The organism is Reichenbachiella agarivorans (assembly GCF_025502585.1).
Lineage (GTDB): Bacteria > Bacteroidota > Bacteroidia > Cytophagales > Cyclobacteriaceae > Reichenbachiella > Reichenbachiella agarivorans.
On record NZ_CP106679.1, the window covers coordinates 761029 to 876371 of the forward strand.

Genomic DNA, 115343 nt, shown 5'->3' on the forward strand with positions numbered 1-115343 from the left:
ACAAAGACCATTCTGAAAATTTTAAAATAACCCTGATAGACACGGGACATGACACCAAAACAGCAGGTAGACTCAAGAGAATAGCACCATATATCAAAGAGGATCAATTCATGCTCACTTATGGAGATGGGGTCAGTGATATCAACATTCATGACTTGGTGCAATTTCACCAAAAGCATGATAAAATCGCAACCGTATCTACGATCCAGCCTGCAGGTAAATTCGGAGTGATCGAGATGGATGAAAACGGCGAAGTACATGGGTTCACAGAAAAACCTAATAGTGGTGGATCGTGGATCAATGGAGGGTTCTTTGTACTCAACAAAGAAGTATTCAAATACCTCGACGGTGACATGGACGACACCATGTGGGAAGAAGACCCCATGAAAAACTTGGTAAAAGACCAACAACTGGTTGCGTACAAACACCATGGCTTTTGGAAGTCCATGGATATTCTACGAGACAAGGTAGAGCTGGAGGCGATGTGGAAAAAAGAACCAAAATGGAAGTCATGGCAATAGAAGGACAATACAATTCTAGAATAGATAAAGTAGATCGTGCCAAACCAAAATTGTCCAACTCACGCTATGTTCATCTAAAATCTCTCAACCGTCTAATAAACCATGTCATTGACAAGTATATAAAGACTGGAACTAAAGTCGTATTAGCCGACTTTGGTTGTGGAGAACTCCCATACCACCATATACTCTCGCCCTATTGTCAAGAATACTTGGCCATTGACATCCCTGGCAACCCAAAAGCCAACAGAATAGTAGACCTTGATACCAACAAGTGCAACATTGACGAAGCTAGCTGCGATATCGTATGGTCCATACAGGTATTAGAACATGTCAGCGATTATAACAAATATCTGCTGGAGGCTCATCGCATGTTAAAAAACGAAGGACATATCATTGCCTCTACCCATGGTCAGTGGAAGTATCACCCTGACCCAATTGATTATTGGCGATGGACTTCTGCAGGTCTAAAAAAAACATTTGAAAACAACGGATTTGAAATCGTAGAATTCAAAGGCTCATTGAGCTTCTTGACCACTACCATTCATTTGTGGCAAGATGCTGTTTTATTATCCTTCCCTTTTGCCAAAGTATGGAAGACGCCATTTTGCATATTCGCACAAATGATCATGGTATGTACCGAACGTTTTTCTAAGTGGTCTAAAACATTAGACGCGCACAGAAATCTGGATTCTGACGTTTATTTTGTAATCGCTCGTAAAAAATGAAATTACTCAACACATTCAAAGGCAAAAAAATCTTCCTTACAGGACATACAGGTTTCAAAGGCAGTTGGATGCTCGTATTGCTCCACCACCTAGGCGCACAGGTAAAAGGCTATGCACTGGAGGCAGAGCAAACCAGCCTCTATCGTCAAATTGATGGCGATCTAATGTGTGATTCAGTAATCGCTGATTTGAGGGATGCTGATCGCTTAAATACCGAAATCAAACAATTCTCTCCAGATTTTGTGTTTCACTTTGCAGCTCAGCCTTTGGTGATTGATTCGTACAATGACCCCAAATATACTTTTGATGTCAATATCGGAGGAACTGTCAACGTGCTAGAAGCTTTCAGGAAACTTGACCATCCATGTAGCCTATTGGCCATCACCACAGACAAAGTCTACAAAAACAAGGAATCATCTATTCCCTATCAAGAAAGTGACGAGCTGGGAGGTCATGATCCCTATAGTGCCAGCAAAGCAGCCATGGAAATCGTGTTACAATCCTACATCAATAGCTTTGGTCTCAATGGTCAAAATCAGAAAACCTCTGTGATTGGCAGAGCTGGCAATGTGATTGGTGGGGGGGATTGGGCCACCAACCGAATTGTTCCAGACATAGCTAGGTCTCTGCTCAAAAACGAGACCTTGGTTCTCAGAAATCCTCATGCGATTCGACCATGGCAACATGTATTGGATGCATTGATGGGCTACTTATTAGCTATCGCTCAATCTCACATCAGCGAAAACTACATATACAATTTTGGCCCAGATACAGAGGAAAAAATCAATGTAGAAGACCTTACCAAAATAGCCATGAAAGTCACGGGAAGAGGAAATTATACCATTGATCAAAATCTAACAGCACTTAAAGAAACGGGGCAGCTATTGCTAGACAGCAACAGAGCCAAAAAAGAACTTGGCTGGCGACCCGTTTGGAACGGGCAAGAGGCCATCAGTCAAGCTATGAATTGGTATTTGCGTTATGAGGGTGGTGAAGAACCTCTCCATATTTGTCAAACCAATATCTCTAACTATTTGGAATCTGCAAAAAACCAATATGTCTAAAATAGCAATCATTGGCTCCTCTTCCTTTCTAGCCAAGTCTTTGGTCAAATGCCTTACAAATCGTGATCACAAGCTATATGGCCGTCAAGAAGCTTCGTGCTATAGTTTCCCTAGCATCAGTTTCTTATCTGGATTTGACATACAGCAGATTTTATCCAGTGAAGTCATCTATTATTGTGCGGGTCAAGGTATTCAACCCAAAAACTCAGACGACGTATCTCTGATCTATGAGCTCAATACTTTTGAACCCATTCGTTTGATCAACGCTCTCATTGGACTCGGTTATACAGGAAAAATAGTGACCTTTGGTTCCTATTTCGAGTTTGGCAATTCTCAGAATAATGTCCCCTTTGATGAAAACCTATTCATTAATAATACCAATCCAAAACCCAACAACTACTGTATCTCCAAATCTTTGTTGACCACCTTCGTTGACACGCAAATAGCAAACGGTCATCAACAACTACTTCATTTTGTACTACCCAACATCTACGGTGCAGGAGAAAACAAACACCGTTTGTTTCCCTACATAGTCGATTGTATAGCCCACCAACAGCACATGACATTCAGTGCTGGTACACAGACACGACAGTTTGTACATGTCGATGATGTAGCAGAGATCGTGACCGACAGGCAAATACAATCCCACTCAGGCATTTACCATCTTGGTGGGACGACCCAAACACTAAAGGAAGTAATTTCTGAAGCCATCCATGCATTGACACATGGGGCATTTGAGGATTTTGAATTCACAAACATGGAAAGAAGAGACACTAGCATGCAATACCTCGCTATGGATGACACCAAAGCCCGGACTGATCTGGGTTGGAATCCCAACCGAGAGATTAAAAATGAAATCTTGAAATACAAATGAAAATTCTGAAAGAATTGCCGGGTGGCATTTTACTGATAGAGTCGCCACGCTTTCAAGACGAAAGAGGTGGATTCATGAAGTTGTTTAACCATGACACTCCATTACACAAATACGCGATCGCACAGGTCAATTATGTTCAAAATCGCGAATCGGGAATACTAAGAGGACTCCATTTTCAAAAAGGAGGGTTTGCAGAATCCAAGTTCTTTAGAGTACTCACTGGTCAAATCAATTTGGTCTACTTGGACGTCAATCCTGAGAGTACAACTTATCAACTTTCTGGTTCATATATTCTAGATCAAGCACAGCTGGGATTATTAATACCTGAAGGGTTTGCTACTGGATATGAGGTACTGACTCCCCATACAGATGTCCTCTATTATTCCAACAAGGATTATCATCCAGAAGCAGAAGGTGGTGTCAACTGGCAGCACCCATTGGTTGTCAATCATTGGAAAACCAATATGCCCATCGTATCAGAAAAAGACAAAAACTGGCCCCTATGAATCGCATAATAGACATCCTCATTCCCACTTACAACCGATGTGAGTTTTTGGCTAAAAACATCCAATTACTTGTCCAACAGATATCAGAAGCCAACCTACAAGACCAAGTAGCCATCTGTGTTTCTGACAATTGCTCTAGTGACCATACACAAGCGACAGTCCAAGAACTCATCCAAGCAAATCCCACGATCAGTATCTACTACCATAGACAAAATACCAACATAGGTTTAGAACCCAATGTAGTAGACCTAATGGGACGGGCAGTGAGTCCATACGTGATGTGGATTGGTGATGATGATTACATAGCTGATGGCTATTTGGCCTACTGTGTAGCACAGATTCAAGAACAAAACATAGGATGCATTATTCCAGGCTTAAAAAATTTGAATGCAGATGGCACAGTGGTCGATGCTAGAAATGAATCCTTTGCATCCAAGACATATGAGCCAGGCTATGAGACAATGTGGGCCATTTCTCATTTGGCTCACCAAATGTCTGGAATACTCTTGACTAGAGATAGTCTTTTAGAAAGCTACCTAGACAAACCAGCCTATCGCAATCCATATTTGTTCATATTTTGGACAGCTGACTGCTTGTTTCGTTTGGGCGGTATTTACGCTCCCATATACAAAACGGGCATTACTACTTTCAATGCGAAAGATTGGGGATACAACCAAGTGGGACTTTTGGATGAGGTTTTCAAATCATACTACTATTTCGAAAGCAAAGTGAGTCCCATACAACTCAGAGAGCTCCTCCTTCGCTTTTCAAAAATGCACTCGTATCGTTATAACATCAGAAAGTACGAACCTTTGAAATTGCTAAAGAAGTATAAAATCCTATGCTCCACCCTCCCAATACAGTTGCGGGGGTTTAATTATCATTTAGCCTTGCATTTAATCAAAGACTATGCTAAGAGTTGGCTATAACTGCTACCAATAACATGTGCAAAATAGTTTCAGAACGTCTCCATTCAGCTCCTGTGGAGTGTAAACTCAGGCTATTAATACACATCAATTACACAAAACATACTTGAAAATTTTCATTTCTCCTCATCCTTTCTTAGTTTAGAAATAGCAGACCATTGAGACTAACCCCCTATTAAAACCAACTATACGATGAAATGCCAACCCCAACCCACCCCTCTGACAGACTGCTCGTCTGTACAGTCAAATATCAAAAATACAGTATGCCATCTCTCCCTTAGAAAAGGGATAAATGCGACCCCAATATTATTCATTACTGGCTAGCAATCACGCTACACCCTAGGCAAATAGCAAAACACTGTAGAGAAACAACACAACACCCGCTAGAAATGGCTCGTCACCGTTGATGAATGATTTTTTGGAGGGGAAATATGATTTTCTCGTGGTACTGAGTCATTTCCTTAGGGTGCTAAGCCATATGATAGAGGGTGCGAATGATTCCTTTATGGTGACGAACCATTTCTTCATGGTACTGAGCCATTTTATCACCGTCCTCTGTCATTTCCCCACAGTACTCAATAGTCCTATCATGGGATATGCTTAATTAATTATCAAATATATTTTTTCACCTAAAACAATCTAACATGAACAATCAAACAATTGATGCGCAACTGCTACAAGCAGAAGTAGCCATTCACAACGCTACTACCAACGATGCTGTCAAAAGTGCAATGGCGCTATACGGCTATGACACTACGAAAGTAGCGGAGAATCAAGCTTTGCTTGATCAAGGAAAAACACTCCACACCAAGCAAAAGAAAGAGTATGGTGAACAGTATTCGGCCACCGATGCACTTTCCAAATCAATGAAAACAGCAGACAAATGGTACATAAAGCATGTCAAAATTGCGAGGATAGCACTCAAAAACGAGCGTGGGATCTGGCAATCACTCCAAATCAATGGAAGACGCAAAAAAAGTCAGTCAGGCTGGGTCAGTCAAGCCACGGTATTTTACCTGAATGCGTTGAGCAACCCTGATGTCCTCACGGCTATGAACCAATTCGGGGTGAGCCAAGAGGTACTAGCGAGCACACAATTACTGGTGCAAGATGTCGCCAACAAGCTGTCTATTCAACTCAAAGAAACGGGAGAAGCCCAAGACGCCACCATCAAAAGGGATGAAGCACTAGACCTACTGATGGATTGGATGAGTGATTTCAAAGCCATTGCCCGCATTGCTCTTGAGGATGATGCACAATTGCTGGAGATGCTCGGTATCGTTAAAGCAGCAGCCTAATCAACAAGCCCTGACAGGTTTCAAAAACCTGTCAGGGCTTTTTTGGTCACATGAAAGAGTTGAGATCTGCATCAATTGTGCTTAATAGGATGAAGGGGCGTAGCCCTGATATCTTCGTAGTATTTGTGCGATAATGAGTCTTGAGGGACGTTAGTCCTGACATCTTAGATGGAAAAGGCTAATGGGGCACACACCGTGCCGAGGCAGACATTTTTTTAGATGTCAGGGCTAGCGCCCCTTTTGTGTAGCAGACTCTTTTTATCTACGAAGATGCCAGAGCTACGCTCCTTTTCTTGTACTATCCCCCAGCTTCTCATTATCTTGCCACCTGATGAATCTCATAGACAAAAACATACTACTGATCTCCCCCGAACCTTGGGATCATATCTTTGTTTCCAAGCATCACTATGCACGGCACTTGGCGGAGCGGGGCAACCGAGTAGTGTTTGCCAACCCACCTCAAGACAAATGGAGTGTCCACTCTACGGGCATTGACAACTTGAAAGTGCTGAATTACCCCAAATTTCTCAAAGGGTTAAGGAAACTGCCTTCTTTTGTCTCACGAAGACTGATCAAACACAAACTTCAACAAATAGAAAAGCACTGTGGGCTCACGTTTGACATCATCTGGTCCTTTGACAATTCGGTATTCTTCGACTTTACCCTGCTAGACACCTACAACATCTCGCACATCGTCGATTTGAATCAGGATTTTGAAACCAAAAAAGCTGCTCAAACAGCCGATATTTGCTTTTATACCACCCAACATATCGGAGACCGTCTTTTGCATTTCAACACCAACGCCCATTTCATCAATCATGGCTATAATGCCAAACCCTCATCCAATCCTAAAATCCTACCAGGTGAACACTCCACCAAAGTGCTCTATGCAGGGAATCTCAATATGCCGTATTTGGATTGGCAACATATGCAAGATGCTATTCTCAAAAACCCAGAAGCAGACTTCATCTTTTTGGGGCCACTAGACAAAGAACAAATTAATCAGAACCCAACATGGCAATCCTTGACGGAGTTATTCCATCACGATAGAGTCTTTTTTTTGGGAAAAGTCCTGGCAGACGAACTTCCCTCATACTATGCTGCAGCAGACATCTTGACCATCTGCTACCAAGACAAACACCACGAAGATCAAGCCAACCCTCACAAAATGATGGAGTACCTAGGTACAGGCAAAATGATCGCCGCAACCTACACAGGGACTTTTGCCCAATACAAGTCTCCAATCATTGCCATGTGTACACAAAATGCGAGCTTTGCCGAGCAAATCCGCAAATGCATCACCCATATCAAGGAATGGAACGATCAGTCATGGCAACAAAAACGCAAAGCCATCGCCCAAGACAACAGCTACAATCGGCAAATCGAGCGCATAGAAAACAAAATTAGCAACCATGCCTGAACTCGTGTCCATCATCATGCCTGTCTACAATGCGGAGAAGTATGTCGCAGAAGCCATCGAGTCAGTATTGGCACAAAGTCATACGAACTGGGAACTGCTCGTGATCAATGACGGCAGTACAGATCGCTCTGCCGAGATAATCCAACGCTACGACGACCCCCGCATACACTTTGTAACACAAGCAAACCAAGGTGTCAGTGCCGCTCGCAACGTAGGTCTAAAACTGATGACGGGAGATTACTTTTGTTTTTTGGATGGAGATGATAGAATGACGACTGAGGGATTATCTAGCCGCTTAGCCGTTTTCGAAGGTGAGCCTGCGTTGAGTTTCGTTGATGGTGCTGTGACTTACTTCGATCAGTATGGCATCATCAAAAACAAAGGATATGTTCCTACATTTCATGGATTGGTCTTTGATAGATTGTTGAGACTCGACAATTCTTGTTTCTTTGGCAATACATGGATGATAAAAAGAACCGAACTTGTATATCAATTCGACACTGACATGACTCATTCGGAAGATTTGTGGTTTTATATCCAACTAGCCAAAGGCAAATCTTATCACTGTACAAATCAAGTCATACTTGAATACAGACAATCCAATACATCCGCGATGAAAAATCTCCAAGGACTAGAAAAGGGCTATCGAGATGTAATCAAGAAAACAAGGATGATGAATTTGGCAAGTGGGTCACAGATTTTCTATCTACGATCAAGAATTTGTAGAATCATGTTCCTTTCCTACCTTTTTGATGGCAAAAAACTGGCATCAGCACTAGTATGTCCGTTTAGAATATTTACAGCATGAAACAACCTATCCCTATATTGGTATTCATCTACAACAGCTACAGGGACCCCTTGTTTCAAAACCTGCTATTGCGCTACATCAAAACCTTGAGCGAAAACGGCTGTTACAGGTTTGACCTAATCACTTTCGAACAGCCCGAATATGCACTGACTGCCGAAGAAACACAACAAGAAAAGAAAGAACTAGAGGATTACAACATCTACTGGCACCCTAGGAAATTCCACACGGGACGATTTCTACTGATCAAAAAGGCCATTGACGTGATTACTACTTTCTTTCTTGTGTTCAGTATAAAGTTAAAATACAAGACTCAATACATTTTTGCATTTGCCAATGTGGCAGCAGCCATTTCAGTAATATTCACTCGTTTGCTCAATCTCAAACTGGTGATCTATAGTTATGAACCTCATAGTGATTTCATGGTCGAACTCGGACTATGGCAAAAGAGTAGTTGGAACTATCTAATCCTCAATAGTTTAGAAAAAATGGCTGCTCGACATGCCAGCGACATCATGACAGGCACTATTCACATGGTCGAAAAATTGAAAGCTGAAGGGATAAAAGCCAAAGTATATCGCGCTCCCACCGCTGTAGATTCTGGGACTTTTTATTTCAAGCCCGAAGCAAGGTACGAATTGAGAAAATCCCTAGACGTACATGACAAGACTGTATATATATACCCAGGCAAACTAGGCGGCCTCTATTATGAAAGGGAAATCATCAACCTATTCGCAGCACTCTATGCTCATGACGACCATGCCTTCTTTTTGATAGCGACAAACTACGATCATGACAAGATTGTCACATGGATGAAAGAAGAAAACATTCCTCAAAGTGCTTATCATTTGAGACCGTTTATTCCGTCCAGCCAAATGCCCGACTATCTCAGCGCAGCTGATATGGGCATAGTGGCAATCCCACCTACTCCCTCCCAAAAATTTAGGTCTCCCACAAAAGTCGCCGAATACTTGCTTTGCGGGTTGCCATACATTGTTTGCAAGGGTATCTCAGAAGACGATACAATAGCAAAAGAACACAAAGTTGGTATAGTTTTAAATCAATATTCTAAAAACAATGCGGTATCTGACATGACAAGAATATCTGCATTGTTACTGGTAGATAAATCCGTGATGCAACAAAGGTGTATCAACATTGGGTTGACATATAGATCGTATCAAAATATTATCAATGTACTTTATAATATCTTTGTATGATAAAGTACATAACCTACATGAAAGCAACCTTCTATAGTTAGAGATATATTGAGCTTGCCTAAAGAATCGTAAATCAAACAAATTCTAAAATTGAATAGAATCGCTAAGAGAATCAAACTTGAGATAAAACTCTTACTTCTCAATATTATCAAACACTTCAAGTCTTTTCCTCGTGAAAACTCTATCCTTATTTTCAGTGATCCAAGAGGAGGAAGTACATGGTTAGCAGAACTCCTCAATCATATCCCCAATTCTATTATCTATTGGGAACCACTAGCTCCGAATCACAACAAATACATTCGTAAAATAAACTTTGGATGGAGACAACACATTCCTGAAAATGCAAATTGGCAAAAGGCAAACAATGCATTTGATAAAATATTACAACTAAACCCTCTCAATGAGTGGACTACCAAGAGATTCAACGTCTCCAACTACGTAGATTGTAAAATACCTATCATTAAATTTTGTAGAGGAAACCATTTGATACATTGGTTGTGCAACCAATATCAGTTCAAGTACAAACCGATTGTGTTATTGAGGCATCCTTTTGCAGTAGTAGCTTCTCAACTAAAACAAGGGGGATGGGATTATACATTTGATGGCTTCACCATACCAAATATGTCTCACAACGATACTTATCTCAAAAACAAAGAGTTTTTAGAATCCTTACAATCAAAAGAAGAGAGCCTAGTCGCAATTTGGTGCATTACCAATAGAGAATTACAACTACCCAATAGCAAATGGATCCTCTGCTTTTATGAAGATCTACTATTGAATACCAGCGAAGCAATCGAAGATATTTTAAAAGAATGGAAAATAGAAATGCCAAAAAACCTATACGGCAATCTACATAAAGCGAGTTTTACGACTGTAGACCTGGCAGAAGACAGTTCTCAGAAACAATTAGCAAAGTGGCACCATTATTTTAATGATGAAATGCAGTTGAAATTACAACGCGTTTTAAACCACTTTGAGATCAATATTTACTCTAAAGATTCGTTGTATCCCATTAACAGATACAAGAATGTATAAGTTATTCGCAATTTTTTCTATAATTATTTTAGGGTTGTGTAGCACTAATAGTTACTCACAGTGTCCGATTGCCGATTTCTCCGTTTCATCAAACATTTGTAAAGAAGAATCCTTTACTCCTACAAACAATTCCATAAATTCAAATAGTTCATATTGGACATTATGTGAAGATCAACTATCAGCATCCCTTTTAACTCCAGAAGAAGTTTATATCTCATCTAATTTAGCTTTTGTTTATGACTTTGACTTTGTTGACCATAACCGTATTTTGGCAATTAGAAACAACGGGGTTCCTTATGTCTTGACACTAGACGATAATTTAGCAACCCTCGAGAACATCACCATACTAGCAGATGGAGAAAGTTTCAGCAATCTTCCTAGAGATGTTGAGACCATTTGGATGGGTACCGACCTTATTGCTCTATTCACAAACTCCTCGGGCTCAACAAACATTACTAGAGCTATTTGGTCCAATGGAGACCTGACTCAAGAACCTGCCTATGATTTAATAACTGGTATGACGACAATTTCACAAACCAATGGACTCGATATCATTCAAGAGGGAAACAACTATTACGCATTGGTGGGGAAAAATTCGTCCAACCTATTATCTATACTCAACTTTGGGAATGATATGACCAGCGTACCTTCTGTGAGTAGTTTCAATATTTCAGGAATCTCCAATATAAATGGAATAAGCCTTCAAAAAGAATGCAATACTTGGGTAGGTCTTGTCACTTCAAGAAGTAGTAATAAGTTAGTCAAACTTACATGGAATAGTGGACTTGCCAACACCCCCACTGTACAAGAGATAACTGTATCAAGTATTGATTGGAGTGCCCCAACGAAAGTAAAGCTAGTTGTTGATCAAGGATATTATTATGCCTTTGTTCAGCTTGACAACAGTGACATTTTCCGTTTTGACTTTGGTTACTCCATGACAGCCTCACCTACCATCTCACAGTTGACAGGACTCTCTTCAGGAGGGTATGGAATTGATATAACTCAAAATTCTAATAAGCAATGGAGATTATTTAGCATCGACTATTCTAGCGATGAAGGCCTATATGCTGTAGGCTTTGAAAGCACTTGTGATCGCAACCTACTGACATCTATTGAAGACAGTCCTACTTTTTCGCTTGAGACATCTGGCATCTATGAACTTAAACTAGTTTCGTTTGATGAAAATGGAAATTTCAATACTTCCAGTGATTTCATTACGGTATCGAATGATACCGCCCCTACCATCTCTTTCTCCTCATCAGACAATGAATGTATAGGGCAATCCAATACATTCGCTCCAATAGATGCAGGTGGACTCTCATATGAATGGAGTTTTGACGGTGGGAATACTGTGGGTAGTACTGACTCTAATCCTACACATACTTTTTCGCAAGTAGGGGACAGTATCGTCACACTCACCGTTACCGATGGCACTTGCTCCAATTTTGTGCAAGACACCATCAGCATCTACCCTGTCCCTCCTACGCCAAGTTTTACCCCGAGCGCTGCACCCTACTGTACCAATGCAGAAATCATATACACCAACAGCTCAGACGAGACCGGCTATGAAGGAGCCACGCTGAGCTATCTCTGGGACTATGGAGATGGCAACAGCGAGACACAAAAGGATGGCAGCAATGTGTATGTTGCCGATGGTGACTACACCATCGAGCTCACCATGTCCATCCCTGGCTGTTCCACTTCGCATACTGATGATATACAGATCATAGCAGGCCCTGCAGCTGATTTTGTGATGGACAAGGATTGCTTTGGAGAGACGACGGAGTTCACCAATGTAACCATTGGGACTAACCTCATCAATCCTGCCTGGGATTTCGGAGATGGATTGGGTTCGGCTACAGTCCTCAACCCTAGCTATACTTATGGCTCGACAGGGGAATTTGATGTGACACTAGCCATGGAAAACAGCGATGGTTGTCACAGCGAGATCACTCGTACCATCCGAATCAATGGCACTCCAGAAGTCGCCTTTGTCAATACGCCTGGTTGTCAAGGGCAAGAGGTACAATTCACAGACGAATCCACACCTGGCGATGTACTCAACAACCTACAAAGCTGGGTATGGGACTTTGATGGATTGGGAGATTCTGGAGCGCAAAATCCAAGTTTTGCCTTTGACGAAATGCGCACCTACCAAGTCTCTCTGACCGTCACCAACACGGGCAATTGCAGTAACACAGCCACACAGGCAGTCATCATACGTCCCACACCCCTCGCGGACTTCAACATCGACCTAGGCTGTATCTCCACCGCTACCGAGTTTGTAGACATGAGCCAGAGCCAAGATGACAACCAAATATCCTCATGGTATTGGGTAATCAATGGTCAAGAGTACTTTACACAGGATGTCTCCAAAACCTTCTCTACCGCAGGCACTTACCAGGCAACGCTCTCCGTGACTCCAACCAATCTCTGCGTAGCGGTGGTAGAAAAAGAATTTACGGTTTTCAACAAACCAATCGCGGCATTTAGTGAGGTCAACAATTGTGACAATGAAACAACCATCTTTACAGACCAAACCCTATCAGAAGGTCCTGCCATCGTATCCAGAGTGTGGGACTTTGATGGCAAAGGAAGTTCAAATGGTACACAGACCGCATTTGACTTTGGTACAGCAGACGACTATGATGTAAGCCTCCGAGTCACGGACGAATTGGGATGTATCAGTACTACCAGCCAGACGGTCACCATTCATTCGTCACCCACTGCAGCCTTTGAGGTTTCCAATGAATTTGGAGGAGCTCCCTTGACAGTAGATTACATCAACAATTCTAACAACGGACTGACCTATCTTTGGGATTTTGGAATTGCTAATCACACGAGCCAAGAGGAAAACCCCTCCTACACATACACCGAAATCGGTGACTATGTCACTCAACTCATTGCCTACAATGAGTTTTGCAGTGACTCTGCCTACATCGACATTTTGGTCGCTGACCCTTTGTTGGACTTGCAATTGACCAAAATAGAAACCAAAGCAACAGGCAACACGGTTCAAATATGGCTCACAGCCTACAATGGCAGCACCTTCAATCTGGATGGCTTTGATATCCAGATTGATTTTGAAAGTCAAAATTCTATCTTTGAATCCTACGATGAGCTCTTGCCAAGAGACCGCACAGTGACTTTCCCTTTGAGTTTTCACCTCCCTGCTGAAGACAACAATGTGGACTACCTCTGTGTTACCCTGCGAGACAGAGAACCCTCGCTGACCGATTTGGATTTGCTCAACAACAAGGGCTGTGTCAACTTTGAACAGGATCTCGTCATCCAAAAACCCTACCCCAACCCTGTACCAGCAGGTAACGACCTGCTGTACATCCAAGCCATATTGCCAAGCAAATCACCAGTCCAGCTCTATATGATCAGTGCCACTGGCAGTATTTTGTACTCGGAGACCTACACTGAGATCAGCAGTGGGCTCAATACATTTGTGATCGATACACATGATACCAAGGGAGGCATGTATTTCGTCAAAATAGTCTATGGAGGTAAAGAAAAAACCCAAAAGGTGATTAAGTTGTAGATCGTTGACTAGTTAGCTGGTTGGCTGGTTTTCTGGTTAGCTGGTAAACCGATTCTTGATAAGTCGCTCTGAGTACCTCTTAGGGTCAATATGCAGCCTCGACCATAAAAAATTTTCTACTGATAAATCAAACTATCAGAAGAATCTCGTATATTATATTCCGTTCATTACATTTGCATAAAATAATATTCCGACAACCCGACTAAACTTACCCATAGACTGAACAACACCATGAAAGGAAATCTCAAAATTGACAAAATCGACAAAAAAATTCTTGCCATCCTCCAATCCAACGGAAAAATCACCAACGCCAAGCTCTCTGAGGAGATAGGTCTCTCACCAGCTCCCACACTCGAACGAGTCAAAAAACTAGAGCAATCAGGTGTGATCAAAAGCTACCATGCAGAACTCAACTCCGAGATGCTAGGTTTAGGAGTCAATACATTCGTACAGGTCACACTCAAGGGACACAACAAACAAAACATTGATTCTTTCCTTTCCAAAATCAATGAAATAGAAGAGGTGGTAGAATGTCACCACATCACAGGATCGGGAGATTTCATCCTCAAAGTCATGGCACAAGACATCGCATCTTATCAATTGCTGATGCTCGAAAAAGTCTCTGACATAGATACCGTAGATAGCTTGCAGTCTATGGTAATTTTGTCTACTTTCAAGAACAGCAAACAAATTCCATTACCACAGTCTATATAAACGCAATGCCACAGGATTTAATACTTGATGCCGCTCAGATCGACCAACGCATCATCAGGATAGCCTATCAGATTTATGAAAATCACATGGACGAAAAGCACCTGATATTGGCAGGTGTCTCTGACAATGGCCATGAGTTTGCCAAACTACTGGAGCAGCAGCTCAAAAGCATCTCTGACCTAGCACTGACAGTAGGCAAAGTGGACATCAACAAAGACGCGCCTTTTTCGGCTGAAATCGCCTTGGATTTGGATGACAAGGAGTTGGTGAAAAAATCCGTCATATTGATAGATGATGTTCTCAATTCTGGCAAGACTGCTGCATTTGCGCTCAAAGCCTTGCTCAAAGTCAATGTCAAAACCATTGATGTAGCAGTGATGGTCAACAGGAGCCACAAGGCGTTTCCCATCTATCCAAAATACTCAGGCTACGAACTAGCCACCACGATCAACGAGCACGTCACCGTACAGTTCAAAGGAAAAGATAAAGGAGTATATCTATCCTGAAAAGAGTTAAGAAACAAGACCCAAGAATCAAGACTTTTATGCAAGTCTTGATTCTTGGGTCTAGAAATTTAATGTCTAAAATCTAACCATCCAACCTACTCCACATTTTCAGGGTATAGCACTACTTTGATATAAGCATCCGTATTCAGGTATTTTTTAGCAGCTCCCTGTATATCCTTAGCTTCTAGTGCTTCAATGCGCCGATCCAATTCAGCGATTTTAGACAATTCAAATCCGCTCTTTACATAGGTTTTGATCGCGCCCAACCAAAAACCATTTTCTTTCCAATTGAGTTCCATCTCTCTGCGCTGAGTCTCCTTCACCTTGTTTAAATCCACCTGACTCACACCATTGATTTTGATATCTTCAATCAAATCAATGGTTGCTCCTACCAAGTCTTCCACATTTTCAGGCGCACAAGGAAACTGAACCTGCATGCTGTAATGCTCATATGGTGATTTTTGTCCTTGTCCACTTGCCCCTACACCATAGACTCCACCTTTTTCCTCTCGCAAGATTTCTATCAAGCGAATGTCCATGACCTCAGACAGTGTCTTGACATAGTAACTATCCGCTCGCTTGTATTTCTTCTCGGTATTGAAAGCCATCACTACCGAACTCTGTGGTTCGGTACCTTTGTAAATCTTCTCATCGACCATACCAGACGGTGGTCTCAAACCTCTGTCCTTCCAAGTTTGTGCATCTTTTACAGGCATACCTCCTCCCAAATACTGCTCAATCATTGGGATCAAAGTCTCCTCATCATAGTTGCCCACAAACAGATAAGTATAGTGGCTTGGGCTATCAAATTGTGATTTAAAAAAGTTGATGGCATCATTGAGCTTCACTTTTTCTAGATCTTCTACCGTAGGAATCCCTCCACCTCGCAGGTCGTTTTGACTCATGATCCGTGCCAACTGATCTTGAAAATAATAGCTCGGATTAGAAAGTACATTAGACAAAATCGCTTTGTTTCTTTGAATCAAAGATTGAAAAGCCTCTTCGTCTGTTCTCACACTGGTGAAATAAAGATGAATCAACTGAAACATGGTTTCGATATCCTTGGGAGAGGTGTTGCCATTGAATCCTGATTCCAAATCACTGATATAAGGTGAAATACCTACGGATTTGCCTGCGAGCGCCTTCTCTAGTTGGGTATAGCTATAATCTCCTATCCCGCTCAACGATACGATGTTGGACGCAAAACTTGCCGACCAAAAATCCTTGTCCTCAGCTAGCGAGGTTCCTCCCTTGCGGTATGCCGAAAACATAATTTCATCGTTTTTGAATGCCGTAGGTTTCAAATAGACTTTGGCACCATTGGACAACTCCAATACTTTGACTTCTACCTCCTGGATTTCTGATCGCTTCATTACTGAGCCACCCTCTGGCAATTCCTTGAGCAGATTTGTATCTATCATTTCTTCTGCCAGTGGCTCCAGCTGTCTCTGTTCCACCTCTGCGACCCAACTTAATATTTCTTCTGTGGTGGGCAATACCAACCCTTCTTGCTGTGGAGCAGTCATATAGATGACACGATTTTCTTTCTTGATCCACTGCGCAATGATCGCATTGACCTCATCGAGTGTGATTCCGTCAATGTTGTCCTTCAGAAAATTGTACTCGTATGCAATCCCTGGAACTGGCTCTTCTTCAAGAAAATGTCGAATCAATTCATCTGCAATGCCTCCTGACTTGGATTTGTCTCGTTCCTTGTAGGCACTTTCATACGACTCCAACATGTTCAACTTGACAGTCTGCAACTCAGACTCGTTGAACCCATGTAGCTCGACTCTACGGATCTCTTCGAGCAGCGTCATCACACCTGTCATGATGTCGTCTGGTTTAGGTACCGCAAATCCAGAAAATGCAGTCGTCTTTCGAGATACTGGCGACCCAATGTAAGTAGTCGCATACAGATACGGAGGATTGGCAACCTGCAGCAGATCATTCAACCTTTGATTGATCATTTCCAAAAACAAACTTTGCACATGGCTCTGCCTAAACTGCTTCTCGGTTTTGAACTCTGTCGCCTCATTTTTATACATGATATTGAAGAGTATATTGGTCGCCTCTGGGTCTGAGGTCACCGCCACCAGTGGCTCTTCATTGGTTGGAACATCAAATTCTTCCCTCACTCTTTCTTTTGTAGGATTCCGAAAAGCAGAAAAATGAGCCTTGATCCTTTCCTCCATTTTGTCCACATCTATGTCACCCACTGCGACCACCGCCATCAGATCGGGTCTGTACCAGTCATCATAAAATCTCTTGATAGCTGCCCGATCAAAAGATTCCAAAGTCTCCTTTTTCCCGATTGGGAGCCGCTCGGCGTATTTAGACCCTTTGAATATCACCGGAAGGTATTCCTCCAGCATACGAGCATTGGCTCCTTGGCCCAACCTCCATTCTTCAATTACAACCCCTCTTTCCTTGTCAAGTTCAGCCTGATCAAAACTCAAGTTGCCTGCCCAATCTTCCAATATCGTCAAGCCCTTTTCCAAAATTTGTTCGTCATCCGATGGGATGGGGAGGATATAGACCGTCTCATCAAACGAGGTGTAAGCATTGAGGTGCGCACCAAACTTGACCCCCACAGACTGGAGATAACTCACCAGCTCATTCTTATCAAAATGCTTTGAGCCATTGAACGCCATGTGCTCAGTAAAATGCGCCAGTCCCAACTGATCCTGATCTTCCAAAATTGAACCTGCATTGACGACCAATCGCAACTCCACACGATCTGCTGGGAGTGCATTTTGTTTGATAAAATAGGTCAGCCCATTGTCCAACTGCCCCGTCCTGACAGTAGAATCAAACGGAATTAATTTGTCCTGCTCTACCTGTGCCCAAGAAAAGCTTGTGAAAACTACTGTAAATATCAGGATCAAAACCCCTTGATAAAAAGCGGACTTATTCATGTTTTGTATGCTAAAAATTTGATTACTTTTTTATCACTACGCCTCTAGGACATAGTATCTCTACTATTCTTTACTCCTTTATTCTGATGTAAAAAGTGGCATAAGACCTACTCACTTTCACTTCTGTACAAATACCATTTCGATACGTATAGACATTTAATCCATCCTCGGATTCCATTTCATATGTATGATTACCCACATCTTCTATTTCGAGATTCGTTGCAAAAACTTGTGAAAACACATATTTCTTACCTATCGGCTCGTTGAAATAAATCTCTGGAATAGAGTACCTAATGGCATCAGAATCAAACTCGATGATATCACTGTCTGTTTCGATTCTATAATATCCATCCCTTTTCTGAACATCGGATTGATTTTGTGTAGCTCCATTGAGTGTACTGAGCGCATTGCCAGATTGTAGTACCCCTCCTACATAAGTTTCCGTCAGGTTGTAATCAACCGTCAACTTGACTACCACTCTAAAATGAGTCACACTTTTGATTTTGTAATCCACCTGATTTCCCGAAACCTTTTTTTCGGCCGTCATAGAGCCAATTACACTTCCTCCCTTCACTATGTCATAGTTGATCACCTGACTGTACAAATCAGCAGACCACAGCAGACTTAGAAAAACAAGAAAAACTTTGACGATGGTAGGGATAGAATTCAAATAGCTTACAATTTGAGATCAAGCAGGAATTTACCTGCTTTTCGACCTTGAAGATAAAGCAATTTTGGAGAGATTAAAACTCTGAACACAAGAGATTAATTCTAAATCACCCTGTCCGAATATAACGAAACCCATCCAGCCTCTATCCATCCTACCGAACCCACTAGTCGCAATGTAAGCTTCCCCAAAAACAGGACAGTTTAAAAATGAATAGATTTAAACTGTAGAAATGAAGAAGAGTACATTTAGTCCCCAGCAAATCGTTAAGATTCTCAAGGAATTTGAACAAGGTAAATCGGCACAAGAGGTATGCCGCCATCATGGTATAAGCCAAGGCACGCTATATAATTGGCGCAAGAAGTATGGCGGCATGGAAGCCTCAGACCTGAAGCGTTTGAAGGCTCTGGAGGAGGAGAATGCCAAACTAAAGCGTATGTATGCTGAGCTGGCATTGGATCACCAGATGGCCAAAGAGATCATAGAAAAAAAGCTCTAAAGCCCTGTGATAAGCGTAGGATTAGTAAAGAGCTGCCTAAATACGGTATCAACAGGGCGTGCCGTGTAATGGATGTGTCTAGGTCGGTGATGTATTATAAACCCCAAAAGGATGACACCCCGATTGAAGTGGCTTTGAATGATAAGGCTGCACAATTTCCCAGAGAAGGTTTTTGGAAGGCTTATGGCCGCCTTAGACTAGAGGGCAAGCATTGGAATCATAAAAGGGTATATAGGGTTTACAAAGCTCTGGGGCTATCCTTAAGGGTCAAGAAGAAGAAACGTCTCCCCGCTAGGTCCAAGCAGCATCTTGAGGCTCCGAATCACCTTAATCATACATGGTCAATAGACTTTATGCAGGATAGATTGGTAAATGGTCGAAAAATCAGAAGTTTCAACGTAATGGATGATGCAAACAGAGAGGCATTGCATATAGAAGTAGATTTTTCACTAAAAAGCAGTCGAGTGATCTGGGTACTGAACCACCTGATCAATAGGAGAGGAAAACCAAAGCGCATCAGGATGGATAATGGGCCAGAATTCATAGCCTTAATGACCCAAACATGGAGTTATGCGCAAGAAATTGAGTTTTGTTACATCCAACCAGGCAAGCCCACGCAGAATGCTTACATCGAAAGGTTCAATGGCTCTCTGCGCCGGGGCGTGTTTGATGCGTTTGTATTTGAGCACATCGACCAGGCCAGAGAAGAAGTAGATAAGTGGATGGAAGATTACAATAACCATCGCCCGCATGATAGCCTTGGTAGGATTACTCCAAAAATGTTCGGAGAAAACCTTCAGAGAGTCCAAGAGGGTACCCTCTTGGACTCTCTGAAGGTTGAAGTATTAGACAATAATTATAAATTACAGCTGTCCTAAAAATGGGAAGCTTACAGCAACAGTCAGGCAACTCCCCAAATTCCATTAAGATTGAAAATCTTGAATCTTGAATCTTGAATCTTGAATCTTGAATCTTGAATCTTGAATCTTGAATCTTGAATCTAACTATTCTTTTCAAGCGATGATTTTCTACCCACACTCAAATAACTCTATCTTTGCGCCATGGATAAGAATGTTGGCATCAGAGACCTAAGAAAAACCCCACAGGAAGATATCGGACTTTTTCTTCAAGAGATCGGCGAAAAATCGTTCAGAGCCAAACAGATCAAAGAATGGATATGGAAAAAATCTGCCAAATCCATAGATGAGATGACCAACATCTCTCTAAAAACCCGTGACAAACTCAAAGAGAACTTTGTCATCAATCCAGTCAAAGTCGACAAAGAACAAAAAAGTAGTGATGGCACTGTCAAGTCCGCCATGAAACTATACGATGACCATGTCGTAGAAAGTGTGCTCATCCCTGCCGATAGTCGTATGACTGCATGTGTATCCTCTCAGGTCGGTTGCTCTCTGAGTTGCAAATTTTGTGCGACGGGCTACATGGACAGAGCGAGAAATTTGGATGCCTCTGAAATCTACGATCAAGTCGTAGCTGTCAACAACCAGGCCTTGGAGAATTTCAACCTACCACTCTCCAATATTGTCTATATGGGCATGGGTGAACCTCTGCTCAACTATGCCAATGTACTAGAATCTATCAAACATATCACCTCGCCAGAAGGCCTCAATATGAGTCCAAAACGCATCACTGTATCTACCGCAGGGATTGCCAAAATGATCAAAAAACTGGCTGATGATCAAGTGAAATTCAACTTGGCTCTGTCTCTACATGCTGCCAATGACGTGAAACGAAACAAGATCATGCCGATCAACGAGACCAACACGCTAGAAGCACTTCGGGAGGCTCTGACCTATTTCTACCAAAAAACAGGCAACAAAATCACCTTTGAGTACATCATTTTTTACGACTTCAATGATTCGCTGCAAGATGCTCAAGAGCTCTATGAGTTTTGGAAAAGAGTTCCTTCTCGGATCAACATCATCGAATACAATCCCATCGCAGAGGCCAACTATAAAAATGCCGATGAAAACACCCTGGACAAATTCATCGCCTACCTAGAAAACAAAGGAGTCAACGTACATGTCAGACGCAGCAGAGGCAAAGACATCGACGCAGCCTGTGGACAACTCGCCAACAAGAGTTGATGAGAAATTACAAATCTGAAGCTTTAAAACATTCTGCTTTCATATTTTTCACTCATTAACTCGTCAACTCCAGATCGAGCAGTGATATTTTATCTTTTAGTGCTTGGTGTTTTTCTGGCGTTATGCGACCAGATAGGCTACAGATTTCTGTAAAATCTTGCCCCTTGATTTCCACCCCAAATTCAGTCAAGATACGCATCACCTCCTGCGTTTTTTCATAAGGATACACCAGACTGAAATCAGTCTTGATTTCGATGGTGAGGATTTCAGCTTTGGATAGGGCATCCTCTGCAGCAGTTTTGTATGCATGCACCAATCCGCTCACACCCAATTTGGTTCCCCCAAAGTATCGCACCACTACGACCAGTGTATTGACCAAATCATAAGAGCGAATCTGTCCCAATATCGGATCACCTGCCGAATGATTGGGTTCTCCGTCATCATTGGCACGGATCAGTTGCTGGTTGCCAGCATTGATAATATGGGCAAAACAGTGATGTCGCGCATCATAATACTGCTTTTTGAGAATCTCTACTTTTTCTTTGACCTCCTCGATCCTCTCTACGTGATAGGCAAAAGCCAAAAATTTACTCCCCTTTTCTTTGTAGAATCCTTCGGTTTCTCCCCGTATGACGCGATACGTTTCTGCCATCAATCTATTTTATTCAACCGCTCTTTGGCTTCTTTGGTCACCAAATCACTCTCGTCCAAGTCAATTGCTTGTTGATAGTACTCGATGGCCTGTTTGATCTCACCTTTCCGCTCCGTCACTCGACCCAAGCCCAAATACGCTAAACTCCTATAATATTCTCCACGTGTCGGGTCCTGATCTCCAGTGGCCAGCGCTTTCGTATAATAGTATGCAGCTTTGGTGTCCGATTTTAACACATGCTCTTGATATGACCCCATGTACACCTCCCCACAGGTTCGATAATATGGTTTCTCGTAGGACAAAAATGCTTCGATCATCGGAAGTGCCGTCTTGTATTCGCCTCTCATGACCAAACTCTCCACATGCTTGGTTTTAAAATAGCTGTTGCGGGGATATTCCTTGCTGATTTTTTGGATGTAATATTCAGCCTTTTTATAATCCGTTTCATATCTGAGGTAGATATAGGCTGTGTAGAGGTGTGCTTCTGCCTTTACAATTTTGCTTTGATTCACAGCACTGTCCAGTTGCTGCAGGCCCAATTTTTTATTTCCAGATTTAAAAAACCAAAGCAAGGGAGAATAAGCTGGATGTCTTTCTGGGTATTTCTCTCGAAAATAATTGTAAAGTCCTGCCAAAAAATAAAACTCTGGACTTTCGTCGGTTTTTTCCATCGTCTCAGTAATGAAATCATAAGTCTTCTTGGCCTCAGTCACAGCTTTTACATAGCTCCCCTCCCTTGCGTAGTATTCTGCCAGTAGTCCATGTGCCGACATTTCAAAAAACAACCCTTCCAGGTTGTCTGGATCTTCCTTTCTAATCTTTACGGCCAGTTCAATTACCTTCTCCAGTTCGCGCTGATGGGCAGGAAAACTAGGACTGGTTGTACGAATAGGCTGATCTTGCCATGCTATGTTCATGGCACGCATCATATGGATGACAGGGTGATTGGGTAGTTTCAACGCCATCTTGTCAATCGCCATGTTTGCCGAGTCTGGGTACTCATTGTACACATAGTAGGCCACCTTTTCGATGGCAGCAAGTGTCTTTGGACTGTCAAAGACTGGCAACTTTTGTGCGGTGGCATGATGACTCCACGCCACACAAGCTGTGCAAAAAATAAGAAGGTTTGTTTTCAAGTATTCTTTATTTAAACTTCGGGACACATTCACAAATCACGTACCAGCCTATATCTTTGGTTAACTTTCCAACACAAGGAAAATTGCCGAAGCACTATTTCAAATTTATGATTTTTAGCGAAGAAAGATATTTTCAAGCCAATGAAATACAAAACTATAATTCTTTCGTCTGGCAGTCCAATGACACTGATGCCAGCATAAAAATCCCCTTTGCCATCATGGGACAAGAAGCCATATCAATACCCAAAGCACCCTATGGCGGTTTTGTGATGCAGCATTTACCTAATCAAACTGACACCAAAAGTTTTTTATCCTCTCTGTCTCAATACCTGACTGAAAAAAATGTAGTGAGCCTCCAAATCAAGCAAAACCCTGATTTCTTTCACACACCCAGTCAAAACAAACTAATCAACAGTCTATTCACCCAAGGGTTCAGAAAGAACACAGAAATCAACCACCACATTGACCTGTCCAACATCCAGGAAGAAGATATTCACCCCATGCAAAGACGCAGGATCAAAAAATGTCAGAATGCAGGGTTTACATACCAAAAAGAATCCCATACTGCATCTGCCGAGATCTACGACTTTTTGAGCCAATGCAGATTACAGCAAGGATTGAGCGTCAATGTTTCCAAGAGCCATTTCGTTCGACTCCTGAGTCAGCTCGCTGATGTGTACAATATGTACACAGTCAGAGATTCCACACATCGGCTACTGGCTTGCACTGTCACCATAACCGTGACACCAGAGGTTACATACAACTACCTACCCGCCTTTGACCGATATTTTGCTACCTACAGTCCCTTAGCCTTCCTGACTGATCTACTCATTCGAGATCTTAAAAAAGCTAATGCTCGTTTTTTTGACTTAGGGATCTCATCCATTGATGGGACTCCACAGGACTCCTTGATCCAATTCAAAGAAAGAATGGGTGGAATCCGCAGTGAACGAGACACTTACATAATACATGTATAAACCTGCTTTTAAGCATGTAGATCAATTCGCCATGGTCTTGTGACTTTTTTTCTCTATTTTGCAGGGCTAACAACCATTAGTCTGTGAATTTGAAAAAGATAGCTTCCATATTCTGCCTGATACTTGTCACTGGATTGGCACATGCCGATCCTACCACTGACAAAGGTGAAAAGACCAAATCGGAGAAAGAAAAGTACAATTCCAATCCAGAAAAATCTCATGATGAGGCAACCCTAAAAGCCAACAATTCAGCAGCACAAAAGGAAGCTTCTCCTCAATCTGAGACTAAAGCCTCTACCAACGACCCAGATTCGAGCTATTATTCAGTCAACAAGTTCAATTACTTACTTTATTTCGTCTACAAGATGAAATACCTCAATGACGAAGATCCAGAGTTAAAATTGGGCATGGCGCCTTGATTATCTTTTTCTCTGCTTTTTACCCTTTTTGCTAAACGTAGATGGCCCCCCTTCGAAGGTGATGAAGAAGGATAGGGAATGAATGGTGAGATTCCGCAATGGCGCACTATAACTATTCTCTTGATCATCAAGTACATTGAGCAGTCCATAAGAATACCTCAACTCAGGAGAAAACTTAAAAAGTGGTTGATACAAATCCATCCCCACCCCAATGTCGAGAGACAAATTGAAGCCCTTGGTAAGCAATTTTTCACTCTTATTTTCCTTGTCCTGAGAGCTAACCGCTTTGAATGCGGGGTTCAGTCCAGCTAAAAAATACATTCTGCGATTCATTCGTCTGATGGATTTATACTTGAGTAGCAGAGGCAATTCCACATACGTCGGATCTTGTAGATCTTCTTTGATTTCTCCGTTAGAATACCTGTAATTGAGCTGTAGCTGATTGAAGCTAAAGGTAGGACTCAACCGAACATCTAGCAGGTCATTGATATGGTAATCAACTATAAACCCTACCTTGAAACCTATGTTGTTTGGCGGCACCACTGAGTGCAGAGTATCATAGTTGGGCGTCACAAAATCATCATCATATTCCAAACGATAGTGTGCCGTATGCATACCAATCATGAATCCATAATGAAGTCTTTGTTCATCAAAATGAGGCAAATTAAGCGTGCCATCGACTTGTGCGTGACCTTCATGGTACCCCATGAGTAGCAGCAACAAGATTGCCAATGTTACTTTACTGCAGTATATATAGAGCTGATGCCGAATGTAAGTGGTATGCATTTAGTTTCTTTAAAGCCCAATTTATCAAGTATTGCCAAGAAATCATCTCCAAACGGAAATTCTTGAACAGACTCAGGTAGGTAAGTGTAGGCAGAACTATCCTTGGAGACCATTTTCCCAATCAAGGGCAAAATAGCATTCGAGTAAAAACTATACAACTGCTTCATCGGGAAAGCCGTAGGGTTGGAAAACTCCAATATGACCACTTTGCCTCCATCTTTGAGCACTCGTCTCATGTCTTCAAGTCCCTTTTCAAGATTCTGAAAGTTCCTCACTCCAAAGGCAACGACTACCGCATCAAATTTATTGTCATCAAAAAGCAACTGCTCTGAATCACCCATTGTCATTTCTATCTTATGGTCGTATCCGAGACGTTTCATCTTGGCACGTCCCATTTCGAGCATTCCTTCGGAGATGTCGACCCCTATTACCTTATCAGGATTGAGTTTAAGAGACTCAATCGCCAAGTCTCCAGTGCCAGTGGCTACATCCAGTATCAGTTTGGGTTTATCTGCCTTCAGCAGGCTGATTGCCTTTTTTCTCCAAAGAATATCGATTCCCATGCTCAGAAAATGATTCAAGAAATCATAGCGCTTGCTTATGCTATTGAACATTTCTGCCACTTGCTCCTTTTTACTCCCCTCTTTGTCTTTGTAAGGTAATACTGTCAACTTCGTATGTGTTTTATGGACTGCAATATTAAGCAGTTAGCCATTTAATACTTCTGAAAAAAAAGGAAATATACTGACATTCCCCACGAGCTGTAGTCATTTGTCCTATGAAGACCCTAATTTTGTATTATGAAAATCAAATCAGCAGAGTTTGTCATCAGTAATACTGACCACACCAAATGCCCCGTCACTACCCAACCTGAGTATGCCTTCATCGGCAGGTCCAATGTGGGCAAATCATCACTGATCAATATGCTCACTGACAAGACCAAACTGGCTAAAACCTCTGGAAAACCCGGAAAAACCCAACTCATCAACCATTTTCATATCAACGAAGAATGGTATTTGGTGGATTTGCCAGGCTATGGCTGGGCACAGGTCAGCAAAACGCTCAAAGAAAGCTGGCAACAAATGATCCGACAATACCTGTTGAGAAGAGAAAATCTAATGAATATTTTCGTCCTAATCGATTCAAGAATCCCTCCCCAAAAAATCGATTTAGAATTCATCCAATGGGTGGGAGAAAATGGGTTACCAGTATCGATTATTTTTACGAAAGCTGACAAAACAGGCAATAGAAAAATTTTGTCCAACATCGCAACTTTCAAAAACACACTAAGTCAGACTTGGGAACAATTGCCTCCTTCCTTTGTATCGTCTTCAGCTCAAAAAATCGGTCAACAAGAGATATTGGACTACATCGATCAAATCAACCGTTCAATAGTTTAGGTCATCGATATTTTATTTTTACCCAAATTTCAGCATCATCCGTTTTGGATTTCCTGCAACTTCGTGGTAGAACCTAAAACATTATATTAGTTTTGTCGCCCATAAACGATTAGCACATGGATTTTAAAGAGATAGCAACAGTATCAGGCAAAGGGGGATTATTCACCGTAGTTGCACCTACACGTGGGGGTGTGATTTTGGAGACAATGGATGACCAAAAGAAAAAATTGGTTGTCAACATGAATTCTAAAGTATCGATCCTCGGAGAAATATCTATCTATACGACTGATGCAGAAGGTTCTTGCCCGCTGGATGTAGTGATGAGAAAAATCCACGCCGAGTTCGATGGGGATACAGGCTTGACCAGCAGCTCAGACACTGAGGAACTCAAATCATTCCTCAAGCATGTATTGCCAGAGTACGACGAAGAGAGAGTGTATGTCTCAGATATAAAAAAATTGGTGACTTGGTATAACCTGTTGAGTGCTACGCACCCACAAGTGTTCGAAGAAAGCACCGAAGAAAAAGAAGCTGAATCCAAAGATTAATTGGAAAATCAGGTTCAGAAATGTGTCCCTCTCCTGCTGGCTCATTTTCAACTCCCCGAAAATGAACTCGTCCTGCGAGAACACACATCAGAGGAACTAGAACAAAAGCTGTCTAAAATTATAGAATATCTGCTCAATCACGACCTTGATCGACTGATGAGCACCTGCTACAAAATTGATTTGAGTGAGCAGATATTCAAAGAAATCATCACTACGGCAGCTCCCGAGGAGATTAACCTTTCACTAGCCAGAGAAATCATCAAACGCGAATCTCAAAAGGTAATCACACGAGAGAAATACCGCGATCTGCTATAAAAAACTCTGAGCCTTTTGCACCATCGTAGGTGATCCTATGAAAAGTTGAGTCCGTTGGTGCAATTCAAGAGGATCTATCTCCATGATGCGTCTCTCTCCATCTGTAGCCATACCGCCAGATTGCTCAGCGATGAAAGCCAATGCATTGCACTCGTACACCAACCTCAACTTGCCATTCAATGCCTGATCTGTCCTAGGATAAATGTATATACCTCCCTTGAACATATTGCGATGAAAATCCGACACCAACGAACCTATGTACCTAGCAGAATACCTTTGTTCTTTGCAATACTCTATGTACTTTCTCACTCCTGGTTCAAAACTGTAATATGAACCTTCATTGATTGAATAAATGTTTCCATCCTGAGGAGATTTGATATCACTATGAGACAACACAAACTCACCCAATGATGGCTCATGTGTAAATCCATTGACTCCATGACCAGTCGTATAAACCAGCATCGTGGACGAACCATATAGAATATAACCAGCTGCCACTTGCTGATCTCCCTTTTGCAAGACATCTTCTTTGGTGACATGCGTACCCACAGGCGAGATTCTCCTGTATATCGAAAATATCGTGCCGATAGATACATTCACATCAATATTGGACGATCCGTCCAACGGATCCATCGCGACTACATAATTGCTATCGACATTGATTTCTACGATTTCATCATCTTCTTCTGAGACAATCGCACAGACCTCTCCTCCATTCTTCAAAGCACGGATAAAGCGCACATTGGCAATTACATCCAGTTTCTGTTGGGCTTCTCCTTGAATATTGGTTGTACCATAGGCACCTGCGATATCTAGTAGACCTGATTTGCTGATTTCTAGGTTGATTATTTTGCCTGCAAGCGCAATGTCACGCAACAATTGACTCAGCTCACCTGTAGCAAATGGAAACTCTGATTGTTTGTTTTTAATAAATCTATCTAGTGTCGTACCTATTGTAGACCCTATTGCAGTATTATCATTCATAAATTATTGATTTGGGTGGGGCAAAGATATGGTTTTCAGTTTTTTAATTTCCTGGTACACTACTATATCTTATTTCGAAATTAAATTCAATTTCTTTCTATTTTCCAACTAGGATTCTAGCTTTGCACACACTTTCGTTGCAAAAATTTGGCAATTGCCTAAAATTCCAATCGAAAGTACCCGTGATCCTGGGTTAGGGTTTAATATTTAAAATAGACATGAAAGTTTTCAAATTTGGAGGTGCATCTGTCAAAGATGCTGACTCAGTAAAAAATGTGGCTGAAGTTATCAAAATGTTCAGCAATGACGAACTAGTGGTGGTAGTCTCTGCCATGGGCAAGACAACCAATCATCTGGAGGAATTGGTACAATTGTACTATGATAGGCAAAACTGGAAAGACAAGCTCAACTGGATCAAAAACTTCCATATTGATATATCAAAGAATCTTTTCAACAAAGATCATGACATATTCGAGCGGATCGAATCGATTTTTGAAGGCATCGAAGAATACCTAGAAAACGCTAAGAGCAAAAATTATGCTGAGGTCTATAGCGAAATGGTGAGCCAAGGAGAGCTACTTTCTACCCGTATTGTGAGAAGCTACATCAACGAGCACGTCAAAAAAGCTGTTTGGTTAGATGCTAGAAAATACATCAAAACCGACTTCAATTACACAGATGCGCGAGTGGATTGGGAGATCACCAAAAGAAACATAGGTAGTAAGATTCCTGCTTTTGCCAAAGACAGCATCGTAGTATCTCAAGGTTTCATAGGGTCTAATGGAGAAGGAAAAACCACTACATTGGGACGTGAAGGCTCGGATTTCAGTGCCGCAATTTTTGCTACTGGTTTGCAAGCTGAGTCTGTGACTGTCTGGAAAGACGTCCCTGGCGTGATGACAGCAGACCCGCGCAAGATGCCAGAAGCTACCGTCATCCCAGAGTTGAAGTACACAGATGCCGCAGAGATGACTTACTATGGTGCATCTATCATTCACCCAAGAACGATCAAGCCACTGGCGCAGAACAAGATCAAGTTGTATGTAAGACCATTCACTGCTCCAGAAAATATCGGCACTGTGATAGGCAAAGGCAATGCTGAGAAGCATCCTGCCTCTTTCATCTTGAAGACCAAACAGGTATTCATCGACTTCAAAGTCACGGATTTTACCTTCATTGATGAAAAAAAATTGAGTATCATCTTCAATGCACTAGATCAACTCAATATCAAGATCAACTTGATGCAAAACTCTGCTGTTAGTTTTTCTATCTGCATCGACAAGAAGTTTGACAAAGTAGAGAACTTGGTTGAAATCTTAAAAAATGACTTTGAAATCGAACTGAGAGACAACCTAGAGTTGTTGACCATCATAGGATACGATGATGCTGCGATGAAAACATTGTACCACAGAGATGAGATCATTTTGGAACAAAAAACCAAAAAAGTCTACCACATGCTCTATGTCCCTGAGAAAATACACAAAGAACTCAGTGCACAAAAGGCTAAATAAATTCCTTAGATAAAAAATTCTTAAAAAGGGCTTAGAGATCGTTGATTGCTAAGCCCTTTTTTGATTCCCCCAAACTCACCTCAATTGAACATCAACCTGCGTTCGATTCTTAATGAGGGCTCATGCTCCACCATAGGGCAAAGATAAAAAGTGTGGAAAACCCTTCAAGACTTACCAATCAATTTTCCCTTTGGATATGGTTGATCAACTGATCAACGGACCTAGATATCATCTCAAAAACATGAATAAAACCATCATAGCCTCCATAGTATGGGTCTGGCACATCCATGTCACCATCTGCCAATGGATCGAACTCACGGAGCAAATACAGGTTACTCACTTCTCCACCTGACAAGGCACGCATATCTTCATAATTCTGTTGATCCATTGCCAAAACATAATCGAAACGCTCAAAGTCCTCTCTTTCAAACTTCCGTGCCTTGTGTATCATCATGATACCATTCTCTTGAGCTACTTTGATCGAACGATGATCTGGGTCTTTGCCTATGTGGTAGGCAGCAGTACCTGCAGAATCTGCCATCAATTGATAATTTTTAGCCTTTTCATTGAATATAGCCTCCCCCAATGGTGACCTACAGATGTTGCCCAAACAGACAAATAAAACTTTCTTCATGACTTTAATAATTTTTCACACCACTAATTGAGGATACCTCTACTATTTAAAATTCGATTCCATAAGAGATTAGGTCATTAATCTATATTTTCGCAACATTCATCGAATTGAAGTAACTAAGGAGTAAGAATCATATAATTTTACTCCGAAGAAATAAAACAAAACCAATGTCTAGGAAAGCTAAATCTGAACTATCGTTCATCATTAAAATATCCGTCCTGTTCATTATCCTCTTTGCCAGCAAACTTAACAAATCCGAAGAGGCTTTGGCCGTAGAAAAAAACCTCCATAGCTCAAAAGATTCCGTTTATGTGGTAAATTCTGCCATGCTAAAACAGCCTTGATTTCATTTTTGAGCCCCTTTTCGTAATTTTCAAAACTTTTTCAAAAAAAACACTCTTCTTGGGGTTACTATCTACTGCCTATCTGTATATAACAGTACATAACACAAATTTTATTCATACACCTGTTTAACATTTTTATCAAAAATGAAAAAGCCCTGAGTCACTTCTGGGCTTTTTCATTTTATAAAAAACATGCTTTGGAGAAAAACTCTTCCCCTCTTCTCATTCTAAATCGACTATAAAAAAAGCGTCCCAAAATTTGAGACGCTTCTAATCATTTCAACAAAATACTTTCTTATCTGAGGGTAAAACCGATACCTGCAGTCAAAGTATTGTATTCTTGGAATGTGTAATCTGCATGGATAGTAATCACAGCCAACTGCAATCTCAAACCCGCAGTACCTCTCCATCCACTACTCAAATATGTTTCATCCACAGGGTCTGTCAATATCACTGGTAATGGTGAGTTTTCATCGCTGATATCGTAGGTTCCCAAAATCTTCAAATTAGTAGAAGTATTGTTGTACCCAAAACCTCCATATATAGTCAAGACAGACAACTTTTTAGAGACCAACAACTGATAAGTCCATGAGTTAATCGCAAATTCTCCTCTTTGATTTTCACCTTCCATCACATCTCCATTAGTGTCTAATCCAGAAGAAGTATTGATTCTGTTGTAGCCTACCAAAACAGCCATATCAATCGGGATATGTTTGATCGCTGGTATCCATTGTTTGAAATCATGCATCAAACCTAGACCAAACAAACTCACTTTGGACTCATTGCCATAATCATCCTCACCCTTGATCGTAGGCATCCATCTCACTTTCAGATCAGTGTTTTTGATCAATCCAATCCCCAACTGTACCATAGGCATTGGTACATATCCAGCATATTTTTTATCCAATCCACTGGCTTGTAGACCTTCAGGAGTGGTAAACGTGGAAGTAACCGTAGTACCTGTCTCTGAATGTGTGTACTCGGCAGTCACTTCTGTCGTCGTTTCATCTCCAAAGAGCGTAGATGTTTTTGGTTTACTTGGATCCACTAGCTCTACATTATCATAATCATCCTCATTGATATTAAAAAACAAATCGCTACTTGGTGCTTTGGCTACATTGAGTGTGACAGTAAGGTCAAACCCCAGCGGCTTGTGCGCTTTGGCAGTATTGTACCAGCCATTGGCGGCTCCATAGCCCAAGCCTGTGAACATAGGATTGAGATAATCTCCCATAAAAACACTGGCATCTTCAGACCCTGCCTTTAAAAACTCTGTCATATCAGCCAAGTCCTGAGCCTGAGTAACCGAGGTTCCTAAGATCAAAGCTATCAATACCCCTCCGACTTTATTTGTAAATTTCAATTTCATATTTTCCGTATTTGATTTTGCGCATTAAAAATAGGTGGATTTAGATTAATTACATAAAAAATGATTTTTTACTCGATGGAGAGGTTGATTTTTTAGATCAATAAAATATCTATGCTCTCATCAATAAAATTTATTTCTATTCACCACATATCCCTTGACCTAAGTTTAAATTTGCCCTCGATAAATTAATTCTTTAAAACGAAAATACAATTATGTCATTAGTAGGAAAAAAAGCACCCATTTTTAACGCGCCAGCAGTAATCAACGGGGAAGAAATAGTAGAATCATTTTCTCTAGATCAATACATCGGTAAAAAAGAGGTTATCTTCTTCTTTTATCCAAAAGACTTCACTTTCGTATGCCCAACAGAAATCTTGGCTTTCCAAGAGAAATTGGCTGAATTCGAGAAAAGAGGGGTAGCCATTGTAGGAGCTTCGACAGATACTGAAGAGTCTCACTTGGCTTGGTTGTCTACTCCAAAAAACAAAGGAGGAATCGAAGGCGTGACTTACCCTATCGTAGCTGACACTAGCAAAACTATTGCAAGCAACTTTGGCGTATTGGCAGGTGATTGGGATTACAACGAGGATGGAAATCTTTCATTCAACGGACTTCCGATCGCTTACAGAGGTACTTTCTTGATTGACAAGACGGGTACGGTAAGACAAGAAACGATCAATGATTTGCCACTAGGTAGAAACATCGACGAAATGATCAGATTGGTAGATGCGCTTCAATACGTGGAAAAGCACGGTGAAGTATGTCCAGCTAACTGGGAAGAAGGCAAAGAAGCAATGAAAGCAACCAAAGCTGGAGTAGCTGAGTATTTGTCTAACAACTAAGAACAGTTATAATCCATAACATTACAGACCGTCTCAATACTAATTGGGACGGTTTCTCTATTTTTGGCGGGTGCAAGGAATAGTAACTAAATCAATGGGGCTTTGGTATCAGGTGGAAACAGCAGATGGCCAAATGCATAATTGCCGCCTAAAGGGCAAATTCAAGCTGGAAAACAAGAAAATATCCAATCCAGTCGCTGTAGGTGACAAGGTCAGATTGATCTCGGATCAAGGTGACTCCAGTGCCATGATCATCGCAGAAATCCTGCCACGGGAGAACTACATCATCCGAGTATCTCCCAAAAAGAAAGGTCATAGCCACATCATCGCATCCAATCTCGATCAAGCGATCATCGTCGCGACTGTCGGTACACCTCGCACTTCCTTGGGTTTCATAGACAGGTTTCTAGTTACAGCAGAGGCTTTTAGAATTCCTGCGACCATATTGATGAATAAAATTGATCTTTTGAGTCCCGAAGAATTGGATGGGCTGAAAGAAAAAATGGTGGAGTACGAATCTCTCGGCTATCAGGTACTCTATATATCAGCATTAAAACCTGAAGACATAGAAAGTCTAAAATCTCAATTGGCGAACAAAACCTCGCTATTCACGGGACACTCGGGAGTAGGGAAATCAACGATCGTCAACGAACTGGCGCCAGAAGCTCAGCAAAAAACCTCTGAAATTTCGGACTTTGCGCAGAAAGGTGTACATACCACTACCTTCGCAGAGATGTTCAAACTCGGCACGGACACCTACATCATTGATACGCCAGGCATCAAAGAATTGGGATTGGCAGAAATCGAGAAAGATGAGCTGAGTCACTATTTCCCAGAACTACGGAATCTGATGGGGAAATGCAAATTCAGTAATTGCACGCATACCCACGAACCTGGTTGCGCCATAGAGACTGCCTATCAAGATGGCAGCATTTCACCCACTCGATACGATAGTTATTTGAGTATGCTAGCTGGAGATGATAACAGGAGATGATAGCATTGAGTAATGGGCATTGAGATTTAGTACAAAGATTCAAGGTCAAAATCTTTGTACTAAATACTTTGTTCCTATCTATACTTTATCAAATGCACCAACCTCCTTATATACTTTAGGTTGATTCCGAAATTCAAAATACCGAACAAGCGATATACAACACCCTTCTGCTCCAATCCTTTGAGCATTGAAATCAATAGGCCGACTTCAAGTTTACGACCCATCAAAAAAGCATGGCGCAGTTCGTACTTGAGCCGATTGGCTAGTGCATTGTTTTCTCCCTCTAACCTGTTCAGCTTCATTATTTTTTCACAAATCAAAACTGTTGAGTAGAGCTTTCGATCTCCTTTGGAGTACAGATTGGAAGAGTGAGAAGTTTCTAAAAGCCTAATTTTGGTCAGTGTTTCATTTTGATAGGCATACTGCCAGTTCCTAGATGACCTGATCCAAAAGTCAAAATCCTCATACGCCAGAGACTCATCATAACCTCCCAACTCATCCAAAACAGCCTTGCGCATCATCATGGTAGGTGGCGGGATGAAATAGGTGTCAATCAATTTTTCATAGACATCTCCCTGATAGGCGACATATTTCCCATCCTTGAAATGGGACTTCAAAAAACTCCCTTTGTCATCTATGTACTCCGCATCCGAGTAGATGACACCTACTCTATCATCTTGACTTTCGAAGAATGCAACTTGTTTGGAGATTCTATCCACGAGCATCACATCGTCACATGCCAAATCAATGACATACTTACCTGTTGCGTTTTTCAATCCTTGATTAAAAGCCGTTGTATTTCCGAGATTGTGAGGCAGATCCATGAAAGGAATCTCAGGATGACTCTTCAAGAATTCTTGAATCACAGTTTTACTCCCATCCGTGCTGCCATCATCCACGACGATGATTTGCAGTGCGTCATAATCTTGCTCCAACGCAGATTGTAGAGATTCTCTGACATAGCTAGCTTGATTGTAGCAGAGACATATGACCGACACCAATGGAGTTTGCATCTGCCAAAAGTAAACATTGATCTGCATGCAATCCTCTCTCAGCGTTGCATTTAAGTATCACATTTATTCACCTAAACTTTTTTTGCTTTGTAGTTTTATCTACTTTCGTGACCCAAATGAAATCATCGAAAGACATATCTATGCGAAATACCCTCATTCTGATCTTCGGAATGCTGGTAGGGATAGCCGTAATTGGTCAGCCCATTGCTAAGAATTATATCGATGCTGCGGTCTGTTGCAAAATCAAACAAGATGACAAGGCCGATGACACGGATTCAACCGAAAACCCTGAGGTGATTTCTAGCCTAGAAGCAGTAGCACCTGCGACACAGTTTCAGGTGGTCACCATGGACTACCAAACCCTCGATGCACAGATTACTTTCGAAGGTTTGAATCGGGCATTCAGCTACGAATTTGTAGAGGAGCTTTCTCAGAAGTTGCTCAAGGTGCTTTTCAACTACATCATAGCGCCCAACGCACCCTGATTCCGCGTACACGCATGTTTTTCGTCTTTTCTCACAGACGACACACTCATCAAGATCTTATCAAACAATAATATAATTACTAACATCATATACAATGAAAAATAAAGGAGGAGTAGTATTACTCACAGTAGTGGTCTCTTTGCTTTGCATTTATTACTTGTCGTTCACATTCGTGGCGCAGAGAGTAAACGAAGAAGCTACAGCAGCAGCCACTGTTGACAACACGACAGATTACGCTAAAAAGCAACAATACCTAGATTCTATCTGGAAAGAACCAGTGTACAATCTATTCGGGATAGAATTTACCTACCAAGACATCAAGGAAACTGAGTTGAACTTAGGACTTGACTTGAGAGGTGGTATGCACGTGACATTGGAAGTTTCTCCAGAAGAAATCGTCAAAGGTGTCAGTGGCAACAGCAAAGACCCAGACTTTCTGAAAGCTTTGGCAGCTGCCAAAGAAAAAATCAAAGGGACACAACTCAACTATGTAGCTGAGTTTTATGCCTCATTCAAAGAGTTGGCTCCAGACAAATCATTGGCTGCCGTATTCGCTACTGCTGCCAACAGAGGTAGAATTAGCTTGAGCACGCCAGATGAAGAAGTATTGGCATTGATCAATGAGGAAGTAGATGGAGCGATCGAAAGATCATTCAACATCCTCAGAACTAGAATTGACAGATTCGGAACTTCACAGCCAAACATCCAGAGACTACAAGGAACTGGCAGAATCCAAATAGAACTACCTGGCGTAGACAATCCTACAAGAGTAAGAAAACTCTTGCAAGGTGTAGCAAAACTCGAATTCTGGGAAGTACATGAAATCAACGAGATTTTCCCTACGCTCCAAGCGATGAACGATGTAGCTGTGAAAGATCAGCAGGCAGAGTTGTCTGAATTGGTACAAGCAGGTGATACTACAACTGTAGTGGAAACTAAGACTGAAAACATCGACGATTTGCTAGGAGACAACAGCCCTGCAGATTCTACCGCAGGAGATGATTTAGTAGCTCAACTAGAAAATGACAGTACCGCATTGGACTCAGCTGCATTGGCTTCTCAGGTTTCTCCATTGTTTAGCTTGCTACAGGCGCAGTATGGATTGATCTACAACCTCAAGGATACAGCCAAGATCAACAGAGTATTGCAAAACGAAGATGTAAAAAGAAGTATTCCATCTACAATCAAATTCTTGTGGGCTGTGAAACCAGTAAAATCACAAGATGTATTGAACCAAGATGAATTTATCGAACTCTATGCGATCAAAACTAGCCGAGGGGGCAAAGCGCCATTGACTGGAGAGGTGATCATCGATGCACGTCAGGAATTGGATCAGAGATCAGCACCATCTATCGGCATGAACATGAACGCTACAGGTGCAAAGGCATGGAAGAAATTGACAGCAGACAACATCAACAGAAGAGTTGCCATCGTGTTGGATGGATATGTGTACTCTGCACCAAACGTACAAGGAGAAATCCCTAACGGCAGCTCACAAATCACGGGTAACTTTACCCTAGAAGAAGCCAAGGATTTGGCCAACATCTTAAAAGCTGGTAGCCTTCCCGCTCCTACTACAATTGTAGAAGACGTAGTGATCGGACCTACCTTGGGTAAAGTAGCACAGCAGCAAGGAATCATCTCTATAGTAGCTGGCTTGGGGATAGTGATCTTATTTATGATTGCTTATTATGCCAAAGGTGGAATGGTAGCGAACATTGCTTTGTTCTTCAACGTCTTTTTCATTCTGGGAATCTTAGCACAATTGAGTGCTGCCTTGACGCTACCAGGTATTGCAGGTATCGTATTGACCATCGGTATGTCTATTGATGCAAACGTCTTGATCTTCGAAAGAATCAAAGAAGAATTGAGAAATGGCGCAGGAGTAAAACAAGCCATCTCTTCAGGTTATAGTAAAGCCTATTCGTCTATCGTAGATGCCAACGTGACTACTTTATTGGTAGGTTTCATCCTTTACTTCCTAGGACAAGGGCCAGTGAAAGGCTTTGCGATCACTTTGATTGTAGGGATTATCTGTTCATTCTTCTCAGCGGTATTCATCACAAGAGTCATCACTGAGTGGATGAGCAAAAAAGGAGACAAGAGTAAGATTTCGTTCTCTACACCTTTCTCTAAAAACTTCTTGACCAACATCAATTTTGATTTCATATCCAAAAGAAAAATGGCCTACATTTTCTCTGCGACTTTCATCACTATTGGTATGATTGCTTTGATTGGCAAGGGCTTAACTTATGGTGTTGACTTCACTGGTGGTAGATCTTATGTAGTGACATTCCAAAATCCGATTGTTCCATCAGCATTGAAAACTTCATTGTCAGGATCATTGGATAACCAAGGCGTGGAAGTAAAAACATTCGGTGCAGACAATATTCTGAAAGTAACGACCAGTTACTTGATCGAAGATGAGTCTGACGAAGCGGATGTAAAAGTGAAAGAAACAGTGGTCGCAGGTATTGCTGACTTTACCAAATTGACTTATATAGAAGACGATACCAAAGCAGACGCGGGCAACTTCACAATAGCTAGTTCGTCCAAAGTAGGTGCTACGATAGCAGATGACATCAAAAATGCCTCTTTTGAATCTGTCGTATTTGCTTTGATCGTAATCTTCTTGTACATCTTGGTGAGATTTAGAAAATGGCAATTTGGATTGGGAGCCATCATCGCACTCTTCCATGATACATTGTTTGTACTGTCAGCTTTCGCCATTGCTAATTTATTAGGTTTCTCATTCGAAGTAGATCAGGTATTCATCGCTGCGATGTTGACCATCATTGGTTACTCTATCAACGATACTGTGGTAGTATTTGACCGTGTCAGAGAGACCTTGTCTGCGAAACAAAGCACTGATATGAAGTCTGTCTTCAACGAGGCACTCAACAGCACAGTGAGCCGTACGACGATCACTTCATTGACGACTTTGATCGTGGTAATAGTCTTGTTCCTATTTGGCGGAGCGGTATTGCAAGGCTTCTCATTTGCCTTGATCGTAGGTATCTTGATCGGTACATACTCTTCTATTTTCATTGCAACCCCCGTTGTGATTGATTTTAACAAAGAGAAGAAATAAATTGAGTTAAATAATATTCAAAAAGCCCAGACAGTCATAGTCTGGGCTTTTTGTTTTCCCATAAAACATGTTTTAGACCTGCGTTCGATTTTTAACACCCATCTTCAAGAGCCTTTTTGAAGGGTTTTCTACACATTTTATCAAAGGTGATTTTAATTTGGCCCTATTGCGGGTATGCTTTGATATTGAATTTTAAATCTTGAACTTTGAATCCACCTGCAATATACAGGTCTAAAAACCTCAATTCTTCAACCATGAAAGTCACCGTAATCGGTACTGGCAAAGTAGCTTCCAATTTGATTCATATCCTATCGGATAAAAATCTACTCCATACCGTATATGGTAGATCCCAAGAGAAGATCGATTCAGCTATTGGTCTGAAAACAAACATTCAATCTTCCCACTCTTTAGATTTCAGAAACAATCCCTCAAGCGTTTTCCTCATAGCTGTAAGTGACCGAGCCATCAAAGAAGTCGCCTCTGGACTCCTATTACCTCCCAATGCAATCGTCGCACATACATCAGGCACATGTACACGAGAAGATTTGTTAGACCCAGAAAATACAGGGGTATTCTACCCCTTGCAGAGTTTTACTACCTCTCTCCCCATAGATTTCAGCTCTATACCTATTTTGATCGAGGGGTCGAATGAATGGACTGAAAAAAACTTAATTGACCTGGCTACACATCTGAGTACAAGCGTACAAGTCACCACAGCCATCGATCGACAACAACTACATATCGCAGCAGTCTTTGCCAGCAATTTTACCAACCGCATGCTGCACGCTGCAGAGCAGGTGCTCAACCAAGCATCTCTTGACATCAGCCTCTTGAGACCTCTCGTAGAATTATCCATCTCCAATGTGTTCACGACTGGTTCACAACAGAGTCTCACCGGTCCAGCCCAAAGACAAGATCATGCGACCATCCAAAATCATCTAGAAAAGCTAGACGCTACCCCCGAATTAAGAACACTTTATGAAACCCTAACTAACTATATTCAAGCGTCATACATCAAAAAAACAGCTACTCTTAAAAGGTAACCCCTGTATAATCACGCATTTTTTTCTCCCAATTAGGTAATTTTCCTAAACCCTTAAAAATAATCCTCAAATAAAACTGCCAAAAAAAGCATCCAACCTACTGTTTTTCAAAAACTAAGTAGTCATACTCAAAGCTGCTAACCAAAACGCTTAATTGTATGATTACGAATTTCCTGTATTTTATTAATGCTACACATGTAGCAACTTTGGAGAACCAATTAATTATAATACATAAGTTCACTCTTTTAAAAACCAAACGCTATGAAAGGATATTTCATAAGACCATCAAGAATCACCCCTTCGGTGTACTTCAACCCAAAAAATCAACTGTTGGATGTACGCGGAAAATCAAGCCCAGAAAACGCATTGGCATTCTACAACGTGCTCTTGCAGAACATTGACAGCTACGTACAGTTAGATGTAGCAAAATTGACCGTGAACATGGCATTCGAGTATTTCAACACCAGCTCTAGCAAATGCTTGTTCATGATCTTGAAGAAATTAGAGAGCGTAGAGCAATTAGGCAAAAAAGTTGTCGTTAATTGGTACTACGAGTGCGATGACGAAGACATGAAGGAAGCTGGCGAGGACTTTAGCTCATTCTTTGAATATGAGTTCAACTTCAAAGAAGTGCCCGTAATCAACACCTTGGGTGGAATCGTAGACAAAGAAGAAAAAGCAGCCTAACAGCAGAACATTTAAATAGAAAAATTATGAAACCTAAATTCAGAACAGCATTAAGAACAGTGGTTCAAGTATTTATCGGTACGATCGTGACTTACGGATTTGTATTCGTTTGCGCTATCCTTAGCGTATTGGTTTAACCCTAAAAAGAGGGTTCTTCAGAAGTAGTAGGGGACTAAGTGTAGAAAGAAAAATACTTCTGAGTTACATGGCAAGCTATGAGAAAAAGTAAAACCGTGTAAAGGGACTCAATGTATTTAATTAAGGTGGTAGAAGGCTCTGATCAATATCAGAGCCTTTTTTCATGTATCAAATCAGTGCTATATTTTTTTGAAAAGATGTCTCAAAGGAAATATTGGTATCTGTACCTATCACTCCATCCAAATCATGGATTTTCCCATAGAGAATATCTCTCAAATGTCCATTGTCTCTTGCCATCACTTTGACCAACAGCGCATACTTTCCTGAGATGTTCGTACACTCTATGATCTCGGGTATCTTCTCTAGTTCCCTTACGATCTTGGGGATAAACTTGGCGTTGGCCACATCTATGCGTGTAATTGCCTCGGTCGTATAGCCCAATGCTTTGGCGTTGAGACGAAAGGTTGCATTTTCTAATATCCCCATCTGTCTGAGCTTGTTGACTCGCTGATGCACCATCGTATTAGAAATCCCCAATTCTTTGGCAACTGTCGAGAACGGAACTCTTGCGTTTTCACTTAACCTCCTCAAAATTGCCTTGTCCATGCTGTTAATTTGACTTGACTCCATTCCTATTCCATTTCAATTTTTACATTTTGACCAAATAATCCTATTCTAAACAACATTTTGACCAAATATATTCAATACTCAAATCATATATTCCTAATACATTAATATTTATGTCATTTTGATTGAAATTAGCAATACAAATGGATTACAAAAATATCATAGCAAAGTGTTGGTCAGACTATGTCTCGAAGACTCCCTCAGCTGAGGCCATACATCAACTGTTGGCAGAGAGAGGCGAGAGCATAGTCAATGACCACATTGCATTTAGAACTTTCAACCATCCCAAAACGGGAATTGAAGTTCTTGCCAAACCATTTTTGGAGGCAGGCTATGAGGAAAGTGGCGAATACCATTTTGAAGTAAAAAAATTGAAAGCCAAGCATTATCAACATCCAGATGATCATGCACCTAAGATTTTTATCAGTGAGTTGTTATTAGAGAGTTTTTCGGTTGAACTCAATCAGACTGTCGAGCAAATAGTCGCACCTATTGTCACAGGAAGTCTGATTGAGTTCCCGTCAATCCCTTGGACAGACAAATCGCATGAAACCTACAAGAAACTACTGGCAGAATCAGAATATGCTGCATGGACATATGTCTTTGGATTCTGTGCCAACCATTTCACCATCAATGTCAATGAGCTGAAGACCATCGCCAGTCTGGAGGACATGAATGAGTTGTTGAAATCTGCTGGTTTTGAACTCAACACCTCAGGTGGAGAAATCAAAGGTAGTCCTAGCGAATTGTTAGAGCAGTCTAGCACCTTGGCAGACAAACAAGTCATCACATTTGCAGAAGGTGATTTCAAAATTCCATCCTGCTACTATGAGTTTGCCAAACGGTATGCAGATGTTGACGGCAATCTTTTCCAAGGTTTCATTGCCAAATCTGCCGATAAAATATTCGAAAGTACGAATACAAGATAATCGCCCAGACTCTGACTAAACAACTTTTCAGACCCAAAAATGAGAGATGGCTCAGGCCAGTTTAGATATGTTAAGGGCACGCCAAGCCAGTCAATGTTGACTGGCTTGTGCATTTTATCTTGGATTTGATTTATGATTCAATCCTCTATCCTTAAAAAGTAAGTAAATCATATCTCTCATTTGTCTATTCATATATCTTTGCGGCTATGGCAAAGAACGAAGATCCAAACGAGCTTAAAAAGATCGTATCTCACGCAAAAGAGTACGGTTATGTTTTTCCCTCGAGTGAAATATATGATGGGCTAAGTGCCACCTACGACTATGGTCAGTATGGTGCAGAATTGAAACAAAACATTCGTCAGTACTGGTGGAAAGCCATGGTACAGATGAACGAAAACATTGTCGGTATTGACGCCTCGATCTTTATGCACCCCACGACTTGGAAGGCTTCTGGTCACGTGGACGCATTCAACGATCCGATGATCGACAACAAGGATTCCAAAAAACGCTACCGTGCAGATGTATTGATCGAAGAGCATGTCGCTAAGATTGATGCCAAAATCAACAAAGAAATAGAAAAAGCTGCTGGCAAATTTGGTGACTCTTTTGACGAAGCACAATTCAGAGCTACGAATCCAAGGGTGCTACAGAATCAGGAAAAAATAGACGCCATCAATGCTCGATTCAAAGAAGACATCGAGAAAGAAAATTTTGAAGATCTCAAACTCCTCATCGAAGAATTGGAAATTTCTGATCCAGTAAGCGGATCAAAAAATTGGACTGAAGTCCGTCAGTTCAACCTCATGTTCTCCACAGAACTCGGTTCATTGGCAGATGGCGCGAGTAAAATTTACTTGAGACCAGAGACCGCCCAAGGTATATTCGTCAACTACCTCAACGTGCAAAAAACGGGCAGAATGAAACTGCCATTCGGTATTGCACAAACTGGAAAGGCATTCAGAAACGAGATCATCGCTCGACAATTCATCTTCCGAATGAGAGAATTTGAGCAGATGGAGATGCAATTTTTCATCAAGCCAGGTACCGAACTAGAATGGTACGAAATCTGGAAAAACAAAAGAATGAACTGGCACAAATCACTGGGCTTGGGAGAGGAAAACTATAGATTCCATGACCACTTGAACCTTGCGCACTATGCCAATGCTGCCTGTGACATTGAGTTCAACTTCCCGATGGGATTCAAAGAGCTAGAAGGAATTCACTCCAGAACTGACTTTGACCTCAAAGCACATGAAGAGTACAGTGGCAAAAAACTACAGTACTTTGACAATGAAATGGAGCAATCATATGTCCCCTATGTCGTAGAGACTTCCGTCGGACTAGACCGACTCTTCTTGGCAATTTTGGCGACTGCCTACACCGAAGAGACTTTGGAAGACGGTAGTGAAAGGACAGTTCTCAAGCTTCCAGTACAATTAGCACCAGTCAAAGCAGCAGTGTTGCCATTGATCAACAAAGACGGCTTGCCAGAAAAAGCAAGAGAAATCATGGATGACCTCAAGTTCTCTGTCAATGTGCAGTACGACGGCAAAGACGCCATCGGCCGCAGATACAGACGACAGGATGCGATCGGTACGCCGTTTTGTATCACCGTAGATCACCAGACACTAGAAGATGGCACGGTGACCATCCGTGAGCGAGACAGCATGGAGCAGAGACGTGTAGCTGCATCTGAGGTGTCGTCCATCATCGAAAAAGCCGTAGACTTGAAACCATTGTTGAAACAACTCTAAGATCAGACTCACAAAATTCAAAGCCTGTTTTTTCTCGAAGAAACAGGCTTTTTTATTCCCCCCGTTATTTCAATCGAATCTACTATATTTAGAAAATGATTCTTCTCCAACTAGCCCACGAAACCTCGACTGCCATAGACGCCTTTCGGATGTTTATGATCACCATTGCATTCCTGATTGCCCTCGTACTGACTGGAAAAATCAATTTGGGCATTCGCATCCCAGGCGTATCAGTCCCCATGCGTCGAGACCGAAAAATCATCTTGAAAGAAAAATTCCCTTTCTACGCCAAGCTGTCGGACGAAAACAAAAGACGCTTCGAGCGCAAAGTTGATCACTTCATCTACAGCAAAGATTTCATCCCTCGCCAGATCGAAAAAGTAACTGAGGAAATGAAAGTCCTCATCGCCGCCTGTGCTGTACAATTGACCATGGGATTTCCCAATGTAGCACTATCCTACTTCAAACGTATATTGATTTACCCAGATGACTACTACTCCACGATCAGTAAAAAATACCACCGAGGAGAGGTCAACCCAAGAGCCAAAGCCATCGTGCTGTCATGGAGGCACTTTGTGGAAGGATATGTACACAACACCGACGGGCGAAATCTCGGTCTCCATGAGATGGCACATGCGCTCAGGATAGAAAACCGAATCAGCAACAACGAATATGACTTCCTAGACAAAGACATCCAAAACAAATGGGAACAATTGGCAGATGAAGAAATCGGGCGCATTCGCTCAGGAAACAGCCGTATGTTTCGCGACTATGCTGGCACCAACCGTGAAGAATTCTTTGCGGTAGCAGTAGAGAACTTTTTCGAGTGTCCCCAGACTTTTAAAAATCAGATGCCTGAGTTGTATCATAACTTAGCTTTACTTTTGAGGCAAGACCCTTTGAGCCCATGATGAAGAAAAAGCCACACCCCGCAGGAGAGAGAAAAAAAGAAATGGTCACCATGAAGGATCTGATGGAGGCCATGCTCAAATCCTACAACATCGATAGGAAATTTGACCAAGCCACACTCATCACTAAGTGGAACAAAATCATGGGTACAGCCATCGCCAACCGCACCACCAACCTAGAAATCCGCAACGATGTACTCATCGTCACGCTGTCCTCTGCCCCCCTCAAACACGAGCTCAATAACTCCAAGCAAAAAGTGATGGATCTCGTCAACAAAGAGTTTGGCAAACACATCGTCAAGCAGATATTGTTTGTGTAGAGACTCCACCAGCATACATGCTCCAATGAACCCACTCGGGCGCATCTGTGATGCGTTCGCAATTAATGGGCATTTCAAATGCCCACATAGCTAAAGGTTTCAATCGCAATACAATTACGATCAAGCAGCAAAGAATCCTCAACAAGCCGCTCCGAGGCATCAGTACAGCCTGTCCGATGCTTCGAGAGCCTCACATGACAAGGAATCTTTCCTACCAGAGATAATAAACAAAGAGGCAGCTTGGAATCCAAGCTGCCTCTTTGTTTATTATCTGTACTGGCTAAATCAAGCCATCGTATGATAGACGTTTTGTACGTCATCATCATCTTCTATTTTTTCTAACAGCTTGTTGACGTCTTCTTGTTGCTCCTCAGTCAATTCCTTGGTGACCTGTGGAATCCGCTCAAAACCTGAAGACAATATCTCCATGTTGTTTTCTTCGAAGTACTTCTGCAAAGCGCCATAGTCAGAGAACCCTCCATAGACCATCATGCCATCCTCGTCCTCAAAGACCTCTTCGGCTCCATAATCAATCAACTCCAGTTCTAACTCTTCCGCATCCAAACCATCCTTTTTCAATCGGAAGTTGCAAGTATGATCAAACATAAACTCTACAGAACCCTGAGTACCCAAGCTGCCATTGCACTTGGTAAAATAGCTTCTGATGTTGGCCACTGTCCTATTGTTGTTGTCGGTAGCGGTCTCTACTAGGATGGCGATCCCGTGAGGCCCGTACCCTTCGAACAAAGTTTCCTTGAAATCCCCCTGAGACTTGTCAGTGGCACGCTTGATGGCACGTTCGACATTCTCCTTGGGCATGTTGGCTGCCTTGGCATTTTGCATGACAGCACGCAATCTTGAATTTGTATTAGGATCTGATCCTCCGTCCTTCACCGCGATGACGATATCCTTGCCAATGCGCGTAAAGGTTCTGGCCATCTGACCCCAACGTTTTAGTTTTCTAGCTTTTCTAAATTCAAATGCTCTTCCCATTATTATTCATTTTATTAGACTTACAAATATATAATAAGGCTATATTTCTGTTCTTATGAAAAACCTGATTACAGCTATAATTTTCTCAACCTTTGGTCTGGCATGCACACCAAAGTCTACCCACACCAATCATCTGTGCGAATCGATCCACTCAGAGTATGTTTTTTGGGGACGGTTTCAACAGGCCATTGAAGATTCGGACGAAAAATTCCTCTTATCACATCTACAACCTATTGTCGTATGTGATATATGTGAGGGTGTAGAATCAGACAGTCCAAACATCACAGCGACAGATATGATCAAACACCATCTCCGTATCCTCAAAGCACCACAAGAAGCCGACTACCAAATAACAATAGAAAAAAATGGTGAAAGCTCCATCTACCATATCAACTATAGCATCAAATGTCGCAATTGCCCTGAGGGCACTTATAACCTGATCTACAATTTGGAAGAAAGCAAAGGAGATTTTCGACTGACAGACATTTTTTCTGTCCCCTAGTCAGCTATATCTGGATTGACGTACTTGTTTTTAGAGGCCAGCAACATTTTGGAGAAAACAGGAATGCTAGCGTGCTCAAAATAATCATCAAAAAGTTGATCCAAGTATGCCTTGGAAAAAATATCAGTCTCTAAAAACTCCTCACTAATCGAAGGGATTCTCTGACGAATTTGATCATCACTGATCGTCATCATCGTCCTAAATATCCTGAAAAACTTCATCTCATTGTAATCAATCTTAGCGTCAGCATTGAGCGTATCCATTGCGACCTGTACCAATGTCAACTCTTGCTCTTGACTCAATGTGGCATTTTTCAAGACTTTGAAATAATCTTTGAGAAAGCCCATTCCCATTTGATTGATCACTTCGATCAAAAACTCCAACTCTTCATCCACATTGATGTTGCCAAAAAGCTCACTTTCCGAAGCAATCTTACGAATCAACGCAACCTCATTTTCATCGATATGACCATCACAGGTCATGAATGAAAAAGCGGTTTTGAAAGCAATGGATGGAAAATTATAAATTTTGCTCTGGCTGTCTCTCATGGCTTGGTTGTTGACCCAGTCGATGACGCCTTGTATATTGTCTTCTATGCGTGATTTGATTTGCGCATCCAGCGCGAGTTCGTTAGCGCTACGTAGTATTTCTAGTGCATTTTCGCCTGTGAAACCACTGTTGTTTTGTGTCGCCTTGAAATAATCTATGCCACACTGTAGGACTTCCGTCGCGAGATTGTTGGCCAAAACTCTGAATTCTGGCTCAGTCTCACCAAAAGTCGTTTTCAGCGCTTCGTACTTTGGCTTGGAACGAAACATCAACTCCATACCTGTCTCATAGGCAGCCAAAGAGTTTTCCTTCCGCTTTTTCTTCGCCTTTGCTATCTCTTCAATCAGTTCTTTGATATACTTCTGAGTCATGTCTGTTTTCAATTCAATTTCCAACCACAAATTAATAAAAATCAAATATAGAATGGACGAATGGGACTTTTATGTGCGTGAACAGAAATTGACTGCTGAATCGCATAATTCTAGCGAAAATATTTTTCTATGGTTTGGTACCTATGATTGAATATGTCGAGTAGTTGTCTCTTGACAAACAGTGCATGAAGCAAATGCCCCAAAATGCCAAAGGGCATTTTGTAGGATACCCTATCTGTCATCCACACTTTCCCTTGGTTCAGTTCAAAAATATGCTCATGATGCCACATCGAGTATGGACCAAATCGCTGTTCATCGACAAAAAAATGATTCTTCTCCACATGCGTGATTTCGGTGACCCACGATGACTTTATACCTAATAGTACAGCTACTCTATAGGTGATAATTTGTCCCACACGCATCGAGTCCACGAGGTCTGAAGTGATCTCAAAACCCATGTACGCAGGAGTAATTTTCGTCAAGTTTTTGGGAGTAGAAAAGAAAGCCCACGCCTCCTCCAGCGTGGTGTTGATTTTTTGGTGAACTGTCAACGTATAGATTCCAGAATGACTTTTGATTTTTATCATAGATTTTGATTAACAAAATGTTCAACTACGAAGAATAGTTTTGATTTTCAACACCATTGCCATGATGTTCGTTTTTAGATGGTTGTACGTATTGTTTAATCACAAGAACATAAAAATTAAACAAAATTTATACATTTTTTCGCTACAGTCTTCTATGACCAAGGCTGCAATTTTCACTAACTTTCGGACGAGAATCAATTGATACCACATGACGAGAGAAGAAGCCATCGCTGCAGTCAAGAATCATTCAAGCAACAAAGTCAAATTTGCCATCATAGACATAGACGGGATTCTCCGTGGAAAATACATCCATAAAGATAAGTTTATGGATCAAATCAATGGAGATTTTGGGTTCTGTGATGTAGTGTATGGCTGGGACAGTAGCGATGCACTGTATCATCAATCTGGGATTACAGGCTGGGACACAGGCTTTCCAGATGGAAAAGCTAAAATAGATTTGGACACCTTTCGCCAAGTACCATGGGACGAAGATGTCCCCTTTTTTTTGGCTGATTATGCTGCTGGCTCTCCCTCTAAACCTGTCTGCCCTCGCAGTTTGCTCAAGCAAATCATCGCCAAAGCTGAGAGCAAAGGCCTGTTTGCACAATTCGCAATAGAATACGAATGGTTCAATTTTCAATCCAACAGTGCCGAAAAAGAAATTACACCCAAGCCTATCTCAGAGGGGATGTTCGGTTATTCACTGACGCGCTTGGCGCATGCCACGCACTACGTCAACGACATCTTCGACCTCTGTGGATCATTTGATGTCCAAATCGAGGGGATGCACACCGAGACAGGACCTGGAGTACTAGAGACAGCCATCCAAAAAGACACCATTCTTCGCGCAGCAGACAAAGGTGCGCTGTTCAAAATGGCGGTCAAGGAAATCGCTAATCAATACGATATTATCCCAAGTTTCATGGCCAAATGGAACGAAAAATTACCAGGATGCTCTGGACATTTGCATCAGTCAATTTTGGATCAGAATGGAAACAACCTATTTTTTGATCCAAAAGATGAGCAACACATGAGTCCGATGATGAAAAGCTATCTGGCAGGGCAACTGCATTGCTTACCCTATCTGATGCCTTTCTTCGCTCCCACCGTCAACAGCTACAAACGACTTGTGGAAGGAGCTTGGGCACCGACTACTGTGACTTGGGGCTTAGACAACAGGACTGTGGCGCTTCGCGTACTCAACGACACTGCCTCCAGCACCAGAATCGAGCATCGTGTGGCAGGTGCTGATGTGAATCCTTACCTCTGTATGGCAGCAGGCTTGGCGTCTGGACTCTATGGGATAGAAAACAACCTGAAACTAGAAACTCCAGCCATCTCAGGCAACGCCTACGCCAACAAGAGAGTCAAAAGACTCCCTAGCAATCTCAACGAGGCTACTCAGGCAATGAAAAAATCCAAATTGGCCAAAGACCTACTTGGCGAAGAGTTCATTCAGCATTTTGCCATGACGCGCGAGCATGAATGGAACGAATACCTCAAAACTGTCTCCGATTGGGAGCTAAAAAGATACTTTGAAATCATCTAATGACAAGAACACTTAATTTTAACGAAATCGTCCTTGAAGCCTGGAGCCACTACGACGATTCTAGGAAAGTAGTCTCTATCAACGACATCAGTGCACGTGTATCGACAAATCACGTGTTCAAACTCAAACTAGAGACAGGGACGGTTGTCATCGGCAAACTGTCCTACTTTGGCACCTATGCTAATTTTATGGAAGACCACGCCTTGATCAATTCCTTGGCTATCAACCTATCTGATCCCTATGACCAGTTTATTTCGAGATCACTGACCAAAGGGAGTGAACTATTTACCTACCGATACAAAGACAGCGTACTAGATGCATGGGTGGTATTCTACAACCCAATCAAAATCAAGAAAAGGCTTCCTAAGATTTTGGATCAAAGTCAGATCAAAAATCTTGGCAGAGAAGTAGCCAAATTTCACAAAGCGTGTTTTCAAATCAAAAACATCCTCCCACCTTGGTCCAAGACCCTCAAGATGGACTTGGATCACCTGCTCCGCATCACAGAAACCGAAGACGGGCAGTATGAGCACCGTGGCAACATCGACACCATCAAACATCAAATAGATATCTTCAACAAAAACATGGATATATTGGAGACCGATCACTGGCCTTCGATCCCAGTTTTTGTCGACTGGAATATTGGCAATTTTTCTTTGGACAAAGACAACAGGTTCTATTCTAGATGGGACTATGATTGGTTTAGGATGAGTTCTAGGATCATGGATTTTTATTTCTTCAGCAGAGTGTGTTCTACGATTGGAGACAGAGAAGAATTCAGCTACTTGATCGATCCTGTCAACGAAGATCGATTCATTCTATTTCTTAAAGAATACCACAAAATCTATCCTCTGACTCGCAATGAAGTTTTGTTCATCAAAGAAGCCTATCGCTTCTTTATCTTGAACTATGTGATCAAAGATGGCCGCTATTTCTTTCATGAAATCTATGCGACCAAACTCCAAAGAGAGGCCTATGAAATCTACCTGCCTCAAATCGATCAATTCGATGGTGACAAATTATTACGTGCATTAGATCTTTAAAATATGGAAATTCAGGAATTTAAAAATGTAGTGAAGAATTATGACGTGGTGTTCTTTGATGCCTACGGCGTGTTAAAAAATTCCAGTGGGATGATCCCACATATTGAGAAGACTTTTGAATACCTGATCAATAACAATATCGAGTTTTACATCTTGACCAATGACGCATCCAGAGGGCCAAAATCCCTTGCCAAAAGCTATATCGATGCAGGGCTCACGATGATCAATGAGGACAAGATCATCTCGTCAGGCATGCTCGCTCGTGAATACCTCAAAACCAAAGTCGCTGATGGAAAAGTCGCCTACCTCGGCACCAAACAATCCGCACATTATCTGGAAGAAACAGGGCTCAAAGCACTATCCATAGCAGACCTAGACCTCAACAACATAGCAGATGTCAATGCGCTGGTATTCCTAGATGACGAAGGTTTTGACTGGCATACTGATTTAAATAAACTGGTCAATTTGCTCCGTCTCAGAAACATCCCTGTCATAGTTGCCAATACGGATAGGTCTTATCCTATATCCGACAGAATGGTGGCCATAGCAGTAGGAAGCATCGCTGATATGATCGAAAAAATCACCGGTAGAAAATTTATCAAATTTGGCAAGCCCGATTCGAGTATGTTCATCTTTGCCTACCAACATACGATCAAAGCGCAAGAGGTTGGCAAAGAAAAAATACTGATGGTGGGCGACACCTTGATCACCGATATTATAGGTGGCAACAAGTTTGGAATTGATACAGCACTCGTGCTCACAGGCAACACCCTGCCAGAACACTACATGGATCGAATCAAAGCCTTGGGAATCATACCAGATCATGTATGTCACTCTGCTGTGGTTTATTAAACTGCAAAATATTACTATCCTAGCAAGCACATATACGCCATCTAGATCAACCATCACAAAGGCCTAAATCACCTTAAGTGATTAATAATGAAAACTTTGTAAAAAATAAAGATCACGTCAATGTGTTTGCTATGGTATCTCTTTCCAAAAAACTTTTCTTACAAAGTTTTTATCCTATATTTAGGAATCAAATGCATAACCTCTGTTTATCCCCGTAGCAGATTAGAGAATTGTTATGTGTAGAATGAGTGCTATTTTAGAAACTTACGAATCTTTCCTTTCTATTTCAATGCAGATTGGGTTGAAGACATACTCCATTGGCAGAGTAGTGTTGCAAGAACCCGTCCTAGAAATACCTGAGCGACAGGCTGTCACAGAGTATGCCATGAGTATAGAAAATACTTATGATTGGCTATTCACACTGTTGGCTCTTTTCACCTGCATAGGTGCCTATTTGATCTTCAAGTTTTTCGCAAGGAGGATAAAAATACAACGCAGTGTACTACAACGAAAAGTAGAAATGCGCACCTCAGAAATTTCAAAACAAAAAGAAGAATTACAAAAACAATCCGAAGAGTTAAAAAATGCCTATGAGGAGATTCAAATGAAGAACATGGCTATCGAAGAAGCCTTCGAACATTTGAGTAACTCCTATGCCAAACTATCAGACCTGAACAGGGAAAAGGATGGAATGATGAGCATTGTAGCGCATGACCTACGGACGCCACTCAACAACATCGAAGGATTGATACATTTGCTCACCCTAGATGGCAATCTCAATGATGACCAAAAAGAATACATCACGACGATCAGAGCTGTGGTCAAACGTGGCAATGAGATGATCCGTGATTTGCTCGATATCAATCAGGCTAAAAAAGTAAAACCAGAATTGAAAATCACAGAATTTTCTATTGATCAATTCATCAAAAGCTGGAAAATCAATTTTGACAAGCCACTAAGCAACAAAGAACAGAAACTCCATATATCTGGCAACTATGAATCCATCTTAGTGAAAACGGATATGGGTATTTTATCCCGAATCATGGACAACTTGATGTCCAACGCGATGAAGTTTTCAGAAAAAGGCAAGAATATTTACCTAGACATCAACCCCATCAACGACAATCTCCAAATCATCCTCAGGGACGAGGGACCTGGAATTAGTGAGGCAGACCAACTCAAGATGTTTAAACCATTTGTAAGACTCAGTGCCAGACCTACTGATGGCGAACATTCCAATGGGCTGGGCTTATCCATCATCAAAAGTCTAAGCCAACAACTAGGAGGAAATGTAGAAGTTCAAAGTACCTTGGGAGAAGGTACTGCCTTTCAAATCTTGATTCCTGTATTGATCAATACCCCTGCAGAAAAAGTCTTAGACTAAGATCTAATTAATTGGTGTGAGACTCGTTGTTGAGCAGATACATGGCGATCGCAAAAGTATCTTTGGTCTGCAATATGCTTTGCTTTTCGATAGGATTGACCAAAGGCGTCCTAGCTATGCCTCGTTGCTTTAGTAGGTATTGATCACAGGCCACTATGGTCTTAATTATCGGGTTTTGCTGATCGCTATGATAGGCGTGAAGAAAAGCCTTTCTATACTGCCCATACTGATACCAATTGGCAGAGAGCAGGTTGATAGACTGAAAATACCTCGTCAATGCCTTGCGATCCCCTTTGATCCTGATCAAATCTTTGCGATCAAGGTCTGCCAAACTTGCCTTCGCATAGAGTGCCCACATTTTCAAAATGGATTGTTGGGCGGAAAGCTGACAACTGTAAAATAGGTCTGAACGAAATCTTGTAGAGACCATCGTAACCCTACCAGATGTGAGCGTACTCATCAGTGAGATAAAATCTGACAAATAGGCTCGGTCTAGGAAAAAGTTCCTTGCACTCTTCCCCATCACAGTGATCAGGTGTGTCATAATCATGCATTTATAGTCATTCAAACTTAGCAATTAGGAGTAGCAAAGGCATTTGTACTCCTTTGCTACTCTACATACTATGGATTTAATCCAAGTCAAAACGGTCAAGGTTCATCACCTTGTCCCATGCTGCTACAAAATCCGCCACGAACTGTGCCTTAGAATCCTCGTAGCTGTACACTTCGGCAAGTGCACGCAGTTCGGAATTTGATCCAAAGATCAAATCAACTCGTGTACCTGTCCACTTGACTGCTCCAGTTCTTCGATCTCTGCCTTCAAACAAATCCTGCTTGTCGGATGTCGACTTCCATGTAGTACCCAAATCCAGCAAATTGACGAAGAAGTCATTGCTCAGCACTTCCGGTTGCTTGGTAAAGACTCCATGCGCGGAGCGATCAAAGTTGGCATTCAAGACCCGCATTCCTCCTACCAATACTGTCATCTCAGGTGCTGTGAGTGTCAAGAGCTGAGCTTTGTCAACTAGCAACTCTTCAGAAGATACTGCATACCCAGACTGGTAATAGTTGCGGAATCCATCTCCACGTGGCTCCAAGGGACCAAAGGCATCTACATCGGTTTGCTCAAGTAAGGCATCGGCGCGTCCAGGAGTGAAGGGTACCGTCACTTCATGTCCTCCATTTTTGGCAGCTAGCTCTATGGCAGCACAACCTCCCAATACAATCAAGTCGGCAATGGATACCTTTTTGCTAGATTGTGCATTGTTGAAATCCCTTTGGATCGACTCAAGGGTTTGTAATACCTTGGCCAATTGCGCTGGATTGTTTACTTCCCAATCCTTTTGAGGTGCCAAACGAACTCTTGCGCCATTGGCACCTCCTCGCTTGTCTGACCCTCTAAATGTAGAGGCCGAAGCCCAAGCGGTAGAAACCAACTGCGAAACAGATAGCCCAGATGCTAAAATTTTGCTCTTTAGTGAGGAGATATCAGCCGCATCAATCAATGGGTGTGTAACTGCTGGAATCGGATCTTGCCATATCAATTCTTCCGTAGGCACCTCTGGCCCCAAATAGCGAACAATAGGTCCCATGTCACGGTGCGTCAATTTGTACCACGCACGCGAAAAAGCATCTGCAAACTCATCAGGGTTTTCGAAGAAATGTCTTGACACTTTTTCATAAGCAGGATCAACACGCAGTGCGAGGTCTGTAGTCAGCATGAACGGAGCATGTTTTTTGGCTGGATCATGTGCATCTGGCACCAAACCAGCACCTGCACCATCTTTTGGTCTCCACTGGTGCGCTCCCGCGGGACTCTTCGTCAACTCCCACTCGTACCCAAACAAGTTCTCAAAGAAATTGTTACTCCATTGGGTAGGAGTTGTAGTCCATGCACCTTCTAGCCCACTCGTAATCGTGCTACCAGCATTGCCTGTACCAAAGCTGTTTTTCCAACCGAGACCTTGCTCCTCTATTGTTGCTCCTGCTGGCTCAGCTGCTATGTACTTGCCAGGATCAGCCGCTCCATGGGTCTTACCAAAGGTATGACCACCTGCGATGAGGGCTACAGTTTCGTAATCATTCATGGCCATGCGGCCAAATGTCTCTCTGATATCTCGTGCGGCAGCCAACGGGTCGGGATTTCCATTAGGCCCTTCTGGATTCACATAGATCAATCCCATCTGTACGGCAGCAAGCGGGTTTTCTAAGTCACGATCCCCTGTGTACCTTTTGTCTCCCAACCACTCGGATTCTGCACCCCAGTACACGTCTTCCTCAGGTTCCCAGACATCTTCACGTCCTCCTCCGAAACCGAAAGTTTTCAATCCCATCGATTCCAAGGCACAATTGCCAGTGAGAATCATCAAATCAGCCCAAGAGAGTTTCTTGCCATATTTTTGTTTGATAGGCCAGAGCAAGAGGCGTGCTTTGTCGAGATTGGCATTGTCGGGCCAACTGTTGAGTGGTGCAAAACGCTGCGACCCAGAGCCAGCACCTCCACGACCATCAGCGATCCGATAGGTTCCTGCGCTATGCCAGGCCATCCGAATAAACAGCGGCCCATAATGACCATAATCTGCTGGCCACCATTCCTGAGAATCAGTCATCAAATCAAATATATCCTGCTTCACCGCTTTGAGGTCTAGAGATTTGAACTCCTTGGCGTAATCAAATTTCTCATCCATGGGATTGGACAAAGTAGAATTTTGACGGAGGATATTTAGTTTCAGCATGTTGGGCCACCATTCGCGGTTGCTGGTGCCACCACCTGCTGCACGATCATGTGCTCCATGCATGAATGGACATTTGGCACTGCTGTCATTGGTATCTAATGATTTTTGAGAATTACTGGATTTTTCCATTTGGATAGATTTAATGTGTTCGAGAATAATTTTGACAGAATACTTCTTTTATCTTCATCCCAATCCATTGATTTAATTGAAATCCGATGTACTGTTAATTTACAGAAATATTACTGGTTTTAAAAAGCTTATACCTTCAAGTCGAGACAAGTACAGAATAAAATTATTCGCCACATCAGCCAATATTTTACATGGTTCATACATGCTGGCGAGTAGACGACAGTAACATTATTCCCCTTTGCTAAGACTCGAACGATAGGGTAATATTAAGCATCTCTTTTTCTGACTCAGAGCAATTTTCATCAATAAACTTGATGTCAAGATAAACGATAAAAATAGAAGGCTTGATTGGATACTTTATTTGTTCCCACACACAAAAGGTCATCCCATATTCTCCCCAAATGCCATTTGATTGACCAAACTAGCCCAAAAACGACAAAAGCCTGCTAATGCAGGCCTTTGTCGTTTTTGGTATTATGATATTGTCAGCTTTCTATTGCTCAATAGTCGCTGCAATCAACGTAAAAGAAGTAGTAGAAATACTGGCATTTCCAGAATCATCGGTCACTTCAACATCAATCTGATATACGCCCAAGTCAGTCGTCTCACTAATCTCAGCTGCGATCAGCACCACTTGCGTAGCAGTTTCATATTGGTCTATGGTGAAAGTCTCATTGTATTCTAGTGACGTGGTATTCAAACCTTCCCCTGTGGATTCTGTTTGTCGTACCGTGACGTGCATACTCTCTATGAATCCTCCATCTGTTGCAATGATTGTGATTTGTAATTTTTCTCCTTGAAAGGTTTCAAAAGCATCTCCTTTTACATTGATACCATCGTGTAGTATATCCGAAATGTAAGGTGCTTGGTCATCATTCACTTCATTATCATCCTTGTCGCAGGCAGTCAAAAGGAAAATAGTCATCAATAGGATTAGGTTCAATTTCATAACTGTGTGTTTATGGTTAGTATTTAATTTTTGGCTAATGTAGAGCTATCTGCCCTGAGCCAACATTCTATTCGACCAATCGATATGTTTTGAAGTCAGAGACCTCAAAAGCGTCGACAGTGGCTCTGGCAGCATCTATCATTTGTGATACATGGCTGGGTTGTACCTGTGCTGTTTCGAGTAACCCTTCGCAAGATTTGAAACTCCCAAATGAAAAGCAGAACCTCTGACCCATACAGCATAGAAAAAAAGCAACCTAGTCCCCCTGAGGCACTCGAAGGGTGGACAAGTAGCTCCGAAGCATCCGTACTGCTTGTCTGTGGTTCGAGTGCCTCACCATGACAAGGAGAGAGCATCACCATGACAAGGCTAGGGATTCACCACTGACCTAACTGGTTCGGTTAGTATTTTCTTGAAAGCACAAAGAAATCCATCCCAAAATCAAAACGCATAGCTCACCTTGAGTCCACCGAAATAGTTGATTGGTAGTCCGGGGTAATAATAGCGTCCTGAGCTGGCATTGATCTGGAGCATACTGGCATATTTGGTATCGGTCAGATTGTTGACGCCCGCGTAGAGATTCAAGGTCAAAGCGCCTAGCGTGTGCTGGTATCCGACCTTGGCGTTGAGCAAAGAATAGGCATCTGTGTAGATGCTGCTGTCATCCAAGATCGACATAGACCCTACACGCTGGTAGTTGACATTGCCATAAAGCCCGAGTGCCCAATTAAAGTCCAAGGCATAGTCCAGCGTATAGCTCGGCACGCCTGTCATGCGGTTGCCAGAGTAGTCATTGCTACCTTCTACAAACTCATCAAAATGATAATTCATGACTGTATAGGATACCCGTTGACCCAATTGAAAATTGGTGCTTTGGATGGTCTTGTGGTTCAGCAGCAGCTCCAGTCCTTGATGATTGGCACTGCCTGCATTGATTCCCACCTGCACCTCATTGATCGTCTGATTCACAATCAAGTCTTTGGTTCGCATCCAGTAGCCCACCACTTCGAAATACAAACTGCGATCCCATGCATCACCTTTCAATCCCAACTCATAGTTCCAGCCAGACTCAGGTGTCAGGTCTCGGTTGATTTGACCGCCAGGATACAAAGTCTGCTCGAATGAAGGCAGTGAAAAACCATGAGAGACCAAAGCATAAGCAGATACCGACTCAGTGATTTTCCTGAGGATACTCAGCTTGGGAGAAAACATCGGATCAAAGCCATAGTCGGCACTTTGATTGGCAGCTCCTGACTGCAGATGATCATCAAGGTTGTATCTCGATGCATTGAAGTTCAATCCTGCAGAGATAATCCATCGATCCGACGGATAGTACTCGGTAGCCACGAAAGCATTCCCATATTTCCTGACTTGGTCAAAATCTCTCGTTTGGTCACCGTTTTGTCCTCCATCATTGACGAACTCTTGGTACCTGTATTGCTCCCAAAATCCCTCAACACCCAATACGACCTGCAATTGATTTTGAGGCAAGAAGCTGCGCTTTAGCTTGGCGCGGAGGCCTGTGTTGAACTGATCCGTCGCTAGATTGCCCAAGAAAGTCGGTCGGGTCTCCGCGGCATTGCTGCCATTCATAAATACAGTGAGATCACTTTGCATCCGAGGATCGTAGCGTGTATGGAGAGACAGTCCCAGACGAAAGCGCTCGCTGGTTTCTTTGCCGTTGACACCTCCCCAGACGGCGGCCGCAGACTCGGGATTGTTTTCATAGTCCTCCAGACTCAGTGAACTAGGGATCTGTGATTCCAAATCTGTGTAATTGAAGTACAGCGTCACATCTGAATGCTCCCTAACCGCTACAGACCCCAATGCAGTGATCGACTGACGGTCATAGCGGTTGTTGTCACGGTAGCCATCGCTATGCACATCTTGGTAGAGTAGGTTGAGGCTTTTGCGTGTGTCCGCCACTTCTGCGCTGAGATTGTACCTCTGCAAACCAAAAGACCCAAACATGGCGTCTGCTGTGGCACTAGAGTGATCCTGAGGTTTCTTGGTTTGGAAATGAATGGCACCACCGAGTCCTGCACCATAGACGGTAGAGGTCGGCCCACGGTAAACCTCCACACCTTGTAAGGTCGCAAAATCAATGTCTTCCACAGTGGTTTCGCCTTCCCCTGTCGAGAGCGGAATTTCATTGAGATAGGCCTTGACTTTGTCCGTCCCAAAAGGCGAACGAGCACCTATGCCTCTGATGGTGATTCGGTTGGTGCTGAGTGTCCCTGACTGCATATAGACGCCAGGTACGGCGTTCAACACGGGTTGTAGGTACAGCTGATCTGCGCGGTTGATTTGCTTAGGCGTCACACCAGTGACCGACCCTCCAAAATCGATGGTCTCATGCTCAAACAAATCTGACGATATGGTGATTTCTTCCAAAACCACATCCGTAGAATCAGCGGATTGACAGAGAGCCTGACCAGCCCATAGGAGTGCAATTAGACTAAAAATGATTCTCATCATGGGGATTTTATTTCAATAAAAAATGATGTTATGGTTCTCAAGTAGGGCCAGAAATTCCTCCCCCTTGCCCCCTCCAAAGGGGGAAATGCTGGACTGGCGAGATTAAATGACTCTTTCAATTTGTTTCTAGCTCGGTGAAATTAATACCATGGTTTTCCAGCTCTGCCAGCACAGGTTCGTAGACAGATCGCTCCGTCGGTATCTGCACGCCAGACACGACCAACTTACCCTGTAGGATCAGCTTTGCGGTGACTGCCAGCGGCAAACCGACCGTTTTGGCCATCGCAGTATGGATGGCATCTTCTCCCTCTACAGCCATGTAGGACTGTAGTTTTTTGAGCTTTCCATCTTCTACATATTCGAACTTGTGCCACATCACGATCATGTCTTTGTCGTCTGGCTGAATCGTCCATTTTTTCTTGAGGATGTGCTCCAGTACTTGCGCCGGGCTTCCTTTGTCCAGTCCCACGAGTTCTTCCTCAAACATCCCTAGCCACTTCAGCTTGTACATCTCCTCCGACTCCATGTCGAGGTTCATGTAGTGGGCGAGCTTTAGCTCTACCGAATCGTTGGGGTTGTAGGACAGAAAAGAATTGATGAATTGACGGTGGGTCATCTCGCTCACATTCTGCATCTGAAAAGTATCGTCCGTTGCTCCCAGTTGCACAAAAATATCCCACGCCCGACAAAAGCCCGTACGGCGCAAAGTCCCTCTGTACAAGGTCTGAATGCCTCGCAATTTGTAAGCGTCCAAGTATTTGAGCGAATCTCGGTTGGCGTATCCCTCGAAATAGCCATGCTCAGGAATATGTATTACCTCCGTTCTTTTAAAAAGCTTTTGATACGGAATGTATTTGTATTTTCCTTCTTGCAAAAACTTCACATAGCCCTGCCCCGCCAAGACCACATTGCGGGGATTCCAGGTGAACTTGTACTTCCATGGATTGTCATCGTTGCTAGGCGCTAAGAGTCCGCCTGTGAAAGTCTCAAAGGTTCTCAACTCTGCGCCAGCCCCTTTGATTCGGTCCAGCACCTTCATGGCTGACATGTGGTCGATCCCTGGGTCTAGTCCCATCTCCATGATCAAGCCCGCACCGTTTTTCTCAAAGGTCTCGGACAGGGCTTTGATTTCATCACTCACATAAGAGGCAGTCAGCATATTGATACCAGCTGCAGCGCACAGTTCTGCTACGATGAGATGAAAGGAGGCGGGCAGCATCGAGATGACCAAATCAAAGTGGGCAACCTCACGCTTTTGCTCAGGATGGGTAATGTCAAAGGCCAGTGCCACACCATGCGGATGGCCATTCACTCGGTCACGGGCAAGAGACAGATCCATGTCTCCCACAGTGACGAGCCATTGGTTGTCGCTGGCATGGTCTAGGAGGAAATCTATCAGCACCGAAGACGATCTGCCTGCGCCTAATACAAGAATTTTTTGGGGGTTCATACGTGGATCATGTTCATATCGGACAGGCAATTTATACAAACCCATATTCAATGTCATTTAGTTGACCCCATATTGGCGGATAGTTTTCTGCAAATGACGCGTATGGCCATTCTGGACTACCACAAGTTCTTGTTACCTGTATTCGATTAATAACTGGGTAATAAAATGGATAAATCCATTTCCCACATAGCTGATTCTCATAGCCCACGGTTTAAACCGTGGGCTATGAGAATCAGCTAGCCACAGGTTAATCTAACTCAGGTTTCTCAGGAGACCCTATACGATTGGACTACTCTGGATTTCTATTTTTTATCCCCTCATGACGAAACCCTTACAAAAGAAAAACGGTCTCACTACAGCGAGACCGTTTTACGGTGTGATACTAAACATGGCTTTTGATTTAAGTGAAACTTAAGCAGCTGGCGTTGTATTACTGGCCAAGCTTACCTTTTCGTACTCCAACTTTTTGATCAATTTCTGAAGCCGTGGACCGGGTCTGAACCTGATTCTGGCACCATTGATATTGCCTGAGCGAAACTCCTCCTGCGTATCTGTACCCTGACTACTCAAAGTCAAAAATAGGGTACCCAGATTGCTCAATCTCACCTTTCTACCGTGGATGAGTTGCATCTCTATGACCTCTATCAGCGTCCCGATGGCACCTACGACCGTGCCGTAGTTGAGATTGGATACTTTGCTGATGAGATCAACCAATTCGTCAAAACTGACATCATCGCCATTGTTGATTCTGGCATAAAACTTTTTTGGGAGCGTAAGATCCGTCGGATTGATGCGCTCAGTTACTTTATATTGTACTGACATGACTATAAAATTTAAAGGGTTAAAAAAATATTTGAGATGAATCCTGACTGAGCGCTCGGTGTAGGATTTGTCTGATTCAAGACAAGTTTGATGCCAAAAAGAGTCCTGAAAACGTCAAAATATGTTAAAAAAACGAGAGGGTTTTCACACTCTATCTCCTTATAAACGAGGATTTTAAGGTAGTTTGGGAGGCAGACTCTCAAGTAAACTTACTACAGCCTTCATGATAGCTTATATGACCCTCCAAGATAGCTTACTTGAGCCTCCATGTAAGCTATCTTGGGACCTGATGTAAGCTTGCATGGGAGTCGAAGTAACGGATAATCAGGAAAACTGCTCCTTTACCCCCAAAATCACCTACCAAGATTTGGGTATATTGCTATGAACAGTGCAACAAAGCATCCAACTTTTGGTGAAATATGAGGGTGAGATGTTAGATTTGGCAGGAGGCATGAGTGACGAAAGCTACCTTATTCTACAAATTAAAAAACTTAGATTTACTCATGCCATAAGGCAAGTATGCGGAACTTTTGTCCGCATACTCAATTGTTATCGACAAATCCACTGAGAATTGAAGACATCTAATTCAGAACCTAACAAAGAACCATTTAGCTGGAACTCCTTTATTATTGTACTCCTGTGTTTTGGCTGTCTATTCTTTGTAACTTTTAGCACAGAAGGAGCCAACAACGCATTTCTATTTACATCTATCATTTTTGCATTTCCAATATCCTTAGGCCTTCCATATATTCTTGAGTCTCGAATTGTTAATCCCACAAAATTCAGCCTTTTAATAGGCCTCTATTTAATTTCAATTATAACAGTTGGAATTACTGCAAACCACTGGATGACTTTTATTATGTTCCCAGCTATGTCCATTTTAGCATGGGTTGTCGATTGGGTTTATAAAAGAATAAAACAACGTCTTTCAAGATAAGCTTAACCCTAAGAGTGAAAAAAAGTCGATAACAAGGTGTAGACACGAATGCCCATGCGAGCTTTCCGAATCAATGCCAGAATCAGCACCACCGCTCCTCGCGGAATCTCCAGAATACCGATAACGCATTCGTGGTTTCATTAGCAGTCCAAATCTAGACTAATGGCTAAACATGCTTTTGTGGTTGTGCGCGGATCGGCTATCTTTCTGCCTTAATCAAACTGTGAGGGCACGTCGTCCTACACAGGCGTTGTGCTTCATGCTAGTAACCGCCTATGAAATCAATTAAAGACTTAATATACTTCGATACAGATAAGGCCAAGTCATTAATAAGCCAATTGAACGATGGACTTATAAGTGAAATCTCAAGAGCAATCGAAGATGAAACTGAAGAGTCGGCAGGTCTTGGTTTTGATGTTAAGATAGTAAAAGGAAGCCTAGGTGATAAAACAAAGGAACGTTCCTTAAGAACTGAAAAAATAGAGCTTTATCACGAAATGCTTAATACAATTGAGCATGATTTGTTGGAGAAAAACTTACTAACTCCGATAAATGAAACCTTTGATAATTGGAAGGGCTCATTCAATGATTTCATGGATGAGATTCCTAACTTCAACTATATCAAAGCAACAGGGTGGGCAAGTTTTGAGGATTTTGAGAGATTCAAAAGAATACTTTCTAATTTCAACGAAATCCAAAGATTAATATTTACATCACAACTACTAGAAACCCCTGAGTATCGTTCACTTCAAGATCAAATTGAACAGGCTAAAAAAACAGCTAATCAGAACTCAGACAGAAATCTAAAAGCAAAGGACCTTAACAAAATAAAAGCCCTTGAAAAGAAAATAGATGATATTCTAAAAGAACAAAGTAGCATTCATCTGTTTGATGAAGATTGGGTTGAAAGAGTTAGGACATTCTTAGACACATTTTCTCCTGAAAGATTAAACTTTAGACTACTTCCATTAGATCATTTTGGAGACTTTCAGATTTTATCTAACCTCAAGGCTAAATTTATGCTTGACGGCAACTTTGAAAACACCATTTTCACTTATGGATCAAGGCCGAATATCAAATTAAGCGTAATAGGAATTATTACATCATGCCCAAGAAAAGATGACCCAAGGGTTCACCCAAGTGATGAATATCTAGCCTATTCAGATGATGAACTCTCTGATGAAGGCCAGTTTGACAAGGCATTTAGAAGAGTGTTTGATTCCTTTGAGGCATTTGAGAAATTCTTCTTTGTTCCAAGCTTTCCGAAAATAGCAATTAGCCCAATAGCTATCTACAGGGAAGTGAAGTTCGAAAAGTAATAACCACGAAAGCACAACATATGCTATGAATGAATGGGGTTTCATCGGTCAGGATACTTTTGTGGGGATTGGAAAGTCCGCCACAAGTTTTAAATTTAAATCAAGGCGTGGCTATGTGCGAGACGAGAGGTTAGGCGATATCCCTCATTAGGATTTTTCGGCAACCATTATTTTATTTGCACGTACATACCAACACATAAACGCACGTGCAATGAACACTAAATTGACTCTAACTCTTGAAAAAGAGATTATCGAAGAAGCTAAAAAATATGCTTCAAAGAGAGGAAGAAGCTTATCTGAAATGGTAGAGAACTATTTCAAATACATAACCGAATCGAAAACTCAATCAGCAGCTACAGAAGAACTATCTCCAAGAGTACAGAAATTAAGAGGTGTTCTAAAAGTAGATTCTTCATTTAACTACAAAAACAACCTTAACGAAGCTAAAGACGAAAAACATGGCATCTAAAATCTTCGTTGACACTGATGTCATAATTGATCTGCTTATAGACAGACAACCACATGCAGATGCAGCCTCTTTAATTTTTGATTTAGCGGAGAAAAAGAAATTACAAATACATACCTCTTCTCTTTGCCTTAACAACGTTCACTACATTGTTCGTAAAGAACTTGGAGACAAACGAACCCGAGCGATTATTGGTGAATTACTTGAAATTATCGAAGTACTGAGCGTATCAGGAACCAACATCGAAAATGCTGTAAATAGTGAATTCAAAGATTTTGAAGATGCTATCCAACATTCCGTAGCGATCGAAAACAAAAACATTTCTGCAATCGTAACTAGAAACACCAAAGACTACAAGAAGTCTCAAATACCGGTATTCAACACCGAAATGTATGTTAAAATGGTATTTAAAGAGGGATAACAAACTGTATAAATCATGCTGCGGCAGCAGCAGTTTGAATCGTGCTGCTTACCCCTGCCCCGCCATATCTCTGCCTTGATCTATCCCAGTAGAAAACATATAGACCAAATCAGAGATTTGGCTATATTGTGGACGAAACTTAATCATTGTCTCTCAGCACGATTCATACAGAGATGTTATGAGCCATTTAGAACCTACTGCACAAAAGTCCAAACACCCATCAGTATAAAGATGATACCTGGCACTCTATAGAGGAGAAAGGTGTTGTTTTGAATGGCGGTGAAGCGTGAGCCCAAATAAATCACAGAAACCAACAACAAAAAAGTGCCCGTAGAAACACCTGCAACATAGATGAGAAAATTGCTGTCTGTCAAGGTCACCCAGCCCATGGATTGCAAATATGCCGTCACCGCCAACCAATAAGGGATCGCCAGCGGATTGGCCAATGCCACCAACACACCGCGCAAGAATCCTGAGCGTTTTTCACCCGTTGCTTGATTTGGCTCGGTTTTATCCTTGCGCTTGGGACGCTTTATTAGATTGTAAATACCTAAAATGATCAAAACAGATCCAGAAATCCAAGTAAACCAATTGGCAATCTCCAGGTTCTCCGTCAAAAATATCTGAAATCGAACTGCCAAACCTGCATAAACAAACTCTACCACAGAAGCGGCCAGGGCAAATGACAATGCACCTGACTTTTTGCCAAGCATTGCCAACTGCATCACAGATAAGTTGATTGTCCCAGGTGGGATCGAACCTACAAAACTAAATACCAACGCCACCAAAAACATCCCTATCAATACCATGTTACTTTACTTTTTCTCGGTTGTACTTGCGTATTTTTCTTACTTCTCGCAGTCCTTCAAAGAAGCCCATATAGGGAATACCTCTTTTGCGGTTCAAGATCGAAATGTCAGTCAACACCTGCAAGTGATGGATGATATCTTTGTAGGCTTGGATCAACGAAAACCCTGGGTGATAAATATGAGCTGGCTCAGCACCTGCCCCATTCAGTTCCAATACCTTGAAATACTCCCCTCTATACAGGTCGTCCAGCGATCGACATCTCAGATCATACCTACCGAAATAAAAGCCCTCGATCTGCTGACTCACCCGATCAAACACCGCTATCAATTTGTCATTGATCAAATGATTGCCATTGAGAAATGTCGTACCCAAGCAATGATTGCCAATTGACACCAACTCGACTATCTCTCCACGAGAGGGGATATGGCGGAGTTTTATAGGTTCTTTGAGCCACAACCTTTGGAGGTGCATTTTGGCGCGAGCGTCTTGCTGCATGAGCTGCTCCACAGTCTGCACACCATCACCCACGACCTTGAGCATGTCCTTCATCACGATAGAGCTGACTGTACCTCTCGGCTGATCAGGATAGTGATAGTAAAACACCCCCAGCTCAACCTCGTAGGGCACAAACTCCTGAACAAGAAAATCAACTTGTATATCCTCAAGATAGCGATTCAGTTGCTCCTCACTCTTGATCAACTCCACCATCCAACCTCGCTCTCCTATGTCTGGCTTTAGAATGAAAGGGAAATCCATTCCACGGTCTTTGACATGCATGAGTAGTTCTGTACTGCTCACATCAGGTGTCAATCGAAAAGTCTTCGGGATGTATTGAGCGGGAATCAAGTCGAATATCTTCATTTTGGACTCTCCCAGCATCCCTCCAAACTCAATCCCAGGATTGGATGCAGTGAAAAAGAATATCGAGCGAGCACGGATCGTTGACCACAGCCAATAAAACAGTACGGGGAAGTAAAAGACTGAGAAAGGCCAAAATTCCCATCTAAAAATCTTAGCCCATACCACACTAGAATTCAGTTTGGCGTATAGGGACTTTTTGCTCGGAGATGAATTGTACAATTGATCTGGCTCTGGTAAAGTTACTTCCATGGGGGTTAAGCCTTTTGCAACAGAGACGCTCGGTACCTCATGGTAGAACTGGCTATTCCAAAGCTTTCATCTAGCATCAGATTGGGTTTGACCTCCCTCAGCCCGATTCTAATCAAAGCCATGTGATGTACGGCATGTTCTATGTTATAGATCAGTTCTCGCTCCAGGTTACTCTGCACAATGCAAGAAGTCTCATCTGCATCGAAAGATTGCTCCAGAGTGATTGACACATTGTCTGATACCTGATTGAGTTGATTTCGCAATTGGTTGAGCTGATCGAGCGCCACCACTGTATCACTCTCCAATGCCAGGTCTCTGCATCTCAAGTCGTAATTGACCATGCCTGTATGGTAGTCTTGAAGCAGGCACTTGAAGAATTCCAAGGTATGTCTGACATGCTGCCCTATGGTAGAGCCATTGAGTGTGATGGACAATTGACTGTATTCTTCGTTGGTCAATTCTTGGATCAAACCAGTGAGTTGGTTAAAAATGTTGTTTATAGCAAGTTTTATAATCATTGTTTATGTTTTGGTCAGTCGGTCATTTTTGTGAGTTGTCCATGAATGAAGCCGATAAATTTAATTATTCTTATTCAAACAACATCATTTTGATTGTGGTTCACTTCACGCAATCTAGAGTTTCAATGAACCAAATCCTTGACCATATCCCAAACCAACTCCGCTTCATATCCTTTGTAGATCAAATAACGGGATATCTTTTCTCGCTTTTTGAAAATATTTGTTTCTGTTTCGGTGTCTGCCTTTTTTGTCGTGAGCTCTTCTAATGTTGCCAAATAGTCTTCTTGACTGATTTCTAGCATTGCTTTTTTTACACAGTAAGCAGATACATCATGCTGCTGCAATCCGATTTTAATTTTGTTTCTTCCCCATTTCTTGATGCGAAATTTGCCGCCAGCATAGATTTTGGCAAAACGCTCTTCATTGACGAAGCCCTCCATGATCAGATCTGTTAGGACATCTTCCACTTCACTTCGGTACAGTCCGTATTCATACAGTTTTTGGCGAACTTCTTTTTGCGAGCGCTCCTGATAGGCACAGAAGTTAGCCGCTTTGAGTTTTGCTTCCTTCTTGGATAGATGTAATTTTTTCTTTTCGAGCAATTGCAGAATATTTTACAAGCAAATATCTCCATTTATAGGATAGTAGCGTCTCTTCTCACTGAAATCTTGAAAACACTATTTGGATACCATGATATCCTCCAAACTCTTCACAATATGAGATTTCAATCCAAAGTATTCGAGCATTACTCGGGCAGCTCCTCGGATCAGAAAGCTATCCGCTATGACAGTGACTTCTGTAATTCTCCTTTTGTATAGTTTGAGACTTTGGTACCATTGTTTGCGAGCTGAGGGATCAAACCCATTCATGTCCGTACAATCCCAAACGAAGGTATAGCTGTTGTTGGAGCTTTCCATTTCTTCACTCCAAGCCCTGGCTCCCTCGATGCTGGCTGCTCTAGAAAATCTTCCTTTGAATTTAAAGTACAGTACATGCATGCCATATTGAGGAGCACTGCTGATATCAAGATTGGTTGATTTGAAATCCATAAGTGTATTGTTTACAATGAAAAAAAGCACCAATGTAGTACTTTCAATTTAATAAACAATTCACAAAGGACCTCATTAAAACACTGTAAACTAGCAGATTAACTCACAGCATCTTGAAACTTTGTCAATTGAATCTGAAAATCAGCTCTGAGGTTTTCAGATTCAATCCCTTGCTCTATACTAAAGTTCTCTTCGAAAGAGGGCAAAGAAAAAGAAGCAACCACTTGTCCTCCTCGATGAGGAAATCCCTTCACAGCAATATCCAAAACAGATTGCCCTCCGCGTTGTCCCGGAGAAGTAGCCATCAAAAACATGGGTTTGTTCAACCACATTTTTTCCTTGATCCTGGATGACCAATCAAAAATATTTTTAAAAGCGGTGCTGAAATTACCATTGTGCTCAGCAAATGAGATGAGGATACCATCTGCTGACCGCAACTCCTCTTTGAACTGCACAGCCTGAGCTGGAATCCCCAGTTGCTTTTCCTTGTCGACACTGAATAGCGGCATTTCATAGTCATTGAGATCCAACAGCCGAATCTCCATGCCGTCCAATTGCGTTGTAGCCCACTTCGCCAATTTTTGATTGATAGATGTACTACTGGTACTAGCTCCAAAAGCAACAATTTTCTTCATGAAGGTCAATTTAGTGATTGCACAATAACTTCTTTACGGAGAACCGAGCTTTATTGATATGATCGTCTTTCAAATTAGTTTAGAAACAACATACCAAAGCACTCTCTTTTTGAGTTGAATTATTCAAACAAGCAACAGTATAAATCTCAGAAGTATCAATGGACAATACACAGATCTTGTTTGTTTTCTTGTAGAATGAAACGTACTTCATTAAATTATAAGGCTCAGGTCATAGATAACCTGTCATGGAATACAGCGAAAGAGTCAAAATCATCGAACACAGAGGTAAAGAGATTTTCTACTTTGACTTCACCTTCCTCAGGGCTGAGGAGCACCCATGGGTCATGGATGTTGCACTTCAGCGTGCTCTTCAATCTAAGCAAAAAGAAATATTGTACATCTCCAACGTGAGCAATACTCACCTCAACACAGAGAGTCGAAAAAAAGCAAAAAGCATCTTCACTACCTTGCACAACCAAGGATTCAAAGTCAAAGGTTCGACCATGGGTATCACAGGCTTGCAAAAGTTAATCGTATCAGCCATCGACAGAGACATGTATTTTACCAATGACATAGAAAAGGCCAAGGATTGGCTGGTAGGAGACGATAAGCTGTGACAACCCAGTGTTATTCTAAATTGACACACATAAAACCTAGTCGAAAATACTCATTTTGCTATCTTTAGCTGTTAATAGCAATAAACACAACCTATGAAAAAGTTAGTACTCTTATTCATTGTAATATCTAGTCAATTGTATGCGCAAGAAAAAAGACTTGCTTTGGTCATTGGCAATGCCGCATACGAACATAGTGGAGTATTGAAAAACCCAGTGAATGATGCAAACTTGATGGCAAGCTCACTGCAACAATTGGGTTTTGAAGTGATTCTACATACTGATGCCAACAAAACCAAAATGGAGAGAGCTGTTTATGAGTTTAGTAAAGAATTAAATAATTACAACATTGCACTTTTCTATTATGCGGGTCACGGTGTACAAGTCGATGGAGCCAACTACCTTATTCCTGTGGATGCCAAAATTGAAGACAAAATCGGTGCGCAATTTGAAGCCATCGATTTAAACAAGATCGTAGGTCAGTTCGAGGCTCATCAAAACAATACCAACATTGTAATCTTGGACGCCTGTAGGAATGACCCTTTCAAAACCTGGTCACGAGGAGGTGACAGAGGATTCAAGGCTGTTTCTGCTCCTAGCGGGACTATTATTGCCTATGCTACAAGTGAAGGATCTACTGCGGCAGATGGAGATGGGGCAAATGGTCTCTATACTAAGGTCCTCGTCCAGGAGATGTTTCAAGATCAGCGAATAGAAGATGTGTTCATTCAGACCAGAAACAAGGTCAGAAAAGAAAGCGAAAACAAGCAAAGCCCACAAGAATGGTCTCAATTGACTGGTAAATTCTATTTTAACAAACCTTCGACTCAAAACAGTACCAATACACTAGTAGCGTCCAATGACCGAGCCATCAACACAGGTCAACCTAAGGCCATCAATATGAACCTGAGTCTACAAGAATTAATTGCCAACGGCACTAGTCCAGTGGCACTCATAGACAATGGGTTTGCTGTGACACAATTACTCAAAGAAGGTATGACCAAATCAGATTTGATTGGGATAACATGTGGTGGAGGTGTTCTTTTTGATGTAGATCCTGATGATGGAAGGGCATGGATTGCAGCAGAAGAAGATCAAAATAGAGGCATGCTGGCTAACTGGGAGGATGCAAAAAACATTGCTCAAAGGCCATACAACGGACACAACGACTGGAAGCTACCAAACAGGACTCAACTCAAAGCGATGTATGACAACTTAAAAACCAATGGTTTAGGGAATTTTGAAGAAACGAGCTACTGGAGTTCATCAGAAAGTAGCTACAGCAATGCTTGGGGTATCAGTTTCGAAAGCGGAAGCAAGTATGAATTTAATAAAACAGGAAAAAAGAAAATTCGTGCAATTCGAAAACTCTAGAAATCTTATTCTTCTAGTTCTAGTGGTACACCATTAATCATCTTTAAATTGAATACATATTTATCATTCAATGTACCTTCAGGATCTGAAATGACTACTATTTGAAGAGCTCCAAACGCCACGTTATTTCTACCAAACAAGAAGATATCATCATCAGCAATATTAGTTATTTTGGTGGTTTTTACACCGCCACCGTAGGCTTCATTGATTTTCACAGAAGTGGCCTGAGCATAATTAAAGCCATTGAATTTCACGAAACTGATTCCTGATCTACTGCCCCAATCGTAAGATAAATCATCTGTCTTACTCAGACTATCCGTAAGTTCTACAAAGTCAAGTTGAAAATCCACACTATCCTCAAGATAAACTGGTGTCATGTTGTACAGATTAAAACAACTTTGCTTTTCTGATAAACCAGAATAGATGACATGTCCAGATGTGGCTTCTACAAAACTTGCACTTTTATTTACAGAAATAGTCTTGGCAATCTGTGCCTCGTCACCATTCTCGTTGACAACACTGAAAGTCAGCAATGTCACTGTAGAATCAGGATATTCAGGCACCACATAATCCAATATATATTTAAAATTATTGGTCTGTAAGCCAGAGTCTACCAAATTAACAAAACCGAAATAGTCATCGGATTGATCGATGACCATTTCGGTAAGTTTTGCATCTTCAGAATAGGCTTCAAATGTAATTAATATATGCTCTTTCGAGTTTGCTTCTACGTTGATATCAGAAGGTTTAAGAAAAACCAAAATCGGTGAATCTTCGCCTTGCTCAGTACACGCAAACAACAAAATCAGACTACCTATAACTAATAGAAACCAATTCTTCATAATACTATCTGTTACTTTTTGAACTTATAAGCATGGACATCCATGTATCTCCAAGTTCTTTTTCCTCCAAACAACCTACGTACTTTTTTATAGTCACTTCCCACTACAAAATAGTCAGCGTCAGGATACTCATCTACGACCTTGTATGCCGCCTTTTTCATTTCAGACTTCAATTTGATATTGGCAAAGCCAGTCAAATCCACAACTTTTACATCTCTGAAGTTGTAAAGTTCATTGTTGACAGAATCAATTCGGTAAATACCAAAATAAGAACTACCAATAACTGACAACTCCGTTTTACCTAAATATTCAAAATCATCCATATCTAGATTGAGTCTGACAATATTAGGAGCAAAATTTGTAGTTTGACGCTCTGTAACAATTCTATACTGACTAAAACAAGATGTCATCATCACAGCTAGAACGATTATGACAGGATATAAAATTCTTTTCATAATTATTCTATTTATTTTCTAAAGTAATATGTCAGAACAGCTCTTACGTTGGAACCTAATTCAAACTTTTTGTATTCAAGTGATTTGTACTTTAACGCACTGTCAACTTCTTTGGTATAGTAGGTTTGTTTAGTTTTTACACCTCCTACTGATGCTTCTGAGACAGTCTCATACTGCAAATTAGAATGATTGACACCTGTCAAACCATATTCAATACCAATTGCCACGGGTAAATCCGCCACAAAAGTTCTCACACCAATGTTGAGATTAAAACCTGACACAAACGAACTCTTTGTATAGTGGTCACTTGCATAATCACCTGTCAAGTTGGTTCTTTGGCTGGTCACAACCTCGTCCTTCTCTGTACCCAAGATAACACCCAACCCTACATACGTATCTAAAAAGTTGCTCTGTGCAAAGTGATAATTAACACCAGGGATAAATCTCATTCTGCTTTCCTTGTTGATATCAGCTTCTTCTCCAATATCATCTAGTAAAGATCCACTGAATTTTTCGCTTAATTTATACATCTGAGCACCAAGTACTAACTCTAGATTATCTGAAAAGTAATAGTTGAAATTCAACACTGGAAATCCCCTGAAAGACACGTCTTCATCAATCATTTCTTTGATCTCAGCATAACCTGCAGCGATTGTCAATCCAAAGTTACCTTCTTCTGGTCTAGAACCATTGTAAACGGTTTTAGTTACATTTTCTCTTTCAAGAAGCTGTCCTACTGCCATTTGATTTGCAGCGAAAACAACAAGAGCTATTATTAATATTCTTAATTTCATAATTTTTCGTTTTTCGGTTGATCAAAGTGATTAAGGTGCTGGAACAGTGATAGTGAAAGAAACTTCTTTACCTACCTGGCTAGACTCATCATCGTAAGCCTCAGCATAGATTGTATGCTTGCCTGCTGCGAGACCAGCAGTGCTGTAATCCTCCAATGTGAAGGAAGACGCGTCATCACCAGTGCCAACTTGACCACCGTCTACATAATAGTATACAGTGGTTATATCACCTTCTTTGTCAGTAATACTGACCTTGAGATCAATCACTGTACCTTGCTCAATAGTTGCGTTCGCACTAGGAGAAGTAATAGCTGCATAAGGTGTGTAATTCTCAGGCGCAATTAATGTCACATTAATGATATCACTTCTACTTTGACCTGCTTCATCTGTGGCAATTACTTCGATGGTGACTGCCCCTACATTGTTGTCATAAGTATTCCATTCATAATAACTGTAGTCATCTTCATCAGTATAAGATGCCACAGTAGTACCATTGATCTTATACTCAACGGTTGCTATATCCGATGTTCCCGAACTTATGCTAGCCTCAATCTCATAAGTCAAACCATGAGTCAATTCATCACGATTATCTGGTTCAGTGATTTCTACACTTGGTCCTTCCTCATCTTCTCCTACGATGATGATATCTTCTTCATCTACATCCGTTTGTCCTAGTGAGTTGGTTGCTACCACTTTGACTGTGTAAACACCAACTGCCAAGTCTACTGTGTTATACTTCAATAGATACGGAGCTTTGGTGTATGACTTGATCTCTGAATCGTTGATATAATACGTCACACTAGAGATAGTTACTCCTACTGCACCATTATTATCTACTGTTGCATCAATCTCAACAATGTCTCCTGCTTCAAATTCTAGTTTTTCACCTGACGCTGCTGCAGCTAAGGATCTCGCTCCTAGGAGAACTATTCCACTTGGGTCTTCTATTTCTAAGGTCACATCGATCGCTAGCAATGCTCCATCTCCTGAAACATCATCTAATGATTCCTCATTTTCCCAAGAATCAATCACAACATTTGTGCTTCTCAATGTTAACCCAGCAATTTTGCTATAGTAGCCTTCTGAATCAGAGAGATCATCACTTAATTTCCAGTCTTTTGATGTTGGAATAAAGGCAACTAAGTCATAGGCCTTATTTCCGTCTGGAGGCAATACTAAAATAGTGGTGTCCTCTACAGCAACAGTTTCACCTGTAGAGTAAATCTCACCTTCAATAATGGTAAATACAAACAATCGCTCATCTTGAGCATCGTCTGGCACGTTTTTGATTGTCAGTGACAGCGTTTTTGATTCTTCATCAACTTTGGCTCCACTAAAATCAATGGTTTCCTTACATCCAAATACGAATTGGGTAAGAATGATTAGAGTTAGAATTCTTTTCATACTATATTTAATTTGGTTAGTGAAAAAATAGTTCGCAATGTTAAATAAATTAACACTTAGATAGTAACAGGAGAAATGACATTTTATTTTGTTCAGCATCCACCTACAGACCTACAAAATCTATAGTTTAAAACTAAACGATTGACTGTAAGTACTTTAAATATACAGTTTTCTTATCCCTCATATAAAATAAAGTCCCCCGTCTGTCATGACAAACATATTGATAGAAAATCATTTATGCCCCAGGCACAACCTCTGTGTACAAAAAAGGCATCTGGCTAAAGGATTATGTCAGGATTTTGAAGTATTGAACTAATCAAGTAAGCACTTGATTTTAGAAGGTACATTGCCTGTCTCTCCTATCCTCATGATTTTGAAAATAAAGCTCGGCAAAAATCCAGGGTTGGTAATGAGTTTAGACTTTTGTGCTACTTTCTGATCTCTCAACTGAATGAGTGCCTCTCTTCGCTCTTCTGGGGTTTTGGCCAATTCTACGGCGAAAGCCCAAGCACCATCTCTTGCATGCTGCATGCTAAAATCAATGAGAAAGTTGTCTGCCCTGCCTGCAAATTTTAGAATAAATCTTAACGTCGGCCAAATTTCTGCATAGTCGTTTTCCACCTTGTGGACCATACTGGCTAAGATTTCGTTGATCTTAAAAAAATCTGCTTTTAAATCCTCTATCTCGTCCCCGCCAACCTGTGCTGCTGCAATACCCAAATCCAAATTGATGTGTGCATTCATTCCTGTCATGAGGTGTTGAAATACGTTGAGCCAGTAATCATCCACCACATCAAAAGCAGCAGACCAAGATTTGCTCGGTGTCTGCTTGCTGAGATAACTCGACATGGCATCAAAATACCTCTTGGCAAAGATGGCTCCTAATAGCTCCATCCTGTCAGGATTCTCAAACCGCCGCAGACGAATATCGTCTCTGACTTTGACCGTTACTTGATAGTAGAGAGCTGCGAAATAACCGAGGGGGTCATAATCCGCAATGGTATCTTGTGTGAACTTGTATAATTTTTCAACTACATCGTCAATGGTTTGCATCTATTCTTAATCCATTTGTTTTGGAAATATTGAAACTCGACAATGCTGCCCCTAATGATAGGCAATAACCACAAAGCACACAAAGAGTTAGAGAGAATTATTTGAAATGTGGACTGATGAGCGGAATGATTCCGTCTCTTAAAATCACAAAGGGCAACTTGTCTGCCTCACTGTTATAAGCGCCTCCTGTAAAAACAACAACTGCCTGCAACTCTGGTAGCACCATGATGTATTGGCCACCATTACCCGTGGCACTAAGGGTCTGATACACTAGCTCATCACGCTGTATTGGGAGAATCCACCATAGATAGCCATATGCTATATCAGTCAATCTCGTTTGCTCCGATGTGGCTCGCATGATCCATTCCTCTGGTATTATCTGCTGATCATGCCATCGACCATTGTTCAAAATCAACTCTCCAATTTTGGCCATATCCCTTGGTGTCATATACAGCCTTTTGGCAGAGTTGGGTACGTCTGATTTGCCGTTGGTATGATCCCAGCTCGCATTTTTGATCCCCAGTGGCTCAAAAAGATATTTGGAAGCAAACTCTTGGATTGACAACCCCGAAGATTGACTGATCACCTCGGCCAAGAGTACAGTCCCCATCGAACAATACATCGCGGTATCTCCTGGATTGTATCTCTGTGGAAGATCCAATGTATATTGAATCCAATTTTTCTGTCTATAAACCCTATCTTCTTGTCCCTTCGAACTCTTGTCCCAATCATTGCAATCCAAACCACTACTCATCATCAATAAGTCCCGAATAGTAATTTGTTCCTTTCGTGCATCATCATTCTTTTTCACCTGCCAACCTGATAAATGCTTGAGAACAGGTTCATCTTCATTTTGGATAAATCCTTGGTCTATCGCTATACCTGTGAGTAGAGCTAGGACACTCTTGGTCACAGACCTGAGATCATGCTGCATATCGATTTGGTAGTTTTGATAGTAATCTTCCAGAATAAGCTCCCCGTCTTGCACAATTATTATGGAATGAATCTCATGTTCATTGCGATACAACTGATTCATGAATTGATAAAGGTGAGTTGTATCTTGATTCACCAATCTTAAATCCCCCACTTGCCAGCCATCACTCAATAAGATGGGTTGTTGGTAAGCATATTGGGCATAAACTGACCATTCAGACCAGATCAACAAAAAAAAGAGCAAGTAGGTTTTCATGCCTTATCAATGCAAAAGATGATAAAAAGTTGTCTAGTCCATTTACTTACTAGATTGTTGGACTTCTTTTTCCAAGTGATCCAAATAGAGAATCCCATTGAGGTGATCTATTTCATGTTGAAAAATTACTGCGGTAAACCCTTCTATTCTTTCTTCATAATGTTGATGATCCAATTTATCATAGGCAATTTGAATCTCATAGGATCGAGTTCTGGTGGTATCCACTCTATTAGGGATGGACAAACAGCCTTCTCTACAATCCTGTTTTCTTTCAGAATAGAAGGTAATGACAGGGTTGAGATAAACCTCAAAGGGCAAGTTTTCCTGATCCAATCGTTGAACCCAAATGATGCGTTTCAATATCCCAACCTGTGGCGCAGCTATCCCCACGCCCATTGAAATACTGTCTCGCACGGTAGCGTACATCCTGTCAATCAATCGAGCCAAAACCTGATCCGTAGAATCCACGATTACATCGTGGCTGCTCGTCCTGAGCAAAATTGAATCTTGAATAGAGGTAATCTTAAACACCCTCATCGGAACATCTCCTTGATCTGAGAGAATCATGACCCTTTGTTGATCAGAAAATTGATCTGAAGTAGGTGAAACAGTCGACATTCTTGATGTCGCGCATCCCACTAAAAACAATATAGAGAAGATGGACAGGTGTTTTGATAAAGAAAGCATGCTAGCACAGTTAGTTGTAGCAACATTAACAAAAAAGCATGGCAATACTAAGACTGAACTGTCTCCCAATCTGTTTTTTTCATGGGAATGGAAAAATCCTTATAGGTGAGCGCTCTCCATAGCCATTCCATTGGGCCATATTTATAGGTTTTTAACCACCGAGCACTGATCACTACCTGTATCACAAACAGGCCCAAACCAAAAATCAAGCTCACTGTTGCTCCTACGTACTCCCACAGTCCTAACCCAAAATCATAGAATATCAACACACCAATCAGTGCTTGAGAAACATAGTTGGTCAGACTCAACCTGCCATAACTACTCAAATAATCAAAGATTTTTACTCGTTTGGAAAAATAAAAGTAAACCAGTATAAATCCACAACAAATCGCTGTGGTATAAAATGCGTTGAGGTAGGATTGAACCACTACCATGACCAACTGTTTTTGTGAATCTGTCCAATCGAAACTCTCTACTCCTGTCAAGTACAGGTTCAACAGCAACATGAAAATCAATGAGAAATAACCAATCAAAGTAGCCTTGTACCTGTATGCTTTTAGGTTCTCGAAATACCGCTGTCTAGCTATGACCAAACCCAGGATAAACAATGCCATCAGTTGAAAAAATCGGCCTGTATGATAGGTCCAAGTCCACACCACCACTCTAGCCTTGTATAGATTGAAAACCACCACATCCCACAGCGAACCAGAAGAATAAATTTGCTCCCCCTCCTCATAATACCCATCTCCATAATAGGGAGTATAAATATATGATGGATCAACAAACGACTCCACAATCATCCCCAGTGTAGGGATCTGCAAAATCAATAGTGATGTCACAACAAGTAATGTACGTGAGCCCACTTTGTATAGAGAAACAAGAGGCATCCCCATCAAGGCATAAATGTGAAGAATGTCTCCTCTATAAATCATCGAATGAACCAGGCCAATGGCCAACAAGACTAGCAATCTCCACAAAAAGACGTTTCGAAAATCCACTCCTTGCAACTCCTTCGTTTTCATCTGAATGAAGAAGCTGTACCCAAACAAGAATGCAAATATGGAGTAAGCTTTGCCGCTGACTAAAAACAGCACCGACTCAAATACCTGTTGGTCAATCTCCAACACCAAAGGGCTCTCCGCATTGACAGGCATAAATAGCTCAAAATGCTCAATGCTGTGAATCATAATGATCCCCAACAATGCAAATCCTCTGAGAGCATCTATAACCTGAATGCGCGGAGTTGTCGGCATAATTTATTTGTCATCGGTCTACTACATTAAAATTATGCTTTCGAGACTTTTCTTAAAAGAGCTGAACGAATTTGGGGACATATCCCTAGCCATGTTGGTACATCTCTCCGTCCATCTCATACTTACAGTCAGGTTTACTTGACATTTGTTTCTCTTGCCAGACGAATTACTCCTGTATGCTTCAAAAAAAAGAGCTGTTTTGACCATGACCAAAACAGCTCTTTCATCTCCAGTCTTTTCAGAATCAAGCCTTGACCAATGCCTTTCTCTTCAAGATGGTTTCAACAAACTTGATCTCGTTTTGAGAGTTGAATATTTTGTAGGGGAGATGAATCATTTGTGCTTTACTCATCACAAGTAGAAAATGATCTTTGGTCACCACAGCTCTCTTGATGCTCTCCCACTTGAGCGGCATCCCTTGTTTGCTGTTGAGTTTGATCAAAATCTGCTGACTGGTGATTTCATAGCTCAACTTTTGGAACATGAATTTGCCTTGCTCAATCTGCGAAATCCCTGCAAACTGTATCAACCAAAACAAGCCATACAGTACCAAAGCGATCGATGCGCCGATGATCCACCATAGGTTTGGAATCCAAAGATATCCACCACAGATCGCCAAATAAATCAAAAATACCCACCACTGGTCTTTGAGCAAATTACCAAATGCCAACTTGATAAAAGTTCCGTTTGCTAACTGGTATTTTTTCGTCTTTACTATCATTATTTTTATTTTACTGCCTTCAAACTTATATCTAAACTGGTGTAGGAATGGGTCAATGCACCCACTGATATGAAATCAACTCCTGTTTCAGCTATTTCTTTAATATTCAACTCGGTCACTCCCCCTGATGCTTCGGTTTGGCATTTGCCTTTGATCATCTGCACCGCCTGCTGCATCATAGAGGGCAACATATTGTCAAGCATGATCACATCTACACCACCTACTGCCAGTGCTTCTGCTACTTCTTCAAGATTTCTGGTCTCCACTTCTATCCTCAAATCCTTGCCCTGCTCCTTGAGATACGCTTGGGTTGCTTTGACTGCTTGTGTGATCCCTCCAGCATAATCGTTGTGGTTGTCCTTGAGCATCACCATGTCATAGAGTCCAAATCTATGGTTGACACCTCCTCCGATTTTGACCGCCCATTTTTCGCAGATGCGAAAGTTAGGTGAAGTCTTTCGAGTATCTAGCAACTTGGTCTCGGTATGTTGGATCATATCACTCAATCTGCGGGTATAAGTAGCTATGCCACTCATTCGTTGCATACAATTGAGCACCAATCTCTCTGTGGACAAGATCGATCTTGCACTGCCTTTTACTGTCAGTCCAACCTCGCCTTCGACTACTTGATCTCCATCAGCCTTGTGAAATGTCACAACGAGATTTTCATCATAGCGATGAAAAATCCACTGTGCCAATTCCAATCCAGCAATCACACCATCACCTTTGATGATGAGTTTGGCCTCCTGAATCAAGTCAGATGGAATAGCCGCTAGTGTGCTATGATCTCCTTCCCCTATGTCTTCTTGAAGTGCCGCATCAATGAATTGATTGATGGCAGATTTTGTCAGATAATCGATTTTCACGGCGCAAAAATATACAAGCCATTTATTTTATGCACCAGCGGTATGAATATTTTGCCAGTCTTAGTACTTTGCTGCTCTGACATAACCCCAAATTATGACCACCATTACAGGACAATACATCGACCTTTTCCTCCAAACCACCTATCCTGCGCAGATTGAAATCAAAAATGGCAGGATTTATCGTGTGTCAAAAATAACACAAGCACCTGACCAATACATCCTACCGGGTTTTGTAGATGCCCACGTGCATGTAGAGAGTTCTATGCTCGTGCCCTCTGAGTTTGCACGTATGGCGGTGGTACATGGCACGGTAGGCACCATCTCTGACCCTCATGAGATAGGCAATGTGCTAGGTGTGAAAGGAGTAGAATACATGATCGCCAATGGCAAGGAGGTCAATTTCAAATTCTATTTTGGGGCTCCCTCCTGTGTGCCTGCCACGACGTTTGAGACCGCAGGTGCGGAAATCTCTGTTGCGGACATAGAATACCTACTCAGCAAAGATGAGGTCGTGTACCTCGCAGAGATGATGAACTGGCCCGGAGTTTTGTTCAATGACAAAACTGTCTTTGACAAACTGGCAATTGCCAAACGACTAGGCAAACCCGTGGATGGTCATGCTCCAGGACTGAAAGGCGAGCAAGCACAACAATATGCTGCTGCAGGCATCTCCACAGATCACGAGTGTTTCACAATAGAAGAAGCTCAAGACAAACTCAGCTGTGGCATGAAAATTTTGATCCGAGAAGGAAGTGCGGCCAAAAATTTTGAAGCATTGATTCCTCTTCTCGATGGGCATTATCAGTCTATCATGTTTTGCTCTGATGATAAACATCCCGACAACCTCGAAGAAGGTCACATCAACCAACTCGTCAAACGATCTCTGGCCAAAGGCCACAACCTCTACAAAGTATTGCAAGCTGCCTGTGTCAACCCAGTTCAACACTACGGCATGGATATCGGACTGCTACGTCAGGGAGATCCTGCTGATTTCATCCTCATCGACAACCCTACTGATTTCAACATCCTTCAAACATGGATCAATGGAGAACTGGTTGCCAAAAATGGTCAAACCAAAATTCCTTCAGTCCCTGTTTCTGTGATCAATAATTTCCATTGTCAACTCAAGAAACCAGAAGACTTCAATCTCGAAATCACAGGGTCAAAAGTTAAGGTAATGGAAGCACTCGATGGTCAACTTATCACCAACCTGCTGACATATGACAGTGCCCTGATCGACAACCCCAATCAAACCAATACCGAGGAAGACATCCTGAAAGTAGTCGTGATCAACCGCTATCAAAATACCGCTCCCTCTATCGGATATATCAAAAATATGGGTCTAAAATCTGGCGCCATTGCCTCCTCCGTGGGGCATGACTCTCACAACATCATTGCCGTGGGAGTAGATGACAAGTCTATTTGCCGAGCGGTCAACAAAATCATTGCCTCTCAAGGTGGTGTCTCAGCAGTCAGTCCAGACATGGAGATGTTGCTGGAGCTGCCAGTCGCAGGCATCATGTCTGACCAAGACGGCTATCAAGTAGCCAAATCTTACTCAGCTATTGATCGCTTCGCCAAAGGACTAGGTTCTTCTCTGAATTCCCCATTCATGACACTGTCCTTTATGGCACTGCTTGTGATACCCAAAGCCAAAATGAGTGACTTAGGTTTTTTTGACGGAGAGCAATTCGAGTTTTTACAGGTTTTCACCGATTGATAAAAAAGTACATTACTTACATTCGCAGCATGCTAGAACTGATCTATATATTGAACCTCGTCGGCACGGTGGTTTTTGCCATCTCTGGTGCCCTGACTGCCTCTGATCACAAGATGGATGCCTTTGGTGCGGTGGTTATTGCCTTCATCACTGCGCTAGGTGGGGGTACGGTCAGAGATTTGTTGCTAGACAGTCATCCCATCGGGTGGATGGGAGACCCCAACTATCTCTATGCTGTGCTTTTTGCAGTACTTCTCAGTTACCTGTTCAAAAGATGGATCGCTAGTCTGCGCCGTACCATGTTTTTGTTTGACACCATAGGGATAGGTCTTTTTGCTGCTTTGGGTACTCAAAAGGCCCTCGGTTTCGACATGCATTTTACGATTGCCATCATGATGGGTGTCGTCTCATCGGTATTTGGTGGTGTGTTGAGAGATATTTTGACCAACAGAGTACCGCTGATTTTCAGAAAGGAGATATATGCCACCGCCTGTCTTGCTGGAGCCAGTCTCTATGTGATCCTGATTCAATTTCCCATTCCAGATTACTTGACCTTGATCATCCCTATTGTTCTCACGATGATCATCCGTCTCTTGGCAGTCAAATTCGAGTGGTCATTGCCAGGGATTAAATGAACGGACGCATCTGCATAGATTTTATTTCTCCATCGATACTTTAAATGCACTCAGTCCAGTTGGATTAGTTGATATAATTAGATTTTCTGCCAACTCAAATAAGTGAGATTGCGACTCATAGAAGTGCATCATATAACCTGCTGTATTAGGAAAACAGACTAAGTCACCAATTTGAGGAAGAGAAGGAAAAGCAATTTTTCGTTTGAGCAACACATCTGTTTCCAAACAATAGGCACCTACCAAATATGCATTCTCCACCGAATCGGTCTCGACTGACTCCTTCCGATTGATTGGGATCAAAATAGGATCCAAAAGAAAGTCCGCACTAGAACTACAGAGTTGGGTTTTGTTCATTTCCAACCCTACTAGTAGGTCACCATTAGAATCCCTTTTTCTAAAAACCACCTTTGCAAGTGTAATACCAGTCTGATCTACCAATGACCTACCAGGCTCTAAACGCAGCTCGATATTGCGGTCAACTAGACCCTGTGCCACGGTTCCATGAGCGGTAGGGCTTTCTAGAATCTGACGCAGCATGTGTTCTTTAGGTGTTGGGTTATAGTAAGGATAGGTTAGTAGTTGGCCTTCAATTGTTCCATTACTCCATGAATACCCCAAACCATTGTTCTGAAATGTGATAGGAGACCTCTCTCCGGCCAACGCCAGTTTTAGCTCTGCTTGAAAGTGGTTCCACTCTTCTTCTCTTTCTAAATAATTAGTCAAAAAACCACCGCCCATGTCTATGAATTTGGTTGACAATCCCATCGCTGAGATACTATCTACCACGTCAAACAACTGATCAAAAGCTGCCACTCTTTCCTCTATCTCATATCCATTGAGATGAAAATGCATGCCTTGATAAGACAAGTGCTGCGTTGTGCAAACATACTCTGTCACCACAGTCTCAATTTGGTTAATGTCAAACCCAAATCGACTATACATTTTTTCTCCATTGATCAAAAACCCACTCACTCTCAGCGCCACACGAGCCACTATATTCATACTAGCCGCCAAGTTTTTGATCGCATCTATTTCATCTTGATTATCTACCACAATCAACACTTGATTTTTGATAGCCAATACCAGTACGTCATTGGTTTTGATCGCGGCTGTCAGGACCAACTTGGCTGGATCGACCCCCATAGAAAGACACTGATTAAGTTCTTCGAAACTGGCTGTATCCACACCAAAACCATGATTTTTGGCTGTATTCACAAAAACTTTACACTTATTGGCCTTTCGCGCAAAAAACACTAAATGTGACAGCCCAAAAGATTCGATAACCTTTGCATATGCTTGATAGTTTTCTATGAAAGGATCTACATGATGCAGATTGAGTGGAGAACCATAGTCGGTCACCAACTGCTGATGAAGATTGGTCTCTCCCAAAAATGATTGAATCCAAGAATGAAGTGTTGGTGTGAGTTTGGGTAGTGGATCAACAATAGTTTGGCACATGACATTCGGTGTTTTTGATTTCATTTAGTACAAAGTCAGACCAATGACTGACGAAGTTGTTTCGTGATGGAGTAAGTGCGTCATTGTTGTAGGTCACACCTTCTGTAGGAGTACCCATGACTGCTATCGACATATTGACCTTGCCATTGGCATCTATGACGAAACCCTTTTTATCTAGCGCCAAACACCCTGGCATATGGCTGTCCTCGGAATCAACATCACTATTTCGATAAATGCAGATTTCCCCCTTTGATAAGAGCTGATGATACACACCCTCCTCTACATTACTCATATGAGTTTTCGGAATCCGCGCATTCACCATAGTATCCAAGTCATAAGCAGTTTCATCTATTTTAGAAACCAGTCTGGTACCTATATGATCTGTTTGATGTATCTGTGAAACTGCAGAAAAATGAATCAATCCCTGTTGAGCTAATGTAAGTATTTTTTCCATCGTGGTGTGTGGAGGTCCATAGGATACGCGGTGCAATCGCGGCGCATAGAAATTTTCAAACTTTTTTTGTGACTGGGGTGTCAACCCACCATGTGCATAAATATCCCCAAAAAGGCCAGCCGCAGCATTCCATACATCAGTCAACTCACTCAAAAAATGATGCCTAGACTTTTGTTTAGTTACATCCAGTCCCTCTTCTAAATACCCCACTATGAATCTATGGTATTCGATATCCGATTGGAACTCGACATCAGACAGTGGGTCAAAGAACTGATTGAGATCGAAACGCACAATATGTGGATATAGCATGTGAAACCATTCTATATCTTGTTGGATAGTGGCATAGGAATACGGTTGGTCAGTTTCCATAATTGAAGGATAGTTATACAACTCGAAAAGTTTCATATAATGAACGCGAACGTATTCTTGCCTGACCAAAGGCCATATCTCACTTTCAAAATCCAACTTTCCATTTTGAGATCCAAGTTCTGCCATACTGCTTGGCGTAAAAAATCGCAGCTGAAGTTTATTATTATCACCTGTACGCGGAATCATCGGCAGTCCATTTCTGCAAAATGGTAAAATCAGCCGCGGTTCCAACCCTGACTTTTCGTAGATCAGTTTGCCATCTATTGCAGTACTGAAGCGTCCTCCTCTACCCTCTGTCAGCGCCAATACACAATCCACAAAGGTGAGGCCCATACCTTTAATGCCAACTACTGATCCAGGAGCAACCCGATCCATCTTTTGCTCAACAGGATAAATAAACGAAATATAATTTGGCTTGGGAGCGTTGCTGACCAAGTGTCTTGAAGTAGTTGGGGCTGGTGTAGGATGTCCTGTAGTCAACAGTATGTATTGAAAAGTAGGATGTAGCGTTCTTACTCTTCCTGATTCATCTCTGATCACGAGCTGGTAGCCATTTGCATGACGATTCATATCTACCACTTCTCCCACTACTTCGCGCAGTGTGAGATTCGCAGGCATCTCCATTTTGATCCGTTCATAGCCATTGATCAAGTATCTGCCCACTAGGGAGCGTGATGGAAACGTATCACTCTTGATTGGCTCTGAAATATCACTGTTCAACTCTGACCACTGCTCAAAACTCAATGGCTGACACACTGCCGAAGGCTCTGCATCAGGTAACCACATATTAATTTGAGAGCTGGGAATGTTCATTTTGAGAAAATCAGGTTGAGAGGGATTGTAAACCTCTCCTGCTGCAAAATGGCGCGTACGATTAAAAATATGAACCACTATCTGACTTGTAGGCTGCACCTTCTTGCACTGTGCCACCAATCTTTCAAAACCATAGATACCTTTGGGTCCACCTCCAATAATAGCGATATAAACAGGAGACTCTGCAAGAGCATGTTCTGACCCCCATGTTGTATCATCTGTTGAATCAAATTTCATTTTCATGTGTGTCATACCATTCTGATAGTTTCGTCATTTCCGTTTCCACCCGACCAAAATTATGCTCCACCCACTCTGGGGAATAAATAGTGTCTAAGTATCTCTCCCCACTGTCACAAAGGATCATAGCACAGCGACTACCATCAGGTATCTGAGGGAGCATATGACCCACCGCATGTACAACTGCTCCAGAAGATCCCCCTGCCAAGATCGCTTCTTTGTGCAAGAGATGATGGCACCCTGAGATACATTGCTTATCACTCACATGAATCACTTTGCTGACTTGAGACCTATCCAAAAGCTGAGAAGCTCTACCTGCTCCGTGTCCAGGGATCAAGCGACTGCCAGACTTCTGATGAAAAATAATACTACCCAAGGCATCCACAGCTACTACTTTGGTATGCATCTCATGTTGCCGAATATACTCCGCACAACCCATGATGGTACCACATGTACTCGTGGCGGCAAACAAAAAATCCACATCATGATGCAACACTTCCGCGATTTCTCTCATGGTATGGTAATGTGCCTGTGGGTTGGCAAGGTTCGCATATTGGTTCGGCCAAAAACTATTCGGGATTTTTTTGAGCAAGGCCTGTACTTTAGCCAATCGGACGTTGAGATAACTACTATCATCTATGCAATCAATCATTTCAATCTTGGCACTATACGTTTTCAAAATTTTTAGTGTCTGTGGATTCACATTGGGATCTACTACAACTATCAGCTTCAGCCCATGTTTTAAACAAAGCTGTGCCAAACCTATCGCCATGTTGCCAGAGCTAGATTCTATGATGGTCGTATCGCGTTGTACCTGACCTGTCTTCATGGCATCTACCAGTAGACTTTCGGCTGTACGGTCCTTGATGCTACCGCCGGGGTTGAAACTTTCGATCTTTGCAAAAATTGACACATTGTATGCTGGATACAGGTATTGTAATTGCACCAAAGGAGTATTACCTATAGTTGCGAGTATGCCTTGCTTGAGTTTAGGCTGACTCAGAGTTTGAGAAAATCTGATCATATCATTGCGTTTTTTTTAAATATCCAAGTTTTGGTCACTGGTGATGTATTTGAGATTTGAGCTCGGAGTTCTTCTGTGGATTGATACGAGGTTTGATTGAGTTGAAAAAGCTCCGCCGTAACACTAAAATGCTCTTCTTGAAAGCACCAAGGGGCAACAGTCATGGAGCCATCATCAGTTCTGACTATTTTTACAGTGCTTTGACTAGTGATGTCACCGATGATGAGCGATCTTTTCTCACCATCTTCTAGCTCTCCTTTGCATAGGATAAGAGAGCACTCATCACACCAGCGCAAAAAACGGTAATAGCCCACTACCTCATTTTCTCTCAGCGAGTGGAGTTTTCTTAGTTTTTTCTGAATGGCACGTTGTTCTTTGATGAACTGGCGCATGTTGTCAGTCTGATACTCGCTACTCTCACAGAGTGATGTCGTGTGCATAGAGACCAAAAGCTGTATCCAAGTAGATTTATAAGCAGACTCTTGAGTGATTTTCCTTGCTTGCGTCAAGTCAAAGCCTCGCTCGGAATAATCTTTGGGATGTCCATCAGTAGTAATCCATTCAGCCTCAGACCAGTCTGTCTGTCCATCATCGTGCTCCAAAATGGCAGATAAGGTTTCTATCCATCTCGGTGGACGAAATGCTTCCTTGAGATGCCTAGCCAGCTCTCCTGCAAGCAGGGCATGGTTGCGCTGAAATATAATTTCGTATCCCTGATTTAAATTCCTGACTATCACATGCTCTGAATTATCGGTGAAAAAGAATGCCTGCTCAAAAACCAGTTGTACATGTGTACTATGATTTCAACTGATTAATAAACAAAGCATCTGCCAAGCAGCAGCTAAGAGCAAAAATGCAATCTGAGGTTCCCTAAGGGCACATAGGGATTGATCAAAGGATTTATTGACTGGGGAAATATGTGCAACCAAGTACCCAAAACTGTAGATACACCTACCCACCTCTGAGTCCATTTTCTACGTTCAGCCATCCTTATCTACCATTAAAGTCTCACACTCAAAAATCCTTCTCTAAGATAATCTTGCCCCGCTGGTTGTAGCAGATCCATGTAGACCTTAGACACTAGATTTAGACAAGGTCTTTTGGGTTCTAAACCTCGGTTTGTGGCGCACAAAGCAAATGCTGTAATCATATCAGCAATGATAGAAAGGGGTGAAGCTTACAGGAGTCCTACCTTTCCCCTACCCAATGCGGATAAATTTTGTGAGGGCGGGTTAACGTGTTTAATTCCTCAATGTGCTGTGGAGATAATGACCATCCAGCCGAATCCAAATTATCTATCAATTGTCTCTCATTTCTTGCACCTATCACTACACTAGAGACTGTTTCATTTTGCAACAGCCAGTTGATGGCGACTTGTGGAATGCTTTTATCCATTTCTGTGGCAATACGCTCTAGTAAATCAACTACATCGTATACTAGCTCATCATTGACAGGTGGGGAACCAATAGCACCTCCTGATTTTATTCTTCCTTCACCCATAGGCTGATTTCGCTTGATTTTTCCAGTTAACCTTCCCCAGCCTAAAGGACTCCATACCATCAGTCCCAACTCCTGATCTTTGATCAGCGGCATCAATTCTTGTTCATAATCCCTGCCAATCACTGAGTAATAACCTTGGTAGACGATGTACTTCTCTAGATTCAATTTTTCTGAAACTGATAGCGATTTCATAAGCTGCCATGCTGCAAAATTAGAACAGCCAATGTAGCGTACCTTGCCACTACCCACCATGCCATCCAATGTGCGCAAAGTCTCCTCCATGGGTGTATGCGCATCAAACCCATGCATGATATACAAATCAATATAATCGGTTTGCAAACGCCTTAAACTGTCGTCTAAAGCATTCATTAGGTGAAAGCGTGAGGCTCCCTTATCATTTGGCCCTGCGCCCATCTGAAATGTGGCCTTGGTTGAAACAATGCTGTTTTGTCTTTTGCCTGATAGCGCTGCACCGAGAATGGATTCGGAATCTCCCTGAGAGTACACATTTGCCGTGTCAAAGAAATTTACACCTCGCTCCAAGCAAATGTCTATGAGCCTAGTGGCCTCTTTCACATCTGTTTTGCCCCATCTACCAAAAAACTCGTTGGTACCAGCGAATGTCCCTGTTCCGTAACTTAGTACAGGCACTTTTAATCCTGACTTTCCTAAATTTCTGTATTCCATCATTTTTACTGCGTTTCTTTTCAGCAAAATTCAGCCATGAAATACTCAATTCACAGGAGGATTGTCACAGATACGCTGTGCGGTTTGTCACACTAAGCAGGGATGAGGCGGCTAAGTGTTTCTCGGGAAACACCTAAGTAGGAAGCAATCATTGTTTTCGGGATGCGCTGGATCAAGGCAGGGTATTGCTCTAGCAAATGATGATAGCGGTCGCTTGCATTGCTACTGATAAAACACATAATTCTTTTTTGTAATGCGATGTATCCAGCGGTTGTTTTCTTCCGAAAGAAGTATTCCATTTTCTGCAAGTCGCGGCACATTTTCTCTTTGTTCTCCAGGGTTAAGGAAAAAACGATTGCATCTTCTAGGCAATCTACAGACAGGCTTGCTTTGGTGCCATAATGAAACGCTTCTGGGTCGGTTATCCACCAATTTTCCATGGCAAAGTGAATGATATGCTCTTTACCTTCGGGACTTATCCGAGCAGCCTTCATCAATCCTTTTGCAACAAAATAGTCGTACTGCACATAATCGCCCTGCTGGATGATGAGGTGATGTTTTTTAAATGCTTTTTGCTCGAAGTGAGATAATACCCATTCAAACTCTTCGTCCGTGAGAGAAACAATCTCTTCTATCTGTTGTCTAAGCTTTATTTTCATTTAAACCAGGGATGAATTTTTGAGTCGCAGATTATACTCGGCAAGCAGCTACCCCATTCTGTGATACCCACTTGTTTTTACCAAATCTAGAGGATTAATTATTCTTTTGAAATGCCTATTGGACACATGACTTTGTGGTTCGCGAGTAAATGTGCTCGGTGCTTGATCCTGTCTGACAACATACAAAGGGTATAGTTGCAAACTATGTCTAGTTGGGTGGCTGTCAGCCTTTGCACCCTCAACTCGTCATCATCTATGACGAGTTGAGGGTGCATGGCTTCAAATTTTCAACTTGAATACGGGAGTTTTATTTCAGACCAGTTTTATTACTTCTGCGCTCCAATAGGATTGTGTCACGCCAAATTCCGTTCATTTTTCCGATTTTTTCACGATAACCAACTTCTCTAAACCCAAGTTTTTTATGAATTATGACACTTCCTTTATTTTCTGGAAAAATTCCAGATTGTAAAGTCCATATTCCATTATTTTCACTTTCGTCTATCAATTTTTCTAATAATTTAGTTCCTATTTTTTGACCTGAAAAAATCGAAGAAACATATACGCTCACTTCTGCAACTCCACCATACACGCATCGAGAAGAAACTGGAGATAATGCACTCCAGCCAACAATTTTATTGTCTATTTCTGCGACAATTCGACAATCTTTTAAATGCCCGTTGTCCCAATCGTTCCAATTTGGTGCGCTCATTTCGAAAGAAGCATTTCCAGTATTAAGACCTTCTTGGTAAATTTCAGATACTTGCGTCCAATCAGCTTCTTTTAAGTTTCGAAATATTAATTCCCCATTCATTTTTCTTATGGTTTATCTGTTTTCTCAATGCTCCACAACGTCCAGCTATCATCCGTAAGCTGGACTTTTCAAATTTCTATAAAAGTATCTCATCGCACCAGCCTTTGCAAATAGCTCTGTAAGCTTATGGGTGATAGGTTTGTTAGCGGTTCGTACTTTTAGTCAGTATTTGATTGTTGATAAATACGTCCAGACAATGAAAAGAGCTTGTAAGGGTACCCTGAACCACAAATAGGGCAGACCATTTCCATCAAAGGTACCTTGCTGATAGTTTACCTGTTTTACAGCAGCGTAAATGTTTGCTGGGAGCATACATATGAAGAAGGCGATAAGCAACCACGCAGTGACGATTCTGAAATTTGACATCAACAGTCCAATAGCTGCTGCTATTTCAATAATCCCTGTCAAATAAATGATCTCCTTTTTGTAGAGGACAAAGTCTGGCAACATCATGGTCATGCCTTTGGTAAAGACAAAATGTCCAATAGCTGTAAACAATAGCATCACCGACATGGCAACTCTAGCAGACAAAGCAAATTCATAATTGCCGCTAAAAACCTTGTTTGCCATCAATGCAATGGCAAATACGCTTACTAGTATGATTAAAGGTTTCATCTCTTTTTTATGACAAAGATCAATGTGGCCAGAACAAGAAACAATGAACTTGGGTTAAGTAATGCGTCTTCGGATTCGACTCAATGCCTGAGGTGTTACCCCGATGTAGGAGGCAATATATTTTAGCGGTATATATTGAATGAGATGTGGTTGTTCCAAAAACAAGTTTTGATAACGTTGCTCGGCAGTCTCGTTTAGTAGTGAAAGCTCTCTTTTCGATTTCTTTAGATACAAATCCTCACTTGCTTTTCGTCCAATTAAGTTCCCCACTTCTGTCTCTTCATAGATGGTTTGTAGATCATCAAAAGTTATGCGCCAAAGTGTGGCTTTAGTTAAGGTCTCTATCTGATAGGGTGATGGGGTTCGTGTGATGAAAGAGTCGTAAGCACTCATAAAATTGTTGTCAAAGACAAAAGTAAAGGTTAGGTTATTTTCCAATTTCGGTATGAAATAGCGAACTATGCCTGTTTCTACAAATGAGAGGTGATTTTCTGTTTGACCCGCTCTCAAAATAATATGCCTCTTCGGAAATTCTTCAAACGAAAGTTTTGAACTGAAAAGCATCCATTCCTTCTCGCTAATTTTTTGCTGAATCGTACGTTCAAAGTATTGCCTGATTTGTTCCATCTTGGATTAGTAGTTCAGTTTTCATCTGCACCCCCATGAATGATAGGTCATGTTAGCATTCTTTAAAAGCACTCATAGTTTCGTTCTATTCCGAAGCAGGCTTTACAAGAACCACTAATTAATGAGTCTTTAGCAGGAAATTCAAGATCACAAACAGATCCACCTTTAAGGTTATATAATTCAGTTTGGGAATTGCTGAGTTCGCCAAATAGGTTTTCTAGTTCTAGGGTGTCAATGCCCATAACTCCGTAAACATAAATTGGACCACATCCATTTCCTCCTGGAATATATGTCGTTCTACAATCTTCCGAGGTTTCGCCAGTTGATGCATCAATTATTCCATTGATTTTAGTTGTTAGTCGTTCAATTTTAGCTTCAAGTTCTGAAGCTGTTAAGTTGTCATCCTCATTGCAACTAAATGTTAAACATATGAACGTTAGTAGAATATAAAATGTAGTTCTCATATTCAAAAGACACATTATTTACTTCGTTGGTTGTAATCTATGAATGCTCCACAACATCCAGATATGACACGTGCCTCTGAACTTTCAAAGTTCTACTAAAGTATCGGTTTTTCACTTCAGTTTCAAATAACTATGTAGAGGCATGTGCTATATCGTTTGTTAGAGACTTTTACTTTTTCTCTCTTTGATAGTAGGTGATTATACTTGCTTTCGCTATGGTATTGTTCCATAGATAGTATCCTACTATTGCTGGATTTGTGTTTTCATCTAACCCTAGCTTTTCTGTTTTTAAGGCATATACGGTAATTACATATTTATGTAGTCCATGACCTTCGGGTGGGCAAGGACCGCCATATCCTTTAGCTCCATAATTGGTGATACTTTGAATAGCATTTTTTGGCGCAAGGTCGGCCGAGACATTTCCAGCATTACTAACTAATTCGTTTATATCAGACGGGATATCAAACATTACCCAATGCCACCACCCACTTCCTGTAGGAGCATCTGGATCATACATCGTCACGGCAAAGCTTTGAGTTCCTGCAGGAGCATTCTTCCATGTCAATTGGGGCGACTCGTTCTTGCCTACACAGCCAAAACCATTAAACTCTTCTGTTAAGGTTGCTTGTCCTCCAAGATTCTGACTTGACAAAGTAAATGTTGATTGGCTAAATGACACTTGAGTGATGATGCCAAAGGCAACTGATAAGATTATCTTTTTCATAATTGTATATTTTAAATTAATAGACAAATATTATTTCTAATTCAACAGTGCCGTTAGTTGAGCTGGCTCAAAAAGTATTGCTAAAAGCTCAATCCAATTGATATTGCTTTGGAGTCATTCCATACTTGGATTTGAAGGCTTGAATAAAGTTGGTCAGTGAATCATAGCCAACTTGTAAATAGATATCGGTGGGTCTTTTCCCCTCGCTTTTAAGTAACAAGGCGGCATATTCTAACCTTCTTTCCTGAAACCATTTACTTGGAGAAGCATGAAATTGTCTCTCAAATGTTCGCTTAAAAGTAGATATACTCATGTTGCACAAGAAGGCGAGTTCATTGATTGTTAGTCGGTTGAGCTTGTTGTTTTCTATTATTTCCTGAAAGTGGTGTTCATGTTCGTTTGTACTAATTACGAATGAAGAGAGTAATTCCACCCCCTCCTTATCAATCAGATACAGCATGAGCTCCTCAAATTTTACTTGTAGAACTTTATCCCTGTGAACAGAAGATAGGTTGACTAGGTGAGCAAGACTTTTAGCAAAAGATCGTAGGTAATCATCATATTTAATGGATTGAACTGATTTCCTTTCTGTCATCTTGGATAGCACAATTGAGTATTTCCTTATAAAGCGTAGCAGAGCTTCATCCGTGAAAAAGAAAAGAATGCTTCTATACCTTTTCAGCGTATCGGTAAATTTCTCAGTCATAAGGCACTTACCTGACTTCATTAAAAGGAACTCGCTATTCGAAATGGCACTAAATTTCGTATCTGAGTAAACCTCTTTATTCCCTTCGGTCAGGAAACTGAAGGTATTCATAGATAGGTTTACTTGCTGTTTGGTCGATTCTTGCTCTACTTGGTAATCGAAGGCCAGAACGCTTGAGCCTTTATTGATAATTAATTGTTCTGGGAGGGAGATTGTTTTCAAGGTGCAATACTGACTAACGCACGGAAAAGTGCAATTTATTTAATTGATAATTGTAATATTTCAAGCGTAATTTCATATGTTCTCTGTCCGTGCGTTTGCTTCTGAAATCAATTTGGAAAGGTTGAAATTGCCATCTTTCTGCTTGAGCGCATCTGTGATGCGTTCTTAATCTTATTTGGCATCTGAGATGCGGTACAGCCAATTATCCGCATTACAAATGCTCAATCTATATTCATCTTCTAGAATATCTCAGTCGCAATGCAATTGCGACTGAGCGGGATAGTATTGCAATTAAGCTAAGTCCAATTAATATTAATATTGAGGTTCTATTTCTCATGCAGGAATGGAGTACAACGATCAACTAAAATGAGTATGCGACCCAACTGCTAGAAGCACTGAAGTTGCTTTTCTGTAATGCCTTATCAAAGATCTCAGTTCGAATATTCATTTTAGTGTTTGTTGTGGAGAGTTTACTTTTTGAATTCTTGAACGAACAGTTTTCTTCCTTTCACAATTATATTATGGGTATGTTTCAGGGCTTTTAATGCACTTCCCTTCTTAGTAAATTCTAGAAACCCGAACCCTCTTCCTCGACCGTTAAAAGGATTCTTCGGTAGACTAATATCTTCTATTTCCCCAAAGCTTTGAAAAGCTTTCTCCATATCATCTTCAGTGGTATCGTAATGAATGTTGGTTATATAAATTTTCGCATAGTCAGAAGAGTCTACTTCAAATTTTTCCGTTTCACTACCTTCTTCAGGCATAGTAATCTCATATCTCGGAACAGCCTTCCTTGAATTTCCATACTTGCGTTTAAGATTGGTAACCCTCGAAGAGGTCAACTTATTCTTCAGTATTCTCTTTCCTCTAAGTGATTCAATTAACTGTCTAAAAGCATCTTCACTCACTATTCCTACTTGGTCAAAGATTTCCCTAGTACTCACTAGCCTTGAGTTAAGCCCTAACCTTACGACTGTTTTTTCCTCTCTACTAAGATTTAAAGGTTCAAATTGTTCTAACCAAAGTTTCTCTTCTTTGGTATACACGTGCTTGTAAAATAGTGTTATTGCAAATGTCTTATTTGCCGATTCAAGTGAAGGCTTTACTAAATCATTTTGAGACATAAGTTCAAAAATCCTTCTAATTCCTTCCCCAAGTTCTCTGATATACCCAAATTCTCTTAGTACACGGGCGATGTATGTATTTCTTGATTGATGAGAGCCTTTTAATTCTTCTAGATCTTTAATTGTAATTGAGGAAAGGAGTTCACCTGGATTGCTTATAGTAAGTCGGTCATCATAAATTTTCACTTCAATTCCTCTTCCTTCAGCACTATAATCTCTATGGGTAATTGCATTTATAAGTGCCTCTCTACAGGCAGTTTCAGGGTATAGAATCTGCGTTCTAAATAGTGCGTCTTTCGAAAATCTCGTTTCTGTTAAATGTGGTCTAAGTAATTCCCAACTACGATCAACCAACTGGAAAACATTTCCGCTCGCTTCGCCTACTTCTTGAACATTAAATTCTGAACCGACCTTCTCTTCAGTTCCTTTTATCTTTAAAATTCTTACTTGAATACGTGGATGCCATTTTTGGGCATCTTTAGCAAACAGTAATGTTGCAGCTTTCCTTAGCTTCAATCTGTCGCCATCAAACTCTGCTAGCTCTAGATATTGAAGGAATTTCTCTGGTGATATTGTTTTGAATATATTCTGAGAAACTTCATTGATTAAAGAAATATCCAAGTCACTTACTTTAGCTGCATCAATAAAGTGACGATCGTACTCTCTAGAAATTTCTTCATCTCTTTCTAGTCGAATTAAGTCAGCTGAAGTTGGTTCTGATTCTCGGTCTTTTCTTTGAAAGCATTCTCCTTTTGAGGTTTGGTGAATGTATTTCGTGCCTTTGTCTACGGAAAAATAGGCTACTTTCTTCGAGTTGATTTCAACAATAGTAGCTCTTTTAACTGGGACAGGAGTTTCTTTTAGAATGTTGTTTTTTGCAGAATCTAATATCAATTGAACAGCATTCTGATTATGTGGAATTCCTAGAATTTGGTTATCGTCTTCTATTCCAACGAATAGTTCGCCTCCATCTGCGTTTGCAAACGCAACTAGGGTTTTTGCTACATCGTAGCATATCTCTTTTACATCTCGAGGGGTCTTGTTGTCAGGTGGACCTTCAAGCGCACTTTTAAATTCTCGATAATAGCTTTCACCTATTTCGGTGGCTAATTCAATTCGCTCTTTTAGTTTTAATATTTCCTCAGTATCCATTTCGCTAATTCTCCACAACAATTGAGCATGCGGACAAAAGTTCCGCATACTTGCCTTATATCTTTTTTACAGTGCACTATATTTTTCTACGTAGTGCAATACTCAAAACACTCCGACCATCTAAATCAGAAGTACCGAATACCTTGACTTGATCAGCATAGCAAAATACATCCTCTCCCGTCATAGCGACAAACTTTTCCCTCTCTAATACCGCAAACCACCCAAAAAATACCCAAATATAGGGATGGCGGCAAAGCTGAGGATTGAATAACTTGACCTATATGAAACCAACCAGTTATATACTTCATAGCTATCCCATTGGCTATGTCGCTCCCAGCTACGGGAGCAGATTGTACCTCCTCGCAAAGTCGCTACAAGTCGCAGGAACAGATCGTACCCATACTACAGGCTGCCACAATCTGCAGGAGCAAATCGTACGAGTACGACGGGTCGCTGCAAGCTGCAAGAACACATCGTACCAGTACAAAACGTCGCTACAAGCTGCGACCACAGACCGTAGCAGTACGCAGGGTTGCTGCAAGCTGCAAGGGCAGATCGTAGCAATACCCAAACCTGCTGCTACCATCGCTAGAAAATGAACATACTATTTTTAAATAAATTAATCACATAAACTAACTAAACTATGATCAATGGAATCGCAATCACTAGGTTACGCAACAGCGAGTTTTCCCAACTGAACAGCGACGTATTGGCACTGATCCAGCGCAACGACCCTGCTGCCCTGAAGGTAGAAGAGGCTTACAACCTGCTGAAAGCCGAAAATGATGAACTCACCGTCCTACTCAACCCAGACAAAGGCAGCGCCCTAACCGCGCTGCTGGAAGCTGCCGATGACCGTCGTGACCATGCCGTCACAGGCATCAATCTGGTGGTGTCGGGTTATGTCAATCATTTTGACCAGGCTACCCGTGGGCATGCACTCGCTCTACTGCGCAATCTGGGGCAATATGGCAGTGGGAACCTCGCTAGAGCAAACTACCAGAGTGAGACGGCTGGCATCAGCAGCATGCTGACCGACTGGACTACCAAGCCCGAACTGGCGGCTGCCATCACGGCACTGCACCTAGACGACTGGAAAGAGGAACTGCCCTGGCCAACAAGGAGTTCAACGATCTCTATCTGTCCCGCACCGAGGAGGTCTGCTTGAGCGTGTGATGCGTTCTTAATCTTATTTGGCACCTGAGATGCGGTACAGCCAATTATCCGCATTACAAATGCTCACTATCTTCATCTTCTAGAATAGCTCAGTCCGCTCTCTGATTCGTTTTGAAATTTACCCTTCGCCTTGTCGTAGTTCTATATTTTGGATTGTATTGGGGTGCTTATTCTGAATCTTACCTGTGTTGGTCGATCAGGATATGGTTGCCATCAGGGTCGGTCAAGGTGATGTGTGCTGGGCCAGAGGATGTTTCATCAGCTTCGGCAGTCAGTTCTATACCACATTTTTTGAGGTGGTTTTGTATCGCGCGTACATCGTCATACTCTTCTAGTTCTTGTGCACTGCCGTCCCATCCAGGGTTGAAGGTGATGATGTTGTCCTCAAACATCCCCTGAAAAAGGCCAATGACGGCATTTTCATTTTTGAGAACCACCCAGTTTTGGTCGATGTTTCCCCCCTTGTAGACAAAGCCTAGGTTCTCATAGAATGCTTTTGACTTATGGATGTCTTTGACTGCAAGACTGATCGAAAATGCTCCTAATTTCATGTTATTCCAGTTTAGTGTTCTGTTCTAGGTTTTGTAGCCATAGCAGATGACCTACAGCTATCCTATAAAGATACGCACTGAGTCGTATAGTTACATTTTTTTTGGAATGTTATGAGTGATGAGGATCTATGGATCGGCATTTTCTCCACAGGTAGCATACTCACTGGTCAAGAGTTCTGGAGGCGGGGGCGTTGATTCGGGAGAGGCTGCAGCGATTCTCATGGAGTTCGGATATGCAGACGTACTTATAGGCTCGTCCGGCCTTGTCTTGGCAGTCGTATCCTGTAGCTCCTCCGGTATCTGTCTCACGGCAAAACCAGCCACCTGTCTCCTTCATATTGGCCAGTTCGCAGTGGAATCTATCGATAGTCACCTCTACCTCATCTATGTAATATTTGGTGACAGTATCCTGCTCCATCGCCAGGGCACTGATGGATGTAGCACCGAGCACTATTATGAAAACCCAAAAAGCTTTAATTGCCTCAATCATCCTTATTGATATGTAGAAATAATCGCACATCTACGATATGAAATCTAATAAACTGCTAATCTCTCAGCTATCTCAAAAATCCTTCTCCAAGATAATCTTGCCGCGCTGATTGTAGTAGATCCATGTGCCGGTGGGTTCGTTGTCCTTGAACTCACCGGTAGACTCTAGGTTGCCATTGTCAAAGTAGTATTTGGCCACTCCCTCGGCATAGCCACCGACGAAGTTCTCTTCTGACTTCAACACACCGCTGGGGTAGTAGGCATAGCGGATGCCATTGCCTTGTTTGAGTGTCCCCTTGGGTAGTGCATCACCCTTGGCTGTAAAAAACTCACTGACTTCCATCAGGTGACCGAAGGCCCAGTTTTCATCCTGCAAGAGCTGGCCGTTTTCATAAAACCGACCCCAAAGGCCATTTTTCAAATCCAGATGAAAGCTCCCTATCGATTTGAGTTTTCCGCTCTGATAATACTCCATCCACTGGCCGTTTTTTTGATCATTGAGGAAATCCCCTTCTAGCTCCAAAGCGCCCGATGGATAAAAATACTTCCAGTGTCCGTGCTTCAGGTCATTTTTATAGCTTCCCATCGAGTAGACTGTGTTGTTTTCGGTCATATTGATCCAGACATCGTCTTTCTGTCCAGACACGAATTTGCCCTTGGCACTCAGGTTGCCATTCTCAAAATATTCCTCATAGGCACCATTGAGCACACCATATTTGTAATGCGACTTGACTGCTACCCCACCGTTTTTATAATACTCCACACGCTCACCACTCAGGTAGCCATTGAGGTAATTTTCTTTGATAGACACTTTGCCATTGCTATGATAGTAGTACCACTCTCCCATCGAGATGCCCTTCTTGTACATCTGAATGAAGTTCTTGAGGCCATAGGGACTGTACTCGATCCAGATGCTATCCTTCTTGCCCTGGTCATAGTAGCCCGTCAGTGCAGGACTACCTGCAGGGTAATACTCGATGTAGCGACCGTCTAGGATATTGGATTCGTAGAATGTCTCCAAAATCACCGCTCCGGCATCATCAAAGACCACATAGGGACCGTTTTTTTCCCCATTGCGAAGAGATACCCTTTCGGTCGCTTGATTGTTTTTGTAGAGAAACCAAGTACTATCAGGAGTACCATCTACAAAATAACCACTGGCAACATAGTTTTTCTGGGCATCTCTATAGACCCATAGCCCTTGTTTGAACCCATTCATTTTTTTACCCGAACGGACGAGGGTAGAGTCTTTGATTATATCCAGATAAAAATCTTGAGAATAAGCAGTGTGAGCCAGAAAAATAAGTGCCAATATCGTGACACGACGTAGGATATGCATACTGTCAATAAATTTTTATGAGTTTACGCAAAAACGATGCTAAAGCATACAAAAATTTAAATTTTACCATCGAATCAATGCAGAAGCCCAAGTAAAACCACTGCCAAAGGCCGCCAGACAAAGCAAATCACCAGATTTGACTTTGCCTTGTTCCACAGCCTCACTGAGCGCTAGTGGAATCGAGGCAGCAGTAGTATTACCATATTTTTGAATGTTGTTGAAAACACGATCATCGCTGAGATTCATCTGCTTTTGGATGAACTGACTGATCCTCAGGTTGGCCTGGTGCGGGATCAATAGGTCAATCTGATCAGCACTACAATGATTGGCTTCCAAGGCTTCGTTGATTACTTCTTGGAAGCGTACGACAGCATTTTTGAATACAAAGTTGCCATTCATGTACGGATAGTATCGAATGTCTTCGGGATCATTTCTCTCGATGTAGTTGGGGATCCAATCAGTAGTCGCTGGGGCGATCAAAGCCAACTCCTCAGCAAACTGTCCTTCGGCGTGCAAGTGTGTCGACAGCACTCCTTTGTCCTTGTCATTGGTAGCTTGCATCACAATAGCTCCAGCACCATCTCCGAAGATCACAGAGACCCCTCTGCCACGAGTGGTCATATCCAGTCCTCCACTGTGCACTTCGCTACCCACGACCAAAATGGTCTTGTACATACCCGTCTTGATGAACTGATCTGCCACAGATAGGGAGTAAATAAATCCTGAACATTGGTTTCGAACATCCAAAGCTCCTATCTCCTTTTTAAACCCCAGTTGCTTTTGCAACATCACCCCAGGACCAGGGAAATAATAGTCCGGACTCAATGTAGCAAAGATGATAAAATCAATTTCATCCACAGTGACCCCAGCTTTTTGGATGGCCATCTGAGAAGCCTTGGCTCCCATGGTAGAGGTGGTGTCTTCACCACCCGGGACAATATGCCTTCTTTCTTTGATCCCCGTTCTTTCTTGAATCCAAGCATCATTGGTATCCATGAGTGCTTCCAAATCAGCATTCTTCACAACATTCGCTGGCACATAATGCCCCGTACCAATTATTCTTGCTTGCTTCATGTCAGTATTTTTTAGTCTTTCATTTCCTAGGTCTGTATTAATTTAGGTCAGAAACCCAAATTAATCAAACTGTCATTCGAAAAGCGTGTAGTTCCCCAGTTGATCCACCTGCGCCTGTGGTTTGATCAGGTCAGCAGAGTTGTTGGTCACTACACTGATGTGTGGAGAGACAGGGTGATTGGTCAGTTTGAGGATTTCGCTGCGGTTATTTAATATCGCCAATAGCTCTTCATCCGAGCTGTAGTCATCCAGCCATTTGGCCTCCATGTCTTGCGGCAGTACGGCAGGCATAGTATCCCCATATTCGCTGATCCCAGAGTAATTTTTCACCTCGATGATCTTGAAGGTATAATTTGTTTTGCCATCCATGTCTTCATATTCCTCCCAGATACCAGGCAGGCTGATCAGTGCCTCATGGGGTGAATAAAAATAATGAGGTGTCATTCTTTTCTTGCTGTATTGCTTCCACTGATAAAATCCATTGACAGGGATGATGCAGCGTCTCTTAGACAGTGCGGTTTTCAGTGTCGTACTTTTTGACAGTTGATCCAATGGAGCCGCCAACAATTTGGGAGAAATACTTTTATTGTTGGACCATTGCTTGTTGGTACCCCAGTAGAAGAAAGAGATTCCCTTCTTGGCCTTGTTGGCGATGACGGGCAGCTGCTGAGCAGGCGATGCGTTGTAATTAGGAACAGTAAATTCCTCTCCAACCAAACCAAACCGCTTGTTGATGTCCTTAAAATCTGAATATATAGCGTATCTATCGATCATGTATTTGCTGCGAAATAAAGTCAAATGCTCTTTGCTCAGACCAATAGACTCCACGAGTACCTACGGAACTAAACCCCACATGACCTCCAAATTTAGGCATCTCGAAATAAACATCATCTGATGTGACGAAATTTGTTGTATCAAAACACGAGGTGGATAGAAATGGATCATTGAGTGCATTGACCACTAGCGTAGGGATTTTGATTCCATGGATGAATTCCCGGGAGCTGCAGCGTGCATAATAATTGTCCGCCGTCCCAAAACCATGAATGGGCGCAGTGAGATAATTGTCAAACTCATAGACACTTTTGGACTGCTCGATTTTGGCCATATCAACCATGTCCTTGATCAAATCACTTTTGCAGCGCACTTTTTCTTTCAGGGATTTTAAGAATCTTTTGGAATAAAGCACATTGTGCCTCTTGTCAATCTCTCGTGCACATCCTGCTAGGTCTAAAGGAACAGAAAAAACAGCCGCTGCTGTGACTCTGGCATCCTGTTCATATTCGCCTAGAAACTTCAAGGTCAGATTGCCTCCCAAACTAAACCCCGACAGTGCTACTTCCTTAAAATCCTGTTGTAGCACATAAGAAACCACTTCGTGCAAATCAGATGTCGCTCCACTGTGATAAAATTTCGGCTGGCGATTGGGCTCACCGCTACAGCCTCGATAGTTCCATGCGATCACATCCCAGCCCTCCGCAAAAAACTTGTTGACCATCCCCAATATATATGGTCGCTGGCTATCCCCTTCGAGCCCGTGGGACAAGATCAAGACCTTGTCAGCATTGTTTTTGTACCAGTCCAAATCCAAGAAATCATCGTCTGTCGTCTCGATCCTGACCCGTGATTTCACCTTGGGTCCGCTGATCCTACGCAGCGTGCTAGGTACAATTGTTTCCAAATGTCTACTGAACAACCAAGACGGACGTAGGTAAGTTGAATTTGAAATTAGTGGCATTTGAAAAAACTACTTAAATGTGAGCCTCAAATTTAGGAATTTTGAAATATCTAGAGCATTCATTTCAAAAAGTAGCCAAAGTAGGAATATCCTTGATGACAAATCCAATTTTAGGTCAGGATATATTTGAATTAAGTTGCTTTTAAGCCTAATTTAGCGCCTCGATTTTTAACTAATCAAAAACATGGCAGAAGTAATAAGAATGCCGAAGATGAGTGACACCATGGAAGAGGGTGTAATCGCGTCTTGGCTCAAAAAAGTAGGAGATACAGTAAAATCAGGAGATATTTTAGCAGAAGTGGAAACCGACAAAGCCACAATGGAGCTTGAATCTTACGAGGATGGAACCTTATTGTATATCGGTATCGAAGAAAAAGCTTCTGTTCCAGTAGACGGTGTGATCGCCATCATCGGAAAAAAAGGTGAAAATATTGACAGCTTGATTTCTTCTATTGGCAGTGAGTCAAAGGATGAGGCTCCAGCCAAAGAAAAAACTGAGGAGAGTGCTCCTGCAGCTGAACCAGCAGAAAAAATTGATACTTCGGGCATCAAAGCTACTGTGATCAAAATGCCAAAAATGAGTGATACCATGGAAGAAGGTGTCATCGCAGCATGGGTCAAAAAAGTAGGCGACACAGTAAAATCTGGCGATATCCTGGCAGAAGTAGAAACTGACAAAGCCACCATGGAACTCGAATCATACGACGATGGCGTATTGCTATACACTGCCGTAGAAGCAGGCAAAGGCGTACCAGTCGACGGTGTGATCGCTATCATCGGTGAAAAAGGTGCTGATTACGAGACCTTGTTGAAAGCAGAAGCCAGCAACAAATCAGTAACTAAATCAGCCGAAGCAGCGCCTGCTGCTAAAGAAGATAAAAAAGAAACACCTAAAGCTGCTCCAGCACCTAGTGCTCCTGCAGCTAGCTCACATAGCACCAACAATGGCAGAGTAATAGCCTCTCCATTGGCCAAAAAATTAGCAGAAGAAAAAGGGTTTGACATTGCTCAGATTCCTGGATCAGGAGATGGTGGCAGAATCATCAAAAGAGACGTAGAGGCATTTGTTCCTACTGCTACCGCAGTAGCAGCTGGAGGATCTGTAGCAGCAGCTGTGGGTGTAGAAAGCTACGAGGATGTACCTGCTTCTCAAATGAGAAAGGCGATTACAAAGAGTCTCAATGCAAGCCAATTCGGCGCACCTCACTTCTACTTGACCATGGAAATCGACATGGACAAAACCATGGAGGCTAGAGCAAGCATCAACGAAATGGCAGCTCCTGCAAAAATTTCGTTCAACGATATCGTAATCAAAGCAGTAGCCGCTGCATTGAAAAAACATCCAATGGTGAATAGCTCTTGGATCAGCGAAACCAACAGCATCCGTATGAACCACCACATCAGTATCGGTGTGGCCATGGCAATAGAAGATGGTTTGGTCGTGCCAGTAGTGAAATTTGCAGACAACAAGTCATTGGCTCAAATCTCTGCAGAGGTAAAAGAGTTTGGCGGAAAAGCAAAAGCGAAGAAACTAGGATTGGACGAAATGCAAGGCAATACCTTCACGGTATCCAACTTGGGTATGTTTGGCATCTCTGAGTTTACTTCTATCATCAACGCACCTGAATCATGTATCCTAGCAGTAGGAGCTATCAAGGCTACTCCAGTCGTGAAAAATGGTCAAATCGTACCAGGCAACATCATGAAAGTGACTTTGACCTGTGATCACAGAACAGTAGATGGTGCAGTAGGTTCAGCCTTCTTGCAGACATTGAAAGGCTTCATCGAAGATCCAGTTAGGATCTTAATTTAAGCCCGAATCAATTATACAGAGCGACTGTTTCAATGACAAATGAGTAATTGAAACAGTCGCTTTTTTATTTCGTTCACTTCTATCTAATACGAATACAGCATGTCAAAACATCCCATCATCAAATCAACCACAGTCTGTGCCATCAAACACAACGGGCAAGTAGCCATAGGTGCCGACGGCCAAGCCACATTGGGCAATACAGTTGCCAAAAGCAATGTCAAAAAAATCCGTAAGCTACAAGATGGCAAAATCGTAACTGGTTTTGCAGGATCAACTGCCGATGCATTCACCTTGCTAGAAAGAATGGATGCCAAGCTCAACTCCTACGGAGGCAACATGAAGCGTGCCGCCATCGAGCTGGCCAAAGATTGGAGGACAGATCGCTACTTACGCAAACTGGAGGCCATGCTCATCGTAGCTGACAAAGACGAAATCCTCATCGTATCTGGTACAGGTGATGTCCTAGAGCCAGACAACGACGTAGCAACCATCGGATCAGGCAGTATGTACGCCCAAGCAGCAGCACTCGCCATGAAGAAATTCGCTGGAGACAAAATGACCGCCGAAGAAATGGTCAGAGAAAGCCTCAACATCGCCGCAGACATCTGCATCTATACCAACCACAACTTGGTGGTAGAGACAGTGTCTTGATTTAGATTCTAGACTTTAGACCCTAGACTTTAGGTTCTAGACTTTAGATTCAAGACAAGTGCTTGAAGCAAACTAGTAAAATAGCGATGAACTGAATTGACTTATGAGCCAATGGTTGAAACTATAAGCTAATATTGACGATGGAAAAATGTTTGAAATAGCCTTGCATTGAGGCTATTTTTGAATGCCTTTGAATTCTAAAAACATGATCAAAAAGCTCCTCTTGTCTTTCCTATTCTTCTTTTGCCTGTTAGTTTGTCAAGGCCAACATCTTCCCTATGCCAAAGAAGTGGTTCAAAAACTGGCTTCTCCAGCATTCAAGGGCAGAGGATATGTAGAAAAAGGAGAGCAAATTGCCGCACAATACGTGGCGGAGGAATTTGAAAAAATTGGATTGAAGCCTTTCAAAAAATCCTATTTCCAGACCTTTACAACTTCCGTCAATACCTTCCCTTCGGCTATGATGATAGCCCTCGATGGGAAAGAAATAGTTGCAGGACAAGATTATTTGGTCGAAGCAGGGTCTCCTGGTCTTTCTGGTAGTTTTCCAGTACTGAGCTTATCAGCCGAAGATATTTTAGATGAAGCGACTCTCATCCAAACGCTGCAAGAATCAAATAAAAAATTTATTTTGATTCAGGATTTTGATCGAAAGGAATTTGTAAAAGAACAACTTCAGAGAATCGATGAAGTCATATCATTCCTAAAATACAATCCTGAAAACCCCGCTGCTGGTACGATCATCCTTACCTCGGGCAAACTCACCTGGGGGGCATCTACTCAGCAGTATAGCAAACCTAACATCATCCTCAAGATAGACAGCACATACACTGCTATCAATCAAATTTCATTGGAAATAGGAAATCAATTTTACAAAAATTACAAAACTCAGAATGTCATCGGTTTCATGACAGGCGAGCGATCTGATTCCTTGATGGTATATACGGCGCACTATGATCATCTCGGCATGATGGGCGAAAATGCAATATTCCCTGGCGCCAATGACAATGCCAGTGGTGTAGCCATGCTACTTAGCCTAGCCAAACACTACCAAACTCACCCTCCGCGATTCAACACGATCTTCATCGCCTTTGGTGGAGAAGAATTGGGGTTATTGGGATCACAGTATTTCGTCCAAAACCCACTTTTTGATCTATCCAAAATTAAATTTCTCGTCAACTTTGACATCACAGGCACGGGCGAGGACGGCATACAAGTAGTAAATGGATCAGTCTATCGGGAACAGTTTGACCGACTAACAGCAATCAATGACGAAATGGAGTTGCTAAGTCAAGTCAAAATCAGAGGCCAAGCCTGCAACAGTGATCACTGCATGTTTGATCAGATGGGAGTACCCTGTTTTTTCATCTACACGTTGGGTGGGATTCAAGCCTACCACGACATCTACGATCGCGCTGAAACACTGCCGCTGACGGAGTTTGAAGACTATTTGAAGTTGATAGTGGCGTTTGCGGATGAACTGTGACCTAGTTTTTTGCAGATTCCCTCTTTAGCTCAAAACACCCTCTTGATTTTTCCGCTTCCTGTCATTTCTATCCTTTCTACTTGCATGATTCTCTGTGGCACCTTGAATGAAGAAAGTTGTTTGCGACAATGAGCGATCAATTTTTCACTCTCGATAGGTACTGCAGCGATGACCTCTGCCACCACGATCTCTCCAAGCAAGGGATGAGCTTGACCAAATGCCCTTGACATCTTGATCTCAGGATAGGTATTGATCACTTGCTCTATCTCCGTCGGGAAAGCTTTGTTGCCATGGACAATGATCACATCCTTGTCGCGACCTTTGATCGTGACAATCCCAGAATCATCCATCACTGCCAGATCTCCCGTCATGAAAAAACCACTTTCCAAAAGCTCCTCTTTGCTGCGTGGGGATTTCAAATAACCACTAAACATCCCAGGACCTTTGATCCCCAGTCTTCCTATTGAATTGGGAGGTAGTTCATGACCCGACTCGTCCAGGATTTTCACCTCATATGCTGACAAAGGCAAACCGACAGCATCTGGATACAAGGCTGCATTTGCTTTGTTGACGATGGGCAAACCAATCTCTATGATTCCAAATGCCTGGTGAACGGGAAGCTGATATTTTTCTTGAAAGGCCGTACAGACCGCCGCTGAAACGCCGGTGGTAGTGGACACCACTCGCTGAAGTGATGGCATAGGCCTAGCACTCTCGTAGGTAGTCAGTAGTTTGAGGTGCATCGGCGAACAATAAAAAAAGGTGACTTGATGGGTCACAATGCTACGGATGATTTCCTCCGCCATGAAATCATTGTTGATGACGATGGTTGCGGCATTTGCGAGGTAGAGCACGATGGACACCATGAAATGGTAGGCCATTGGAAATACCCACAATATTCTGTCTTCCGGGGTGATTTGCAATGCCTCATTGGCGGCTTGGATTCGCTCTAGCACTGCTTCATGACTCACTACTACCCCCTTGGCCTCACCAGTCGTACCAGATGTGAAGCGGATAAAGGCAGGATTTGGAAAATGCTGAACCAAGTTTTCTTCCACGGTTCTATTCAATCTCGCAAAATAATACACTTCCTTCTCTCCTACTGAAAATGCCCTTTCGTCCAGTATTTGCAGTCTCTCCACTCGGTCACTGATGATCACATGGAGACCCGCTTCCTCAGTTGCTTTTACAATTTCCTGGGGCTTTTGCTGATGAAAAATCGGCATTACCACGGCACCACTTGCCAGTGCGGCATACATGCAGATAACAAAGTCTCTGTTGTTGGCAGTCAAGATGCCAACCGTCATGCCTGTACCTATATTTTGTTTCGTGAGATTATTTTTTAAGGCATTTACTTGAGTCAGGAGGTTTCCATAAGTCAACTCTCCTCTCTCATCGATGATGGCGATCTGATCAGGATACTGATCTGCGGATGCTATGAGGGATTGATAAATGTGATACATCGTTCAGAAAATCCGAAGTTAATAGAAGAATGCCTATTTCTTGTCAAGAGGGCTCTTTGATTCATCATGAAAACGACTAAAATTAAGCGCCAACTTTCCTGCTTCATAGCCTGTTTGCAAACATGTACCGATCACTCTGGCGCTGCCTATTGCCCTGTCAGTGGCAGAAATATTTTTGCCTGCAAAATAGAGATTTTCCGCAAAGCAGGATTGGAGACAATCCAACGGGATGTGGTAAAAGCCATGATCGGCAATGTTGGACAACTGCGCTCTACCTGATTGATCCCACTCCTCTATAGGCCAAGTAGCGATGACAGGAGACCCTTCCAATTTCCTGCCAGTGAGCACATCATTCTCAGTCAAAATATAATGCCCTTTGGATCGCTGCAACACACGAATACCTGCCTGAGGATAGATGCAATCGATACTTGCCTTCGCAAAACTCTCCAACCTGGATTGAATAATTGAGAACACTTGACCTACCAACTTTCTACCCAATTCATTGAGAGAATCCTGTGTAGTCTGGTCTGTGACATGACATGGCAAAGTGAATTTCAGATCCACACAATCACCTACTAGCGAACCCGGGATCACCGTCGTATTGACCAAGGTGTTGGTTTTATCTCCCATGGTTTGAAACAAGGTCTTGCGGATCGCAAAATTCAAAGCATATTCGCTGGAAGAGGTGACTCCTTTGACCTTGAATACTTGAGAAGCTCGTTGGTAAGTCGCAGACCTGATCATCTCCAATCCAGCTAAACCAGACAGTACGCCGCGACCACTGCAATCTACATAGCTCTTGGCCAAAAGCCTGATTGTTTCTCCACCTGCTTCCATGACTATTGAGCTGATCCGATGATTCTGGAGCTGGCTCTCGATTACATTCGCACCATAGTGTACTTGAACAGCGCTCAGTTTTAACTGCTCCTCCATGTACTGCCTCAGTGCATTTACTCGATAAGGAACGACCACCAATCCATCATGATGAATAATCGGTTGCGCCACTATGTCCTGCAAGACTTTCTTCAAAAAAGGATGATCAACAGGACTAATAGTCTCGACAGCATCTGCGTGATAATATGCCCCACAAATCGTCCCGACATTGCTCAGGACAGCATTGCCTCCTAATTCGTTTTCCTTCTCCAATAGTATGACACTGACACCAAATTCGGCAGCAGACATTGCCGCTGCAAAACCTGCGACTCCTCCACCAACAATTGCGATATCAGTCTTAATCTCCCTCATCCAAATGCAGCACCTGTCACCAATTCGTACTTAATTTTTTTCTCGATCAACTGATACTCCTCGTCCGAAACCGCCTGCGTGTGATACAAAATCATCAATTGGAGTGTCTCTCTAACATTCATAAAAGCGAAAGTAAGTCCAGGAGGATAAGCGTGGGCAGGCAAACTCATCGCATCCACTACAGGTCGTCCCATGATTGTCTCCAGCTCTCTGGGATGATCCGCTGCTACGGTAAACAGAAAACTGGCAATGGAATTGCCTCCTCTACGCTTGACAAGATAGTAGTACAGACTCAGCGGCAACCACTTCATGAAATTCATCAATTGGTTGTAGGAATCGGGAGATTTGCTCTTGATCTGATCCACCATTTGGCCGTTGATAGACTGGACACAAGATTCCAAGCTGTTCATTTCTTTGTTTTTCAGTCTGTAAAACAGGAAAGAGAGGCGATTGCCAATAATCGGGCCTTTGGCTCCCTTTCTGCGGTTGTCACGAGGGACGGGAATCCAAAAATTATGCACTTTCGTTTGACGATTTTCCAATACAGTCTTTACAGCTCTGGCACTACAAGCGAGAAAAAAAGCACTCCGACCATAGCGCGCACCGCAGCGCAATGCTGACTCATCAATTTGTTTGACTTCATTCGCATCAAAAGTCAAGATTTTGGTTCTCTCCACAGAGTCATCTCCCAATTTGGGCGGACTGATCATGGTCAATGGCAATCGCGACGTGTGATCAATGAAAAATTTGGACTTAGTCGCTGCCCAAAAGGTTTTGAAATTGTAATGTGGTTTTTCATAGGCCACCAGCAACTCCATGTCGCTACTATGATCGACTCCAAATAATCGCTTCAGGAACAGTACGGCACCATACCCATCCATCAGCATATGATTCCAAGACAAAATGAGACTCATCTGTCCATTGCTTCGGCTCACCTTGTCCAGCGACAAACATTGCTCACTGGTCAGCAGTCTTCTGCTACGAATCTCAACCGGAATCAATTCATCACTGATGATCTCACCTACAGTCAATGGCTCGCCTGATACATCGAGGTGCCAATGTGGGATATGAAATGTTTTGGGTTTCCTTGATTTTAATCTAAAAAGCTGCTGGGCAAAGTCATTGGTGTCTAGGAGCGTTTCCAGTGCTGACTTAGGAATGTCAGAGTCTACAGTGATCACATAGTGACAGATGTTGCCAGAGATGTCATGTTGCAAGTATTGCTGCTCTAGCGCCAACAAAAAAGCATCAAATCCAGTGAAGGGAAACTGCTGCATATTTCTAGATGGATTTGACGGCACACTGTGCCAGTGATGCCACACTTTTGAAGTTTTGCGGCAGCATATCTTTTTCCTGAATGGTGATTCCGTGTTTCCTCTCCAAAAACAACACCAGCTCAATCACAGAAAAGGAATCCACGCCAGCATCACTCAAAGGTGTGTCTGCATCGATCTCGATGGATGCGTCTAATATTTCGGATTTGATAAACTCGATGAGATCTGACTTGATTTGTTCCTCTTGTTGACTTATTTGCTGCTTCGCCATTTGCCTGCCTCTATTCCTCTTCCTTAGTTTGTTCTTCTTTTGATCTTGTGAAAGTAATAAGAAAGTGAAACTGAAAAAACAAAAAACAAAGTCAATTTGAGAACCTGCCATTGGATATCGTACCAGTCACCTGATTTGATGAAGAGTTCGTAGTAGCCTTTGAGTGCCCAATTAAGTGGGGAGATGTTGGCGATCTGCTGCATGTGCTCTGGCATGATGTTGAGCGGTACCCAGATACCACCTAGGGCTGACATGATCAACACACTGATCCCTCCAAAGATCGCTGACTGCTGTGGTGTATCAAAGACCGTCCCAATCAGAAAACCATAGCCTACCGCTGTGACTGATACCGACAAAGTCAATGCCAGCAACGCTGCCCAATGCTCTCCAATATACAAGACTGGCAACCCCATCCATGGCAACACAAACTTGCCCAGTGCCAACACCATCACGAACTGCAGCAAGGCTATCCCGATGTAGGTCACAATCTTGCCAGATAGGATGGACAAATAAGACCCTGGAAAAGTATGCATCCGCACAAAAACCCCCGTAGTGCGCTCACTGATGATGCTCCCCGCCAATGGCAACACGATAAAAAAGATCGAAAAAATCGCCCAAGCTGGCACATTGTGTTGCACGGCATTGGGGACGTAGGCTTCATTCTCTCCCGCTGCGGCATTGGTTTCTTTGAAGACAAAAAAGTCATCATCAGGAAAACTGACCTCATTGGTACTGCCCAGTACGCCATTGATCTTGCTGGTGACGATCTGGAAGAAAACCTTGGTTTTGATACTGGCGACTACTTCTTTGAGGCCGCTGGACATGGCCATCACGAAGGACTCTCTCGCCAAGGGATCGGTGATGATCTCGAAATGAATCTCGGTAAAGGCTTGCTCCACTTGGATCACTGAGTCTCCATCGAGATAGCTATCCATCATGTCGCCCAAGTCACTGCGCAGTCTCTCCGTCGCGCCTTTGGGGATGATCAGCGCCACCAGATACTCTCCCTGCAACACCCGCTCACGTACCTTGTCCACATCATCAAAGCGCTCGCCACGATCTATTGTCAGATCACACATCGGATTCTTGGCAAAGCCCTTTTCGATCGCAATCCCGAGGCTGTCTATGTCATGGTTGACTAGCAACACGGGAATGCCCGATTCATTGAGACTTTTGTATGCTTCGTTTTGAATCACTGTCATGATGATGACCAGCATCATCGGCATCACAAACAAGACAGTCATGCCTGTGCGGTCATGCGCCAGCAACTTCAGTTCTTTGATCAGTGTCGCGATTAATCTCTGCATCAGTCCTTGATTTTTTTACCTGTCAGTTGCACGAATAGTTCCTCCAGATTTTGGCAGTTGCCCGCAGTGACCAGCTCTCTGGGTACGCCCACCTGGATGATCTCTCCCTCGTCGATGATTGCCACCCGGTCGCAAAACTGCTCTGCCTCCTCCATGTGGTGAGAGGTATAGATGATGGTCGCTTTGTCAGTTTGGTTGATGGCTTTGAGTTTCTCCAAAATCCCTCTCCGCGAATGCACATCGATACCCACCGTGGGTTCATCGAGCAAGAGGATTTTAGGGCGGTGGAGGATGCCTCCGATCAGGTTGATTTTGCGTTTCATCCCACCAGAATATTTCTTGACAGCCAGATGCCTATTGGCATCAAAGCCAAAGTCGTCGAGGCAGCTATCCACTCGCTGCTTGAGTTCGGCACCCTTCAATCCGTACATGCGACCGATGAACAGCAGGTTGTCACGACCAGATAGCGTTGGATACAGGGCAATGTCCTGTGGCACGACCCCAATGATTTGCTTGATGCGACCTAGATCCTGACGGATGGACAGATCCTGTAGTATCACCTCTCCTTCCCCCAACTCGATCAAACCACACAGCGTGGAAAAGAACGTTGTTTTGCCAGCGCCGTTGGGTCCGAGGAGACCAAATACCTCTCCCTCTCGGATGCGCAAATCGATCCCATTGAGGGCGGGGCGGCTGCTTTTTTGGTAGTGCTTGGTCAAGCCAGTAATCGTGATACAATCTTGGGAAATCATAGATGCCATATATGAGCACGAACATACGAATATCTCTCCAAGAGACAAAGCCTAGATTGACGTCATGGAAATACAACGTTTGAAACCTATGAAGCTGAGTTCGATTGATCTGAGGTTGATTTAGGTACTTCTCCAAGGTTTTGAGAGAATAATCAATAGTTGAAATGTAGTGGTTGGCAAAACACATGATCGATCAATAAAACATAGCATTCCATAGCCCACGGTTTAAACCGTGGGCTATGGTGGTATCAGATATGTGGGAAATGGATTTATCCATTCTTATAGTACTCACCATGTCGAAGACTGCTTATTACTGAGGAGTTTGCAGTGATCTGACTTGTTTGATATACTGACCTGAATTGTAGCTTTTCATTTTTTTATGTTCACTTTGAATTACTTAATCAAATGTGTCTCTTATTTAAGAAAATGATTAAAATCTTAAATAAGGAAATTATTATTTAACCCTCAAGATAAATACTTAGATAGGAAGATATCTTAACGTCTATGTATGGTGTGTGCGTTTTGGTGAAGATAATGTTTCGTTTACTAAATAGCCAAATCTCTGATTTGCGCTATCCCTTTTTGATTTCATAGTACTAATCTGAGATATGGCGAGGCTTCCAGAAAGCAAAGAACTTTCATTTACAGCTAAGCCGCCATGATTTGATCACAGCATGTTAGCATCTTTTATTTGAATTTATATGCTAGAGAAAGTTGTAAGAGCCTATTCTTATATGTAGCTAAATCAGGGTTTATGATCACTTCGGCCTGAGAGGTTAATCCATGTACATATCTAGCTGAAAGGTTAATTTTTTCTGTTATATCGTACTGTATTCCACCAGCAATGCCAAAGTCTTTTGTTTCTATCCAGATTGCTTCAGCTTCACCCAATTCAGAAATATCCTTTGAAGAGAGTAAACTATTAAGTTCAACACCAATTAAAACTGATAGTTTTGATGTTAGAGAATACCCAAATAGTAAGGGTATACTTAGATAATTCAATTTGACTTCTCCATCATTATTTGATCGACCTATTATATCATTTTCTGGGTATTTAAAACCTTTGACTGAATAATTGACCTCCCCTTGAACAAAGACTTTATCCGTTATATCATATAAACCGAAAATCCCAAAATGGAACGAAGCTTGAGATTCATAATGATCTTTATATGGGTCTCCTTGTTCACTATTGACATTAAAATTAGAGACGTTTAGACCGCCTTTTAACCCGAAGTTGAATTGGGCAGATGCTCCAAATGAAGATAGGATTATTAGAACGACAATTAATGCTTTGTTGATTGATATATTCATTTTATGATTGTAGCTAACCTTGCGTATGGTGCGTGTGCGTGTCATTTGATAATACAGCCAAAGTAGTGAAAATCTGCCGAATCTACCAACCATTCGGTGAGAGCTGCCTGCCCGTCCGGCAGGCGGGCGTTCCGCCGATTTTGTGATGCGGCGAACTGATCTCACTATAAGCAGAGAAATAATTGCCGCGGCAGATGCACGGGTTCGTTCCGCCGAAGCTGGCTAAATGCTCAGTTCGCACATGCATCTATACGCCATGTTAGCGGTATTATTCACCAATCTTCAAGAGTTCGTAGGTTATGTCATTCGTTGTTGGAGCTATCGGTCCCTCTGTTCCCTCGATATAACCAGACAAGTTGAGCTTTTTGTTTGTTCGTATGTATTGCCAACGGTACTTTATTTCTAGACCAAGGTCATGAACTTCGGATACATGTCCATATTCATGAATTTCTAAAGTGTCGCCAGAGTAGAAGTAATCGATTTTGTTAGTTGATTCAAACTCGCAGCTGGACTTGCAACAAAAAAGTGGACAAATAGTTAAGCGCATTTTGAATAATTATCTTCCCCAAATTCATCGGGTGTTTTATAGCCTAGATAGGCATGTTTCCTTTTTCTATTGTACCAAACTTCAATGAATTCAAATATTTGAGTTTTAGCTTGAAGGATACTGTAGTAATTGACATGGCTGACCATTTCAGACTTGAGTATTTTGAAAAAGCTTTCAGCAACAGCATTGTCCCAACAATTCCCTTTTCTGCTCATGCTCTGCTTGACTCCCTCTCGCTTGAGATGATCAGAAAAAGCATACGCAGCATATTGCACGCCTCGATCTGAATGAAATAACAAGGCTTTAGTAATAGGTCTGTTTTTGATTGCCATTTTCCATGCAGCTAATACAGTAGCCTGTGTGGTCATCGTCGTGCTTAGTGACCAACCCACGATCTTTCGGTCGTACAAATCCATGACAATAGTGAGGTACAACCATCCTTGCTTTGTGGGAATGTAGGTGATGTCAGACACCCATTTTTGCCCTGGGCCTTCCGCATGAAAATCCCTATTCAAGTGGTTTTCAGCTAATGGGAATGAATGTTTAGAATCAGTAGTAACACCTCTGAATTTCTTGACCACAATACTTCTAATGCCTTCTGCACGCATGATTCTTGCCACTCTCTGCCTGGAAACTTTCCATCCCATATCCTGCAGGTCATCTGTGACTTTAGGGCTTCCATACCTTTG

General features: G+C 42.1%; 113 protein-coding genes (2 of these 113 only partly in view). 50 read left to right on the forward strand and 63 right to left on the reverse strand.

The window, feature by feature from the left end:
- From rfbF to N6H18_RS03140, 14 genes are all read left to right on the forward strand, one after another.
- Nucleotides 1–521: the 3' portion of a glucose-1-phosphate cytidylyltransferase gene (rfbF, locus tag N6H18_RS03075; RefSeq protein WP_262310369.1), read on the forward strand. 256 nt of this gene lie to the left of the window's left edge; only the last 521 of its 777 coding nucleotides appear in the window; the start codon falls outside the window, past its left edge; it ends in the stop codon at nucleotides 519–521.
- A complete protein-coding gene (locus N6H18_RS03080; protein ID WP_262310370.1) occupies nucleotides 512–1246 on the forward strand; it encodes a class I SAM-dependent methyltransferase in 735 nt (244 codons plus the stop codon). Before rfbF ends, N6H18_RS03080 begins: the two co-directional genes overlap by 10 nt.
- Nucleotides 1243–2310 (forward strand): CDP-glucose 4,6-dehydratase, encoded by a 1068-nt coding sequence (gene rfbG / locus N6H18_RS03085; RefSeq protein ID WP_262310371.1) that lies wholly within the window; start codon nucleotides 1243–1245, stop codon nucleotides 2308–2310. The genes N6H18_RS03080 and rfbG overlap by 4 nt, the downstream gene beginning before the upstream one ends.
- The gene (locus tag N6H18_RS03090; RefSeq protein WP_262310372.1) at nucleotides 2303–3184 is read left to right on the forward strand and encodes an NAD-dependent epimerase/dehydratase family protein; all 882 of its coding nucleotides are present in this window, start codon (nucleotides 2303–2305) and stop codon (nucleotides 3182–3184) included. Before rfbG ends, N6H18_RS03090 begins: the two co-directional genes overlap by 8 nt.
- Complete coding sequence (locus N6H18_RS03095; protein WP_262310373.1) at nucleotides 3181–3690, forward strand: dTDP-4-dehydrorhamnose 3,5-epimerase family protein; 510 nt, start codon at nucleotides 3181–3183, stop codon at nucleotides 3688–3690. Before N6H18_RS03090 ends, N6H18_RS03095 begins: the two co-directional genes overlap by 4 nt.
- Nucleotides 3687–4619 carry a glycosyltransferase family 2 protein gene (locus N6H18_RS03100; protein WP_262310374.1) on the forward strand — a complete coding sequence of 311 codons (933 nt, stop codon included), beginning with the start codon at nucleotides 3687–3689 and terminating at the stop codon, nucleotides 4617–4619. Before N6H18_RS03095 ends, N6H18_RS03100 begins: the two co-directional genes overlap by 4 nt.
- Nucleotides 4620–5260: 641 nt before the next feature.
- A complete protein-coding gene (locus tag N6H18_RS03105) occupies nucleotides 5261–5914 on the forward strand; it encodes a hypothetical protein (RefSeq protein ID WP_262310375.1) in 654 nt (217 codons plus the stop codon).
- 331 nt (nucleotides 5915–6245) lie between these two features.
- Nucleotides 6246–7334, forward strand: coding sequence for a glycosyltransferase family protein (locus N6H18_RS03110; RefSeq protein ID WP_262310376.1), 1089 nt, complete (start codon nucleotides 6246–6248; stop codon nucleotides 7332–7334).
- A complete protein-coding gene (locus N6H18_RS03115) occupies nucleotides 7327–8142 on the forward strand; it encodes a glycosyltransferase family 2 protein (protein WP_262310377.1) in 816 nt (271 codons plus the stop codon). The genes N6H18_RS03110 and N6H18_RS03115 overlap by 8 nt, the downstream gene beginning before the upstream one ends.
- Nucleotides 8139–9356: a glycosyltransferase family protein gene (locus N6H18_RS03120; RefSeq protein ID WP_262310378.1), complete on the forward strand. Its 1218-nt coding sequence runs from the start codon at nucleotides 8139–8141 to the stop codon at nucleotides 9354–9356. The genes N6H18_RS03115 and N6H18_RS03120 overlap by 4 nt, the downstream gene beginning before the upstream one ends.
- Before the next feature lie 90 nt (nucleotides 9357–9446).
- Nucleotides 9447–10391 (forward strand): sulfotransferase domain-containing protein, encoded by a 945-nt coding sequence (locus tag N6H18_RS03125; RefSeq protein WP_262310379.1) that lies wholly within the window; start codon nucleotides 9447–9449, stop codon nucleotides 10389–10391.
- Between the two features lie 268 nt (nucleotides 10392–10659).
- A complete protein-coding gene (locus N6H18_RS03130; protein ID WP_262310380.1) occupies nucleotides 10660–13941 on the forward strand; it encodes a PKD domain-containing protein in 3282 nt (1093 codons plus the stop codon).
- Nucleotides 13942–14172: 231 nt separating this feature from the next.
- Complete coding sequence (locus N6H18_RS03135) at nucleotides 14173–14655, forward strand: Lrp/AsnC family transcriptional regulator (protein WP_323131539.1); 483 nt, start codon at nucleotides 14173–14175, stop codon at nucleotides 14653–14655.
- Nucleotides 14656–14660: 5 nt separating this feature from the next.
- Nucleotides 14661–15161, forward strand: coding sequence for a phosphoribosyltransferase family protein (locus N6H18_RS03140; protein ID WP_262310381.1), 501 nt, complete (start codon nucleotides 14661–14663; stop codon nucleotides 15159–15161).
- Nucleotides 15162–15256: 95 nt separating this feature from the next.
- Here the strand turns inward: N6H18_RS03140 and N6H18_RS03145 are convergent, their stop codons facing one another.
- Together N6H18_RS03145 and N6H18_RS03150 are read right to left on the reverse strand one after the other, a co-directional pair.
- A complete protein-coding gene (locus N6H18_RS03145) occupies nucleotides 15257–18079 on the reverse strand; it encodes a M16 family metallopeptidase (RefSeq protein WP_262310382.1) in 2823 nt (940 codons plus the stop codon).
- Between the two features lie 70 nt (nucleotides 18080–18149).
- Nucleotides 18150–18749, reverse strand: a complete 600-nt coding sequence (locus tag N6H18_RS03150) for a DUF6134 family protein (protein ID WP_262310383.1) — start codon at nucleotides 18747–18749, stop codon at nucleotides 18150–18152.
- Between the two features lie 229 nt (nucleotides 18750–18978).
- Here N6H18_RS03150 and N6H18_RS03155 point away from each other — a divergent pair.
- Both N6H18_RS03155 and rlmN read left to right on the forward strand, forming a co-directional pair.
- Nucleotides 18979–20123 (forward strand): IS3 family transposase gene (locus tag N6H18_RS03155; RefSeq protein WP_262308022.1). Its coding sequence is split into 2 segments (ribosomal slippage): nucleotides 18979–19240 and nucleotides 19240–20123, totalling 1146 coding nucleotides; the frame shifts between segments, so codons are not numbered across the junction.
- A gap of 183 nt (nucleotides 20124–20306) precedes the next feature.
- A complete protein-coding gene (gene rlmN / locus N6H18_RS03160; RefSeq protein WP_262310384.1) occupies nucleotides 20307–21353 on the forward strand; it encodes a 23S rRNA (adenine(2503)-C(2))-methyltransferase RlmN in 1047 nt (348 codons plus the stop codon).
- A gap of 55 nt (nucleotides 21354–21408) precedes the next feature.
- Here rlmN and N6H18_RS03165 read toward each other — a convergent pair whose 3' ends face one another.
- The gene (locus N6H18_RS03165; RefSeq protein ID WP_262310385.1) at nucleotides 21409–22005 is read right to left on the reverse strand and encodes an IMPACT family protein; all 597 of its coding nucleotides are present in this window, start codon (nucleotides 22003–22005) and stop codon (nucleotides 21409–21411) included.
- Nucleotides 22005–23141 carry a tetratricopeptide repeat protein gene (locus N6H18_RS03170; protein ID WP_262310386.1) on the reverse strand — a complete coding sequence of 379 codons (1137 nt, stop codon included), beginning with the start codon at nucleotides 23139–23141 and terminating at the stop codon, nucleotides 22005–22007. The genes N6H18_RS03165 and N6H18_RS03170 overlap by 1 nt, the downstream gene beginning before the upstream one ends.
- Before the next feature lie 107 nt (nucleotides 23142–23248).
- Between N6H18_RS03170 and N6H18_RS03175 the strand changes: the two genes are divergently transcribed.
- Both N6H18_RS03175 and N6H18_RS03180 read left to right on the forward strand, forming a co-directional pair.
- On the forward strand, nucleotides 23249–24118 hold the full coding sequence (locus tag N6H18_RS03175; protein ID WP_262310387.1) for a GNAT family N-acetyltransferase: 870 nt from the start codon (nucleotides 23249–23251) through the stop codon (nucleotides 24116–24118).
- Nucleotides 24119–24201: 83 nt separating this feature from the next.
- Nucleotides 24202–24537, forward strand: coding sequence for a hypothetical protein (locus N6H18_RS03180; protein WP_262310388.1), 336 nt, complete (start codon nucleotides 24202–24204; stop codon nucleotides 24535–24537).
- Here the strand turns inward: N6H18_RS03180 and porT are convergent, their stop codons facing one another.
- Both porT and ubiE read right to left on the reverse strand, forming a co-directional pair.
- The gene (porT, locus tag N6H18_RS03185; protein WP_262310389.1) at nucleotides 24538–25323 is read right to left on the reverse strand and encodes a type IX secretion/gliding motility protein PorT/SprT; all 786 of its coding nucleotides are present in this window, start codon (nucleotides 25321–25323) and stop codon (nucleotides 24538–24540) included.
- Nucleotides 25272–25994, reverse strand: coding sequence for a bifunctional demethylmenaquinone methyltransferase/2-methoxy-6-polyprenyl-1,4-benzoquinol methylase UbiE (ubiE, locus tag N6H18_RS03190; RefSeq protein WP_262310390.1), 723 nt, complete (start codon nucleotides 25992–25994; stop codon nucleotides 25272–25274). The genes porT and ubiE overlap by 52 nt, the downstream gene beginning before the upstream one ends.
- A 129-nt stretch (nucleotides 25995–26123) precedes the next feature.
- Between ubiE and yihA the strand changes: the two genes are divergently transcribed.
- The 3 genes from yihA (at nucleotide 26124) to N6H18_RS03205 (ending at nucleotide 27586) form a co-directional block, all read left to right on the forward strand.
- A complete protein-coding gene (gene yihA / locus N6H18_RS03195) occupies nucleotides 26124–26723 on the forward strand; it encodes a ribosome biogenesis GTP-binding protein YihA/YsxC (protein ID WP_262310391.1) in 600 nt (199 codons plus the stop codon).
- A 116-nt stretch (nucleotides 26724–26839) separates the two neighbouring features.
- Entirely contained in the window at nucleotides 26840–27271 is a 432-nt protein-coding gene (locus tag N6H18_RS03200; RefSeq protein WP_262310392.1) for a DUF5606 family protein, read from the forward strand.
- On the forward strand, nucleotides 27272–27586 hold the full coding sequence (locus tag N6H18_RS03205; RefSeq protein WP_262310393.1) for a hypothetical protein: 315 nt from the start codon (nucleotides 27272–27274) through the stop codon (nucleotides 27584–27586).
- On the opposite strand, the gene fbp is transcribed toward N6H18_RS03205, so the two are convergent.
- Nucleotides 27581–28570, reverse strand: coding sequence for a class 1 fructose-bisphosphatase (fbp, locus tag N6H18_RS03210; protein ID WP_262310394.1), 990 nt, complete (start codon nucleotides 28568–28570; stop codon nucleotides 27581–27583). The genes N6H18_RS03205 and fbp overlap by 6 nt on opposite strands.
- Nucleotides 28571–28788: 218 nt before the next feature.
- On the opposite strand from fbp, the gene N6H18_RS03215 reads away from it, so the two are divergent.
- A complete protein-coding gene (locus N6H18_RS03215; protein ID WP_262310395.1) occupies nucleotides 28789–30081 on the forward strand; it encodes an aspartate kinase in 1293 nt (430 codons plus the stop codon).
- A gap of 178 nt (nucleotides 30082–30259) precedes the next feature.
- Here the strand turns inward: N6H18_RS03215 and N6H18_RS03220 are convergent, their stop codons facing one another.
- Nucleotides 30260–30715 carry a low molecular weight protein-tyrosine-phosphatase gene (locus N6H18_RS03220; protein ID WP_262310396.1) on the reverse strand — a complete coding sequence of 152 codons (456 nt, stop codon included), beginning with the start codon at nucleotides 30713–30715 and terminating at the stop codon, nucleotides 30260–30262.
- Between the two features lie 639 nt (nucleotides 30716–31354).
- Nucleotides 31355–32428: a DUF6588 family protein gene (locus tag N6H18_RS03225; RefSeq protein ID WP_262310397.1), complete on the reverse strand. Its 1074-nt coding sequence runs from the start codon at nucleotides 32426–32428 to the stop codon at nucleotides 31355–31357.
- A 212-nt stretch (nucleotides 32429–32640) separates the two neighbouring features.
- Between N6H18_RS03225 and N6H18_RS03230 the strand changes: the two genes are divergently transcribed.
- Both N6H18_RS03230 and rsgA read left to right on the forward strand, forming a co-directional pair.
- On the forward strand, nucleotides 32641–33270 hold the full coding sequence (locus N6H18_RS03230; protein WP_262310398.1) for a peroxiredoxin: 630 nt from the start codon (nucleotides 32641–32643) through the stop codon (nucleotides 33268–33270).
- Between the two features lie 70 nt (nucleotides 33271–33340).
- On the forward strand, nucleotides 33341–34264 hold the full coding sequence (gene rsgA, locus N6H18_RS03235; protein WP_262310399.1) for a ribosome small subunit-dependent GTPase A: 924 nt from the start codon (nucleotides 33341–33343) through the stop codon (nucleotides 34262–34264).
- A gap of 74 nt (nucleotides 34265–34338) precedes the next feature.
- Here the strand turns inward: rsgA and N6H18_RS03240 are convergent, their stop codons facing one another.
- Nucleotides 34339–35277: a glycosyltransferase family 2 protein gene (locus N6H18_RS03240; protein WP_262310400.1), complete on the reverse strand. Its 939-nt coding sequence runs from the start codon at nucleotides 35275–35277 to the stop codon at nucleotides 34339–34341.
- Nucleotides 35278–35417: 140 nt separating this feature from the next.
- On the opposite strand from N6H18_RS03240, the gene N6H18_RS03245 reads away from it, so the two are divergent.
- From N6H18_RS03245 to N6H18_RS03260, 4 genes are all read left to right on the forward strand, one after another.
- Nucleotides 35418–35762 carry a hypothetical protein gene (locus N6H18_RS03245; RefSeq protein WP_262310401.1) on the forward strand — a complete coding sequence of 115 codons (345 nt, stop codon included), beginning with the start codon at nucleotides 35418–35420 and terminating at the stop codon, nucleotides 35760–35762.
- 94 nt (nucleotides 35763–35856) lie between these two features.
- Entirely contained in the window at nucleotides 35857–38853 is a 2997-nt protein-coding gene (gene secDF, locus N6H18_RS03250) for a protein translocase subunit SecDF (RefSeq protein ID WP_262310402.1), read from the forward strand.
- A 254-nt stretch (nucleotides 38854–39107) separates the two neighbouring features.
- Nucleotides 39108–39896 carry a Rossmann-like and DUF2520 domain-containing protein gene (locus N6H18_RS03255; RefSeq protein WP_262310403.1) on the forward strand — a complete coding sequence of 263 codons (789 nt, stop codon included), beginning with the start codon at nucleotides 39108–39110 and terminating at the stop codon, nucleotides 39894–39896.
- A 261-nt stretch (nucleotides 39897–40157) separates the two neighbouring features.
- Nucleotides 40158–40583, forward strand: a complete 426-nt coding sequence (locus N6H18_RS03260) for a DUF1987 domain-containing protein (RefSeq protein ID WP_262310404.1) — start codon at nucleotides 40158–40160, stop codon at nucleotides 40581–40583.
- Nucleotides 40584–40889: 306 nt separating this feature from the next.
- On the opposite strand, the gene N6H18_RS03265 is transcribed toward N6H18_RS03260, so the two are convergent.
- Nucleotides 40890–41327: an Lrp/AsnC family transcriptional regulator gene (locus N6H18_RS03265; RefSeq protein ID WP_262310405.1), complete on the reverse strand. Its 438-nt coding sequence runs from the start codon at nucleotides 41325–41327 to the stop codon at nucleotides 40890–40892.
- Nucleotides 41328–41491: 164 nt separating this feature from the next.
- On the opposite strand from N6H18_RS03265, the gene N6H18_RS03270 reads away from it, so the two are divergent.
- From N6H18_RS03270 to N6H18_RS03285, 4 genes are all read left to right on the forward strand, one after another.
- Nucleotides 41492–42277 (forward strand): DUF1338 domain-containing protein, encoded by a 786-nt coding sequence (locus tag N6H18_RS03270; protein ID WP_262310406.1) that lies wholly within the window; start codon nucleotides 41492–41494, stop codon nucleotides 42275–42277.
- A 206-nt stretch (nucleotides 42278–42483) separates the two neighbouring features.
- On the forward strand, nucleotides 42484–44031 hold the full coding sequence (locus tag N6H18_RS03275; protein WP_262310407.1) for a glycine--tRNA ligase: 1548 nt from the start codon (nucleotides 42484–42486) through the stop codon (nucleotides 44029–44031).
- A 95-nt stretch (nucleotides 44032–44126) separates the two neighbouring features.
- Nucleotides 44127–44942 (forward strand): zinc-dependent peptidase, encoded by an 816-nt coding sequence (locus tag N6H18_RS03280; protein ID WP_262310408.1) that lies wholly within the window; start codon nucleotides 44127–44129, stop codon nucleotides 44940–44942.
- A complete protein-coding gene (locus tag N6H18_RS03285; RefSeq protein WP_262310409.1) occupies nucleotides 44939–45259 on the forward strand; it encodes a DUF721 domain-containing protein in 321 nt (106 codons plus the stop codon). Before N6H18_RS03280 ends, N6H18_RS03285 begins: the two co-directional genes overlap by 4 nt.
- Nucleotides 45260–45544: 285 nt before the next feature.
- Here N6H18_RS03285 and N6H18_RS03290 read toward each other — a convergent pair whose 3' ends face one another.
- Entirely contained in the window at nucleotides 45545–46252 is a 708-nt protein-coding gene (locus tag N6H18_RS03290) for a YebC/PmpR family DNA-binding transcriptional regulator (RefSeq protein ID WP_262310410.1), read from the reverse strand.
- A gap of 55 nt (nucleotides 46253–46307) precedes the next feature.
- Here N6H18_RS03290 and N6H18_RS03295 point away from each other — a divergent pair, with 55 nt between their 5' ends.
- Complete coding sequence (locus tag N6H18_RS03295; RefSeq protein WP_262310411.1) at nucleotides 46308–46754, forward strand: hypothetical protein; 447 nt, start codon at nucleotides 46308–46310, stop codon at nucleotides 46752–46754.
- Here N6H18_RS03295 and N6H18_RS03300 read toward each other — a convergent pair.
- Both N6H18_RS03300 and N6H18_RS03305 read right to left on the reverse strand, forming a co-directional pair.
- A complete protein-coding gene (locus N6H18_RS03300) occupies nucleotides 46751–47674 on the reverse strand; it encodes a tellurite resistance TerB family protein (protein WP_262310412.1) in 924 nt (307 codons plus the stop codon). The two genes, N6H18_RS03295 and N6H18_RS03300, sit on opposite strands and share 4 nt — an antisense overlap.
- A gap of 110 nt (nucleotides 47675–47784) precedes the next feature.
- Nucleotides 47785–48261, reverse strand: coding sequence for an SRPBCC family protein (locus N6H18_RS03305; protein ID WP_262310413.1), 477 nt, complete (start codon nucleotides 48259–48261; stop codon nucleotides 47785–47787).
- Nucleotides 48262–48469: 208 nt separating this feature from the next.
- On the opposite strand from N6H18_RS03305, the gene N6H18_RS03310 reads away from it, so the two are divergent.
- The 4 genes from N6H18_RS03310 to N6H18_RS03325 all read left to right on the forward strand — a co-directional run bounded on the left by N6H18_RS03310 (nucleotide 48470) and on the right by N6H18_RS03325 (nucleotide 53089).
- Nucleotides 48470–49810 (forward strand): glutamine synthetase family protein, encoded by a 1341-nt coding sequence (locus tag N6H18_RS03310; protein WP_262310414.1) that lies wholly within the window; start codon nucleotides 48470–48472, stop codon nucleotides 49808–49810.
- The gene (locus N6H18_RS03315) at nucleotides 49810–50853 is read left to right on the forward strand and encodes a hypothetical protein (protein ID WP_262310415.1); all 1044 of its coding nucleotides are present in this window, start codon (nucleotides 49810–49812) and stop codon (nucleotides 50851–50853) included. The genes N6H18_RS03310 and N6H18_RS03315 overlap by 1 nt, the downstream gene beginning before the upstream one ends.
- 3 nt (nucleotides 50854–50856) lie before the next feature.
- Nucleotides 50857–51705, forward strand: coding sequence for an HAD-IIA family hydrolase (locus N6H18_RS03320; protein ID WP_262310416.1), 849 nt, complete (start codon nucleotides 50857–50859; stop codon nucleotides 51703–51705).
- Nucleotides 51706–51949: 244 nt separating this feature from the next.
- Nucleotides 51950–53089: a sensor histidine kinase gene (locus N6H18_RS03325; RefSeq protein ID WP_262310417.1), complete on the forward strand. Its 1140-nt coding sequence runs from the start codon at nucleotides 51950–51952 to the stop codon at nucleotides 53087–53089.
- Between the two features lie 7 nt (nucleotides 53090–53096).
- On the opposite strand, the gene N6H18_RS03330 is transcribed toward N6H18_RS03325, so the two are convergent.
- The 3 genes from N6H18_RS03330 to N6H18_RS03340 form a co-directional block, all read right to left on the reverse strand.
- Complete coding sequence (locus tag N6H18_RS03330) at nucleotides 53097–53633, reverse strand: hypothetical protein (RefSeq protein WP_262310418.1); 537 nt, start codon at nucleotides 53631–53633, stop codon at nucleotides 53097–53099.
- Between the two features lie 85 nt (nucleotides 53634–53718).
- Nucleotides 53719–55953, reverse strand: coding sequence for a catalase/peroxidase HPI (katG, locus tag N6H18_RS03335; RefSeq protein WP_262310419.1), 2235 nt, complete (start codon nucleotides 55951–55953; stop codon nucleotides 53719–53721).
- 493 nt (nucleotides 55954–56446) lie between these two features.
- Nucleotides 56447–56902 (reverse strand): DUF4625 domain-containing protein, encoded by a 456-nt coding sequence (locus tag N6H18_RS03340; RefSeq protein ID WP_262310420.1) that lies wholly within the window; start codon nucleotides 56900–56902, stop codon nucleotides 56447–56449.
- Between the two features lie 210 nt (nucleotides 56903–57112).
- On the opposite strand from N6H18_RS03340, the gene N6H18_RS03345 reads away from it, so the two are divergent.
- A complete protein-coding gene (locus N6H18_RS03345) occupies nucleotides 57113–57244 on the forward strand; it encodes a hypothetical protein (RefSeq protein ID WP_262310421.1) in 132 nt (43 codons plus the stop codon).
- Nucleotides 57245–57343: 99 nt separating this feature from the next.
- On the opposite strand, the gene N6H18_RS03350 is transcribed toward N6H18_RS03345, so the two are convergent.
- The 3 genes from N6H18_RS03350 to N6H18_RS03360 all read right to left on the reverse strand — a co-directional run bounded on the left by N6H18_RS03350 (nucleotide 57344) and on the right by N6H18_RS03360 (nucleotide 61652).
- A complete protein-coding gene (locus N6H18_RS03350) occupies nucleotides 57344–59380 on the reverse strand; it encodes a TonB-dependent receptor family protein (protein WP_262310422.1) in 2037 nt (678 codons plus the stop codon).
- 115 nt (nucleotides 59381–59495) lie between these two features.
- Entirely contained in the window at nucleotides 59496–60875 is a 1380-nt protein-coding gene (locus tag N6H18_RS03355; RefSeq protein WP_262310423.1) for a saccharopine dehydrogenase family protein, read from the reverse strand.
- 366 nt (nucleotides 60876–61241) lie between these two features.
- Nucleotides 61242–61652, reverse strand: a complete 411-nt coding sequence (locus N6H18_RS03360) for an HU family DNA-binding protein (RefSeq protein ID WP_262310424.1) — start codon at nucleotides 61650–61652, stop codon at nucleotides 61242–61244.
- A 1212-nt stretch (nucleotides 61653–62864) separates the two neighbouring features.
- Here N6H18_RS03360 and N6H18_RS03365 point away from each other — a divergent pair.
- From N6H18_RS03365 to N6H18_RS03375, 3 genes are all read left to right on the forward strand, one after another.
- The gene (locus N6H18_RS03365) at nucleotides 62865–63908 is read left to right on the forward strand and encodes a DUF6414 family protein (RefSeq protein ID WP_262310425.1); all 1044 of its coding nucleotides are present in this window, start codon (nucleotides 62865–62867) and stop codon (nucleotides 63906–63908) included.
- A 211-nt stretch (nucleotides 63909–64119) separates the two neighbouring features.
- Nucleotides 64120–64377 (forward strand): DUF6364 family protein, encoded by a 258-nt coding sequence (locus N6H18_RS03370; RefSeq protein WP_262310426.1) that lies wholly within the window; start codon nucleotides 64120–64122, stop codon nucleotides 64375–64377.
- A complete protein-coding gene (locus tag N6H18_RS03375; protein WP_262310427.1) occupies nucleotides 64367–64795 on the forward strand; it encodes a PIN domain-containing protein in 429 nt (142 codons plus the stop codon). The genes N6H18_RS03370 and N6H18_RS03375 overlap by 11 nt, the downstream gene beginning before the upstream one ends.
- Before the next feature lie 194 nt (nucleotides 64796–64989).
- On the opposite strand, the gene N6H18_RS03380 is transcribed toward N6H18_RS03375, so the two are convergent.
- The 6 genes from N6H18_RS03380 to N6H18_RS03405 form a co-directional block, all read right to left on the reverse strand.
- Entirely contained in the window at nucleotides 64990–65604 is a 615-nt protein-coding gene (locus tag N6H18_RS03380) for a LysE family translocator (RefSeq protein ID WP_262310428.1), read from the reverse strand.
- 1 nt (nucleotide 65605) lies between these two features.
- Nucleotides 65606–66715 (reverse strand): ATP-grasp domain-containing protein, encoded by a 1110-nt coding sequence (locus N6H18_RS03385; RefSeq protein WP_262310429.1) that lies wholly within the window; start codon nucleotides 66713–66715, stop codon nucleotides 65606–65608.
- 5 nt (nucleotides 66716–66720) lie between these two features.
- On the reverse strand, nucleotides 66721–67233 hold the full coding sequence (locus N6H18_RS03390) for a DinB family protein (protein WP_262310430.1): 513 nt from the start codon (nucleotides 67231–67233) through the stop codon (nucleotides 66721–66723).
- 122 nt (nucleotides 67234–67355) lie between these two features.
- A complete protein-coding gene (locus N6H18_RS03395; RefSeq protein WP_262310431.1) occupies nucleotides 67356–67835 on the reverse strand; it encodes a regulatory protein RecX in 480 nt (159 codons plus the stop codon).
- Between the two features lie 75 nt (nucleotides 67836–67910).
- Nucleotides 67911–68282, reverse strand: coding sequence for a hypothetical protein (locus N6H18_RS03400; protein ID WP_262310432.1), 372 nt, complete (start codon nucleotides 68280–68282; stop codon nucleotides 67911–67913).
- Nucleotides 68283–68380: 98 nt separating this feature from the next.
- Nucleotides 68381–68917, reverse strand: a complete 537-nt coding sequence (locus N6H18_RS03405; RefSeq protein WP_262310433.1) for an NADPH-dependent FMN reductase — start codon at nucleotides 68915–68917, stop codon at nucleotides 68381–68383.
- A 245-nt stretch (nucleotides 68918–69162) separates the two neighbouring features.
- Between N6H18_RS03405 and N6H18_RS03410 the strand changes: the two genes are divergently transcribed.
- Both N6H18_RS03410 and N6H18_RS03415 read left to right on the forward strand, forming a co-directional pair.
- Nucleotides 69163–69534, forward strand: a complete 372-nt coding sequence (locus N6H18_RS03410; RefSeq protein ID WP_262310434.1) for a hypothetical protein — start codon at nucleotides 69163–69165, stop codon at nucleotides 69532–69534.
- A 93-nt stretch (nucleotides 69535–69627) separates the two neighbouring features.
- Nucleotides 69628–70905: a caspase family protein gene (locus N6H18_RS03415; protein WP_262310435.1), complete on the forward strand. Its 1278-nt coding sequence runs from the start codon at nucleotides 69628–69630 to the stop codon at nucleotides 70903–70905.
- 5 nt (nucleotides 70906–70910) lie between these two features.
- Here N6H18_RS03415 and N6H18_RS03420 read toward each other — a convergent pair whose 3' ends face one another.
- The 10 genes from N6H18_RS03420 to nadC all read right to left on the reverse strand — a co-directional run bounded on the left by N6H18_RS03420 (nucleotide 70911) and on the right by nadC (nucleotide 80169).
- The gene (locus N6H18_RS03420) at nucleotides 70911–71747 is read right to left on the reverse strand and encodes a hypothetical protein (protein ID WP_262310436.1); all 837 of its coding nucleotides are present in this window, start codon (nucleotides 71745–71747) and stop codon (nucleotides 70911–70913) included.
- Between the two features lie 11 nt (nucleotides 71748–71758).
- Nucleotides 71759–72202 carry a hypothetical protein gene (locus N6H18_RS03425; RefSeq protein WP_262310437.1) on the reverse strand — a complete coding sequence of 148 codons (444 nt, stop codon included), beginning with the start codon at nucleotides 72200–72202 and terminating at the stop codon, nucleotides 71759–71761.
- Nucleotides 72203–72213: 11 nt separating this feature from the next.
- Complete coding sequence (locus N6H18_RS03430; protein ID WP_262310438.1) at nucleotides 72214–72996, reverse strand: hypothetical protein; 783 nt, start codon at nucleotides 72994–72996, stop codon at nucleotides 72214–72216.
- Nucleotides 72997–73026: 30 nt separating this feature from the next.
- Nucleotides 73027–74400, reverse strand: a complete 1374-nt coding sequence (locus tag N6H18_RS03435) for an Ig-like domain-containing protein (RefSeq protein ID WP_262310439.1) — start codon at nucleotides 74398–74400, stop codon at nucleotides 73027–73029.
- Nucleotides 74401–74712: 312 nt separating this feature from the next.
- Entirely contained in the window at nucleotides 74713–75453 is a 741-nt protein-coding gene (locus N6H18_RS03440; RefSeq protein WP_262310440.1) for a DUF5995 family protein, read from the reverse strand.
- 97 nt (nucleotides 75454–75550) lie between these two features.
- The gene (locus N6H18_RS03445; RefSeq protein WP_262310441.1) at nucleotides 75551–76642 is read right to left on the reverse strand and encodes a serine hydrolase domain-containing protein; all 1092 of its coding nucleotides are present in this window, start codon (nucleotides 76640–76642) and stop codon (nucleotides 75551–75553) included.
- Nucleotides 76643–76684: 42 nt separating this feature from the next.
- Complete coding sequence (gene def, locus N6H18_RS03450; protein ID WP_262310442.1) at nucleotides 76685–77260, reverse strand: peptide deformylase; 576 nt, start codon at nucleotides 77258–77260, stop codon at nucleotides 76685–76687.
- 116 nt (nucleotides 77261–77376) lie between these two features.
- The gene (locus tag N6H18_RS03455; RefSeq protein ID WP_262310443.1) at nucleotides 77377–78582 is read right to left on the reverse strand and encodes a DUF418 domain-containing protein; all 1206 of its coding nucleotides are present in this window, start codon (nucleotides 78580–78582) and stop codon (nucleotides 77377–77379) included.
- A 244-nt stretch (nucleotides 78583–78826) separates the two neighbouring features.
- Complete coding sequence (locus N6H18_RS03460; RefSeq protein ID WP_262310444.1) at nucleotides 78827–79303, reverse strand: YcxB family protein; 477 nt, start codon at nucleotides 79301–79303, stop codon at nucleotides 78827–78829.
- A 5-nt stretch (nucleotides 79304–79308) separates the two neighbouring features.
- Complete coding sequence (gene nadC / locus N6H18_RS03465) at nucleotides 79309–80169, reverse strand: carboxylating nicotinate-nucleotide diphosphorylase (protein WP_262310445.1); 861 nt, start codon at nucleotides 80167–80169, stop codon at nucleotides 79309–79311.
- A gap of 94 nt (nucleotides 80170–80263) precedes the next feature.
- Between nadC and ade the strand changes: the two genes are divergently transcribed.
- Together ade and N6H18_RS03475 are read left to right on the forward strand one after the other, a co-directional pair.
- On the forward strand, nucleotides 80264–81889 hold the full coding sequence (gene ade, locus N6H18_RS03470; RefSeq protein WP_262310446.1) for an adenine deaminase: 1626 nt from the start codon (nucleotides 80264–80266) through the stop codon (nucleotides 81887–81889).
- Between the two features lie 29 nt (nucleotides 81890–81918).
- A complete protein-coding gene (locus N6H18_RS03475; protein ID WP_262310447.1) occupies nucleotides 81919–82524 on the forward strand; it encodes a trimeric intracellular cation channel family protein in 606 nt (201 codons plus the stop codon).
- A gap of 21 nt (nucleotides 82525–82545) precedes the next feature.
- Here the strand turns inward: N6H18_RS03475 and N6H18_RS03480 are convergent, their stop codons facing one another.
- The 13 genes from N6H18_RS03480 to N6H18_RS03540 all read right to left on the reverse strand — a co-directional run bounded on the left by N6H18_RS03480 (nucleotide 82546) and on the right by N6H18_RS03540 (nucleotide 96170).
- A complete protein-coding gene (locus N6H18_RS03480; protein ID WP_262310448.1) occupies nucleotides 82546–84006 on the reverse strand; it encodes a Y4yA family PLP-dependent enzyme in 1461 nt (486 codons plus the stop codon).
- A complete protein-coding gene (locus N6H18_RS03485) occupies nucleotides 83963–85855 on the reverse strand; it encodes an FAD/NAD(P)-binding protein (RefSeq protein WP_262310449.1) in 1893 nt (630 codons plus the stop codon). Before N6H18_RS03485 ends, N6H18_RS03480 begins: the two co-directional genes overlap by 44 nt.
- Nucleotides 85845–86879 (reverse strand): 2,3-diaminopropionate biosynthesis protein SbnA, encoded by a 1035-nt coding sequence (gene sbnA / locus N6H18_RS03490; RefSeq protein WP_262310450.1) that lies wholly within the window; start codon nucleotides 86877–86879, stop codon nucleotides 85845–85847. Before sbnA ends, N6H18_RS03485 begins: the two co-directional genes overlap by 11 nt.
- Nucleotides 86876–87616: a DUF3891 family protein gene (locus tag N6H18_RS03495; protein ID WP_262310451.1), complete on the reverse strand. Its 741-nt coding sequence runs from the start codon at nucleotides 87614–87616 to the stop codon at nucleotides 86876–86878. The genes sbnA and N6H18_RS03495 overlap by 4 nt, the downstream gene beginning before the upstream one ends.
- A 451-nt stretch (nucleotides 87617–88067) precedes the next feature.
- Nucleotides 88068–89069, reverse strand: a complete 1002-nt coding sequence (locus N6H18_RS03500) for an aldo/keto reductase (RefSeq protein WP_262310452.1) — start codon at nucleotides 89067–89069, stop codon at nucleotides 88068–88070.
- Between the two features lie 89 nt (nucleotides 89070–89158).
- On the reverse strand, nucleotides 89159–89725 hold the full coding sequence (locus N6H18_RS03505; protein WP_262310453.1) for a Crp/Fnr family transcriptional regulator: 567 nt from the start codon (nucleotides 89723–89725) through the stop codon (nucleotides 89159–89161).
- Nucleotides 89726–90032: 307 nt separating this feature from the next.
- Nucleotides 90033–90536: a GNAT family N-acetyltransferase gene (locus N6H18_RS03510; RefSeq protein WP_262310454.1), complete on the reverse strand. Its 504-nt coding sequence runs from the start codon at nucleotides 90534–90536 to the stop codon at nucleotides 90033–90035.
- Between the two features lie 162 nt (nucleotides 90537–90698).
- On the reverse strand, nucleotides 90699–91151 hold the full coding sequence (locus N6H18_RS03515; RefSeq protein ID WP_262310455.1) for a DoxX family protein: 453 nt from the start codon (nucleotides 91149–91151) through the stop codon (nucleotides 90699–90701).
- A gap of 54 nt (nucleotides 91152–91205) precedes the next feature.
- Nucleotides 91206–91778, reverse strand: coding sequence for a Crp/Fnr family transcriptional regulator (locus N6H18_RS03520; protein WP_262310456.1), 573 nt, complete (start codon nucleotides 91776–91778; stop codon nucleotides 91206–91208).
- 62 nt (nucleotides 91779–91840) lie between these two features.
- Nucleotides 91841–92242 (reverse strand): hypothetical protein, encoded by a 402-nt coding sequence (locus N6H18_RS03525; RefSeq protein WP_262310457.1) that lies wholly within the window; start codon nucleotides 92240–92242, stop codon nucleotides 91841–91843.
- A gap of 169 nt (nucleotides 92243–92411) precedes the next feature.
- On the reverse strand, nucleotides 92412–92966 hold the full coding sequence (locus N6H18_RS03530) for a YbhB/YbcL family Raf kinase inhibitor-like protein (protein WP_262310458.1): 555 nt from the start codon (nucleotides 92964–92966) through the stop codon (nucleotides 92412–92414).
- Between the two features lie 88 nt (nucleotides 92967–93054).
- Entirely contained in the window at nucleotides 93055–93894 is an 840-nt protein-coding gene (locus tag N6H18_RS03535) for a helix-turn-helix transcriptional regulator (protein ID WP_262310459.1), read from the reverse strand.
- 470 nt (nucleotides 93895–94364) lie between these two features.
- The gene (locus N6H18_RS03540) at nucleotides 94365–96170 is read right to left on the reverse strand and encodes an ATP-binding protein (protein WP_262310460.1); all 1806 of its coding nucleotides are present in this window, start codon (nucleotides 96168–96170) and stop codon (nucleotides 94365–94367) included.
- 281 nt (nucleotides 96171–96451) lie between these two features.
- On the opposite strand from N6H18_RS03540, the gene N6H18_RS03545 reads away from it, so the two are divergent.
- Both N6H18_RS03545 and N6H18_RS03550 read left to right on the forward strand, forming a co-directional pair.
- Nucleotides 96452–96769 carry a hypothetical protein gene (locus N6H18_RS03545; RefSeq protein WP_262310461.1) on the forward strand — a complete coding sequence of 106 codons (318 nt, stop codon included), beginning with the start codon at nucleotides 96452–96454 and terminating at the stop codon, nucleotides 96767–96769.
- A 44-nt stretch (nucleotides 96770–96813) separates the two neighbouring features.
- Entirely contained in the window at nucleotides 96814–97338 is a 525-nt protein-coding gene (locus N6H18_RS03550; protein WP_262310462.1) for a DUF6261 family protein, read from the forward strand.
- A gap of 187 nt (nucleotides 97339–97525) precedes the next feature.
- On the opposite strand, the gene N6H18_RS03555 is transcribed toward N6H18_RS03550, so the two are convergent.
- The 6 genes from N6H18_RS03555 to N6H18_RS03580 all read right to left on the reverse strand — a co-directional run bounded on the left by N6H18_RS03555 (nucleotide 97526) and on the right by N6H18_RS03580 (nucleotide 102534).
- Nucleotides 97526–97897, reverse strand: coding sequence for a VOC family protein (locus N6H18_RS03555; protein ID WP_262310463.1), 372 nt, complete (start codon nucleotides 97895–97897; stop codon nucleotides 97526–97528).
- Nucleotides 97898–98057: 160 nt separating this feature from the next.
- Nucleotides 98058–98387 carry a hypothetical protein gene (locus tag N6H18_RS03560; RefSeq protein ID WP_262310464.1) on the reverse strand — a complete coding sequence of 110 codons (330 nt, stop codon included), beginning with the start codon at nucleotides 98385–98387 and terminating at the stop codon, nucleotides 98058–98060.
- Between the two features lie 72 nt (nucleotides 98388–98459).
- A complete protein-coding gene (locus N6H18_RS03565; protein ID WP_262310465.1) occupies nucleotides 98460–99725 on the reverse strand; it encodes a toxin-antitoxin system YwqK family antitoxin in 1266 nt (421 codons plus the stop codon).
- Between the two features lie 63 nt (nucleotides 99726–99788).
- Entirely contained in the window at nucleotides 99789–100799 is a 1011-nt protein-coding gene (locus N6H18_RS03570) for a 3-oxoacyl-ACP synthase III family protein (protein WP_262310466.1), read from the reverse strand.
- Between the two features lie 72 nt (nucleotides 100800–100871).
- Entirely contained in the window at nucleotides 100872–101573 is a 702-nt protein-coding gene (locus N6H18_RS03575) for an SOS response-associated peptidase (protein ID WP_262310467.1), read from the reverse strand.
- Complete coding sequence (locus tag N6H18_RS03580) at nucleotides 101563–102534, reverse strand: YheT family hydrolase (RefSeq protein WP_262310468.1); 972 nt, start codon at nucleotides 102532–102534, stop codon at nucleotides 101563–101565. Before N6H18_RS03580 ends, N6H18_RS03575 begins: the two co-directional genes overlap by 11 nt.
- A gap of 184 nt (nucleotides 102535–102718) precedes the next feature.
- Here N6H18_RS03580 and N6H18_RS03585 point away from each other — a divergent pair, with 184 nt between their 5' ends.
- The 3 genes from N6H18_RS03585 (at nucleotide 102719) to N6H18_RS03595 (ending at nucleotide 106484) form a co-directional block, all read left to right on the forward strand.
- On the forward strand, nucleotides 102719–104347 hold the full coding sequence (locus N6H18_RS03585) for a pyruvate dehydrogenase complex dihydrolipoamide acetyltransferase (protein WP_262310469.1): 1629 nt from the start codon (nucleotides 102719–102721) through the stop codon (nucleotides 104345–104347).
- A gap of 99 nt (nucleotides 104348–104446) precedes the next feature.
- The gene (gene hslV / locus N6H18_RS03590; RefSeq protein WP_262310470.1) at nucleotides 104447–104998 is read left to right on the forward strand and encodes an ATP-dependent protease subunit HslV; all 552 of its coding nucleotides are present in this window, start codon (nucleotides 104447–104449) and stop codon (nucleotides 104996–104998) included.
- 205 nt (nucleotides 104999–105203) lie between these two features.
- Nucleotides 105204–106484: a M28 family metallopeptidase gene (locus N6H18_RS03595; protein ID WP_262310471.1), complete on the forward strand. Its 1281-nt coding sequence runs from the start codon at nucleotides 105204–105206 to the stop codon at nucleotides 106482–106484.
- A gap of 29 nt (nucleotides 106485–106513) precedes the next feature.
- Here the strand turns inward: N6H18_RS03595 and N6H18_RS03600 are convergent, their stop codons facing one another.
- From N6H18_RS03600 to N6H18_RS03635, 8 genes are all read right to left on the reverse strand, one after another.
- The gene (locus tag N6H18_RS03600; protein WP_262310472.1) at nucleotides 106514–107947 is read right to left on the reverse strand and encodes a class I adenylate-forming enzyme family protein; all 1434 of its coding nucleotides are present in this window, start codon (nucleotides 107945–107947) and stop codon (nucleotides 106514–106516) included.
- Between the two features lie 33 nt (nucleotides 107948–107980).
- A complete protein-coding gene (locus N6H18_RS03605; protein ID WP_262310473.1) occupies nucleotides 107981–109192 on the reverse strand; it encodes an FAD-dependent oxidoreductase in 1212 nt (403 codons plus the stop codon).
- Complete coding sequence (locus N6H18_RS03610) at nucleotides 109189–110469, reverse strand: hypothetical protein (RefSeq protein WP_262310474.1); 1281 nt, start codon at nucleotides 110467–110469, stop codon at nucleotides 109189–109191. Before N6H18_RS03610 ends, N6H18_RS03605 begins: the two co-directional genes overlap by 4 nt.
- Nucleotides 110470–110473: 4 nt before the next feature.
- On the reverse strand, nucleotides 110474–110737 hold the full coding sequence (locus N6H18_RS03615) for an acyl carrier protein (protein ID WP_262310475.1): 264 nt from the start codon (nucleotides 110735–110737) through the stop codon (nucleotides 110474–110476).
- A gap of 23 nt (nucleotides 110738–110760) precedes the next feature.
- Nucleotides 110761–112044, reverse strand: a complete 1284-nt coding sequence (locus N6H18_RS03620) for an ABC transporter permease (protein ID WP_262310476.1) — start codon at nucleotides 112042–112044, stop codon at nucleotides 110761–110763.
- Nucleotides 112044–112796: an ABC transporter ATP-binding protein gene (locus N6H18_RS03625; RefSeq protein ID WP_262310477.1), complete on the reverse strand. Its 753-nt coding sequence runs from the start codon at nucleotides 112794–112796 to the stop codon at nucleotides 112044–112046. Before N6H18_RS03625 ends, N6H18_RS03620 begins: the two co-directional genes overlap by 1 nt.
- 687 nt (nucleotides 112797–113483) lie before the next feature.
- Nucleotides 113484–114107, reverse strand: coding sequence for a porin family protein (locus N6H18_RS03630; RefSeq protein WP_262310478.1), 624 nt, complete (start codon nucleotides 114105–114107; stop codon nucleotides 113484–113486).
- 537 nt (nucleotides 114108–114644) lie between these two features.
- Nucleotides 114645–115343, reverse strand: the 3' portion of a protein-coding gene (locus N6H18_RS03635; RefSeq protein ID WP_262308138.1) for an IS3 family transposase. The gene runs 162 nt beyond the window's last position; only the last 699 of its 861 coding nucleotides appear in the window; the start codon falls outside the window, past its right edge; its stop codon occupies nucleotides 114645–114647.

Excerpts from the sequence above, each read along its gene's own strand:
- N6H18_RS03375 (WP_262310427.1), top strand. The coding sequence starts at position 64,367 with ATGGCATCTAAAATCTTCGTTGACACTGATGTCATAATTGATCTGCTT.
- N6H18_RS03245 (WP_262310401.1), top strand. The coding sequence starts at position 35,418 with ATGCGAAATACCCTCATTCTGATCTTCGGAATGCTGGTAGGGATAGCC.
- N6H18_RS03410 (WP_262310434.1), top strand. The coding sequence starts at position 69,163 with ATGGAATACAGCGAAAGAGTCAAAATCATCGAACACAGAGGTAAAGAG.
- N6H18_RS03110 (WP_262310376.1), top strand. The coding sequence starts at position 6,246 with ATGAATCTCATAGACAAAAACATACTACTGATCTCCCCCGAACCTTGG.
- rlmN (WP_262310384.1), top strand. The coding sequence starts at position 20,307 with ATGGATAAGAATGTTGGCATCAGAGACCTAAGAAAAACCCCACAGGAA.
- katG (WP_262310419.1), bottom strand. The coding sequence starts at position 55,953 with ATGGAAAAATCCAGTAATTCTCAAAAATCATTAGATACCAATGACAGC.
- N6H18_RS03420 (WP_262310436.1), bottom strand. The coding sequence starts at position 71,747 with ATGAAGAATTGGTTTCTATTAGTTATAGGTAGTCTGATTTTGTTGTTT.
- N6H18_RS03140 (WP_262310381.1), top strand. The coding sequence starts at position 14,661 with ATGCCACAGGATTTAATACTTGATGCCGCTCAGATCGACCAACGCATC.
- porT (WP_262310389.1), bottom strand. The coding sequence starts at position 25,323 with ATGCATACCACTTACATTCGGCATCAGCTCTATATATACTGCAGTAAA.
- N6H18_RS03295 (WP_262310411.1), top strand. The coding sequence starts at position 46,308 with ATGAAAAACCTGATTACAGCTATAATTTTCTCAACCTTTGGTCTGGCA.
- yihA (WP_262310391.1), top strand. The coding sequence starts at position 26,124 with ATGAAAATCAAATCAGCAGAGTTTGTCATCAGTAATACTGACCACACC.
- N6H18_RS03625 (WP_262310477.1), bottom strand. The coding sequence starts at position 112,796 with ATGATTTCCCAAGATTGTATCACGATTACTGGCTTGACCAAGCACTAC.
- N6H18_RS03390 (WP_262310430.1), bottom strand. The coding sequence starts at position 67,233 with ATGATTATAAAACTTGCTATAAACAACATTTTTAACCAACTCACTGGT.
- N6H18_RS03515 (WP_262310455.1), bottom strand. The coding sequence starts at position 91,151 with ATGAAACCTTTAATCATACTAGTAAGCGTATTTGCCATTGCATTGATG.
- N6H18_RS03575 (WP_262310467.1), bottom strand. The coding sequence starts at position 101,573 with ATGATCGATAGATACGCTATATATTCAGATTTTAAGGACATCAACAAG.
- N6H18_RS03540 (WP_262310460.1), bottom strand. The coding sequence starts at position 96,170 with ATGGATACTGAGGAAATATTAAAACTAAAAGAGCGAATTGAATTAGCC.
- N6H18_RS03350 (WP_262310422.1), bottom strand. The coding sequence starts at position 59,380 with ATGATGAGAATCATTTTTAGTCTAATTGCACTCCTATGGGCTGGTCAG.
- N6H18_RS03505 (WP_262310453.1), bottom strand. The coding sequence starts at position 89,725 with ATGAAAATAAAGCTTAGACAACAGATAGAAGAGATTGTTTCTCTCACG.
- rfbG (WP_262310371.1), top strand. The coding sequence starts at position 1,243 with ATGAAATTACTCAACACATTCAAAGGCAAAAAAATCTTCCTTACAGGA.
- ade (WP_262310446.1), top strand. The coding sequence starts at position 80,264 with ATGACCACCATTACAGGACAATACATCGACCTTTTCCTCCAAACCACC.
- N6H18_RS03555 (WP_262310463.1), bottom strand. The coding sequence starts at position 97,897 with ATGAAATTAGGAGCATTTTCGATCAGTCTTGCAGTCAAAGACATCCAT.
- N6H18_RS03415 (WP_262310435.1), top strand. The coding sequence starts at position 69,628 with ATGAAAAAGTTAGTACTCTTATTCATTGTAATATCTAGTCAATTGTAT.
- N6H18_RS03510 (WP_262310454.1), bottom strand. The coding sequence starts at position 90,536 with ATGAATGGGGAATTAATATTTCGAAACTTAAAAGAAGCTGATTGGACG.
- hslV (WP_262310470.1), top strand. The coding sequence starts at position 104,447 with ATGTCAAAACATCCCATCATCAAATCAACCACAGTCTGTGCCATCAAA.
- N6H18_RS03380 (WP_262310428.1), bottom strand. The coding sequence starts at position 65,604 with ATGGTATTGATAGGGATGTTTTTGGTGGCGTTGGTATTTAGTTTTGTA.
- N6H18_RS03265 (WP_262310405.1), bottom strand. The coding sequence starts at position 41,327 with ATGGACAAGGCAATTTTGAGGAGGTTAAGTGAAAACGCAAGAGTTCCG.
- N6H18_RS03145 (WP_262310382.1), bottom strand. The coding sequence starts at position 18,079 with ATGAATAAGTCCGCTTTTTATCAAGGGGTTTTGATCCTGATATTTACA.
- N6H18_RS03440 (WP_262310440.1), bottom strand. The coding sequence starts at position 75,453 with ATGCAAACCATTGACGATGTAGTTGAAAAATTATACAAGTTCACACAA.
- N6H18_RS03530 (WP_262310458.1), bottom strand. The coding sequence starts at position 92,966 with ATGAAAAAGATAATCTTATCAGTTGCCTTTGGCATCATCACTCAAGTG.
- N6H18_RS03370 (WP_262310426.1), top strand. The coding sequence starts at position 64,120 with ATGAACACTAAATTGACTCTAACTCTTGAAAAAGAGATTATCGAAGAA.
- N6H18_RS03425 (WP_262310437.1), bottom strand. The coding sequence starts at position 72,202 with ATGAAAAGAATTTTATATCCTGTCATAATCGTTCTAGCTGTGATGATG.
- N6H18_RS03565 (WP_262310465.1), bottom strand. The coding sequence starts at position 99,725 with ATGCATATCCTACGTCGTGTCACGATATTGGCACTTATTTTTCTGGCT.
- N6H18_RS03220 (WP_262310396.1), bottom strand. The coding sequence starts at position 30,715 with ATGAAGAAAGTTTTATTTGTCTGTTTGGGCAACATCTGTAGGTCACCA.
- N6H18_RS03345 (WP_262310421.1), top strand. The coding sequence starts at position 57,113 with ATGAAAAGCAGAACCTCTGACCCATACAGCATAGAAAAAAAGCAACCT.
- N6H18_RS03090 (WP_262310372.1), top strand. The coding sequence starts at position 2,303 with ATGTCTAAAATAGCAATCATTGGCTCCTCTTCCTTTCTAGCCAAGTCT.
- N6H18_RS03200 (WP_262310392.1), top strand. The coding sequence starts at position 26,840 with ATGGATTTTAAAGAGATAGCAACAGTATCAGGCAAAGGGGGATTATTC.
- N6H18_RS03240 (WP_262310400.1), bottom strand. The coding sequence starts at position 35,277 with ATGCAAACTCCATTGGTGTCGGTCATATGTCTCTGCTACAATCAAGCT.
- N6H18_RS03315 (WP_262310415.1), top strand. The coding sequence starts at position 49,810 with ATGACAAGAACACTTAATTTTAACGAAATCGTCCTTGAAGCCTGGAGC.
- N6H18_RS03435 (WP_262310439.1), bottom strand. The coding sequence starts at position 74,400 with ATGAAAAGAATTCTAACTCTAATCATTCTTACCCAATTCGTATTTGGA.
- N6H18_RS03120 (WP_262310378.1), top strand. The coding sequence starts at position 8,139 with ATGAAACAACCTATCCCTATATTGGTATTCATCTACAACAGCTACAGG.
- N6H18_RS03610 (WP_262310474.1), bottom strand. The coding sequence starts at position 110,469 with ATGCAGCAGTTTCCCTTCACTGGATTTGATGCTTTTTTGTTGGCGCTA.
- N6H18_RS03480 (WP_262310448.1), bottom strand. The coding sequence starts at position 84,006 with ATGAAATCAAAAACACCGAATGTCATGTGCCAAACTATTGTTGATCCA.
- secDF (WP_262310402.1), top strand. The coding sequence starts at position 35,857 with ATGAAAAATAAAGGAGGAGTAGTATTACTCACAGTAGTGGTCTCTTTG.
- N6H18_RS03460 (WP_262310444.1), bottom strand. The coding sequence starts at position 79,303 with ATGATAGTAAAGACGAAAAAATACCAGTTAGCAAACGGAACTTTTATC.
- N6H18_RS03320 (WP_262310416.1), top strand. The coding sequence starts at position 50,857 with ATGGAAATTCAGGAATTTAAAAATGTAGTGAAGAATTATGACGTGGTG.
- N6H18_RS03545 (WP_262310461.1), top strand. The coding sequence starts at position 96,452 with ATGAAACCAACCAGTTATATACTTCATAGCTATCCCATTGGCTATGTC.
- N6H18_RS03630 (WP_262310478.1), bottom strand. The coding sequence starts at position 114,107 with ATGAATATATCAATCAACAAAGCATTAATTGTCGTTCTAATAATCCTA.
- N6H18_RS03620 (WP_262310476.1), bottom strand. The coding sequence starts at position 112,044 with ATGCAGAGATTAATCGCGACACTGATCAAAGAACTGAAGTTGCTGGCG.
- N6H18_RS03500 (WP_262310452.1), bottom strand. The coding sequence starts at position 89,069 with ATGATGGAATACAGAAATTTAGGAAAGTCAGGATTAAAAGTGCCTGTA.
- N6H18_RS03355 (WP_262310423.1), bottom strand. The coding sequence starts at position 60,875 with ATGGGTTTGTATAAATTGCCTGTCCGATATGAACATGATCCACGTATG.
- N6H18_RS03385 (WP_262310429.1), bottom strand. The coding sequence starts at position 66,715 with ATGGAAGTAACTTTACCAGAGCCAGATCAATTGTACAATTCATCTCCG.
- N6H18_RS03365 (WP_262310425.1), top strand. The coding sequence starts at position 62,865 with ATGAAATCAATTAAAGACTTAATATACTTCGATACAGATAAGGCCAAG.
- N6H18_RS03280 (WP_262310408.1), top strand. The coding sequence starts at position 44,127 with ATGATTCTTCTCCAACTAGCCCACGAAACCTCGACTGCCATAGACGCC.
- N6H18_RS03550 (WP_262310462.1), top strand. The coding sequence starts at position 96,814 with ATGATCAATGGAATCGCAATCACTAGGTTACGCAACAGCGAGTTTTCC.
- N6H18_RS03225 (WP_262310397.1), bottom strand. The coding sequence starts at position 32,428 with ATGAAATTGAAATTTACAAATAAAGTCGGAGGGGTATTGATAGCTTTG.
- N6H18_RS03260 (WP_262310404.1), top strand. The coding sequence starts at position 40,158 with ATGAAAGGATATTTCATAAGACCATCAAGAATCACCCCTTCGGTGTAC.
- N6H18_RS03330 (WP_262310418.1), bottom strand. The coding sequence starts at position 53,633 with ATGACACACCTGATCACTGTGATGGGGAAGAGTGCAAGGAACTTTTTC.
- N6H18_RS03325 (WP_262310417.1), top strand. The coding sequence starts at position 51,950 with ATGAGTGCTATTTTAGAAACTTACGAATCTTTCCTTTCTATTTCAATG.
- N6H18_RS03230 (WP_262310398.1), top strand. The coding sequence starts at position 32,641 with ATGTCATTAGTAGGAAAAAAAGCACCCATTTTTAACGCGCCAGCAGTA.
- N6H18_RS03165 (WP_262310385.1), bottom strand. The coding sequence starts at position 22,005 with ATGGCAGAAACGTATCGCGTCATACGGGGAGAAACCGAAGGATTCTAC.
- N6H18_RS03580 (WP_262310468.1), bottom strand. The coding sequence starts at position 102,534 with ATGCCACTAATTTCAAATTCAACTTACCTACGTCCGTCTTGGTTGTTC.
- N6H18_RS03080 (WP_262310370.1), top strand. The coding sequence starts at position 512 with ATGGCAATAGAAGGACAATACAATTCTAGAATAGATAAAGTAGATCGT.
- N6H18_RS03290 (WP_262310410.1), bottom strand. The coding sequence starts at position 46,252 with ATGGGAAGAGCATTTGAATTTAGAAAAGCTAGAAAACTAAAACGTTGG.
- N6H18_RS03285 (WP_262310409.1), top strand. The coding sequence starts at position 44,939 with ATGATGAAGAAAAAGCCACACCCCGCAGGAGAGAGAAAAAAAGAAATG.
- N6H18_RS03485 (WP_262310449.1), bottom strand. The coding sequence starts at position 85,855 with ATGAAATTTGATTCAACAGATGATACAACATGGGGGTCAGAACATGCT.
- N6H18_RS03430 (WP_262310438.1), bottom strand. The coding sequence starts at position 72,996 with ATGAAATTAAGAATATTAATAATAGCTCTTGTTGTTTTCGCTGCAAAT.
- N6H18_RS03475 (WP_262310447.1), top strand. The coding sequence starts at position 81,919 with ATGCTAGAACTGATCTATATATTGAACCTCGTCGGCACGGTGGTTTTT.
- N6H18_RS03270 (WP_262310406.1), top strand. The coding sequence starts at position 41,492 with ATGGATTACAAAAATATCATAGCAAAGTGTTGGTCAGACTATGTCTCG.
- N6H18_RS03400 (WP_262310432.1), bottom strand. The coding sequence starts at position 68,282 with ATGGATTTCAAATCAACCAATCTTGATATCAGCAGTGCTCCTCAATAT.
- N6H18_RS03300 (WP_262310412.1), bottom strand. The coding sequence starts at position 47,674 with ATGACTCAGAAGTATATCAAAGAACTGATTGAAGAGATAGCAAAGGCG.
- N6H18_RS03310 (WP_262310414.1), top strand. The coding sequence starts at position 48,470 with ATGACGAGAGAAGAAGCCATCGCTGCAGTCAAGAATCATTCAAGCAAC.
- N6H18_RS03405 (WP_262310433.1), bottom strand. The coding sequence starts at position 68,917 with ATGAAGAAAATTGTTGCTTTTGGAGCTAGTACCAGTAGTACATCTATC.
- N6H18_RS03525 (WP_262310457.1), bottom strand. The coding sequence starts at position 92,242 with ATGAGAACTACATTTTATATTCTACTAACGTTCATATGTTTAACATTT.
- N6H18_RS03305 (WP_262310413.1), bottom strand. The coding sequence starts at position 48,261 with ATGATAAAAATCAAAAGTCATTCTGGAATCTATACGTTGACAGTTCAC.
- N6H18_RS03215 (WP_262310395.1), top strand. The coding sequence starts at position 28,789 with ATGAAAGTTTTCAAATTTGGAGGTGCATCTGTCAAAGATGCTGACTCA.
- N6H18_RS03135 (WP_323131539.1), top strand. The coding sequence starts at position 14,173 with ATGAAAGGAAATCTCAAAATTGACAAAATCGACAAAAAAATTCTTGCC.
- sbnA (WP_262310450.1), bottom strand. The coding sequence starts at position 86,879 with ATGATCAGATTTTCTCAAACTCTGAGTCAGCCTAAACTCAAGCAAGGC.
- N6H18_RS03095 (WP_262310373.1), top strand. The coding sequence starts at position 3,181 with ATGAAAATTCTGAAAGAATTGCCGGGTGGCATTTTACTGATAGAGTCG.
- N6H18_RS03360 (WP_262310424.1), bottom strand. The coding sequence starts at position 61,652 with ATGTCAGTACAATATAAAGTAACTGAGCGCATCAATCCGACGGATCTT.
- N6H18_RS03255 (WP_262310403.1), top strand. The coding sequence starts at position 39,108 with ATGAAAGTCACCGTAATCGGTACTGGCAAAGTAGCTTCCAATTTGATT.
- N6H18_RS03340 (WP_262310420.1), bottom strand. The coding sequence starts at position 56,902 with ATGAAATTGAACCTAATCCTATTGATGACTATTTTCCTTTTGACTGCC.
- N6H18_RS03605 (WP_262310473.1), bottom strand. The coding sequence starts at position 109,192 with ATGAGGGAGATTAAGACTGATATCGCAATTGTTGGTGGAGGAGTCGCA.
- N6H18_RS03445 (WP_262310441.1), bottom strand. The coding sequence starts at position 76,642 with ATGAAAACCTACTTGCTCTTTTTTTTGTTGATCTGGTCTGAATGGTCA.
- fbp (WP_262310394.1), bottom strand. The coding sequence starts at position 28,570 with ATGAATGATAATACTGCAATAGGGTCTACAATAGGTACGACACTAGAT.
- N6H18_RS03560 (WP_262310464.1), bottom strand. The coding sequence starts at position 98,387 with ATGATTGAGGCAATTAAAGCTTTTTGGGTTTTCATAATAGTGCTCGGT.
- N6H18_RS03455 (WP_262310443.1), bottom strand. The coding sequence starts at position 78,582 with ATGCCGACAACTCCGCGCATTCAGGTTATAGATGCTCTCAGAGGATTT.
- N6H18_RS03115 (WP_262310377.1), top strand. The coding sequence starts at position 7,327 with ATGCCTGAACTCGTGTCCATCATCATGCCTGTCTACAATGCGGAGAAG.
- N6H18_RS03520 (WP_262310456.1), bottom strand. The coding sequence starts at position 91,778 with ATGGAACAAATCAGGCAATACTTTGAACGTACGATTCAGCAAAAAATT.
- N6H18_RS03175 (WP_262310387.1), top strand. The coding sequence starts at position 23,249 with ATGATTTTTAGCGAAGAAAGATATTTTCAAGCCAATGAAATACAAAAC.
- N6H18_RS03275 (WP_262310407.1), top strand. The coding sequence starts at position 42,484 with ATGGCAAAGAACGAAGATCCAAACGAGCTTAAAAAGATCGTATCTCAC.
- def (WP_262310442.1), bottom strand. The coding sequence starts at position 77,260 with ATGTCGACTGTTTCACCTACTTCAGATCAATTTTCTGATCAACAAAGG.
- N6H18_RS03615 (WP_262310475.1), bottom strand. The coding sequence starts at position 110,737 with ATGGCGAAGCAGCAAATAAGTCAACAAGAGGAACAAATCAAGTCAGAT.
- N6H18_RS03105 (WP_262310375.1), top strand. The coding sequence starts at position 5,261 with ATGAACAATCAAACAATTGATGCGCAACTGCTACAAGCAGAAGTAGCC.
- N6H18_RS03585 (WP_262310469.1), top strand. The coding sequence starts at position 102,719 with ATGGCAGAAGTAATAAGAATGCCGAAGATGAGTGACACCATGGAAGAG.
- N6H18_RS03100 (WP_262310374.1), top strand. The coding sequence starts at position 3,687 with ATGAATCGCATAATAGACATCCTCATTCCCACTTACAACCGATGTGAG.
- N6H18_RS03595 (WP_262310471.1), top strand. The coding sequence starts at position 105,204 with ATGATCAAAAAGCTCCTCTTGTCTTTCCTATTCTTCTTTTGCCTGTTA.
- N6H18_RS03570 (WP_262310466.1), bottom strand. The coding sequence starts at position 100,799 with ATGAAGCAAGCAAGAATAATTGGTACGGGGCATTATGTGCCAGCGAAT.
- N6H18_RS03600 (WP_262310472.1), bottom strand. The coding sequence starts at position 107,947 with ATGTATCACATTTATCAATCCCTCATAGCATCCGCAGATCAGTATCCT.